Below are 115343 nucleotides of genomic sequence, written 5' to 3' on the forward strand. Positions count from 1 at the left end.
GGAAAAGTAGTTTTTACAACTGATAGTGGAACTGTCACCGCTGTCAATCAAGATAGTGGAGAAGAGGTTTGGTCGATTGGCACGGGGAATATGAACCGTTCAACGCCAACCGTTGTAGATGGTGTTGTCTATGTAGCGGGCGGCGGGGATTATCAAGTCCATGCCATTGACTTAAATTCGGGCATGAAAAAATGGTCAACACGCGTCGCTTATCCGGCCATTTATGAAGCACCTATTTACAAGGATGGCGTTTTATACATCACATCCCATGCACAGCCAAATGCAAAAGTCATCGCATTAAATGCCAATACAGGTGGTGAAATTTGGTCAAAAGAAGTCGGAAACACAACGTATTTCGGTGCTTCTTTAGGACAAGATTCACTATTTGTTGGGACCTACCAATCTAGAACATTAACTGCACTGTCCATCGGAAATGGGGAAGAACAGTGGAAAAAAACAGTTGAAAATGAAGGGTTCGCTGCAAGCCCGGTGTATGAAGACGGGGTTGTGTATGCAGTCTCTACAAATTTGGACGGCGGAAGAGGAACGTTACGCGCATATGATGCGACGGACGGAACTGAGCTTTGGACTGCAGCGAATATCGGAAACACGGAAGCAGGAAGTCCAATTGTTTACGATAACTTAGTCATTATCGGTTCAGCAGATACGCCGATTCTTAAAGCTTTTAACAAATCAGACGGCAAACTCGTTTGGGAAACAGATAACGGAAGCTTAATGCAAAATAGTGGATCGGTTTCTGGGAATGGAAACCTTTATATAACGGACCATTCCTCTAACTTGAAAATTTATGATGTAAATTCAGGTGAATTAATTCGAATGATTGCCCTGAATAATTCAAGTACAAATGGCGTCGCATTAGCCGACGGTCAAGTTATCGCAGCAGACAACACAGGTCTATTCAGCTTCGTTTCTGAAGGGACAATTTCTGGAGAAATCACCGATAATGACGGGGAGCCTGTGGCGGCTAAAATTTCTGTGATTGATTCCGATAAATTTACAGAAGCCGATGATAATGGAACGTATGCATTATCGATGCGACCGGGAACCTATACGGTGAAAATTGCAGCATATGGTTATAAACAAATTACGGAAGAAATCACATTTATCTCAGGCTTTAGCGAAATGAAAGATTACGAATTAGAAGTCGCAGCTGAAGGGTCGGTTTCAGGTGAAGTCACGGACAAACGATCTGGAGAACTGCTAGAAAATGTATCGATAACGGTACTTGACTCACCGATTACGACACGAACCAACGAATCAGGAGCGTTTACGATTCCAGAAATGTCAGAAGGAACCTTCGACGTCGTATTCTCGCTAGCGGGTTATGTCGAAACCATCGTTCCAATGACCATCAATGCCAATGAAAACACAGTCTTCAACTTTGAAATGCCGCCAGTAGACGTAGCGGTGTTAGATGATTTAGACGGGGAAGTTGTTCGTTTCTTAAATGCCAATAACATTGCCGCCGAAGAACGTGGTTGGGATATTATTGACGAAATTGGCAGTTACCAAGTGCTTTATTTAAACGGGGCGTATACCTCCTCAGGCACAAAACCAACAGAGGAAGAACTTGACGCGCTCATCAACGCAGCTGCAGCACATGATGTCAGCCTTATATTTGCTGATACATGGGGACCAAGTTATGGTAGCTTGCGTCAACTTTGGGAATACAGAGCAGATCCAGCACAATATGGATCAGGTTTTACAAACACACAAGTTCGTCTAAGAGCTGACGTCGATCATCCGATTTTTGAAGGGATCGAAAAAGGCGTCGGATTAACAACTATCGAAAATGGCCACTTAGCTTGGTTTAACCAATATACAGGTCGCCACCTCGCAACTGTTGGGACAATCCGAGACGGTTATGAAGGTTCAGGCGTTGCTTACAAAGGTGCATCAGAAGCGAGCGGACATTTACTCTTATCGACACATGCCGCGTCTCCATGGACATCACCGTACAACGGATGGACATTTACGCAACAGCAAATTTTACTAAATGGGATTGCTTACATCCAAGACATTCAATTCGGGAAGTTATCCGGTTCAATTGAAGATGCAGCAGGCAATCCACTCGATGCAAAAGTCGAAGTAGCTGACACGGGTGTCTCTGTAACGGCCTCTGCAGATGGAAATTATGAACTATTCCACGATGAAGGCACCTACGATATATTTGTAGGTAAAGAAGGCTACGCAACAAAAGAAATAACGGTCGAGTTTGTTAATGGCCAACCTGTCATCGAAAAAATCATATTAGAGGTTTCTGAAAGCGGAACCATTTCAGGAAGCATCACGAACAAACTCACAGGACAAGAACTTTCTGAAGCAAAACTTCAGTTGTTCGATGAGGAAGAAAATCTCGTTCAAGAAGTATTCAGTAAAGCGAATGGTAGTTACGAGGTAACAGGGTTAAATGAAGGCGATTATGTGTTGGAAGTGAGCATAGACGACTTCGTGACACAAAGAGTAGACGTTGCACTCCGGGCTAAACCAGTCAATATTAGTGCTGAACTTTACCCTGCACCATCTGTTGGGATTATCGGTGATGGTTCATCGAAAAACTTACGAACAATTTTAGGGGACGTTGGGATAGAAGCAGAAAACCACACATCCATTAACTCAATCTTGCCAGAAGTAGAAAACCTGGATGTCATTTTCTTTGTAACGCAGTCAACGTCATCAGTACAACTACCAGTGCTGCAATCATTGCTAGACGAAGCCGATGAACACGGTGTCAGTGTTATATTTGGCGATGATTACTACACAGGATCAGGTATCAACCATATCTCCAGATTACTAGGGGATCCTGAAACAAGAACCCAACATGGAAATACAACAAGTTCCGCAGGCTATGTTGTCATCGAAGAGAATCCGATTTTCGGGAAAGCAGACGTTGATGAGTTTATTAACCTGCTAGTGCCGGCAAGAAGTAATGTTGCGGCATTTAACGACTATTCTGGCTATCCATTGGCCTATATCAAACATGAAAACAATGAAAATATTCATGGATTAGGCGCTGCCTATAAACCAAGAACAGCGAACAGTATGGAACTTCTATTGAGTGGGCATGCAGTAGGATCACTCAGAAACTCAGATGCTTATACAAAAGAAGGACAAGAAATATTTGTCAATGCAGTGCTATGGGCATCGTATATTGAATTCAATGAAATTCAAGGAACTGTGACAAACGCAGAAGGAGAACCACTACTAGCTTATGTTGAAATACCAAGCGAAAGTATTGGAACATGGACGGATCCAGAAACGGGCGCATATGAATTCGGAAGTATTGATGGTGATTTCGAAATCGTTGTGAACGCATTTGGCTACCAGACCCATTCCGAATTAATTGCAGTCAACGAGAATCTAGAAGCGGTCAATTTCGAGATGGATGTGAAAGAAGATAACGGACAAATTGAAGGTACATTCATCGATGAAAACACTCGCGAAGGGATCAGCGAAGCGCAAATTGAAGTCGTCGATCATCCGCGGAGCGCAACAACATCGGTCAGTGGACAGTTTACAATCGACCGACTCGAACCTGGAACGTATACCTTAATCGTTGAAAAAGAAGGGTATGTGCTTCAAGAATTCGATGTGAAAGTAGCAGCAAACGAAGAAGTCGTATTCGAACGGAAGATGAAGCCTACACCGAAAATTGGTGTTGTCGTGGATGGGCAAAGTTCATCTGCTCAAACAATGAAAGATTATTTAACACCAAGAGGATATGAAGTCGAGCAAATCCTCTATACAGATGTAGACCGGCTTCAAGAGTTCGATTTGATTTTCGCGAACTCAGATTACAACAATAGTTTAACACCAGACAAAGCACAGCTTACAAGTTTTATAAAAGAACTAGACAACACCGAAACACCTATTATTTGGACAGGAAGTACCGGACCAAGAGGAAGTATTCCGTTCCTGATCGAACATACAGGAATGCCTACTTCTGAAGTCAAAGGAAGCTTACCTTCAGCTTCAAGGGAGCTAACAGCAAAAATCCTTGAAGATCATCCAATATTTGAAGGTGTTGCGTTAGATGAAAACAATGAATTCACATTCCCGACACCGAATTACTACGGTTTTGAAGGGTACACAGGGCAAACAATTGCAGAATCATCTCATGTTACATTAGGTGATTTGGGATCGTTCGTCGCATATGGGGGCCGTACGTTAAACAGTTCTGAAGTTTTACTATCTACAATCGTATTCGGAGCTGGCTATAGTACAGATGTCTATTTCGATAAAAACCGTGAGCGAATTCTGAACAATGCCATTACCTGGGCACTTGATAATGAAGAACAGTTCGTCGGAGAAATGCACGGAACGATTCAAAACAATGCGGATCGTGGTGTACAAGCAACAATTACTGTCGAAGAAACAGGATACACATTCGAAACTGAACTCGACGGCTCATTCTTCCTAGCTGAAGACACGGGTACCTATACGCTGTCAGTCGAAGCGTTTGGACATCAAACCCAAAGCTTTGAAGTAGAGTTCGTACGCGGGGAATCTTCGGAGGAAACGTTAGTCATTACTTCAAACGATGCCGGGCTCATTAAAGGTCAGGTGAAAGCTGAAGATACGAACAGGGGTATTGAAGATGCGTCAATCCAAATTCTTGGCACACCTTTGAAAGCAGAAACGGATGCAGATGGAAATTATGACATCCAAGTACCAGTCGGGGAATACCAAGTACGCGTGACAGCAAATGGTTATTCACCACAAATCATCACTGTAGCTGTCGCAAATAATGCTGAAGTAACGGTAAACTTTACCGTCAACGTATCAGAAAAAATTGCTTTCGTTGGATCGACAGTAAACGGCAATCGCATGCTGCCATTCCTGGAAGCTGAAGGATACGAAGCAGATTTCTGGTTGAATTCAACTATGGATGCATTAAAGGAAGAGTTAGCGAATTATGCAGTGGTCATTTTCAACGAACGTCATAGTTCTTCCATGCCGGAAGCGAAGTTCAAGGAATTTATTGACCTAGCAGATGAATTAGGCGTCAGCATGATCTTTACGAGTCAATACGCAAACGGGACCATCATTGATTTAAATAACTTCTATGGTGACCCGGCATCACAAACAAGTGGGTTCGTTCCAAACACCTATGACTACGAAGTACTAGAAGAGCACCCAATCTTCTTAGGCTTCGAAGTCGGAGACAAAATAACCGTCATGCAACATCCTAGAGAGGGCTCGAACGTTCAATATAACGTATTTGAGTCATACAGCGGAACAACAATAGGAGATATTGTACATGATGAACGCGGAAGAGTCGGCAGCGCAGTTGCGTATGATTTCCGTACAACGTCCAATGTGCATATTTTACTAGGTGGACTCCACACAGGTTCTTACGGTCATCCAGGAGATCGTTGGACAGACGGTGGTAAACGAATCTTTACAAACGCGATAGATTGGGCGTTAAATGCGAGTCTAGGAGAAATTAACGGAACGGTAACCGACGTTGAAGGCGATCCAATTGAAGCGGCTACTGTAACGATTCCGAGCCAAAGCTTAACGACCAAAACCAATGCACAAGGTGAATACAGATTAGGTGTTGGCATTGGGGAACATGAAGTACGCGTTCAAGCATTAGGCTATATTACGCAAACAGACACGGCAAATATTGAAAAACTTGGGGATATTGCTGTACTGAACTTTGACATGCAAAAAACAGATCGCATGTCTGTATTTGGAAAAGTCACGACCATGGATGCAGAAGCCATTGCAGATGCAAGCTTGACGCTAGTGTCCACGGAAAATGAAATTGACCGAGTAGAATTGACCAATCAAGACGGAAGCTATCAATTTGACGAACTACTTGCAGGTGATTATGAAATCACACTCGAAGCAAATGGTTATCAATCTGTTACGCAAACCTTCCAGGTTGAAGCGGGAGAAGATGTTGAACTCGACTTTATACTCAGCGAATTCAATATTGCCGTACTAGGCGATATCAAAAATGACCTCGAACAATTTTTCGAGGAACATCAATTCCCAGCCCAAAGCCGTGATTGGGATATCGTTGATGACGTCTACAATTATGATGTCATCGTCGTCAACTCTGACAAAGGAACGACCGAGCAAGTTGAAAAATTACTAGCAGAAAGTGACAAATATGAAACAAGCTTAGTATTCGTAGACACTTGGGGCCCAGATGGATCTATTAAACTTCTCGAAGAAGCGAAAGGCTATCCAACGCTGGCCAATCAAGGGTACAACGAAGGGGCTGTATTTATTGAAGTAGAAGAAGCGCATGACATCTTCGCTGGACTAGAAGAAAACTTCAAAGTCCATAGCGAAAAGAGTCCATACGCAACCTTCGTAAACTATGAAGGAATCGAACTCGCATCACTGATTGTGGACGATGAAAACAAAGGTGCAGCAATCGCCTATGACTTCCAAGGGGAAAATCACATGCATATTCTACTCTCCTCTTTTGCAGTCAATAATATTATCGGACCAAATCGAGGATGGACAGAACATGGAAAACAGCTATTCTTGCAAGTGATTGAATGGGCAAGAGACGGTGTTCAAGAACTTCCAGCATTCCCAGAATGGACAACTGAAAACGATATACTAACTGATGGCGATTTCCAAGTTGCCGGAAACGCAGAATATCGCAGCACTGTTTCCATTCTTCATAACGACGAAGTGATCGGGACAGTTGAACCAACAAAAGACAATACGTTTGAAACAGAAATCACAGGACTTGAACACGGCCAATACGAACTTACGCTACAAGCAAGCAACTTTGCAGGTGAAGTGACGAGCGAAGAAGTGCTACATGTTTTCGTCGACACCCATGCACCGGAGCTAGAAGTTGTATCGCCGGCACAAGACTTTGTTACAAACAAAGAAGTCGTTGACGTTCAAGGAACCGTATTCGACGACAACCTAGATCGCGTGCTCATAAACGGAGAAGCGGTAGAAGTGGACAATGGCGAATTCCTTAAGCAATTAGTTCTCGAAGAAGGAACCCATACAATTACCGTCACTGCAGTTGACGCACTCGACCATGAAACAACGATTGAAAGACAAGTGACAGTCATGTTAAGTGGACCTGTCATTACAGATCTAGAACCTGCGGAAGACCTAACAGTCGAACCAGGAGATGAAATTGAAATCTCGTTCCACAGTGAAACAACAGGCGCCGATGCAACATTCGTCGTACAACTTCCGAGTCAATCCGCACCAGCATCAGCGGACAATGCAATGGAAGAAGTCACACCAGGATTTTACAAAGGAACCTGGACAGTGCCGAATATCGATGTGGAAGGCGCGGTAGTAAAAGTAGAAATAATTGACGCTGCCGGAAATAAAACAGCCGAAAATGCACCAGGTAAAATCACAATCATTACCGAAAACGAAGAGCCAGAACCAGATCCAGAATTACCAATCATTTCTAACTTGAAACCAGAGACAGACCAACAACTAGTCCCTGGTGATGAAGTGAAAATCGCCTTTACGAGCGAAACAATTGGCGGAGACGCATATTTCGAAATCAAGCTGCCATCAAATCTAAGCTCAGCTACGAAAATCCCAATGGAAGAAGTAGCAGAAGGCCAATACGAAGCCATCTGGACAGCACCAGATCTAAAATTACCAGGTGCAGTCATCGCAGTTGAATTATCAGATGCAGATGGAAATACAGCAACACAAGAAGCATCCGGAAAACTCTTTGTCACACCAGTCATAGAAGAGCCGGAAGAACCAACAGTACCTGAAATCACAAACGTTCAACCTGCAACACATCAATACGTCATCGCTGGCGATGAAATTGAAATCTCATTCGAAAGTGATGCAAAAGGCGGAGCGGCTAACTTTACCATCCAATTGCCAACGATTTCAACAGCAGCAGAAACTGCGGGTGGAATGGTCGAAGTCGAACCAGGCGTCTACAAAGGAACTTGGACAGTACCAGAAAATGTAATCCTGGACGGTGCCGTCATCCAAGTAAACCTGACAGATGTAAATGGAACGACAGTAACAGCAGAAGCAGAAGGTAAAATCACAATCTATGCCAACGAACTAGACCGAATTTCCGACGAAAACCGCTACCTGACAGCCATAGAAATCAGTAAAAAAGGCTGGAAGAAATCAGATACAGTCATTCTCGCACGCGGCGATAACTACGCGGATGCTTTAGCCGGCGTACCTTACGCACATCAATTAGAAGCACCAATCTTATTGACACTGCCGAATGACTTATACGAAGAAACCCTAGCCGAAATCACTAGACTCGGAGCCAAAAAAGTCGTCATTCTAGGCGGCGAAACAGCGATAAGTGAGGACATAGCTCGCGAATTAAAAGCGGCAGGACTCACCGTCGAACGACTCTCAGGAAGTGACCGTTTCGAAACAGCAGTGAAAATCGCAGCCGAAATGGATACAACCAATAAAGTCGTCATCGCAAACGGCATGGACTTCCCAGACGCCTTATCTGTCGCAGCACATGCAGCGAAAACAGGCATGCCAATCTTACTAACAGAATCGGGTAAACTGCCAGCAAAAACAGCAGAAGCACTCGAATCCCTAGGCATTACTGAAACAATTGTAGTCGGTGGTAAAACAGTCGTATCAGAAGCAGTCATCGACTTGTTACCAAGCCCGACCGTTCTAGCAGGAAAAGATCGATACCTAACCAATATCGAAATCGCAAATCATTTCGGCGTAAACAGTAAACACCAATACGTCGCAACCGGCCAAAACTACGCCGACGCCTTAACGGGTGCGGTCCTAGCAGCCAAAAATGACAGCGCAGTAATCTTGGTTCACGCAAGAATTCCAGAAGAGGTAGCAACATATATCTCTGAAGAAGGCGTGAAACGTTTAACAATCTTCGGCGGCGAATCAGCAGTTAGTAAAGCAGTCGCTGATGAGTTAATGAGGTTAATTCAGTAAAGACAGACTGCAAATAGAGAAGGTCACAAACCTTCTCTATTTGCATTATTAATAATCAGGGGAAAAAATAGGGGGATTTTGTTCATGAAAAAGAAATTTTTACGTTCGACTTTTATTCGAATCTCAATGATTGCTTTGCTATTCTTACAAATTATTCCTTACTTGCATGTCTCAGCACAAACAGCGCCAATGAGTTTCACGGCACTAGACGACAATCGAATGGCGCAAAAAATAGACAAAGAGTTATCAAGCCAGTTCGAAAAAAACGATCAAGTAACCTACCTAGTGAAATTAAAAGAACAAGCAGATACAAAGGCTGCAGCTGAAGAAGCGGAGAACAAATACATGAAGAATAACCAGGTCACTTCAGCCCAACAGCTAAAACGCATTAAAGCATCAGCAGTTGTCACAAGTCTACGCACGACAGCATTTGAAACGCAGTCAACGATTGAAAACCTACTAAAAGCATCTTCAGAAAGTGGTTCAGTGACCGACTATCAGTCCTTTTACATCGTGAACGCTTTTGCCATCACAAGTGATGAAAAGACGATGGAGAAAATCGCTTCACTGCCAGAAGTAGATAAAGTATTACCAAATCGAATGCGCCAATTATATACAAATGAAGAAAAAGAAGTCGAACAGGCTGCCGATAGTTTAGAGTGGAATATCGAAAAAATCGGCGCCAATGATGTTTGGGATCAATACGATATTGATGGGACCGGGGTTGTTGTCGCAAATATTGATTCAGGCGTGCAATGGGATCACCCAACCTTGAAGCGTCAGTACCGCGGATACAATGCGGATGGAACCGTTTCACACGAGCTGAATTGGTTTGATTCAACAAACGGTAATTCCACACCGTATGACGATATTGACCACGGAACGCATGTCATGGGCTCTATCGTTGGAGCTGACCTAACAAAAGAAAACCAGATTGGTGTTGCACCTGGGGCAAAATGGATTGCCGTCAAAGCATTTACGGCTTACGGTGGATCTGATGTTAATCTGCTTGCAGCGGGTGAATGGATCCTTGCGCCAAAAGATCGAAACGGAACCCCTCATCCTGAGGCAGCGCCAGATATTGTCAATAATTCCTGGGGCGGTGGAAAAGGGATGAACGAATGGTATCGTCCAATGGTACAAAATTGGACGGAAGCAGGAATTATTCCAGTTTTCGCAGCGGGGAATGATGGACCAGCCGCAGGAACCATCAACTCGCCAGGAAATTATCCTGAAGTCATTGCCGTCGCATCCACAAATCGTTCCGACGACTTGGCCAGCACGTCATCAAGAGGACCAGCACCCTACCCGGGGGAGATAAAACCAAATATTTCAGCACCCGGCGTTTATATTCGTTCAGCGGTTCCGAATAATAAATACGCGTCCACCAACGGAACATCAATGGCCGCGCCGCATATTACAGGGACGATTGCTATGTTGTTACAAGCAGACCCGACATTGAAAATGAATGATATTAAGAAAATATTACACGAAACAGCGACACCAACGACAAATGACGTCTATACCAATTCACCGAATGATGGTTTTGGCTATGGTGTTGTCGATGCTTTTAACGCGGTCTCATCCGTGACAAGTGGCGGCGGAAAACTAAGCGGGGTCGTTTACGAGGAAGGCGATGGTGAAGATACAACCGCACCAACAATCGAAGTCGATCCGATTAGCGAAACTTACGAAGGAGTGCAACTAAAGCTAACTGCCGAAGTGAGTGACGACATTAGTATCGATACGGTCTCATTAACATACCAAATTGACAGCCAAGAACCACGAACCATCAACGCAGATCTAATCGAAGGAAATTATGAGCAAGGAACTTACCAAGTGAGCATCGACGGGGAACATATCGTGGGTAGTACATTGACCTATCAATGGAAAGCAATTGACTTTGGGGCCAATGAAAGCGAATCAGAAAACGTTGAAGTAACAATATTGAGTCCGCTAACAGTTGGCTATAAAGAAGATTTTGAAACAAAACCAGACGGATGGTTCTCATTCGGTGAAAATGATTCATGGGAATGGGGAGAAGTTGTCTATGGTCCGCTTCCTTATTCAGGCGATCATCTTTACGGCACAAACTTATCAGGGAATTACGAAAACAATTCCAATGCAACATTGGTCTCACCAGCCATCAAAATACCAGAAGGGAACACTTACTTACAATTTGCATCCTGGTACATGATTGAAAATTACTATGATTTTGGACATGTCATGGTGTCCAGAGACCTAGAAAATTGGGAGCAACTAACCCGCTACAGTGGGAACGCAAACTACTGGCAGATTGAAGAAGTCGATTTATCCGACTATGCGGGCGAAATCATCTACATTGGTTTCAACTTATTTTCAGATGATGGATTAGCGCGTGTCGGCTGGTATATTGATGATGTAGAAATCACAGACCAAACACTAGGTGTAGATAATCAAACCTTAGCTTCATTCGAAAAAAAGGTTGTTCATCAACCAATCGTGACAGCTGATAAACCGAACGCGCTTGTTCTTCCAATCGAAGCATCCGTAACGGTACTGGAAACCAAACGAACGGCTAAAACAAATCCCGCAAACGGCAGATTTAATCTCTACCATAAAGCAGGGGAATACACAGTCGTCGCAGAAGCATACGGCTATTATCCAAATCAAAAAACAGTCACGATCCCAGAAGACGGGTCACTGAGCGAAAACTTTAAACTAGACCCAATTCCAATCGGAGAAGTTTCTGGTGCAATCATCAATGCGCAAACAGGCAATCCAATTGAAAACGCTAAATTATTGCTAGTTGAAGACGCAGCTGTCGAGCCCATTCGGACCAATTCTGACGGTGAATATTCGTTTGAAATCTATGACGGCACCTACACACTCCGCGTCTTGGCAGAAGATTATTATTCCAAAGACATTGACATTACAGTCATTGGGAATGAAATCACAACAATTAACGTAGAATTATCGCCTTTCGTTGGATATGAAGGTGAGATCGGCTATGACAACGGAAAAGCAGAAAACGCCCGCGCTTTCTATGACGCTGGTTACGGCTGGGCCGTCCGAATGTCATTGGAAGAAGGCCAAAATACCGCAATGGTAAACGGGGGGCTATTCAATTTTTGGACCGATGACTTCCCGACACCTGGCGGAACTGAATTTCAAGTAGCTGTCTACGATGCAACCGGAATAGACGGTGCACCAGGAAATAGACTCGCAGGCCCGATCGACGCGACAGCACTGCGAACGGGCGAATGGACATATATTGACTTGAAATCTGAAGGGATAATCGTAGAAGACGACTTCTACATGGTCTATATCCAACCGAATCCAGGAGAAGAATCACCTGGTCTATCCTACGAAAACGCGGCGCATACAGAACGAAGCTGGCAATTAATAGATGGCCAATTTAGCCTAACGCCTGCATCTGAAGGAAACTATATGATCCGTGCGCTCGTAAACTATGAAATCGAAAAACCAATCATCACAACACCAACCGAAAACGTCGTGACGAAAACACCGTATCAGCTCATAAAAGGAACCGCAACACCAACAACAACCGTTGAACTCAAGAATAACGGCGAGACGTCCGACTCCGTCAAAATCGGAGAAGAAGGAACATTTTCTTTCCTAACCGAATTATCCGAAGGCGTCAATCACATCATTGCAGCTTCAACACATGACGGAAAAGCAGCTGTAGAATCGGATACAGTCACCATCACATTGGATACAACAAAACCTGAGCTACACATCGAAAGTCCAAAAGACGGCGACATTCTACAAACACAAACAATCATTGTAGAAGGATCCGCCAGCGATGCCAACCTCGATTTTGTAGTCATCAATGGAACTCGTGCAACCGTTGACGAAGAAGGTAATTTTGCACATGAATTACAATTAAAACAAGGCACCAACCGAATCGACATTTCCGCAACTGACATCGTCGGAAATAGCGAAACAACAATCATCATCGTAACAGTCGAAGAAGAAGTTGTGCTACCCGTAATCGAAAACCTTCTTCCAGCAACAGATCAAACAGTAACACCTGGTGACAAAGTAAAAGTTACATTCACAAGTGAAACCATTGGCGGGGAAGCTTATTATGAGATTAAACTTCCGGGAACGCTAAGCTCATCTACTAAAATGCCAATGGAAGAAGTCGAACCAGGGAAATACGAAGCCAGATGGACTGCACCAAACTTCGTACTTGAAGGTGCCGTCATCGAAGTCGAACTAACCGACTCAAATGGCAACAAAGTTACCGCAGAAGCACAAGGTAAAATTACCATCTTACCAAAAGAAGTTGAAGAGCCGGAACCAACTGGCGTAGATCGGATCTCAGACGATAATCGATACTTGACCGCAATCGAAATCAGCAAAAAAGGCTGGTCAAAATCTGACACAATCATTCTCGCACGCGGCGACAACTACGCAGATGCACTAGCTGGTGTTCCTTACGCACATCAATTAGAAGCACCAATCTTATTGACACTGCCGAATGACTTATACGAAGAAACCCTAGCGGAAATCACTAGACTCGGAGCCGAAAAAGTCGTCATCCTAGGCGGTGAAACGGCGATAAGTGAAGACATAGCTCGCAAATTAAAAGCAGCAGGACTCACCGTCGAACGACTCTCAGGAAGTGACCGTTTCGAAACAGCAGTGAAAATCGCAGCCGAAATGGATACAACCAATAAAGTCGTCATCGCAAACGGCATGGACTTCCCAGACGCACTTTCCGTCGCCGCATACGCAGCAAAAGCGGGCATTCCGATTCTATTAACGCAACCAAATAAGTTACCAGCGAAAACACTGGAAGCACTTGAAGCACTCGGAGTTACCGAAACAATCGTAGTCGGCGGTAAAACAGTCGTATCCGATGCGGTAGTGAAACAACTACCAAATCCAACGACATTATCCGGCGCCGATCGATACGAAACAAATATCGCAATCGCCAACCATTTCGGCGTAACGAGTAAGCACCTTTATATCGCAACAGGTCGAGCCTACGCCGACGCATTAACAGGCGCAGTATTAGCCGCGAAAACTGACAGTTCCGTACTACTCGTAAGCAATAAAGTTCCGGAGAGCGTGGCAACGTATATCACAGAAAAAGACGTGAAACGTTTAACGATCTTCGGCGGTGAAACAGCTGTGAGTAAAGAAGTTGCCAAAGAGTTAACGAGATTAATTCAGTAATAAGATAAATAACTTTCAAATAAAGCAGGAGCATTATACCTCTTATACTAGTATTAAAGAGAATGGGTTTTAATCCCATTCTCTTTTAATATCATTAATTTTATATTTGCCATTGTCATTCATAAAAACAATTGTAAGAAGATAATTATTGTCTACTATTATATCGTCATATTGATATTCGCTGATAGTCATAAATTCAACACCATTATCTTCATAATAGCTAACATCTGTTTCTTCTGTGAAAGTAATAGCTCCGTCCCATATAATTAAGTGGCCATCATCTGAACCTGGCACGTGATACTTTGATTCTCCATTAATATTAATTGGAGTCATTCTTTCAGTAATGAATCTGTTTATAAAGCTCTTTGTAAAATGTGAACTGTAAATTTCAGTTACTTCATTTATTGAATAGGTTACTCGTTCGTCGAATATTTCCCACTGCACTTCTCTAGCGGTTAGAAAAAGCGTTTTCAATTCTTCACTACTTAATTCCACGTTCTTTTCCGGTGGAGTAGGCGCAACTGGCGTTTTAACTTGGGACGGTGCTTTAACTTCTTTGACTACAACTTCTTTTTTAGGTGTTTCTTTTTTTTCAATTACTACGGTTTCAATTTCTTTTTCCGCTGGTGTATCGTTTTTTACTACCTCTTCTTCACATCCAACTAGCATAAGGGTCATAGCGGCTAGAATAAAAAACTTAATGGTCAATTTTTCTCCTCCGTAAAATCTTGATATCTATATCCTATACAAAAAGAGTCTCTATTATTACGAGTATATTACAGGATCACTACACTAGTGTTACGGTATTTTAAATTCCGCGGTAACTTTCACGGAGTTCTCCCAATCAAAGAATTCCCACTCCATGCCCCATCAAAACACACCCCAAACATCCTATGGTGGGAAAGTCACCCAATTACAAAAAAACTAAGGGAAAAGAACCACTAACAACATGCAAATACTAGGGCAAATCACCTTGATTAGTCAAACGAATACAAATATTGCTATAACTCGTAGATTCATAAGTCGATTTTTGTTACACTAATTAAAGAATAATTTTAAATAAATAAAATACAATGAAGGGGATGTTCCAACCATCAAGCAACATACGTAAAAAAAATAGATTAATAGGGGCGTGCCAATGAAGAACAAACAGGGGAAATTCGTACCACTTATGTCGAAGTTGCTTGCATTTCTAATGGTATTCACACTCATAACGCCGGCCACTGGTCTTGCGTCTATTCATGATGGAAAAAATCAAGAAACCACAACCAACAACATTCACGAAAATCTATCAAAAGCATTTGAGAAAGAGGAATACGTAAAATTCCTCGTCCTATTAGATGAACAAACCGACACACAGAGCGTAGCGCTTCAAGCAGAACAAAGCGCAAAAAAGCAAAACTTATCTAAAGTCGACACGAAGAACATGAAACAACAAGCTGTCGTTTCAACATTACTAGAAACAGCGGAAAAATCACAAAAGGACGTATCCGCTTTATTAACAAAAGAACAAAAAGCAGGAAAGGTTGAAGACTTTCAAAGTTTCTACATCGTAAACGGTTTTGCCGTTACCGGAAACCAAAAAACTGCCGAGAAACTTGCGAGTTTACCTGGCGTTAAATCCGTCACGTTAGATGAAAAACACAAACTTCTTCCAACGGACGAAAAAGATTACCAAATGACAAAAGCAGATCCAACATCCGATGAAGTCGAATGGCATCTCGATCGCATCAAAGCCACCGACGTATGGGCAAAAGGGTATAAGGGAGAAGGCACTGTCATTGCGAGCATCGATAGCGGCGTCGACGGTAATCACCCAGCGTTAAAAAGGCAATACCGCGGCTATAATCCAGATGATCCAAACAATCCCTCCCATGAATTCAACTGGTATGATGCGGTTTCAGGCAGACTCAGCCCAATGGATTCAGACGATCACGGAACCCACACAATGGGCACCATGGTTGGACAAGAAGCTGATGGGAGCAATAAAATCGGCGTCGCACCAGGCGCTAAATGGATTTCAACGAGAGCTTTCTTCCTCGGCGAAACACATGACTCTTACTTACTAAATGCAGCCCAGTGGGTACTCGCACCAACGGATGCAAACGGCGTACCACATCCAGAAAAGGCACCAGATGTTGTCAATAACTCATGGGGCGGTGGACCTTTAAACAACGATTGGTACCGTCCAGCAGTACAAGCTTGGCGTGCAGTTGACATTGTACCGATTTTCTCAGTAGGAAATGCGGGCTTTTTTAACGACGCATCACCTGGCTCCGCATCTGCACCCGCGAACTATCCAGAATCAATCGCAGTCGGTGCAACAGATGAAAGCGACGACTTGGCATGGTTTTCACTTCGTGGTCCAAGCGAAAGAGGCGATGTAAAACCGGATATTTCAGCACCAGGTGTCAATATTCGCTCATCGATTCCGGGACCAACTTGGGACACATTCGAATATGCGGCGTCAAACGGGACGTCAATGGCAGCGCCACAAGTAGCTGCAACTGCATTATTTTTAAGACAAATCGACCCAACACTGACTGTCGATCAAATTGAAGATGTCCTGAAAATGTCAGCGGTTACAAAGACTGATGACGACTACCCAACAGCTCCGAACAACGGCTACGGCTACGGTTCATTGAACGCAAATGCTGCAGTTGAAACCGTCCTACAAGGCATCGGAACAATAAATGGACAAGTCATCGGTGTCGGCACTGACGACGAAGCGCCAACATTTAACCATGAACAACGCGCAGTCGTTTTTGAAGGAGAAACATCACATTTTTCTGTCCAAGCACGGGACAATATTAGTGTAGAAAATGTCACGCTAACAATTCTTTCTGATGTTGAAACTGAAAAATCTTATGTCGCAGAACGCTCTACAGGCGATCATAAAAATGGCACTTATGAGGTAACCGTTCCGCCAACTGATATTTCCGGCGATTCACTGACTTATAGCTGGACCATAACGGATTTTAGCGGAAACGCAACCGAAAGTGAACAGTACGAAGTCGCAATCGAGCAAGGTGTAACAGATGGATACAGCCAAAACTTTGAAAGTTATCCAGATGGTTGGTATTCATATGGCGTTAACAATTCATGGGAGTGGGGTGTACCGACATTCGGTCCGAGCGGCGCCGCATCTGGTGAAAAAGTAATGGGCACAAACTTGCGCGGCCAATACGAGATGAACTCTGACATGACGCTCGTTATGCCACCTGTTTATCCGGAAGCGAACACAATTCTACGCTTCAACCAATGGTACAGCTTAAGTTGGTTCGGTGAAGATATGGGGACAATCTATGCCTCGACAGACGGCGAAACATGGGAGCAACTTCACCGCATCACAAAAGATAATAAACAATGGCATGAAGTAGGCATTAATTTATCAAGATTTGCCGGTCAGAAAATATACATTGCGTTCAACCTTACTTCTCAAGTGAACCAATTCGAAGGTTGGTATATTGACGATGTTCGACTGATTGATTCAGCAGCAACATCCACGGATGAAGGAACACAAACACGCAATAAACGGGAAATTGCGAAACCGGAAACCGTTACATTCCCACAAGCACCACTTGTCAAACAGCAACCTGCTGACACGGATTTATTGCCAGTCAATGCTGAAATTGAAGTCGTGGAAACAGGTTGGAAAACAACCACCAACAAGCAAAACGGAGCATTTACGATTCACCATCCACCAGGCGAATACAATCTCAACATCGAAGCCTATGGATTTGAATCGAAAACAGAAACCGTCACGCTGACAGAAAAAGGGCAAGTATCACCAACGATTACGCTAGACCCAGCACCACAACAAATCGTTTCTGGCACAGTGAAAGACATCTTCGGTGGGGCAATTAATGACGCAACGATTTTCTTATTAGATGAAGAAAATGCAGCACCCGTCAAATCACAAGCAAATGGTGACTACAACTTACCAGTTTATGAAGGAACTTACACACTGAAAGTTCATAAAGCAGGCTATTACAGTGAAGCGCAGCAAATCACTGTCGAAGCGGGGGAAGAAATCGATTTAAATATTGAGCTTCGTACATTTATCGGCCATGAGCCTTCAGAAATTTATTATGACAATGGTCGGTACAGCAAAAACCTTGCATTTGGAATGAAAGGCAATGGTTTCGCAGTCAAAATGAGCATCGATGAGAACGAAACATCCGCCATGTTAACGGGCGCGAAACTTCAGTTCTGGGCAGGACATGTGCCAGTTCCAGGTGGAGAAGATATTCACATCGCCATTTATGATGCCACTGGAAAAGACGGCGCACCTGGAAATAAATTAGCAGGTCCAATCAATGCGAAAGCTGATCGAAACCTATCGAGATGGACTGAGGTTGATTTATCAGACTTAGGAGTTGTCGTTCAAGATGATTTTTACGTCGTCTACCTCCAAGCAGATGATTATCCATACGTTCCTGGATTCGTTGCTGACGGAGACCAAAATAATTGGGCTGCAAGAAGCTGGGATTATATCGGTGGACAATGGGTGCAGTCAGCGCAAAGTTATGGGAACTACATGATTCGCGCGGTCGTCGATTACGGCCAAGACATCCCTGATCTCGTCAAACCCGTAATCACAAGTCCAACACAAAGTATCATCACAAATAACGAAGCACTTACAATAGAAGGAACAGCTACAAACTCAAGCACAATTCGTCTACTGAACAATGGACAAGAAGCAGGTACTACTGAGGTCGGAGAAGATGGAAACTTCACGATGTCAACGACACTTCTCGAAGGCGAAAACGAACTAAAAGCAGTGACATTACACGAAGGATCACCGGTCATCGCATCTGATCCGGTAACAGTTACACTCGATACGATTAAACCAGAAATCACCATCAACAAGCCAACAGACGGTAGCGTAACAGATCGTGAAAATATCACTGTTGAAGGAACTGTTGTTGATGAAAACCTTGAAATCTTAACAGTCAACGGTGAAAGCACAACTGTCACTGAAGGAAGCTTTGCACATGATCTACAATTAGAAACTGGTTCAAACACCATTGAAGTCGTTGCAGGTGACTTAGCCGGCAACATTGAAACAAAAACAATTACAGTGGAGTACAAAGAAAATACGTATCCATTTGAAGAAATTGGCTATGATGATGGATCACCAGAAATGGCACGCGTATTTTTAGGAGAAGGAAACGGTTGGGCAGTGAAAATGTCCTTGCCAGAAGATGAGGAGTCAGCCACCATCACAAGCGGATTATTCCATATTGGAGACATCGCAAATGGCGATGAATTCACAGTCGAAGTATGGGATGCTTCTGGAATGAATGGACAACCTGGTCAAAAAATTGCCGGACCATTTGAAACAACAGCAGACGGTCAAGACGTCTGGACACAGTTCGATTTGGGCGACCAAAACATTACTGTCGATAGCGACTTTTATATGGTGTACATTCAACCAAAAGCCGGACGCTATTCACCATTCTTGTCAACAGACTTAAGCAGTCCACATACAGGACGCAGCTATCAATATCTCTCAGGGTCATGGCAGCCAACGCCTGAAGTAGAAGGGAATTACATGATTCGTACACGTGTTGTTTATGAAGAAGCACAGCCAATCATCACGCTTCCTGAAAACAACCTAATTACCAATGAAGAAAATCTATCTGTAGAAGGAACAGCAACACCCGATGCAACAATCAAGCTATTCAATAACGACGAAGAAGTCGGTACGGCAACTGCAGATGACAAAGGTGCATTCACGCTACCAATCACATTGACTGAACGCGCCAACGAATTAGCCGTTACTTCAACAATAAACGGAACACTCATCGGGAAATCTGCGCCGGTCGTCGTCACACTCGACACGATCCAACCAGAACTAACGATTGACAATCCAAAAGAAGGCGACGTTGTTGACCAACTAAAAGTCACAGTCGAAGGAAGCATTGCAGATGAAAACCTCGACAATGTGAAAGTAAATGGAGAATCCGCAACAATTAAAGACGGTAAATACACAAAAGAAATCACCGTAAAAACTGGTTTGAACGAAATCGAAGTCGTCGCAACTGACCTAGCAGGAAACACCGAAACGAAAACAATCACGATTACTGTCGAAATACCAGATCCAGTTATCACGAATCTTCAACCAGCAACAAATCAGCACGTCACATTCGGCGATGAAATCGAGATTTCATTCGAAAGTGAATCTGTAGGCGGGGAAGCAAGCTTTGCCGTCCTGCTCCCAGCACTATCGACTACAACAGAAACAGCAAACGAAATGATTGAGGTCGAACCGGGGATCTACAAAGCAACTTGGACTGTCCCTGCAAACCTCAATCTACAAAACGCGGTCATTCAAGTCGAATTGACAGACGCCGCGGGCAATAAAATCACAGAAAAAGCACCAGGTACCATCACAGTCTATGAGACAGAAGTCAACCGAATCTCAGACGACAACCGTTACACAACAGCCATCGAAATCAGTAAAAAAGGCTGGGCTAAATCCGACACCGTCGTACTCGCACGCGGCGATAATTACGCCGATGCCCTAGCAGGCGTCCCGTACGCCCATCAACAAAACGCACCAATCTTATTATCACTAACCAACAATCTATACGAAGAAACCCTAGCCGAAATCGATAGACTCGGCACCAAAAAAGTCGTCATCTTAGGCGGCGAAAGCGCGATAAGTGCTAAAGTTGCAGGCGAGTTAAAAGCAGCAGGACTCACCGTCGAACGCATCTCAGGCAGTGACCGTTTCGAAACAGCAGCAAAAATCGCTGGCAATATGGACACTTCCGGTAAAGCAGTCGTCGCAAATGGAATGGACTTCCCAGATGCACTATCTGTAGCGGCACACGCAGCAAGTGAAGGCTTGCCGATTCTACTAACAGAATCAGACAAACTACCAGCAACAACAAAAGATGCACTCGAAACGCTCGGCACAACGGAAACAATCGTAGTCGGCGGCGAAACAGTCGTGGGCGATAATGTAGTCAAACAACTACCAAGTCCTATCGTCCTATCTGGCAAAGACCGTTACGAAACCAATATCGCCGTAGCCAATCATTTCGCTGTAGCCAGTAAACACCTCTACATCGCAACCGGCCAAAACTACGCAGACGCCCTAACCGGTGCCGTCCTAGCAGCAAAAAACAATAGTGCAGTCATACTCGTGCACACAAAAGTACCAGAAAGCGCAGCAACCTATCTAGCAAATCACGAAGTCAAACGCCTAACAATCTTCGGCGGCGAATCAGCAGTCAGCAAAAAAGTAGCAGAAGATTTATTAACACATATTCAATGACAGTTTTCGAGCTAGAATCCAGTGTTGGGATTCTAGCTTTTTAAATACACAAATAACCGTTGTCCGCCCAATAAATCACGTCCGCTCAATTCCAAAAGATGTCCTACCAATATCTTAATTCCTCTCCCTAGCCCCTCCATACCACCAATAAACCTCACCCTACTACGACAAAATAACCATTTTAAGTCTCCCAACTAGCAAATGTGGGTAAACTAATTTCCAAATCAAGTAAATTAAAAGAGGAATCTGTGACTTGTGTGTCGAAAGTAATGCATATATGCCAAGAATCAAACTTTTGCCAACATCACATGACAGGAGAGAAAAGTGAAAAGTAAACTAAAACTACTCATAACCATCATGCTGAAATTCACTTCTATTGTGATTTATCAGTTCATGTGTTTCCTAGTCGTTTGCCAAAAAAAACGGGTGGTCTTCATGACACCACGTCATACTGACCTAAAAGACAACCTATATTATTTATTTCAAGAAATGCAAGCAGCCCAACCGGATCTTGAATACATCATTTTAACAACGAGCAAGAAAAAGTTTCTAAAACCATTCCGTCAAATGATCAAAGAGTATTATTACCTAGCCTCATCTTCTACTTTCATTCTAGATGACTATTATTTACCGTTATATTTAATTCGAGTACGGGAAGAGACGACCGTTGTTCAACTTTGGCATGCGTCGGGTCCGATGAAGCAGGTCGGTTATAGTTTAAAAGGCTACCCCGATGGTCCAAACGAAAGTTATTTAAAAGTCGTGCCGATTCACAGCAATTACGACAAGTTAATCGTCAATTCAGCGAGTGAAATCGACTACTATTCAGAAGCGTTTAATATGGAAAAGTCGAAAATCTTGCCACTCGGTTCACCGAGAACGGACATTCTATTCAAAAGCGTGGGAGCTGCGACTCAAAAAGAAGCATTCCTTAAAAAACATCCACAATTCGTAAACAAAGAACTCATCCTCTGCGCTCCGACATTTAGAGGGAAAAGCACGAGTACCAACCAATACCTACCGCATTTTGATGTAGAAAAACTAACACCGAAACTACTAAAAGAAAACAAAGTATTGATTTTTAACCTACATCCCTATATGAATAAAAACGAAACATACATGGCGAGTACCGACAAAAACGCAGTATTTTGGAATCAGGGTGAGTACACAATAGAAGAGCTGCTCATGATATCAGATGCGCTCATCTCGGACTACTCATCAGTCATTTATGATTTCGCAATCTTAGAAAAACCAATTGCGATGTATTGCTATGACTACGAAAAATACAATACACAAAGAGGATTTTATCTCGATATTAAACAAATACTACCATCCACCTATTTTGAAAATGAAAGCGCTTTATTCAATTGGATCTTATCAGACACAAAAAAGACAACCGAAGTCAAAGCACTCAAAGAGAGCAATTTCAAATACCAAGACGGCCAGGCATCCAAGAGAATTATTGGGGAAATTTTCCAGGAAATAGCAGACGATTAATTTCCCGGGAAAATATACCTAGAAATATGTGAGTAAATGAAATGGAGGATAAGTTTTTTGTTTAATCCAGAATATTATTTAACGAGTTCTGAAAACTCATTGCAAATAATTAACGTAAAATGGGAACGCGTTCAGTTGAAGATAACATTATCAATGAAAAAAACAACCACCAAAACCTTAGAATTCTATTTATATCACCCACAAACAGAAAGAACGGTTTATTTCCAGCAAGTTGAGCATATCGGAGAAATGATTCATTTACGTATCAATCTATCAATCGCTTGGAAGGAACAAGCGGCGGTTCCTTCCGGGCGATGGCTCCTCGTAGCCAATGACACGATGACAGGAGAAGTTTCAGTAGCTACAACTAAATCATCATTAATAGACTTTGTCACAACAGACCGCGATCAAAACATGAATCATTATCGAAAAGTGTTTAATCCACATTCTAATAATTATTACAGTGTGCGTCCAATGGCCATTGATGGCAATCAATTATTCTATCTCGCGGTTTACAATAAACAAGAACATGTCAAATCTGACCGCGAAATTTCTCGGGAAATATATCGAAAAAAGAGGAATGAACGTAGTTTAAAGGTGAGACGAAAAATATTCGATTTCGTTTATAATCTGTCCGGCAAACTTTTTGGCATAAAGGACAATCAAATCCTATTCACATCAGATTCAAGGGCTGAAATTGGTGGCAATCTAAAATTTGTTTACGACAGAATGATGAAAAGAAAACTAAATGAAAACTTTGAAATGAAAATGCTTTTTAAAGAAAACATTACTAAAAGACGTAATATCCTAGACAAATTCAAATTACCTTATTATCTCGCAACATCGGGAACGATACTCGTAGATGATTTTCATCCGATGCTTTACGATGTTAAATTCGAGAAATCACAAAATATCATTCAACTATGGCACGCTTCGGGACCCTTTAAAACAGTCGGGTATTCACGAGTGGGCAAGCCAGGTGGACCAAATATCAATGCCAATACCCATAAATTATACACCAGTGCAATCGTCGCGTCGGAGCATTCGACACCATTTTATGCGGAAGCGTTTGGCATGCAGGAAGCAGATGTTTACCCGACTGGCATTCCGAGAATCGATCCTTTCTTTGACGAGTCATATAAAGAGAAGATTAGAAGTAAAATGTACAAGGCCTTCCCAAAAGCAGAGGCAGCAGACAAAGTCATTCTGTTTGCCCCAACCTTTCGGGGAAGTGGGCCGAAAACCGCTTATTACCCAATGCTTCAAATCCATTTGGACAGTCTTGCGAAGTATGCACGGGCAAATAATGCAGTGATTATCTTCAAGCTACATCCATTTGTCCGAGAGAAAATCGTCATTTCCGAGAAGTATGAAGATGTCTTTATCGATGCCTTTAATTACCGAGAAATAAATGACATCTTACTCGTGACCGACGTGTTAATCACGGATTATTCCTCAGTCGTATTCGAATACGCCTTATTGGATAAACCCATGCTGTTCTATGCATTCGATTTTCATCAGTATATTTCAAGTCGTGACTTTTATGAAGGTTTTCAAGACTTCGTACCGGGGAAAATTGTCATGAATTTCAAAGAACTGATGAATGCCTTAGAACAACAAGACTACGAAATGGAAAAGGTCCAACAGTTTCGAGACAAATATTTTAAGTACCAAGATTCAAGTTCAACGGATCGAGTGATTGACTGGTTAATCTTAGATCGGTTTCCACAAGACATTTCGCGGGGACCAAGACAAAAGAGAGTAAAGAAGAAATAGGAATAGGGGTGGGGAAATGATTTCATTAGTCTTATTATCGAGTGGTTCAGGCTCTAGAATGGAAAACAGCGTTCCAAAACAATACTTAAGCTTAGGTGGAAAACCAATTATTATCCATACGTTAGAGCGTTTAGCGAAAGTGGAAGAAATCGATGAAGTCATTATTTGCTGCACGGAAACGTATATGGAACATATTGGCCAACTGATCAAAAATCACTGTCCACAATTGAATTATAAATTGGTCGAAGGGGGACAAACGCGTCAAGAATCGACTTGGAATGGCATACGAGTTTGCAAGAATAGGAGTGTCATGATTCACGAAGCAGCAAGACCCTTTGTAAAAGTAGAAGACTTCGAACGACTGGCAAGGGACGAAAACGAAAATGCGATTTACGGTATTGAAATTCCATTTACTGTATTAAAAGGGCGAACGCATATTGAAGAAACGTTAGACCGTGGGGAACTCGTAAATGTTCAATTGCCACAGAAATTTAACCGTGAAAAGTTAATGGATGCTTTCGAAAAAGCAAATGCAGAAAACAAACATTTTACAGAAGACGCAAGCTTGTATTTTGAATACAACCCAGACGATGCCGTAAAAATTATAAAAGGCACAGTCCACAATATCAAGGTAACCTATCCAATGGACCTATTAATTGGCGAAACCATTTACCGAGAATACGTGATAGGGAGTGAGACAAATTGACAACAGCAATTATAACGGGGGCAAGTCGAGGAATCGGACGAGCAGCAGCCATTGAAATGAGTCAAAATCCTGAAGTCGAAAACTTGGTATTAATCGCACGGGATGAAGAAAAACTTGCGGAAACGTTGGATCTGATAAATCCGCGCGTTCGTACACGGGCAATTGTCTATGATTTTGCGTCTCAAGAAGGAATTCCAAGTATGGTAAAAGAAATCTATGATGAATTCGGTTCAATCGATTGGCTGTTAAATATCGCAGGCTATACAGATCCGAAATCATTACTAGACACAACACGGGAAAGCATGCAAAGAACTTACAATATAAATGTCTTCTCTCTCGTCGAAATGACAAAAGAATGCGTAAAATATATGAAGCAAAACGAACAGTCAAAAATTCTCAATGTCGCCTCTACAGCTGGCATGACGCCGCGACCAGGATGGCTCTCATACGCATCATCGAAATCAGCCGTCATCAGCATCTCCGAAACGCTTGCACAAGAACTATCGGAGTATAATATCCTAGTCTACTGCATCTCACCCGGTCGGGCAGCAACCGATTTACGAAAAAAACTCGCGCCCGAAGAAGATCCATCAACCATCATGCAACCAGAGCATGTCGCGAATGTAATTGGCAACCTAATGCGAATGACCGAACACTGCCTAGATGGACAAAATATGGTGGTACGGAAACAAGTGAAATAAAAAAACTGGACGCTCGGTAAAAATAGAGCGTCCAGTTTTCATTTATGAGTCGAAGGTCAGTTTAGCTTTTGTAATTCCTCAATTTTTACTTTATCAAGTTGCGTAACTTTCGCAATTAATTCAATTGGCAATTTCTCTTTTAGCATTTCAAGTACAACCTTCTCAATGCCACATTCAATCCCTTTCCGAATCCCTCTCTCTTCCCAAGAATTCGGCAACTGTGTAAACTTTTTTGGATCCTCTTGTTGGCTAATTTCTGGCATGAGTTCAGCCTCCTCATTCTCATCAAGCCCTGGTTAAAAAATACCCAATGTATAATTGCTTTCACATTAGGTATCATCCACGACTTGGGTCAGTTAAGCTTTTGTAATTCCTCAATTTTTTCTTTGTCGAGTTGCGTAACTTTCGCAATTAATTCAATTGGCAAATTCTCTTTTAGCATTTCAAGTACAACCTTCTCAACGCCACGTTCAATACCACGTTCAATACCACGTTCAATACCACTTTCAATACCTAGTTCAATCCCTTTCCGAATCCCTCTCTCTTCCCAAGAATTCGGCAACTGTGTAAATTTTTTCGGATCCTTTTGTTGGTTAATTTCTTGCATAAGCTTTGCCTCCTCTTTTTCATCAAGTATTAAATACTGTTCAAAAAAGCCATTGATAAATCTAGCACTTGCAGGGTCAAGTTCCATACTTACCATCATACGCAAAAATTCCATCTTCACTTGCACTTTTTCGGCTTCAGTATAGCCCATTTTACTGAGCAGAGCTGCGGCCACTGGATTTTTGGATTGCAAATAGGTTCGCCAATTCTTTTTCTTTAATTCTAACATAAGGAAATTAAATGTGAGCACTCGAAAGAAGGGAAATTCAATGGTAAATTGATCTTCTGGATTGCGGATTTCATCATAAGAAAAAACAGCAATTGGTAAAATTGGCTTTCGATATTTGTTGTAAAGCAAACTAAAGTAATTGTACATGCGTTGATGAAAGTCTTTATTATACGTGCTCTGCGGTTCTACATGGACGATGAAAAGTGTGTCCACGCTTTTCAACTTCGCCTCGATAACAATATCAACACGCCTGTTTTCACCTTTGAGTAAGTCTGTGAATAATTCCTCAGAGAGGGGTTTGATGGTCGTAAAGTCGATATCTGCATAAACTTCAGGGAAAAATACTTCCAGAAATTCAGCGAAAAAGTTGTTGATCAGTTCTTTGAAAAGTTGATCATGGTTTACATAAGCCTTCTTTTCTTCTCGAATCAAAAACGGTTCACTTGCCACAGCATAGGAAACTGAAGAATTTTTCGTACCCGCTAAAACAACCATACGAACACATCCTTTTCAGTAGTCAAGATGTAAGCTTTCCTATATTATAGCAAGTTCCGCGCAAAGGAACAAGCGTTCTGAATGCTGGCAGAAAATTTATTTCACCTACTAAACCGTTCCCCAATAACCCTTACCAAAAACACCGGAATCTTCAACATCCGCTTCGCACGGGTAGGCTGCGTCACCAATCGGTAAAGCCACTCCAAATTATTTCGCGTCCAGAACTGAGGCGCACGCTTCACATTCCCAGAAAGAACATCAAAACTACCCCCGACACCAACCAACACAGAAGTAGGGAACAAATCCTTATACTTCGCAATCCAACGTTCCTGTAGAGGAGCCCCCATCGCCACAAAAACAAAATCGGGCTTGGTCTCAGCAATTTCCTCCGCAACCATTGAGCCCTTATTCGTATAACCATCCATAAACCCAGCCACTTTTAACCCACGATACTGCTCTTTCGCTTTCTTCATAGCATTCTCAGCCACACCAGGTTTCGCCCCGGAAAAGTAAACCGTCTTCCCATGCCGATTCGCATACGCTAAAAAATCATGCATCAACTCATAACCCGGTAACTTTTCAGTGAGAGGAGTCCCCAAAATTTTAGAAGCAATGATCACACCAATCCCATCCGCCAACACATAATCTGCAGATTGAATAACCTCATGATAAGAAGTGGACTCCTTCGTCATCATAATAATCTCCGGATTAGCCGTAACAAAAAACAAATTCTTAACCGGCGCCTCAAAATGCGCATCTATATCTCTTAATAACTCCACTTTATTTATATTCGCAATCGGAATATCCAATATCCTAACCTTATCCATCTAGAAGAATCTCCTTCAAAAACAAAGTATAACTCCATATAGTTATACCATAATCCACCACTCAAAATCGACAAAACCTAGTCGATATATGTTCATAGACTCAATTTCATAATTACTTAAAGCAATCTATTGTTTATAGAAATATATAATACCATAGGATACATTCTAATTTTTTTGATTGGAACGGAAGGCGGCCCGCCCCACAGGAAAGCGTCCGCCTGGAGTGGAAATCAACACACCAGTTACACACCAGTTACACATCCCAGTTTCAACCTCACTAATTCACAACATACCGCACTAACCCCTTAACATTCGCATACAAAGCCGCATGCGTCCGGTCCGCCAAATTCAACTTCGCCAACACCTGACTCACATGCTTCTTAACCGTATACTCCGTAATATACAACTTCATCGAAATCTCCTTATTCGAATGACCCATCCCCAACTCAAGCAAAACCTCTTTTTCCTTCGGTGTCAACTGCTCAAACTGACCATCCACCCGAAGCGGCTTACGTAAATCTATCAATAAATCCATAACACCTGGATCATAATACTTCCGACCGCCAGCCACCACCCGAAGCGCATGAACCAGCTCCTCAGGCAACGCCTCCTTCAAAACATACCCATCCACACCCATTGCCTTCGCACGCTTAAAATCAGCCTCATCTGTAGAAGAGGTAAGAACAACAAACTTACAATCTAATTTCAATAGAAGCGCCTCCGCGATTAAATCCAAACCAGACTCAAACCCCAACCGTAGATCAATCAAAGCCAAATCAGGTTTTTGAGTCCTAAACAGCGCCATCGCCTCTCTATAATTCATAGCTTCTCCAATGACTTCTATGCCTTCCAAAGTCAGTATGGTCTTTAACCCTTTTCGAACTAACGGGTGATCATCAATGATAAGAACTTTCATATTATCCGATTACCTCCATCGTTACTTTCGTAGTATTGGGAATCGCTACATTCACTTCAGTACCGCCTTGAAGTCTTCTAGTTATCGAGAACGTACCGTCAAATGACCGGACAATTTTCTGCATATTGTGGAGGCCAATCCCTTTAACTTTCAAATTTTTCAGCGCATGAATACCAATCCCGTCATCCTGAATAACCAATACAGACTTTCCCTCAAGAAATTCTAATCTCACAACGATAACCCGACATTCTCCGTGCCGAACCGCATTCCCACAAGCTTCACTTATTATTTGAAAAATCCCTTGTTTTAACTCAGCAGGTATCGTAATCTCGTCTCCTATAAGTTGGTAGTCAATACGAATATCATAAAGTCGAGCAAAGTCATCTAAATAACTCTTTATGCGATTGAAAAATGGTTTCTCTTCTTTTTTAATAGAACTCAAACGATAAATCGCAGACCTAAGCTCTTTAATCGTTAAGGTGGCAGACTGTGAAAGAAATTTATACTCCTCATCTAATTCTTCTTTGGATAAAATGCTGTTATTAGCTTGTAAACCGTGAAGCGAATACACAATGCCAAACAATCTTTGCGACACACTGTCATGAATTTCATTGGCAATCCGATTTTGCTCCTCGATAATCATCGTTTGCGCAATCATTCGGTCCAAATATATTCTTTCAAGCATAATTTCACCAAGATCACTTAGAAATTCAAACTTTTTTATAAATAGGGAAGGGAGATCATCCATACTAGTAGCTGTAATCTGAACACCCAAAACACCAATCTTCTTGGACGATCTAATGACTCGCATTAAATAGATATCAGAATCTATCATGCATATGAACGACTCTCGCTGACCACGAATCGTAACCCATTCTTTCTTAAGACTCCATTCAAGATTTGGATTTTGAGAAGAAGTAGAAAGATAACTAGTCACACGATCTACATTAGTAATCCAAACAAAAGTAGCCTCTAGCTGCATGAATGTCAGCAAAGATGTCATCATTTCATCAGCAAGTTGCTGCGGACTATGCTTGGATGAAAAATTCCCCAAAAGGTGGTCAAGAGACATTATATGTTTAAGCGTCTCTTCATATGCCAAATTGGCCGCAATTAGTTCATGATTCTTAACGAAAAGCGCATCATGCTTATCGCTTAAATCCGAGCGATCTTTTAGTATTAAAAATAAACTCACGAGTAATGTGACCAGAAAACTAACAAGAAAAATCTGTATGTCTGAAAAAAGAGTGCTATAAAAAAGAACTAATGAGATAGATAGTAAAAGTGCAGTCAAAGAAATAAACCGCCTCAATAAGCCACCCCCGCCTATCGTAATAAAAGCCCAGCTAAATAGGACGAAAATCCTAAATTAGCCAGGCCGGTTGCACCAGTCACTCCGTACGCCCAAGGTGCCCAAATACAGGACGTACATCACAGTTTCCACACTTAATATTCAATTGTTTAACTCATTATACCCTAAGTAATTTCAGGTTTATGTCAGTTCATGACACGAGTTCAGTTCTAATTTTGTCGAATAAACTAAGATTCGTCTCATTACTAAGACCCATATCCTGTCCAGGTAAGTATTGCCTATCTAGTGTTCTCTTATTCGGGAATAAATTAAAAAAAGGAAGAATTGATGGACACACCATCAATTCTCCCGTTCAGTATAAAATCATATCAATCTAATTTCCATCTTCAGCTCCATTCGAAGTTGAAATTCCTTTCATTTGTTCAAGAGCCTGTTCGTAAATCGCATCAAGTGTAGCCGTGGTATAGAAAAGTAGACTTTCGATACCTCTTCCCGATAAGTGGATATTCGTCCTCAATAATTTTGAAATTTTGACAATAACCCACACTTTTCCAGCCGTCCCGAAAAACAAGGGTTACATAAAAATCAGGTACTCGAATAAGGCATAATTCAAGTTCACCGACAACTTCTACTAAATGTTCCATTTTTTAGAAAAAAACATAATCTGATAGGAATCTGCTATACTATTATTTAGCAGATTAGTGAAACAATACATCGACCTAAACGTCTGATATAACAAAGGAATATAGAAGAATTGAGTTGAGACGATGAAAAATAAACGAACGATGATCAAAGGAATTATACTAGTAGCACTGGTTATGGTATTGACCGGTTTGTTATTTCAACTTGACAAGACCAAAACCGCATCAAATCCAATCACACTGCCAGAATCATTTGATGAAATTGCTTTTGAAAGCATGAAAATCAATCCAGACTTAATTAAAGAAGAAATAGAAGAAGAAACGACCGACGAAATCGAAGAAGAAGAAGAAGAAACAACCATCCCGGTCGCACCAGAACCAGATTTATCCTCCACAATTGCAAATGCAAAATCTTATGTCTACACAATCGACTCCGATTTACAACAAGGCTCAGGTTTTCTATTTAATACAAAAGGGGATATCGTCACAAACGCCCACGTAGCAAAAGACGCGGGGTACATAACCGTTACGAACAGTAACGGCCAACAACTTAACGGCGTCGTCATCGGAATTTCCGACACAACCGACATTGCACTCATCCGTGTTCCAGACCTGGCAGGGAAAGAACCAATGGCCATGGAAACAGGAAAAGTCAACGTCGGCACAAAAGTCTTTGCCTTAGGAAGTCCAGAGAATATTGCCAATACGTCAACAGAAGGCACGATTACTGGATTCGGAAAAAGCTTCTTCGACGACTATGAATACAATAACTTATACGAAATGAACGCAAACATTAAACAAGGATCCAGCGGGGGGCCATTAATCGACGCCGAAACAAACAAAATCGTCGGCATCAACTCGCTCATCTTAGAAAACAACCCAAACATTGGCTACGCAATCCCAATGTACACAGTCATGGACCAACTCAACACATGGGCAGCAAATACAGGACAAGTTCTTGAAGACCCAGAGGACATGTACGATGTGGAAGGTGCATATCTCGACGACGAATTACTAAGAAGCTTCATCAACAGTTATTACGAGCTCATCCCGTATTCACTAAACGACATGAAACTCGAATACTACTGGACTTACTTACTACCAGGAAGCCAAGGAGAACAGATTGGTGTCCAACAAGTAAAAGATTTAGCAGGGGAGAATCGAGTCTTCCAGGCAGTAGATTCAACAATCACAAACGTCACGATTGGGGAAAATGAAGCAAAAGTACAAGCAAACGCGATTTTTACCTATCATGACACCGAAACCGACGAAGTTAAAACAATCGATTACGCAGCAACATTCACTGTGATCATCGACGAATACGGCGACTACGCCATAAAAAATATTGAACAATAATAAATGCCCAGTCGACGAAAATCGACTGGGCATTTCTATATTGATTATTTAAAGCTTCTATAACTATGGAAGTACTTGCTCCAATAAGGATCGCTCAAACTGCGAACGTGTACGTTTTTTCCACCAGCTTGGATGAACTGATTATTTCCGATGTAAATCCCGACATGTGAAATACCTGAACGGTATGTCCCAGCAAAGAATACTAAATCGCCCGGTTGTGGATTAGAAACTTTTGTCGTTGCTGCATATTGTCCAAGTGTATCGCGGGGAATACTCTTCCCAGATTGCTTGAATACATACTGAACGAATCCGCTGCAGTCAAAACCACTTGTTGTCGACCCACCATAACGGTAAGGCGTACCACGTAACTTCATTGCATTATCAATCACTTTATTTGAGAAAGTGCTAGTAGATGCTTTTTTCGTTGAAGATTTAGCTGTTGTTGCTTTTTTCAATAAATCACTTGAAACCCAGCCAGTCTTACCATTGGCTTTTACTTTGTACCAAGTAACTTTTCCAACTTTTTTCTGTGCAGTAGCTGTAACCTTCGTGCCTTTTTTAGCCGTCGTTACAATTTTATTCTTCGTACCCGCGTTTGAACGGATATTAGAATTATACTTTGTCGTAAAACTTCCTAGATTAGAAGTAGAAGCCTTTGGCGCAGCTTTCTTAGCAGGTGCTTTCGCTGTCGATCCTTTTTTCAATAAATCCCCTGAAACCCAGCCAGTCTTACCATTCGCTTTTACTTTATACCAAGTCGTTTTTCCAACTTTTTTCTGTGCAGTAGCTGTCACCTTCGTACCTTTTTTCGCCGTGGTTACAATTTTATTCTTCGTGCCCGCATTCGAGCGCACGTTTGAATTATACTGTGTCGTAAACGTTCCTAGATTACTAGTTTTAGGAGCAGCCTTCTTAGCAGGTGCCTTAGCCGCCGCTTTCGCTGGTGTAAGGAGAGAACTTAAAACCCAACCAGTTTTGCCGCTAACTTTTACTTTATACCAAGTTTCTTTTCCAACTTTTTTCTGATGAGTCGCAGTAGCTGTCGATCCTTTTTTCGCTGTAATGACAATCTTGTTCTTCGTACCAGCGTCTGTACGGACATTCGTATTATGCTTTAATTTGAAACTACCCGTTTTCTTACTCGCTTTCGTAGACGAAACCTGCGTCACCGCTTCGTAAGTATATGCCGAAGCTGAAACCGTTTCTACACTAGCTTGTCCTTTTGGAGCAGTCTCCTTTGCGTCGATTGTCGCGGTTGTGAATAAAAGTGAAGCTGCAGTTACTAGTGAAATGACAACTTTTCTCATTATTTCTCCCCTAACAAATGTTTTATTTTATATATTTTACTAATATTACGGTTAAATTTTCCTCTCCATCACTTTATAGGTAATTCAACCAGATGACAACGACATTTCAATTACAGTTATATTACAGTTGTGTTACAAACGATTCTTTTTGGAATAAATACTAGGATCTATGTACGTAGCGAGGGAGCCCTTTCTACCTGATTTAAAATACTAAGAAGTGTTAAAAATATTAATGCTAGGAGAAAAGGAACGCCTTTGACCTTCTTTTTCAAGTACATTTAATCTTCATTGAATCAATATACAAGATACATCTAAAACAGACCACTTAATATCCATGCTCGTTAGTCGAATAACCCGTAAGGTAGGAATTTTAAATTATTCCCCATATTTAGTGGCATCTAGTTGATTGGAGTGGAGGGCGGCGACTCCAATGGGAGTAGCGGGACAGGTGAGACCACGGAGGGAGCGTAGCGACTGAGGAGGAGGGAAAGATTGAACTGTATCTTTCCGCACTTGTCCGCCCGCCCCATGGAACTTGTCCGCCCGGAACGGAAATCAACAGTCCGACGGACACACCCTAAAAATACCAATCCCCTCCCATTTGTAATAAAACAAAAACATGGGATAATCGATACTATATAGAAAGAGGTGGCTCATCTTGCTTTCACTCACAAAAAAAATCCAACAACAACTAGAATCCCTATCCGCCGCTGAAAAGCAAATTGGCGAGTACATTATCCAACATCCACACATGATACCTAACATGACCACAAAAGAACTCTCCAATAAAACCGGGATTTCCGAAGCAAGCATCGTTCGTTTCTGCAAATCGATTGGAATGGGCAGTTTTAAATCCTTCAAACTTGCACTTGTCCGAGATCTGACCATCGAGGAAATGAACATCACGGACGTCACAAACTTACAAAAAAATGACTCACCCTACGACTTATTCCAAAAAGTAATCAAAGTAAATAAATTCGCCATCGAATCATGCACAGACGCGATGAGCAAAAAAGAACTCGATAAAGCAGTCGAAACGATTCAATCAGCAAAAAGAATCGTCTTTTTCGGTGTAGGCGGCTCATCAATCGCGGCAGTAGATGCGCATTACAAATTCACAAGACTCGGCTATCATTCCATTACATCACTAGACTTTCACCATCTACTTACGGTCATATCATATCTCCAAGAAGGAGACGTATTCGTTGCCATCAGCACATCTGGAATGACAAAAGATGTCTTAGAACTTGCCAGATACGCCAAGAAAAAAGGCGCAACCATTATTGCTATCACCAATCTAGGCAAATCATCCCTACATAAGTTGGCCGACATTAACCTCTGCACACCAAACGTAGAACAAGATTTCAGAATCGGTAGCATCCCATCACGTATGACGCAACTGACAGTCATTGACACGCTTTATATGAGCGTTTTCCACCAAATCGGCGAAAATATTATCCAACATTACCACGATGCAAGAAAAGAAATGGAACAACTTCGGCGTTAATGCAATTCCATTTTTTCTGTCATATGAAACCTAATTTCAGTAATATCTAAAATATATTGACATATAATTTCATAGGAGTACAATTAAAGCAACAAATAGTTTACTCAAGAGGTGATGGAATGCTAGAGAAATTAACAACCGAAACAAGAAATCAGAACACCATGCAACTAGATGCAATGACAACGAAAGACATCTTAAAAGTGATGAATGAAGAAGATCAAACCATCTCACAAGCAGTCAATAATGAAATCGATAATATTGAACAAGTCGTAAAAGCAGTTATCCATTCATTCAACAATGGTGGGCGCTTGATCTACGTAGGCGCTGGCACAAGTGGCAGACTTGGTATTCTCGATGCAGTAGAATGCGTACCAACATTTGGGGTATCTAAAAATCTCGTCCAAGGTTTTATTGCAGGTGGAATGGAAGCGTTTACAGTTGCGGTAGAAGGGGCAGAGGATAGTGTTGAACTCGGCAAAGAGGACATGAAATCCATCGACCTCACAGAAAACGACACGGTCATCGGCATCGCAGCAAGCGGCCGCACACCTTACGTCATCGGCGCACTCAATTACGCCAAACAACAAAATGCAACAACAGCAGCCATTTCTTGCAATAAAAACGCAGAAATCAGCAAGCACGCCCAACTGATCATCGAAGTCGAAACAGGACCAGAAGTGCTCACAGGCTCAACACGCTTAAAAGCAGGAACAGCTCAAAAGCTAGTACTCAATATGATCTCCACAGCATCCATGATTGGCATCGGAAAAGTGTACGAAAATCTCATGGTCGACGTCAAATCAACCAACAAAAAACTAACCGAACGCTCAAAACGCATCATCATGGAAGCAACCGGAGTAAATTACGAAACAGCCGCATCCTATTACGAACAAGCCCAGCACCACATCAAAACAGCCATAGTTATGATTCTCTTACAATGTTCATATAATGACGCAACAGACAAACTAAAAGAAACAAACGGCTTTGTAAGAGAATCAATAAAATAAGCACAATAAAGAAATAAATAGTGTAATCTGAGAAAGTTTGATTTCCACTACATTCCATTGGTACTAAAAATTATAATGAGAAACCTAAATACAACTACTTTCAGATTTAGTGCGCAGTCGTTCGACTCCCGCGGGAAAGCGAGAAAGCCGAGACCCTGCAGGAGCGTAGCGACGAAGCGGCTTGGCGCTCGCCCGCAGGAAAGCGAACGACGGAGCACTAAATCATGTTTAGGGGAAAACCTAAGTATATTTTTAATGGCCTCCGGCCCTTCGTTTCAACAATGGTATCAAAGAACTGTCCTATATATTTATTATTCGAACCGCATCATTAAAAAATAACCAGAAAAAGTGGGGGATTAAAGTGAAGAAAGAAGAACGCATGGCCGCTGATATATTTGAACAGATCGGTGGCAAAGATAACATTCAACGACTCGCGCATTGTATGACACGGCTACGCTTCACCCTAAAAGACGACAGCAAAGCCAACATCGACGCACTTAAAAAAATCGACGGCGTCATGGGCGTAGTTGAAGACGACACCCTACAAGTCGTCGTCGGACCAGGAACCGTCAACAAAGTCGCAGCCGAAATGAGCAAAGTCACAGGACTTGCCATTGGAGAAGAAGCAGATCCAGACGACGATAACCTAACATTCAGCGAAAAAGCAGCACGCGACAACGCAAAACGCAAAGAGAAAAACAAAACACCATTTAAAGGGCTCCTCAGAAAAATCGGGAACATCTTCATCCCGCTAATCCCAGGACTCGTCGCGTCTGGACTTCTAAACGGAGCGGTAAACTTCGCCAAAAACGCAGAAGTCGATGTCACAACATCTTGGATGCAAATCCTTCTCATCCTGGGGAGTGGCGTCTTCATGTACCTAATGATTCTAGTCGGTTGGAACACAGCGAAAGAATTTGGCGGAACCCCGGTTCTCGGTGCCATTGCAGGGGCAACATTATACCACCCTGGGCTCGCGGATATTGTCATTTACGGCGAACCATTAGTCTCAGGGCGCGGCGGATTATTCGGCGTCATTTTTGCAGCATTCCTCATGACCGTTGTTGAAAAACGAATTCGCAAAGTCATGCCAGCTGCGGTTGATATCATATTTACACCATTATTGACCATATTGATCGTCGGGTTCTTCTCACTTTATGCAGTCATGCCAGTTGCAGGCGTATTATCAGACGCCATCACTTCAGGCATCAACTCAATCCTTGACGTAGGCGGCGTACTCGCAGGTGCACTACTGGCTGGATTCTTCTTGCCACTCGTTATGGCAGGACTCCATCACGGCCTAACGCCAATTCACTTGGAACTAATCGAAACACTCAGCTACACAGCATTACTACCGATCCTCGCAATGGCAGGCGCAGGTCAAGTCGGCGCAGCAATCGCGATCTTCGTGAAAACGAAAAACAAACGCCTACGCAACATCATCAAAGGGGGACTCCCAGTTGGCTTCCTCGGAATCGGCGAACCGCTACTATACGGGGTTACACTCCCACTCGGTCGCCCGTTCATCACAGCTTGTATGGGCGGCGCAGTCGGTGGGGCATTCCAAGCGGTGATGCATGTAGCAGCAACAGGAATCGGCGTATCAGGTATTTCACTCATACCCCTAATCGCCGACAACAAATACCTGTTCTACTTCTTAGGCCTATTATGCGCCTACGTATTCGGCTTCCTCTTCACCTATACGTTCGGATTCAAAGAAGAAATGGCAGACGGTATTTAAATACGAGGGGGGGAGTAATTCCCCTCTTTTTTCTATTAAAAAAGGAGCTGTATCAAACATGCTAGGCGTATCAATCTATCTAGGAAACGACAAAATCGAAAACATAAACGAATACCTACAACAAGTAAGCGAGTCAGGATTCACATCCATCTTCACATCCCTACATATCCCAGAAGACGACCCAACAAAATACACAGAACGACTAAAAGCCCTAGGATCCGCAGCTAAACAAAACAACCTAGAACTCATGGCTGATATCTCACCAAAATCCCTCGGGCACCTAGGCTTCACCTGGGAAAACGCAGCGGGACTCCTAGAATGGGGCGTCACAGGACTAAGACTAGACTACGGTATATCCGAAGAAACCATGGTCACACTATCCAGCACTATGAAAATCGCCCTAAACGCCAGCACCCTAACAAAAGAAATCCTAAACAGACTAAAATCCAACGGCCTCAATACCAACGCAGTCGAAGCCTGGCACAACTTCTACCCAAGACCCGAAACAGGACTCGACAAAACACAATTCCAAAAAGTAAACAACTGGCTAACAAACGAAGGCCTAACCGTCATGGCCTTCATCCCAGGCGATAAAGACTTAAGAGGACCTTTGCATGAAGGCTTGCCCACACTAGAAGACCATCGACACACATCACCATTCGAAGCCCATCTAGACCTAATCAATAACTGCTCAGCCGAAAAAGTCCTAGTCGGAGACTTAAACCTAACTGAAGAAACCCTAGCGCAATTCACAGCCTATCAAGAAGGCATCATAAAACTTCGCGCAAAACCAGTAACAGCCAATAAAGAATACCAAAACATACTAGCAACCATCCAAACCAACCGCTGGGACGCAGCCAGAGACGTCGTCCGGTCAATGGAATCCCGAGAATACGGCCTACTCGGAACCCGCACGTTAGAACCACAAAACACCGTCGAACGACCAATCGGCTCAATCACCATCGACAACCAAAACTACGGCCGATACAAAGGTGAAATACAAATCACCAAACGGAACCTACCCGCAGACGAAAAAGTAAACGTCATCGGACAGGTAATAGAAGAAGATCAGCCGCTACTCCAATACATAAACGGCGGCATGAAATTTCAAATTGAATTTGTCTGAAAGTGGACTCGCTTTTCAAACACCTAGAAACAACTCTGCGAAATCAAAAAAGCAATCCTCACGGATTGCCGCATAAAAAAATCCCCATCCAACCCAGACGGGGATTCCTTCTATCTACAACTCCAAATGTTCCTTCAACTCACCAGTAATTCCTTGTAGCTCGGCATCATTCATCATGTAATACCAAATGCTATTAATTGTCTGGCCTTGTCCTTTTTCAACATAAAGCTGATCAACATTCTTCACAGCCTCACGGTAATTCTTCTGAACTTCAACCATCTCATCAAACGTCATATTCGTTTTCACATTATTCCCAATCGCACCGAAAATGCTCTTATAGTTCAACAAACTACTAACCGAAGCACCTTCACGTAACACCGCTTGAATGACTTGCTTCTGACGATCCTGACGACCAAAATCACCACGTGGATCCTCATAACGCATACGCACAAAAGAAAGTGCTTCTTCACCATTTAAAGAAACCTGCCCTTTCGGGAACGTATGCCCACCAGCTTTAAAATCCAGTGTGTTATTAATAGAAATACCACCAACGGCATCGACAATATCTTTAAAACTATCCATATTCACCTGAACAACATAGTCAATCGGGATATCAAGCAAATTCTCAATACTAGCCATCGCCATCTCAGTACCACCAAACGCAAACGCATGGTTTACTTTATCATTAACCCCGCGCCCAACAATTTCCGTATACGTATCACGTGGAATACTCACCATTTTAGTAGATTGTGTTTCAGGATTGACAGTCAAAACAATAATCGTATCAGAACGACCGCTATCACCTTCACGTGCATCGACACCTAAAACCAACATTGAAAACGGCTCTTGCTCCTTAAACACAACAGGCTCTTCACGTTTTTCCGACACAACGCGCTCAATCGGTTCGTGAATATCTTTTGCAGTATCAGTCAAATCCTTATAGATCATGACGCCATAAACAACGACACCTAGAACAAGAACACCAAGAACACCGAAAATCCACGGCCAAACTCTTTTTTTCTTCCTTTTACTCTGTCTACTCATCTGTTATTCCCCCAGTTATTCAGCTATAAAATAATCAATCAAGGCATCTGCCCAAAGTTCAGCGCCGTCACTTGTCGGCCAATTTTGTTCAGTTAAATACTGAGCTAACGCATCCGAGTTTACTTCCGGCCATTCAGTCCAATGGTCAATATACGGGATGCTGTTTGTATCAGCAAAACTTTTTACAGATTCAACCCATATTGGGTAGTTCGTTGCCAAACGTAACATTTGTGAGGGATGTAGAATAACGACAGCATCCTCAACTTCAGCTTTCACGTTGCCAATAAACATCTGGATATGTTCGTGTTGTGTTTCGATAACAACGTCGCCGCTACTTCTTAATGTAAGGGGTTCGAACAAGACAACATCATAACCAACATCAAAATCGATTAAATCGTCCATCTCGTTGACAAATGAACTCGTATTCCCATCAAAATCAATAATTGAAACGTTCACAGAAGCGCCATAGGATGCTTCCAGTGAAAGTTGCAAACGTTCTGCGTATCCAGGGTCACCATAATCGATCGCCTCAGATCCAACAATCAGGAAATTAACAACCTCATCTGATTCCAACCGATCCCGGAATACATCTTGAACAACTTCGTCCTGATTAGCGGTCAATAGTAAGAGACGTTCAACATCAACTTCAGGTTCCTCTTCAACAACCTCTTCCTTATCCTCATCCACGGAACTAGAATCAACCTCTTCTATCGAGGAATTCTCCATCCCTTTAACAGAGTTAATTTTCTCTTTCCATTGAAAATAACTAAAAACTAATACTATTAGACAAATAATTACTACTATAATAGAGAGTACTTTTCGCATGACTAATAAATTGCTCCTTTCCTGGTGGAAATTGTCGAATCATTCCATAATAGTTCAATTATCGCATATATCATTCGAAATTCATATATCAAAAAATGTCGAACCGTGATATAATTACCGCTGTGTGAATTATTTTAAGTTAAAAGGGGTACATAAAATGGAAGAAACGATTAGCCTACAAGAGCTATTTAAAACCTTGAAGAAACGAATGGGACTCATTGCGCTCCTCACAATCATTGCAATTACCATTAGCGGTGTCGTCAGTTTTTGGGTACTAACACCAATCTACCAATCCTCAACACAAATTCTCGTAAACCAATCTAAAACAGAACAAGGGCAGCAAATGAATTCGCAAGATATTCAAGTGAACTTACAAATTATTAATACATACAACCAAATTATTAGAAGCCCAGCAATACTAGGCATTGTAAAAGAAGAGATGGACTTAGATCGATCAGTCGGCGCATTGATCAATCAAGTAACTGTGAATAGCGCACAAAACTCACAAGTCGTAAATATTACAGTGCAAGACGAAGATCCAAAAATGGCAGTGGACCTTGCCAATAAAATCGCAACAGTCTTTCAAAGTGAAATTAAAATATTAATGAATGTCGATAATGTCAACATACTAACGCCGGCAGAACTTGGGGCAAACCCATCACCAGTTAAACCAGATCCAATGCTCAATATGGCCATCGCAGCTGTTATTGGCCTCATGCTAGGTGTCGGTCTTGCATTCTTACTGGAATACCTAGATACAACAATGAAAGACGAACAAGATGTTGAAAACATCCTTGGCTTACCGATTATCGGCTTAATCAGTCCGATTCCAGATAGTGATATTGCAAAAATGAAAGTAGAAGTTGCCCAAAGAAGAAGAAGGAGGGGTTGAAATGGCTAGAAAAAGAAAGAACAAAATCGCCCAAACAGCGGCTCGAAAAGTCGTCACAAGCGTCAACCCGAAATCGATCGTATCTGAACAATTCCGTACAATGCGGACAAATATAAACTTCTCGTCAGCTGACGGAGAGTTAAAAACAATTCTCATTACATCGGCTTCACCAGGAGACGGGAAGTCGACAATTGCTGCAAATACAGCAGTTGTATTTGCACAAGAAGGTAAACGCGTTCTTTTAGTAGATGCAGATATGAGAAAACCAACCGTTCATTATACCTTCCACTTAACGAATACATTAGGATTATCAAACTTGCTTACGCGTCAAGCGGAGCTTTCAGAAGTGATTAATAAAAGTGATACCGAAGGGCTAGATATTGTTACATGTGGTCCGATACCGCCGAATCCTGCTGAATTACTAGCCTCACTTATGATGGACAATTTATTTGGGCAGATGGAAGATCAGTACGATATTATTATTTTTGATGCACCACCAGTGCTCTCGGTAACCGACGCACAAATCCTTTCGAACAAATGTGCTGGGACAATCTTAGTATTAAGTTCCGGTATAACAGAAAAAGAGAGTATTTTGAAAGCGAAAGAAGCTTTAGTTTCATCACAAGCTAAAATTATCGGTGCTGTATTGAATAACTTTGTATTAGATAATGACCATTATTATCAATACTATGGAACTGGAGAGTAAGGGGGAGAAACGCCCTATTGCTCTTTTTTCTGTTTAATACTTTATGATCACGGAGGAATACGAATGGTAGACATACATACACATATATTACCTGGGGTTGATGATGGACCAAAAACAATCCAGGAATCAGTGCAATTACTAGAGTTGGCAGCAGCAGAGGGCATTACAGATATTATCGCCACCCCTCATGCGTATAGTCCACATTTCGATGTACCAAAAGCAGAAGTGCTACAAAAAGTGGCATTGTTAAACGAAATTTCTCAAGAAAAAGATTTATCAATTATCGTGCATACAGGACAAGAATTACGTATAAAGGAGTATATCGTCGATAAGATTAAGTCCGGAGAAGCTTTGACGCTTGCAAACTCAAAATATGTCTTACTAGAACTACCGTCAAGTGGAATACCAGCCTATACGGTGGATGTCATCCAAGGTATTTTAAATCTAGACAAAGTACCCATCATTGCACATCCAGAAAGAAACCGTGCCATTTCTCAAAAGCCTGAGCGGTTGGCAAAGCTAGTGAATCACGGGGCATTGGCACAAATAACTGCCGGGAGTCTTGCAGGTCATTTTGGAAAACAAGTTCAACAACTATCATTACGCTTAGTTGAAGCGAATTTAATACATACCTACGGATCTGATGTCCATAATCCAATCACCCGTCCGTTTCTTTTTGAAAAGGGACTCGCATTTTTAGATAAACGAAAACTACATGATATAGCAGACATATTATTGGAAAACAATGACCGAATATTAACAAACAAAGATTTCATACTTCTGGAGCCAAATGAACTAGAATCGCAGAAATGGTGGAAGTTTTAAAGGGAAAATGGTATAATCAGTTATCATTTAATAGCTAAAAATGTCTAATAAAGTCGAATTCTTAAATAAATATATAAGTCAAATCACCTAGGAAGGAGTATGCATGTTGTCAGTCAAAAAAAGAACAACGTATTTAGCTTTCGTTGATTCCATAATTGTTCTATTTTCACTATACATCGGATACTTCATGTTGCATCCAACTCTTAATATATTCACGAGTAAAACGCTACTCTTAAGTGTCGTTACAATCCAAATCGCACATCATTTCTTTGCATGGCATTACGGACTTTACCGTAAAGCATGGGCGTATGCATCCATTGGAGAATTAAAATCTATCTTCAAAGCCGTAACATTAACAATTGCTATAGTTGCGGTCGTTCAACTTGTCGTTGTTCAAAATGTATACATACGAGCACTATTTTTAACTTGGATGCTGCACATTTTGCTAATTGGGGGATCGAGATTATCTTGGCGACTCATGCGGGACACGGTGAACCAGCATAATGGAAACGCAACAACGCGGACGCTCATTGTCGGCGCTGGACAAGCAGGAACAATGGTCGCACGTCAACTATTAAACAATCCGGAATCGGGCATGAAACCCGTTCTATTTATAGATGATGACCAATCCAAAAACGGACTTGAAATATTCGGCATTAAAGTATGTAGTGGTTCCAATCAAATCCCACAATTAGTCGAAGCGAATGAGATTGAGAAAATTATTATTGCGATTCCATCTCTACCGAAGCAAGAAATGGCTGATTTATCGCAGCTATGTATTGAGACAGGTGTTAAAACCCAAACAATTCCACGAATTGAAGACTTGATGACTGGGAAAGTGTCTGTCAATGATATGCAAGATGTTCAAATCGAAGACTTATTGGGCCGCGACGAAGTCCAACTTGACTTAAAAGCAATTGCAAACAAATTAACGGATAAGACTATTCTTGTCACTGGGGCCGGTGGTTCAATCGGTTCTGAAATTTGTCGGCAAGTGAGTGAATTCCGTCCGAAACGGTTGATTTTGTTAGGACATGGTGAAAGTTCTATCTATAGTATTGACATGGAATTGCGTCAAAAGGTTTCACCCGATATAGAAATACTTCCGATTATCGCGGATGTTAAAGACCGGAATCGTATTTTTGATATTGTTAGTAAATATAAACCAGATGTCATGTACCATGCGGCTGCGCATAAACATGTTCCTTTAATGGAAGCGAATCCGATGGAAGCTGTGAAGAATAACATTTTTGGTACGAAGAATGTTGCGGAGGCGGCGGACACCTTCGGCGTACCTTATTTTGTTTTGGTTTCTACGGATAAGGCGGTTAATCCTCCGAATGTTATGGGGGCGACGAAACGATTTGCTGAAATGATAATTCAAAATTTAGCGAAGAAAAGTGAAACTAAATTTGCGGCTGTACGGTTTGGGAACGTTTTGGGATCTAGAGGTAGTGTGGTCCCGTTATTCAAACAACAAATTGCAAAAGGCGGTCCAATAACAGTAACAGACCCAGAGATGACTCGTTATTTTATGACTATACCTGAAGCCTCGCGGCTTGTTATTCAGGCGGGGACGCTTGCGGCTGGCGGGGAAGTTTTTGTGCTTGATATGGGGGAGCCTGTGAAGATTGTTGATCTTGCGAAGAACCTTATTAAACTGTCAGGCTATAGTGAAAATGAGATTGGGATTGAGTTTTCTGGGATACGGCCTGGTGAGAAGTTGTTTGAGGAATTGTTGAATGAGAATGAGCGGCAGAGTGAGCATGTGTTTCCTAAGATATTTGTTGGGAAGGCTGAGCCGATAACAGTTACGGAAATGAACTTTGTTCTTGGAAGATTATTAGATATGGATAGTGTTGAAGTTAAGGATACGCTTGTTGGGTTGGCTAATCGGAAGGTTGTTAAGTTAAAGGGTAAAGCCACAGTTGGATAAAAAATGGTGGTTTAAGCCTCTTAATAACTATACAAGTTTCGCAACGAAAATTTTGGACACAGCCTTAGATAGCCGTCTAATAGCAATAATATGTATTTCATTATTTCATTTGTATAGAAAACAATAATGATTAGCTTAAAGAATTAAGAAATGAAAACACAATGTAATTAGTAATGTTATGGTGGGGGTTGGTATGCATGTTTTATCTGAGAATTAAAAGATTGATTGATTTCATTCTATCATTTATGGGATTGGTTATTTTATCTCCAGTATTCCTGGTACTCATAATTGCGATTAAACTGGATTCTAAGGGTCCGATATTATTTAAACAAAAGAGGGTCGGAATCCATAAAAGTTATTTTCATATACTCAAATTCCGCACTATGAAAATAGATGCACCAAAAGATACCCCTACGCACCTACTAGAGGATCCTCAACAGTATATTACTAGAATGGGGAAATTCTTACGAAAAACTTCACTTGATGAACTACCACAAATTTGGAATATATTCGTCGGTCAAATGAGTACTATTGGTCCGAGACCGGCTTTGTGGAATCAATATGATTTAATAGCCGAAAGAGATAAATATAATGCAAATGATGTAAAACCCGGTTTAACTGGCTGGGCACAAATAAATGGTAGAGATGAAGTACCTATTGAAGTTAAGTCTAAGTTTGACGGCGATTATGTTAGTAAAATGGGTCCGTGGATGGATATAAAGTGTTTCATAGGAACAATTTTTAGCGTATTTAAAAGTGATGGTATAGTTGAAGGCGGAACAGGTACGATTAATAAAAATGTGAAATCCGATGGAATTATGAGAAATAAATGAAATGTCAACAAGGTGACAATGGTTTATGCTATGCTACATAGGCAAATTCTGGAATCGCATTGGTAATAATTTTATATTTGTTCCCAAATTTAATAAGTGTGACTTATCCATGAAAAAGGTGAAATATATGAAAGTGCTTGTCATTGGTACCAATAGCTATGCGGGAAATCAGTTTGCCAAGAGAATGAAAATTGATAATGGAAGTTGGAAAGTTGACTTTATCTCTGTCAGAAATGATGAATGGAAAATGAAAGATTTTTCTACTTACGATGCAATTTATCATGTGGCTGCTATCGTCCATTTAAAAGAGAAACCTCAAATGAGGGAATTGTTTTTTCGCGTTAACAGAGATTTAACTTTTGAACTTGCCAAGAAAGCAAAAGCTGAAAGAGTTAAGTCATTTGTTTTTCTTAGTACAATTGCGGTTTACGGGTTAATTGGATATATAGGTAAAGAAACGATAATTGATAAAAGTACACTAGAAAAACCAAATTCATTTTATGGAAAAAGTAAGTTGGAAGCTGAACAGTTAATTAAACGTCTATCCAATGAAAGTTTTAACGTATCGATACTTCGTATTCCTATGATTTATGGTTATAAGTGTCCCGGTAATTATACATCTTTAAGTAAATTGTCAAGAATAATACCCATTTTCCCCAAAATAGATAATAAGCGAAGTTTAATTTATATCGATCATCTGTCTGACTTGGTATCATGGATAATTAAGAACAGGATTTCTGGTAAATTTTTGGTTAAGAACCCCGAAGATGTCAGTACTTCGATTATGGTTAAAGAGATTGGTAAATGCCATTTGAAAAAAATAATATTATCAAAGTTTATGGGTGAATTAATATCTAAATTAGGTAATAAAGTGATTGTATTAAGGAAAATGTTTGGAAATATCATATATGATTCTCAAGCATCTCAAATAGATGGTTTTAACTTTCGGGCTATTTCATTTGAAGATACAATTAAAATTTCAGAAGGAATAGAGTTGGGTGAATAATATGAAAAGGGACGTACTAATACTTTGCCAATACTTTTATCCAGAACAAATATCATCGGCTAATTTGCCTAAGGAGCTTGCACAAACACTAGTAGAAAAAGGTCTTTCCGTCAGCGTTTTTTGTGGTTACCCTTCAGATTACCTAGGTAAAGATTCCAATAAATATCCAATGCAGGAAGAACTTGATGGATTTAATATTGAACGAGTAAAGTACACTACATACAACAATAAAAGCCGTATTGGTAGAATGCTTAACTTTTTCACTTTTTTTATATCGATGCTTTTTAAAGTTCCAAAAATGACTAAATATAAAAGTATAGTAGTTTATTCTAATCCACCTGTATTACCATTAATTCCATATTATCTAGAAAAGTTTAAAGGAATTAAATTCCTTTTTGTTGCTTTTGATATATGGCCAGATAATGCGTTGAAATTAAATGCTATCAAAGAAAATGGTTTAGTGACAAAACTAATGCGTTTTATTAATAGACGAGTTTACTCAAAAGCATATAAAGCGATTGCGTTGGGGAATGAAATGAAGACTTACTTACTAGATAACAATATAGCAGAAAAAAGGGGAAATATAGAGGTCATTCCAAACTGGTACACAAATAATAATGCCCTTCTAGATACTTCAATACATTCCAATTATTTTAAAGAACTTAAGAATAGTTGGTCAGTAATCATATTTTATTCAGGTAACATGGGCCCATTTCAAGATATGAATACAATTCTCGCAGGAATAAAGGAGTTCGCAGGAAGTAGTGAAGTATTCTTTTTATTTTCAGGACATGGGAGCAAACGTCAGGATGTCATTGACTTTCAAATAGAAAACAAAATACCCAATATGATGGTACTTGGTTATTTACAAGGTGAAGATTATGCTGATGCATTAAAGATCTCGAACCTTTGTCTTGTGAGTTTAGAGAGAGGCATTGAAGGATTAGGGGTACCAAGTAAAACATATGGGTATATGGCTGCCGGAAAGCCTATTTTAGCTATAATGTCAGAGGAAACCGACATAGCACTAGATTTAAAGGAAGCGAATGCAGGTAGAACGATAAATCAAGGTGAGGTAGAAAACTTTATTTCTATAATCAATATGTATCTAAATAACAAAGTTATGCTGGTTAAACAAGGAGAAAATTCAAAGAAGTTATATGAAGAAAAATATACATTGTTGATTAACTCCGAAAAATATTATCAATTAATTAAAGAGGCTATAAAATTAAATGGAAAGTTGTGAGAATATGTTTAAGAATAAAACTTTACTAATTACAGGTGGAACAGGCTCTTTTGGTAATGCAGTTATGGAGCGATTTTTACATACAGATATAAAAGAAGTCCGAATTTTTTCCCGTGATGAAAAAAAACAAGATGATATGCGGAAAATTTATAATAATGATAAATTAAAATTTTATATTGGTGATGTGCGTGATCTGTCTAGTGTGAAATATGCAATGAATGATGTGGATTATGTATTTCATGCTGCTGCCCTTAAACAAGTTCCATCATGTGAATTTTTTCCAATGGAGGCAGTAAAAACAAACGTTATCGGTACTGAAAATGTCTTAAATGCATCTATTGAACACGGTGTAAAAAAAGTGATTTGTCTATCAACTGATAAAGCAGCCTACCCGATTAACGCAATGGGAATCTCAAAAGCTATGATGGAGAAAGTATTTGTTGCCAAAGCAAAAACTGTATCACCAGATAAAACACTTATATGCGGAACCAGATATGGAAATGTTATGGCCTCAAGAGGGTCTGTCATTCCTTTATTTGTTGAACAGATAAAAGAAGGCAAACCGCTGACAGTTACAGATCCAGAAATGACTAGATTCTTAATGAGTTTGGAGGAAGCAGTAGAATTAGTTGTATTCGCATTTCAAAATGCTCATGCTGGCGACATTATGGTCCAGAAATCCCCTGCATCAACTATTGCGGATTTAGCACAAGCTGTGAAAGAAATTTTTGACGTTGATAATGAGGTTAAGCTTATCGGAACTCGTCACGGTGAAAAGTTATATGAAACTCTACTTACAAGAGAAGAACATGTTGTTGCAGATGATTTGGAGGGGTTTTACAGAGTGCCCGCAGATAATCGCGATTTAAATTACGGTAAGTATTTTGAACAAGGCGATAAGAAGCTTTCGAATGATGATGAATATAATTCCCATAATACAGAACGATTAACGATAGATGAAATAAAAGAGAAGCTTTTACAACTCCCATATATACAACAAGAGTTGAAAGGATGGAAGCAACAGTGAAAATTCTTGTAACAGGGTCGTCTGGATTTCTTGGTAAAAACTTGGTAGCTGAGTTAAATAATCAAGGTTTTAATAACTTGTTATTATATACAAGAGAGAGTTCTAAAGAGGATTTAGAAGAGTATACAAAAAGTTGTGACTTTGTATTTCACCTGGCGGGAATAAACAGACCAGAAACTGAAGAGGAATTCATGGATGGTAACTATAGATTTACATCTGAGATATTAGAGCTTCTTAAAAAAAATAATAACAAATCACCAATCCTTCTCACCTCATCCATACAAGCAGAAAGTGATAATCCATATGGAAATAGCAAAAGAGCTGGTGAGGACTTGGTGTTTGAGTACTCAGAAGAAACTGGTGTAGATGTTTATGTATACAGACTACCAAACTTATTTGGAAAGTGGAGTAAACCAAATTATAATACAGTTGTTGCAACATATTGTCATAATATCTCAAGAGGTTTGGCTATTCAAGTCAATAACCCTGAAGCAGAACTTTTACTATGTTATATTGATGATGTTTTAGAGGAATTTGTAAAAGCACTGAAAGGCTCTCCTAATAAATTGAAAAATTACTGTACTATAAAAACAACCCACTCAATAAAATTAGGCGAATTAGCCAATCAAATTAAAAGTTTTAAGGCGAGTAGGAATTCTTTAAGTGTTCCATATATGGAAGATGCTCTTACAAAAAAACTTTATAGTACGTATTTAAGCTTTTTACCGGAAGATAAATTTTCATATGATTTGAAAATGAACATTGATGATAGAGGATCATTTACTGAGTTTATTCGTACGCCTGAAAGAGGTCAAGTTTCGGTTAATGTATCAAAACCTGGAATTACGAAGGGCAACCACTGGCATCATACTAAAAACGAAAAATTTCTAGTAGTTAGTGGAAAAGGCCTAATTAAATTCAGGAAAATAAATTCCGATGAAATTATTGAATACTACGTGAATGGTGAAAATCTTAAGGTTGTTGATATACCGGTTGGTTACACTCATTCCATTGTAAATATAGGTGAAATTGACCTTGTAACAATTATGTGGGTTAATGAATGTTATAATCCTGATAAACCAGACACAATATTTTTGGAGGTTTGATAATATGAAAAAGCTTAAAGTAATGACAGTTGTAGGTACTAGACCGGAAATTATAAGACTGTCTGCAGTAATTAATAAACTGGAGAGTTCAAACGCAATCGAGCATATTTTAGTTCATACTGGACAAAATTATGATTATGAACTAAATGAAGTGTTTTTTAAAGATTTTAATTTAAAGAAGCCAGATTATTTTCTTAATGCTGCAAATGGAACGGCAGTTGAAACGATAGGAAATATTTTAGTTAAAATTGATCCAATTTTAGATGATGTTAGACCAGATGCCTTTTTGGTACTTGGTGATACTAATAGTTGTCTATGTGCGATTGCTGCTAAGAGAAAACAGATTCCTATATTCCATATGGAGGCTGGGAATAGATGTTTTGACCAAAGAGTTCCAGAAGAAACAAATAGAAAAATTGTAGATCATACTGCAGATATTAATCTAACATATAGTGATATTGCTAGAGAATATTTATTAAGAGAAGGATTGCCGGCGGATAGAATAATAAAAACGGGAAGTCCGATGTTTGAAGTATTGCAATCTAGAAAAGTTGACATTGAAAAGTCAAATGTATTAGATAAATTGGAACTAGAAGTAGGGGAATATTTTGTGATTTCCGCACATAGAGAAGAGAATATTAATTCTGAAACTAACTTTCTTGATTTAGTAGAAAGTTTAAATGAAATTGCAGAAAAGTATAATCTACCTGTGATTGTAAGCACACACCCTAGAACTCAAAATATGATTAATGCAAAAGAAATAAAGTTTAACCCATTAGTAAAAACAATGAAACCTCTGGGGTTTAATGATTTTGTAAAACTTCAAATTAATGCCAAAGCTGTTTTAAGTGATAGTGGTACGATAAGTGAAGAATCTTCAATACTTGGATTTAGAGCGCTTAATATTAGACAAGCTCATGAAAGACCAGAAGCAATGGAAGAGGCATCAGTAATGATGGTGGGATTACAGAAAGAGAGAATAATGCAAGGGCTTAAAATTTTGGAGACACAAAGTGCTAACACCTTAAATCTAGTTGGAGATTATAGCATGCCTAATGTTTCAGATAAAGTACTTAGAATTATATTATCTTATACAGATTATGTCAATAGGGTTGTTTGGAGGAAATAGTTAATGAAAAAAAACTTTCTTTTTTTAGGATTTGCAATTCCAGATAAAGAAATGAAAAAGAGCCTTAACATAGACGAATTCCCATCTATCCAAACTCATAAATTTATTTGGAATATTATAAAGGGTTTAGAATTACACAATGAATTTAATTTCACTTACATTTCTTCGAGGCCTATTTCGGATTTCCCATACTTTCCTGAAAAGAAAGTAAAAGGAAGAGTTTGGCTAGAAAGAATAGAAGATAAAGAAATTAAAATTACAGAAATCCCATTTCTTAATAAAAGTGTATTAAAGATTATTACGAGGTTCCTTTCTGGAATTTATAATAGCTTCAAAAATTATCACAAAGAATTCTATAAAGGTGGAGTTATTGTATATTCAGTACATATCCCGTTTATGTTAATAGGCTATATAATATCCAGGATATACAGAATTGATTTCATTGCGATTTGGACTGATCCCCCATCAGTTCCAAATAATCGTGAAAGTTATCTGAAATCAAAACTAAGAGGTATAGAATTATATATTTCCAGGAAATTAATGAAAAAAGCCACGAAAGTTATAGCTCTTACAAAATACTTAGCAGAAGATTTTGCGCCTAAAAAACCTAGTTTAATAATAGAGGGAATAATCGATATAAAAGATACCAGTTCTAATAGAAAAATGATGAAAAAGAAGAATTTGAATTCAATTAGAATAGTGTATACTGGTTCTCTAGAAAATAGATATGGGATAAAGAATATAGTTGAAGCTGTACTATTATCTAATGATGACAACATAATTCTAGAAATATATGGACGTGGAGACTATGAAGAAGAATTAAAACAGGTTTGTTCATTAAATGAAAATATTAAGTATAATGGTTTTATTTCCAATGAAGAAATATTAAAAGTTCAAAGAGAGGCTGATTTTTTAATCAATGCTAGATCTTCACTGGATGAATATGTGAAGTATTCTTTTCCATCAAAAACACTTGAATATATGCTTTCAGGAACACCATTAATGACTACAATGTTACCTGGTATACCAGATGAGTATAAAGATTATTTTATTATACTTAAAAATAATGATCCATTGACAATTTTGAGAACGATTGAAGAATCATTAAAATTGGGGAAAGAAGAAAGATTTAGCTTAGGGATGAATGCACTAGAATTTGCAGAATCAAAAAACTATGTTAATCAAGGCAGGAAAATAATCGAATTTCTGAATTAATTTTTATGAACATGGATAGAGGTAGATTTATGATGAATAGTTCACAAAAAAGAACTCTAGAATTATTTATTATAATAATTGTGAGTTTTTCCCCTCTTATATCTAACTACTTAAAGGCTTTTTTAATTTTAGTTTTAGTAGTTTATAATATAAAATTTATAAACCCTATTAAAAAGAGACAAGGATTAAGTTTACTATCAATTCTAGCGGTTTTTATAATTGGAATTATTTATGACTTGTCTAATATCTCTTCACTTAATGAATTTAGTATATTAAATTTATATTTCCCAATTTGCTTTTTATTAGGCTTCTTAATTAGCCAAAAATACACAATTGATACCTATTTGTTTTATTTAGAAAAGGTAGTATTTATATTAGCAATACTATCAATAATAGGGGTATTTTTATATAGTTTTTTTCCAAGTATTATTTATAGTTTACCATCTTATAATTACTATGATACAAGCCACAGGACTGCATACATATTCAATGTTCTGTTAAGTGGAAGTGGAGTTGTAAATAGAAATGCAGGAATTGCATGGGAGCCTGGTGCTTTTCAGTTTTTAGTGAACATAGGAGTTTATGCTTACGTAAGAAATAAGAGTAAAGTTAACTTTTTAAAAATAGTAATCTACAGTATTGCAATTATTTCTACAAAGTCAACCGCGGGTCTAGTTATTTTTATATTTATTATATTCAATATACTTAAAAGTAACAAATCTGTTAGGTGGTTTGTAATTGCATCTATATTATTGTCTTTTGGTTCGATTAAAGAAGAAATTTCATATCAGTTTAATAATAAATTGTTTGGCAGTAATGCGTATAATATTAGGCTAGAACCGATGCTTAATGCTTATGCAGTGGGAAAGGATTTCTTTTTTGGTTTAGGTAATAGTAGTTATGATTTGCTTTATAAAAGTCTTAATCTAGGAGCATATGATTCATTTGGACAAATATTTATCCGATATGGATATTCTATGCTTGTTATAATTACTTTACTTTTACTAAACCTTTTGAAGAAATATAAAGTCTTGTTTCTCATTATTATTATCACATTTATGAGTCAAAGTATTTGGTTTCTACCACTAGTAACACCATTTTACTTCATGGATAATAAGGCTGTGGAAAAAGATGGCCAATGAAATAATAAACAGAATTAGGAGTGGGAATATGGAAAGGATTTTAATAATCCATCATTCTGGAGGAATTGGAGGTGCTGGGGTTAGTGTAATTAACACCGCCAAAACATTGTCGGAAAAATATGACGTTACAATATATTGTCCGGCTATTCCTAGTTCTTTTAGTTTATTTGCTAAAGAACAAGGCATAAAAGTAAAGGAATATAGTTTTCCATTAGGATCAATTCCGTTTTATAGCGGGGGTCCTTCAATTCTTTTGCCTTCATTCTGGAGTAATATATTAAACATATTTAAGTATAAAAATAGATGGATGAAAATTATAGAGGAAGAAAAAACAGATTTAGTCATTGTTAATTCCAAAATATTATCTTGGTTTACTATTATAACTAAAGAAATTGGGGTGAAAAGTGCATGTTATATTCGGGAAACCAGGAAAAATTCTATTTTCAACTTTTGGAACAGAGTTCATAATTCGAATTTGAACAAATTTGATGGTGTCGCATTTATATCGAAATATGACGAAGGAAAAGAGAATCTGAAAACACCAAAAACAGCAGTAATACCAAATTACGTAGATTTTAAAAACTATAAGCGATCATCATCTAGAGAATTACTGAATAAGAGTAATAGCATTAGACCAGATAGTTTCAACATTTTATTTGTTGGAGGAATGCTTAGAATTAAAGGATTCGATTGTGCTGTAAAATCTATGAAATATCTAAAACGTCATAATGTTAACCTTATAGTAGCAGGTTCAGATCAGTTTTCCTATAAATCACCTGTAAACATATTTGATAGAGGTTATAATTTTTTTAAAAAAAGATATGAGAGTAAAATTAATAAAGTAATTAAAGATAATTCTTTAGAAGAGAGAATTGTTAGATTAGGTGAATTAAATAAAATGGCAGATGCCTATACATTGGCAGATATCCTTATATTTCCTGCAAAGGTTCCTCATCAAGCTAGACCAGCATTTGAAATTGGGGTACAAAAAAAAACAGTGGTTATGCCAGATTTTGAAAATACGATGGAGTATGTTAAAGATGAATACAATGGGCTAATTTTCAAGAAAAATAATCCTATTAGTTTAGCAAATTGCATAATTAGATTAATCGAAAACTCTAACCTAAGAAAAAAATTAGGTGAAAATAATTATAAACACACAATTAAAATGCACACAAAAAAGACCTCAGAAATTCAGTTATTTAATTTTGTTAAAGAAATTATAGGTTCAAATAAATCATCATAATAGTAATGAATTAATGTCTATAATCTAACTATTAGTTTATTCTTTACTAAATGTTGACGTTTCAGAAGTATTTTTTTGAAAGTTTAGTGAAAAAGGGGCATCTTATGATAGAGCTAACAATCATCATCCCACACTATAATTCACCTGGGTTACTGGAAAAACTATTAGAAACTATACCACGAATTGATAATATCCAGGTGGTGGTTGTAGATGATATGAGTAATAAAAACGTAGAACAATATCAAGCTTTAATTTTAAAAGAAAATTTTAGTAACGTGGAATTTATACAAAATGATACTGGTAAAAAGGGCGCGGGTGTTAGTAGAAATATAGGATTAGGTTTGGCTAGAGGGAAATGGGTACTATTTGCAGATGCCGATGATTATTTTACTGAGGATTTTTACAATAAAATAAAAGATGATCTTGCTATTGATAGTGATGTAGTTTACTTTATTCCAACAAGTATTGAATTAGATACTGGGAATTATTCTGATAGGCATCTCGATTATGAAAAGTTTATTCATGATTTCATGAATATTGGAAATTACGAATCGGAGATAGCGTTAAGATATAAATTTATGTCACCATGTTCAAAATTAATTAGAAGAACCTTAATAGTCGAAAATAATCTTTATTTTGACGAAACTATTGCAGCAAATGATGTAATGTTCTCGACAAAAGTTGGATACCATCTTGAAAAGTTTGCAGTATCGAAAGATATTATATATTGTATGACACGAAGCAAAGGTACTTTAACTAGGAATATGAGTGAAGAAGTTTTCGATGCGAGATTGTCGGTGTATATTAATTATTGTAATTTTATTAAAGAGAAATTGAAGCAAGAGGATTCAAAGTTATTTAATATTAATGGAAGAGGCTATCTTCTCGCGGCTATTAGGTATAAACTAGGATTTAAAAAACTACTTTTAACCTATATAAAGTTAAAACGTAATGGAATAACATTTTTTGATATCAAATTTCTTAATCCCGTATATCTAGTTGGCAAGTTTGTTTACCATTATCAAGAAAACAAAAACAACAAAAAGTATTATGTGAAATGAGTTTTCTAGCTATCAATGGTGAAATTCTAGGGAATTATAATGGCATACTTTACTGTAGTGATTAATAATAATGATTTCATCACTTCGTTCTATGTGATTATATTGTGTTGGTATTTACCATTAACTATCTTCGATTTCAAGTATGACTATTGGGAAAAGTTGAATTGAAGAACTTTAATATATGAATTTGTGAGGATGATTAATTTGAATTATAAAATTGCAATTGTTGGGTTAGGTTATGTAGGTCTTCCAGTCGCCGTAGCTTTCGGGGAGAAGTATCGAGTAATTGGCTTTGATATTAATGAGAATCGGATAGATACCTTGAAGCAAGGATATGACTATACTAATGAAGTAGATAAGAATAGTTTGAAGAAATCGAATGTGGAATTTACTTCGGATCCAATCAAATTACAAGAAGCGGATTTCATTATTGTATCTGTACCTACACCTATAGACGCACAAAATCAACCAAATCTGCTTCCGTTATTAAAAGCGTCTGAGACGATTGGTGCAAATCTTCGTGAAGGAGCAATTGTTGTTTATGAATCGACTGTTTTTCCAGGTGCAACTGAAGATGATTGTGTTCCTGTTCTTGAAAAGTCTTCTGGTATGGTTTCAGGTAAAGACTTCTATGTTGGTTATTCACCTGAACGTATCAATCCAGGTGATAAGGTAAACACATTTACTAAAATTAAGAAAGTTGTATCCGGACAAACTCCTGAAGTTTTAGAAATTATTGCAGAGATATATTCAAGTGTTATTACAGCGGGGGTATATAAAGCAAGTTCTATTAAGGTCGCTGAGGCTGCAAAAGTGATTGAGAATACACAACGTGATGTTAATATCGCATTAATGAACGAATTAGCATTAATTTTTGATCATGTGGGGGTAGACACTACTGAAGTTTTGGAAGCTGCAGGAACAAAGTGGAACTTCTTGAAATTTAGCCCAGGATTAGTAGGAGGACACTGTATTGGCGTTGATCCATATTATTTGACTCATAAGGCACAAATGGTGGGTCTGCATCCAGAAGTCATTTTAGCAAGCAGACGAACAAATGACGGTGTAAGTAAATTAATAGCACGGACAATTATCAAAAAGCTTATCAAACATGACGTTGTTGTACAAGCTGCGACGGTTACTGTACTTGGACTAACTTTTAAAGAAAATGTCCCTGATTTACGTAACTCCAAAGTAATTGATATTATTCATGAACTTGAAGATTTTGGAGTAACTGTCCAAGTCAGTGATATCCAAGTAGAGGCTGATGCAGCTAGGCGAGAATATGATGTTGAATTGATTACTCTTGAAAATCTTGCAAAAGCGGATGCTGTCGTTTTAGCAGTTCCTCATACTGAATATGTTGAATTAGGTTGGAGTGCGGTTGATATGCTCTTAAAAGAAGAGGCGACTGTTGTTGTGGATATTAAGAGTGTACTCGATACGCAAAAGAAACCTGTGAAAGTCGACCTATGGAGGCTATAAAAGTTATATTTATATAATGGTGAAACTTGCATTAGATTAGAGGAGTAATAAATGAAAAGTAGAATTGTAGTATAAATAAAAATGCCATTTGTACGTAATGTAATATTAATGGCGACTGGTACGGCTTCCGTGCAAGCTATTACAATGGTATCATCTCCTATTATCACGCGTCTATATGGACCAGAGGCTTTCGGTGTGATGGGTGCTGCAATTGAGCATTGTTGCTCCAATTGCAGCACCCACTTATCCAATTGCCATAGTTTTTTCTAAGAGCCCGTTTTGAATAAAAAACTTTGATTAGGAGAATTCTATGAAACATCTTCATATTACGACTACTGACAAATTTATTGAACCGTATATTAACTTTATTAATTCGAGTTTTAATTCTGAGAATCATAAATTTTTATGCTTTGCATCTAAATCAGATAGTCATATCAAAAATAGTTATGAAAATGTATCAATACTGACAAAAGTGTTTGGTAATTTAAAGTTATTAAAAGAATTATATACAAATGATCGAATTTATCTTCATTCTATATTTAATGTGAAAATGCTTACTTTGTTTTTCTTACAGCCTTGGTTATTAAGAAAGTGTTATTGGATTGTGTGGGGGGGCGATTTATATTGTTACCTTAATTCCCATAGAACTATAAAAGCTAAAACCAAAGAATTTATTAGAGCCTTTGTGATTAAAAGATTCAGGGGTCTAATAACTCACATTAAAGGTGATTATGAATTAGCGAAAGAATGGTATGATGTCAGAGGGGAATATTATTATTCTTTTATTTATCCAAGTAATTTATATAAAGATATCCCTATTACTGAAGAAGATAAAAACGATAACATTAGTTATATCCAAGTAGGTAATTCTGCGGATTCGTCTAACAATCATTTAGAGGTATTAGAAAAACTAAACACTCTAAAGCTTGATAATATCCATATTATTTGCCCACTATCTTACGGTGATAAGGAATACGCAGAAAAAGTAGTAAGGAAGGGTAAGGAAATCTTTGGTGATAATTTTGAACCTCTATTAAATTTCATGCCATTTGAAAAATATTTGCAAATCCTTTCTGGAATTGATATTGCTATATTTAATCATAATAGACAGCAAGCTGTTGGAAATATTACTACATTACTGGGTTTAGGGAAAAAGGTTTATATTCGTGAAGATATTACAACGTGGGATTATTGCAAAGAACATAAATTAAAAGTATATAGTATTACTAATAGTATAGATACTCTTCTTATTCCAATGAAAGAAACAGACCGCATATCGAATATTGATAATACTAAAAGTCATTTTTCTCAAGAGAAGTTAGTGGAATGCTGGAGACTTATATTTAATAGTAAGTAATAAAATTTCTAGAGAGAAGGTTTAATATGCGGAAATTGGAATGGGATTCTGATTTTTGGGGTCTAGATATTATTCACCTTGATCCAAATTATAGTAGGGAAATAGAGTTACCTAATAAGAAAAACTTTATTGTTCAATCTCTATGCGAAATAAGTGATACTTCTTCTATTAATATATTAGAAAAAACAGGTTTTTCTTTTAAAGAAAGTAAGATAACTTTACAGAAAAAAAGATTTGATAATGTTAGAATAAACAAATCTTGCTTTAGGAATCTATCAAAGGAAAACCTGGAACCTTATATAGATATTTATTATGAGTTATTTGGAGAAAATTCAAGATTTAATATTTTCCCTGAGGAAAAAGTAAATAAGTTTTATTTTACTTGGCTGATAAAGAGCATTTCTGGAAAGATGGACGATGCATGTATTGGGTATTTTGATGGGAATAGTTTAGCAGGATTCGTTACATATCGTATTAGGGAGTCGAAAGTTATAATCGGGCTACTAGGAGTACTACCAGACTTCCGAGGCAAAGGCATTTCCCAAATACTATTAAATTATGTTGACAATATTACCATGAAAAACAATATAAAAACCGTTATTATCTCTACGCAAGGGACAAATATTAATGCGTTAAATGCATATATAAAAAATGGTTATAGAATTCAAAGTATTAATCACTGGTATTATTATATCAAAGGAGAAATCAAATGATTCCGTTTAATGTTCCTCCTGTTACAGGAAAAGAAATTCAATATATTAATGAGGCAATTCATACACACAATAAAATTAGTGGGGATGGCCGTTTTACGAAAATTTGTAATGAATGGTTTGAAAAAAGATTTGAAGCGCCGAAGGTTTTACTCACAACTTCGTGTACTCATGCATTAGAGATGGCTGCAATTCTCATTGATACCCAACCAGGGGATGAGATTATTGTACCTTCATATACATTTGTATCGACGGCGAATGCTTTTGTTCTTCATGGTGCAAAAATTGTTTTTGTCGATATACGACCAGATACAATGAATATCGATGAAACTTTGATTGAAAAAGCTATTACAGAAAAGACAAAAGCAATTGTACCTGTTCATTATGCTGGTGTTGCATGTGAGATGGATACGATTATGGAAATTGCAAAGCGTCATAACCTCTACGTAATTGAAGATGCAGCACAAGGAGTAATGTCTACATATAAAGGTAAAGCACTGGGGACAATAGGAGACTTAGGTTGCTTTAGTTTTCATGAAACGAAGAATTATTCTATGGGTGAAGGTGGCGCACTGCTCATTCAAAACGAAAATTTTATGGAGAGAGCTGAAATTATCCGCGAAAAAGGAACAAATCGCAGTCGATTTGTTCGTGGGCAAGTTGACAAATATACATGGGTGGATGTAGGTAGTTCATATCTGCCAAGTGAGTTAAATGCAGCATACTTATTTGCTCAGTTAGAAGAAGCTGATAAGATTAACAATAACCGTCTCAATAGTTGGAGGTTATATCATAACTCCTTAAAAGAGCTTGAGGAAAAAGGTTATCTTTCTCTACCTAATGTTCCGGAGACATGTGAACATAATGCTCACATGTTTTATATCAAGTGCCGGGACCTCAAAGAGAGAACAAAACTTATTAAATACTTAAAAGAAAAAGACGTTCAGGCTGTATTTCACTATATACCGTTGCATACTGCTGATGCTGGATTGAAATATAGTAAATTTCATGGAGAAGATCAACACACTACTATAGAGAGCAATCGTTTATTAAGGCTTCCAATGTATTATGGACTAAATAAGAATGAGATTCAGTTTGTGTGTGAAGTAATAAAGGAATATTACTTATGATGAGACGCAGTAATGAAACATAATTTATTCAAGAAATTTTTAACTTATTTTTATGGTAGTGGTGTGGGGTTATTAATTGGATTAGCCACTACCATGATTTCGACTAGGTTATTATCACCAGAAGATTTTGGGAAAGCTTCGATGTTTATGCTCGCTGTCAATGTACTAATGATATTTATTATTTTTGGAACGGATCAAGCATTTGTACGCTTTTTTTACGAAGAAGAAAAAGAGTTGCGCGGCAGGCTATTATTTAATTCAATGAAAATTCCAAGCGTTCTATTATTCCTAGTGTTATTTTGTGTTTTTATTTTCAGAGATACAATTATGGTGTTTTTATTTGATGATACCAATTCCATTGTTTTCTTCGTTTTAATTATAAGTATTGTATTTCAAGCTATTTATCGTTTCGCAATACTTGTCATTCGTATGCAACAAAAAGGACATTTATATTCACTTATGGAAATTTTAAATAAATCATTTAATTTAATTCTCTTGTTGATTTTATTTAATGTAATGGGTCCAAGTTATGAAATACTTATTTATGCTACGGGAATAACACTTGTCCTCTTGACAGTTGTATCAATTGTAATAGAAAAGAATTTTTGGAATCCTTTTTCTGGGACAAAATCTAAAACCCGCCATTCACAACTAGAAATTTATCGATTTAGTTATCCGTTAGTGCTTACAACATTAATAACTTGGTTGTTTCAATCATTTGATAAAATTGCATTACGCCAATGGAGTGACTTTGAAGAATTAGGTTTATATGCTGCAGCGTTTAAAATAGTGGCTTTATTAAGTGTGGTTCAAGTTTCGTTTACAACTTTTTGGTCACCCGTTTGTTTCGAACATTTTGAAAAAAATCCCGATGATAGAAAGTTCTTTTCACAAACTAGTAAAATTATTGGATTTTTAATGTTTTGTCTGGCAGTAATAACGATTATGTTAAAAGATATTATTGTTATGCTATTAGGATCAGATTATAAACAGGCTGCCATTATTATGCCTTTTTTAATTTTTATGCCGATAATGTATACGTTGTCAGAAACAACAGTAATTGGTATCAATTTCATGAAAAAAACAAAATGGCATATATTGATTGCAAGTGCGGCTTGTATAGCGAATATTATAGGAAATATCATTCTAGTTCCACCCTATGGAGCAGCAGGAGCAGCGATTTCTACGGGCTTGTCATTTGTACTATTTTTTGCATTGCGAACACATATTTCATTGAGATATTATTTAGTTGATTATGGTCTAAAGAGAGTTTATTTTTTAATAGGTTGTATCTCTGCATACGCATTACAAAATACGATATGGCCACATCATTTTTTAATCTATGGAACAGGAGTATTCCTACTACTAATAATATGTATATTGTATAAAGTTGAGGTAAAGAGCATTTTTGAATTACTAACGAAAAACAGAAAGGTGGCTAAATAATGAAAGGGATTATACTAGCGGGGGGTTCCGGTACTCGTCTTTATCCATTAACAAAGGCTGTATCGAAACAAATGCTTCCAATATATGACAAACCAATGATATATTATCCATTATCAATATTAATGCTTGCAGGTATTAAAGAAATTTTGATTATCTCAACACCAAGAGATATTGTAGGTTTTGAGGAACTATTGGGAGACGGAAGTAATATCGGTATGAAATTTGAGTATGCGGTTCAAGAAAAACCCAATGGCTTAGCTGAAGCATTTATTATCGGAGAAGAGTTTATCGGAGAATCTTCGGTAGCATTAGTACTAGGAGATAATATCTTTTACGGTTCTGATTTCGGGAATAAATTGCAAAGTGCAGCATCATTAAAAAGTGGTGGGACTATTTTTGGTTGTTATGTAAAGGATCCACGAGCGTACGGAGTTGTTGAAATCGACGAAAATCGAAATGCAGTTTCTATTGAGGAAAAGCCTGAAAATCCGAAATCATCATTTGCAGTGCCCGGGTTATATTTCTTTGACAATGATGTCATAGGAATAGCAAAGAATGTTAAACCATCTGCACGTGATGAAATAGAAATTACATCCGTTATTGATGAGTACTTGCGAAATGGAAAGTTAAAAGTAGAAATTATGGGACGAGGCCTTGCTTGGTTGGATACTGGTACTCATGAATCCTTGCTTGAAGCTTCCAATTTTGTTGAAGTAATTCAAAAAAGACAAGGATTATATGTAGCGTGTATTGAAGAAATTGCCTATAGAAGAGGGTATATTTCTCAAAAGCAATTATTAGATCTTGCCAAACCATTAATGAAAACCGAATATGGTAAGTACTTAGTGGAAGTTGCTCGTCAGCCACAAGATAAACCACTTATAACTGTACAATAATTATTAGTAAATATTCAAATGAGGGTGAAGTAGATGAGAGAGAAGAAATTACTTGTAACTGGTGGTGCAGGTTTCATAGGAGGAAACTTTGTACAATATATGATAGATAAATATCCGCAATATGTTATCTATAATTTAGATTTACTAACATATGCAGGCGATTTGACAAAACATCGTGAGACTGAAAAAAAGGCTAATTATCATTTTGTTAAAGCTGATATTGCAGACCGTGAAGTTATAAACTCTTTATTTGAAAGAGAGAAGTTTGATTATGTCGTTCATTTCGCAGCTGAGAGCCATGTGGATCGTTCAATCACAAACCCGGGGGTTTTTGTTGAGACTAATGTATTAGGAACACAGGTCTTGCTTGATGCATCAATAAAAATCGGCATTTCAAAATTTGTCCATATCTCCACGGATGAAGTGTATGGAGAGCTAGATTTCAATCCTTCTACATTCTTTACTGAAGATACCCCTATACAGCCGAATAGCCCATACAGCGCAAGTAAAGCATCATCTGATTTATTAGTTCGGGCTTACCATGAAACATTTGGTTTACCTGTAAATATTACGCGTTGCTCGAATAATTATGGACCATACCACTTCCCTGAGAAGTTGATACCTTTAACGATTTCCCGTATTTTAAATGACCAAAAAGTTCCTATATATGGTGACGGAAAAAACATTCGTGACTGGTTACATGTATTAGATCATTGTGCAGCGATTGATTTAGTGCTACATGAAGGTGCAAACGGTGAAGTGTATAATATAGGCGGACATAATGAACGTACAAATTTGGAAGTTGTGAAAACAATTATTAGCACATTAGGAAAATCAGAAGAGTTGATAGAATTTGTAACAGATCGCCTTGGTCATGATAAGCGTTATGCCATTGATCCAACAAAACTTGAACAATTGGGATGGAATCCAACATATACGTTTGAAACTGGAATTGCCCAAACTATTCAATGGTATCTTGATAACAAGGAATGGTGGGAACAAATTATTACTGGTGAATATCAGGATTATTTTGAGAAGCAATATAGTAAATAACACTTCCGAATATCAATCTGGACTACGAAAGACAGCTCCAAAGTCTGCTTCCGTGGTCGGCTGAGCTGCCGAATGCTTGCTGGCTTTCAACCATAATAAATTGACTGTAACAGATCCATTACCGACTCTATAGGTGTGGATCTTTTTACGTAGTTTTTAACAAAAGTTTACGATATTTCTCCTATTTAATGAGAGGTGGGGTCCCTAGATGGTAAGCCCCCAATCAAACAACGCATATCCAAATGTAGCATCTCCTTGGTACGATTAGCGTATCAATTTTAGGAGGTGCTTTTCTCATGTCTCAAGAAAAATTAAATTTCAGGTACCTATAATGTTAAATAGATTGATGGAACGTGAAAAAACCATTGTTTTCAGGGTATAGGAGAAGTACCAATCACAGAACTTCCAATATACGACCCCATCCAAAAGGAGGAGCTGAAAACAATGGTTACACTATCATTTAATCATATTAAGGGGAAGAATGGAAGTCATTGGAACCGCTTAATGCGGGAAGAAAAAGCAAAGGAATATTGTATCGTAGCGATTGATGCGGCGAAGTTTGTAAATACAGCGATGGTGTGCACAATCTACGGCGATATTTTACAGGAGCCATTCGAGTTTGACGGGTCCATGACAGGTTATCAACTGATGAAGAAATACATTGATGCGACACGCGAAGCTTACTCTCTATCGCAAGTAATTGTCGGAATCGAAACGACTGCGCATTATTATGAAGACCTTAATTTCAGGTACCTGTGTTAGAAACTATTCTGTATATTCAATACGATTGTATAAAAATAAAAAGGGGGTATCGACTATATAACACTTTGTCGATATCCCCTTGTTTTTTTATCCGAAAAACATGAATAGTCATAATTGCGCCTGACACAGGTACTTTTCGATTTGAAGCTAGAAATTGAGTTTTGTAACCGTCAAGTAGAATGAATTTCAGCTACCTGTGTTAGAAACTATTCTGTATATTCATTAAAAATGTATAAAAATAAACAGGAGATATCGACTATATAACACTTTGTCGATATCTCCTGTTTTTTTATCCAAAAAACATGAATAGTCATAATTGCGCCTGGCACAGGTACTTTTCACAAATTTGAATGTAATATTCAGAAGTTTATGGTACGATGTACTTAGAAATTTAACAATTAATTTAAAATGGGGAGAGCTATTCAACTAGTAAGAAAGTAAAAAAAGCAATTTCAAACCATGGCCCGGTTGGTTATAAAGAACATTGCCGTATAGATTGCAGAACTTATAAATTTTGTACGATTTAGTGTTGACAGTCCACTTTTGAGAGGAGAGCGAAAATGATTAAATTAATAGAATTTCTTGATTCAAAAGAGCTGTGTAATAGTTATAGTTATCAATCTGATATTATAATGTTTAAGGAAGAGCCCGAATATAATAGTGAACATCTGGCTTTAATGTCATCTAAGCAAAGAGAATATCATTTAGAAGAGATCAATTGTGATGTAATAAAGTATTGGTCACAACGTGCTGAGTTATCTACTAATGTTCAGTTAAAGGCACGTTATGCTGATTTAGTATGGGAATTCAAAGATGTATTTAAAGGCTGTATTGAAAAGCCATTTATATATGCGCAAATAGCAGTGGAAAATTATCTTATTCTTGGAAAACATGAATTTCCTGAAGAAGTAGGTATGGAATTTGAACATAAAAAATATATATTAAAAGGGTTAGAACTAATAAAGACACTTAATATGAGACAAAGATTTTCGGAAATTGCTGATATTATGCTGACATCTGAGAACAAGATGATAAAAGACGAATTAATTGGTTTATGGGGATATTGCTACGATGAATTATTAGCAAATAAAGATTTTTTTACAGATATACAAGAACAGCAAATTATTGAAGTTATAGAAGAAAGATTTGAGAGATTAGCTAGTAGAGCTTTAAATCAAGAAACTGATAATTTTCATGCTATAATCTATGCCGCAGAAAAGTTAGCGAAGTATTATTTTAGATTTGGCAATAATAATGAAATGTTATCTACTTTAAGAAGATTGGAAGAAGTTGTTGATAATACAATTGAAACACGGCTAAATGTTAAAGATTATCGCTATAAGCAAATCTTTGATTTATATCAAGAGATCCAAGTAATAACAGAGAACGGTAGACTCCTAAAGAAAATTGAAGAAGCATCTAATGCAATAATTGATACCTTACAAACCTTTACTTTTGACCAGGAAATAAATCTAGAGGAATTAGAATCATTTGCAAGCGCATTTATTTCAGATGATTTATCTTTGGATATTAATAGAATCGGAAATTACTTCATACCTAAAATAAAAGAACATGAACAGATGTTGGAGAAGCAGTCTGAACAGGGGATTGGAGTTTTGGCGAATCTAGTTGCACATGTACAAATTAATCATGAAGGAATTGCTACTAATGCAATTGATATGAGTAAACCTGAAAATAGAATTGCGGATCATATTATGCAAACATTACAGGTGAAACAGTACTTTTTAAACTATATATTAATAAAATTAATTGAAAAACATCATTTAGATGAAGATAAATTAACTAATGAATTAACCAAATCTCCAATATTGATTCAAGAAAACAAGGGAATATTGTTAGCGGCAATAAAAGCTTACCTTGAAGAGCAATATATATCTTTCATGCATATTGCAGCTCCGTTTATTGAATCTACTTTAAGAAACTTAGTAAGAATAAATGGTGACAATATATATAAACCGAATAAAAGTGAAGGTTATGATGCAATTCTTTTAGGAGATATACTATCAAATGAAAAAATTGCACAAGCATTAGGAGAAGACTTATTATTTTATATAAAGCTTATATATAACGATAAAAGAGGATTAAATTTAAGAAATATTATAGCTCATGGAATAATACCCCACTCTATGTTTAATAAGAATAATGCTAACTTAATTTTGCACACACTCTTTACTTTTACATTGTTCCAGAAAAGTGAAGCATAAACGAAGATTTAGTTTCGGGTAACCTGTAAGATGGGCTTCGAAATTTATTACAATTTCTTAAAGTGAAAAGGAGTTACCGCCTATATCAAACATTGCTGATTTCTCCTTAATTTATTATCTAAAGACGCAATTTTCATGATTTCACAGCACAAGCTGCCCTTTTAATTTTAATAAATAACCAATAAGAAAAAAGATTTAGCACGTCTTTTTTATTGGACTCCTATTTAGTTAAGATACGACAAAAGGTGAAATATTACATAAAATAACAGCTATTTTAATTACGTCCATAAGAATGTAATAATGTTTCCATACTTTTTACCACTGAATGGCAAGAAATGTACCAGTAAGTAACAGGTGATTAGTTGAGTAAGACTGATATTACACTAAAGGACAGTATAGTCGTATTTTTATAAACTTAAAATAAACAAGTAGATTTACTCTATCATAGAATCAATATTATATAGAATATAGGTGAGTTTTATGACTAAGCATAGAGATAACATATTTCTTGAATATACTATTAAGTCGTGGGAAGACTGTATAATACTATTTAAATATATTAACCCTTGGGTTTTTAGAGGACAATCAGATAGTTCATGGTCTTTACAAACTACATTAGAAAGAGGTTCAATAATTAACAACTCGGATATAAGAGATATACCAAAGATAGAAAGAAGAATCATTAATAAATTTCAACGAAGAGCTTTTCATTACATGGACAAACCACCTGAAAAAGAAAATATTTTAGAGTGGTTATCATTAATACAACATCATGGAGGTCCAACAAGATTATTAGATTTCTCTTATTCATATTATGTGGCTTTGTATTTTTCTATAGATCAAGCGTCTCAAGAATCTGCAGTATTTTGTCTAAATAAAGACTTGATTTATAAAGAAGGTCTTGAAACAGAGAAATGGAGACGTAGAGATGATGTCTCTGCCTATGGAAGTAGAGAGTATTGCAACTATGTTTTGACTGAACAAACTTTAAGTCCACTAGTTATGCTAATAGAACCTTTTAATATGCATGAGAGGCTATCTAGACAACAGGGACTATTTGCTATTCCTTTTGAAGGACAGCAAGGATTTGAATACAATCTTTCTTTAACAGTAAATAAGTTTCAAAAAGAATTGCCAACAAGTAAAGAAATTTTTGAATATGATCACTTAATAGGTTTACTCAATCAAGAATGTGCCCTACTTAAAGTTAAGATTCCAAAAAAAATTCATAATGAAATAAGAAGAGAATTGAAATTAATGAATATAACAAGTGAAACTTTATTCCCTGGAATTGATGGCTTCACAAAATCGTTATATAGTGAATTTTATTTGTAAAATGTGACTACCATGGTAAGGTTCTAGATCTACTCGTTTTACTCGATTCGATTACCCGCTTTGTTGATATCCCTATGGTTTTTTATTCAAAGTAGTGAATTGTCAAATGTGTCGCGCATAGCTACCTTTTAGGAGCTTAAAAAGAAGAATCCGTGATATATGCGGATTCTTCTTTCATTGTCAAAAAACGTATTTAATTAAATTTCAGGTACCTGTGTTAGAAACTATTCTGTATATTCAATGGAAATGTATAAAAATAAAAAGGAGATATCGACTATATAACACTTTGTCGATATCTCCTGTTTTTTTATCCAAAGAACATGAATAGTCATAATTGCGCCTGGCACAGGTACTTTTTTAAATATTGCATATGAAAATGGCCACTTATGCGTAGTTTTGAGCCAGCTTATTCTGCGGACTACAGAGCCAGCACGATCAATAGAATAACCTCTTGTATAATAAAATTGCATGCAAACAAAGCATGACAATATTATACAGGAGGTTTTTTAAATTTAAGTTTGGGGCTTTGGGGCACCTGGTGAGAAAATGTTTTAAAATACAAGACAATTGCATAAAGTTAAATTAGAAAGTCGACAACAGTGTAGGCCTGGGCTTATTTTTTCAAGGTTTTTATTCAAAACCTTGAATTGTTATAATCCAATGGCGCACAGTTCCTTTTAATTTGGGATTTTAATAAAGTTATAAATTGTCACTTTTACTCGATTGAAGAAGATAATGATTGATTGGGAAATTCTTTAGTGATTTTTGACAAATATGATATATAATCGGAATTTTAAAGCTCTTATTTATAAAATGTTAAAATATTTGACGTATTTTAATAATTATATATAATTGAAGTAGGTGATATGATGGATAACGTTTAACCTAATTGTATTTTGTATTCCAATCGACTGTTACTTTAGTATTGCTTTGGACTTGTTTGTCGTTTCGTGCGGAAAAAGATTAGAGGTTTATGGGGAACGAATTTCTAAGCTTTGCTACCAAGGAGGTGAGAAAAATGTGATTGAAAAATGGGCAATAAAAAATCCCCGGGTGAAATAGTCTAGCCAGACCCACCCGAGGCAGTTGATACGTGTATACCAACCTATTGTTGAGTATACTCCTTTTTATAAAGAAAATCAAAAGGGGGAAATCCAAATGCTTTTTCCAAATGGGTTTATCATGAACTACGAAACAATTATGTTTTTTCCTGAATACGATGAAAAAGGCTATGTCCACACATGTATTTTCGAGAATCACAGTGTTTATAAAGTAGATGTATGTCCGACGGATTTAATAGATGCCAATTTAAAATATTATGGTTCTAGCCTTAGAGGTGCTAGAGATGGTGCGAGTATGATTCTAGGCGGTATAAGTATGACGCCAATTATCGTTAATGCAGCTCGCGGTATTTATTGGTTCCCTAGCAAATCGCCATCAAGCAGAGATTGCGTCTGGTTAGCTCTCCATCAAATCAAACATTATAAAAAGCTTGGCGAAGGAAAAACGCTTGTTACATTTTATAATGAAAGTACGTTTAAATTAGATGTCAGCTATTATTCATTTGATAAAAGAATCAAAGAGGCTTATAAACTTAAGGGTAAAATTGAAGAAAGAACAAACGAAATCCCTTTTCGAGTCGCTGAAACAAAGGCAATTTATCATTTCAACAAAGATGATCACAATTTGAATTACTGTTTCGACAAGGGCTAGGTGCTTGGCACCATTAATTTTTTAGAAGCTTTAATTTTAGCTACCTAGAAGCTATTCTGTATATTCACTACGATTGTATAAAAATAAAAGGGGATCTCGACTATATAAGACTTTGTCGATATCCCCTTGACTTTTCATCCAAAAAACATGAATAGTCATAATTAAGCCTGACTTCTTTCAAAAACCTTTCATTTAGCCAAATTAATGATTTTTGTTACTTTTTGATGAGAACTTCCTGTACTTGCCGCAAATGACCCTAATGCTCATTCCCTTATCTTGTAGTTCCAGAATCCTTCGATAAATGGATCACTCAAAAAAACTCCAGTACAATTAATATCGCACTATTGAGTGCGTACATTAATTATACAGGAGGTCCTACTGGTAATTAGCTTGTCATTCACTGGTACACTTCTTGTAATTGAGTGGTACAAAAGATGTCACTCGTGGTATATTTCATTGACGGTAATCATTATCACCGAATTGCTTGGTAACCTGCCTAAAGGCAGAAAGCTTTCCACCTACACGACCCTTTTTCAAGGGATTTTTAGTGAAGTATGTTTGCGTTTAATTCATGGTTTGCAGCGTCTTTTGTAATTTTTGAATCATATTTGTCGAATGATCTTTGAATCTAACATTTTTTTCTACTGCATGGCCAACATTGAGAACTGTTCCTTCCTGAAATGCATTACCAATAATTTGTAGCCCAACAGGCATACCATCTTTTAACCCGCAAGGGACGGATAAAACGGGAAGTCCAGTTAAGTTACCAGGTCCAGTAAATCGAATGACCTCATCATTTAAATCGACATTTACACCATCCACAACAGCATGGTTATCACCAACATATGCCGGGATAAAAGGAATTGTTGGTGTGATGATAACATCAACCTTTTCAAAGGCTTTTTGGAAACCAGTTTTCACTAAGTTTCTATATTGTTGCGCTTGAAGATAATCAACCGCTGAAGGTAATTCTCCTAGTTTTAATAGAATCCGTAAGTCCTCACCAAAATCTTCTGGTCTTTTAACGATGTTTTCATGATGGACCGCAGAAGGTTCAGTTAACAAGGTCGTCATTAATGCATATTCTGAGTATTTTATTTCTGGGATGCTGATTAACTCTACTTTTGCACCTTGTTCTACCAATGCATTAATTTGTTTTTTCACCAAACTAGCAACTTCAGAATCAACTTTTTGGAAAAAGTAATCTTCATTAACGCCAATCACCAAATCTTTAACACCTTTATCTAACGCTGCAACATATCCGCCAATTGGCACATTTATAGAAGATGAATCTGCTGGGTCGTAACCGGATATTATCTCCATCATACCGGCGGCATCCTTAACAGTTTTTGTCATTGGACCAACATGATCAAGGGACCAGGCTAGTGGAAAAACGCCATGTTTACTAACTCTTCCATGTGTTGGTTTTAGGCCGACAATACCACAAGATGAAGCAGGTATTCGAATAGAACCGCCCGTATCTGTTCCTAGAGAAGCGGAAGACATCCCCGAGACTACTGCTGCTCCAGAACCCCCACTAGAACTACCAGGTATTCTTTCCAAATTCCAAGGATTTCTACATGCTCCAAAATGCGGATTGTTATTTGTCGGTCCGTGTGCGTATTCATGCATGTTTAATTTTCCGGTAAACACAGCTCCTGCTTTTTTTAATTTAGTAATTACAGTTGCCTCATAATCTGGAATATAATTCTTGTGAATTTTTGAACCCATTGTTGTGACTTCGTTTTGAAAGTAAATATTATCTTTAATGCCCATAGGGATCCCATGATACATTCCGCGATAGATCCCATTTGCAATTTCCTTGTCAGCTTCTTTTGCCATATTTTCGGCTTTTGTGCGAGTTATATTAATATAGGCATTTATTGTTTCATTAAATTTATCGGCTTGATCTAAAACAGCTTTTGTTAATTCGAGTGAAGAGAGTTCCTTTTTCTCTATCAAAGGTGCTAACTCTTCAACAGGTTTATTTGCTAATTCATAACTCATTATCATCACCTCTGGGAATATTTCGTAAAGCTAAATCAGTGACTGAAGTCGGTAAAGTTGGTGTCTCATTTTTCATAGTATTGACTGACTTCCACCTAGATGTTACTTCCTGTAAGATATGATCAGATATCTGTATATCTTTTTCCGCTAACGTTTTTCTAATGAATGAATCCATGTATCGCACGCTCCTTTGTGATTAATAGTTGCATATATTCATAGTTAAATTCCTGGTAAGACCCCTTGGAACAAACTTAAGATATATACCATGACGAGAACTGTTACACCGGCTATTGTTCCACCGACAGTCCATGTTTTCAAAGTATCTTCAACGGATAAGTTGGCAAATTTACTAACTACCCAAAAACCGGAATCGTTAGGTAATGACAAACCTATTCCTCCAGCACAAATTGCTAATCCCAATAAGAGAGGAGAAGCGCCTAAATCTGCAGCCATAGGACCAAGTACAGTTGAAGCAGTAATTAAAGCCAAGGTTGTATTACCAAGTGTAGCACGTAGTATTTGAGAGAACAGGAAAGCCAAGATTAGGATTGGCATACTCCATCCTGTCATCACAGTTACTAAGTAGGTTCCAATCCCACTACTATTTAAAATTGCTCCAAATCCACCACCAGCACCACTGATTAATATGATTAATCCACCAGATGCGATTGCTTCTTTATATAATTCACTAGGCTTCTCCGATAGATATGGGCGTAAAAGGAAGGCCGTAACTAGTAAACTAATAAATAATGCGGTGTTCTTTTCACCAATAAACATAATGATATCTACTAAGCTATTGTCGATAGTTGTTAACTCAAATATTGCACCCAATATAATTAAAGCGATTGGTAACAATAATAAACCGAATGATAAAGATGCGCTAATTTCTTTTTTGCTTTTGACTTCTTTTTCTTGCAATTTCTTATTAACGTTTTCATCTGAATAAAGGGGCTTATTTTTTCCAATCCATTTAGCATAAAAGACACCAGCGACAATTATTGCTGGTATTGAAACTATCAAACCATAAAGAATGAAAAACCCTAATTCAGCACCAGTATTATCAGCAACAATAAGTGGTCCTGGTGTTGGAGGAACGACGCCATGTGTAACGATTAATCCGACAGACAAAGCAGTTGTAAGCGTTACCATTGAAATTTTTGCTTTTACGGATAGATTACGAATCAAGTTGATCAAGATTATAAAAGCTGCGTCAAAGAAAACAGGAATGGATACCAATCCACCGGTAAGTGCTACAGCAGTAGGTGCCTTTCGTGCTCCGAAAATCCTCAATAAAGATTGGCCAATCTTTTCAATCGCACCAGATGCCCCCAGTAATTGACCAAACATAATTCCGAGCCCGATTAGTAAGCCAACACCCGCTAAAGAATCCCCAAATCCTTTTGTAATAATTAGTGGAATTTCGGCGGCTGGTATTCGCACTAATAGACCTACAAGTATTGAAACACCTATCAGGGCTAAAAAGGGTTCCCATTTAAACCTGATAATTAGTAAAAATAACAAAGCTATAGCTAGTAAAAATATTAGAATCAGCATACTTCCTGTGACCATGATGAAACCTCCCATTTTTGATTTTATTGTTCATTACTTTCTTACAATCTATTCTCCTGGTAATCACCCCCTTAAAGTAACTATTGATTTAGAGCAATATCGAATAAGTTGTTAGATTTTTAATTTTCTAGGAGAAGAGCAACTTTCTTCAAGGTATCGTCTTCACCGACATTCCCAGGGAAAATAATATATGGGATATTGGGAAAAGTACTTTCTTCTCCAGTTTTCCAGACAGGAACGCCTGGGGCGACTTGTCCCATGACTTCTGCTTTTCTAACTTTCAATCCGATTGTTCCGACATCACTCGAGGTGATTCCGCCTTTTGCTATCACATAACGGGGTTCGGTGTTACAGTCACGGACGAATCGGGTGACGGCATTAGAAATTTTTACTGACAATGCGAGTTCCTCTTCTTCCTGCCCGTTTTCCAAGTCAAATCTTTCGCGGGATGTGTATACACACACACTAGTACCTTTGACAATCGTACTATTAATGAGTTGTTGGATACGGGCAATTTCTTTTTCAAATTGTTCTTCATCTGTCACCAGATGACAATCAAATTCCAAAAAATGAATTGTGGAGAGTTCTCTTAACCGATTTAATTGGTCGGTTGTTTTTTTAACGTGAGATCCAACTATGATTAAGCCGCCGTTTTTATTTGCTTCAGTTATTAACTCCTCCTTTGCCAAATAAGATCTGGATGAAATGTCCCCAATTACCTTTGTAAAAGAAGCTGCGGTTCTAAATAAGTAATTTTTTCCTGTTTTAATTGCTTGTAAAAGTGCGATAGAGAACGCTTTCAAATCATCTTCTGTCACCGCGTTAACAATTAGCTTTTGGAAGTCTTCTAATTGAAGTAGTTTTTTCTTCATGGCAGTAAAATTGAGCGATCGTAACTCATCAAGTGAGATGGTTAACACATTCTCTTTTTTATAAGCACCAAGTGTTTTCTCTTCGACCCATTCTGTTAGATTGCTACTAGTGAATCCAAACATGCGGTCCTTTGCAAATTCTGTATCACCAGCAGGTGTATACTGCTCATCCTGTTTTACGTAATGTACATCGTCTATAGTTTCTCTTCCACCTTCTTTAAAGAAGGGGATAATGATTTCACCATCGTAATGAATAGAACTCGACCCTTCCAATGTTTCTTTTAATACATCAGTTTCTAGTGGATAATGTCCACGGAGTGTCGAGTCTCCTCTACTAATGAGTAGAAAAGGAATGTTCAATTTCTTAGATGCAAGCGCAATTCTTTCTGCAATATCTGTATGAACTTGGCGTGTCTTCTCTATGGAAAAAGAACGTGAATTTGTCAGAAGAAAGACTAACTGACGTTCCTCTTGGAACATGGCAAGAATTGTTTCTTCAGTCCAATCAGTGAAAACAGGGATGCCATGAACGGTTTGTACCCCTGTTGGGTCATCATCAAGGACAATAATCTTATGAGAAAAAGAAGAACGTTCTTGTTTCCATTTTTCTTGTAGTTCTTGTCCATAAGCCGGAAGACTATTAACTCGCTTTAAAACGTTACTCAATTTCCTTAACTCCTTCCATCACCTTAAAATTTGCCAGTTTTTCATAGTATTGAATTAACCCGACATGATCATCTGCCTCTTTTCCATCGACTTTAAGTGCGTGGAACATTTCCAAAACATTTGAGGTAAGTGGCATGGGAACACCAATATCTCTTCCAGCATCTAAAACATTCGTCAAGTCTTTCAAGTTAATATCAATTCTTCCACCGGCAACAAAGTTTCTATCAAGTACAAGCGGCATTTTTGCATCAAGAACTGCACTTCCCGCAAGGCCGCCACGTATTGCATGATACATTTTTTCTACATTTACACCAGATTTTGCTGCAAGTACTAAGGCTTCCGACATTGCCGCGATCGTGACGTTTACCAAGATTTGATTTGCCAGTTTCGTAGTCGACCCGCTTCCACTATCACCAACATGCGTAATTTCATTACCCATTGCCTTTAAAATAGGTAGAACTCTTTGTAAAGCTTCCTTCTCACCGCCAACCATGATTGACATGGTTGCATCAATCGCCTTGGGTTCACCACCACTTACTGGCGCATCTAAAAACGGCACATTCTTTTTAGAGAATTCTTTTGCAAAATTAATTGATTCTACTGGAGAAATAGAACTCATATCAATGACAATCGTGCCTGGCTTTACTCCTTGAGATACTCCGTTCTTGCCGAACAATACTTCTTTCAAAATTTCTGCATTTGGAAGCATCGTTACGATGACATCGCTTTCAATTGTAGCGTCATAAGGTGAATAGGCTTCAATCGCTCCAGCAATAGCCACTGTTTTTCTTGCTTCTTCGTTAATATCGAATGCTTTTACTTGAAAACCATTTTTGAGTAAATTAAGAACCATAGGTTTACCCATAATTCCAAGTCCAATAAATCCAATCTTCATCATAATTCTCCTCAATATATTCGTAATTGGCGTTCTTTGTATGATTCAATTCCCATTGTATACTAAAGTTTCTGACTTGTATACATTTCTAGTGGAAATGAATTCATTTTACTTTATTCATACTATGTAAGTGCAAGTTCTAGTATACTTATTTTATAGAGAGAAACGAGGGGAAGAACAATGCAAAGTACATTTGGAACTGCCCAATTACAAGCATATGAAATGATACGCGACCAAATTTTAAATGGCGTCTACCCAGGTGGGATGAAATTAGTCGAAGAAAGATTGGCGGAAGAAATTGGTGTCAGCAGGACGCCTATCCGGGAAGCAATCCGCAGATTAGAACAAGAGGGTTTAATAAGAAGAAAAAAAGTATATAAACCAACTGAAACAGATTTAAGACATTTATTTCAAATGCGAATATTAATCGAATGTCATGCAGCTAAAATGGCGGCAACCTATATGGTTGAGGAAGATATTTCCGAACTAAAGTCTTGCATTGAGATAGCGAGATTAGGGACTTCAGAAGAAATTGTACGTGCGAATAAGAGGTTTCATGATTTAATTGTACGAGAATGTCGCAATCCGATTATGATTGATACTGTGGATAAGATGCAATCGATTATTTATTTATTTAGTCGTGCAGTAGTGTTGTACAAAAGACCGTTCCTCATTGACGAGCATGAACTCATTTGCAATGCAATTGCAGATCGGGACCAAGAGCGGGCTAGTATTTTAATGAAATCCCATTTGGAAGCAGATTTAGAGTTTTCTCTTGATATTGTAAATTGATAATATTTAGGTACCTGCGAAGCAATATACTACAATTGCATAAAATAAAAAGGGGATATTGACTATATAGTACTTTGTCAATATCCCTTTGGTTATTTATCCATGATTGAAGTAGGAACATTCTTTTAAAAAAGGTAATAATGCGGTTTCAAGGAGTTTCATACGAACATTAGGTTGATTGAAGAACTATTCAACGATAGCAAGAACCACTTTCTTGACATTAAATTTAAACCTATAGATGGCTTTGTTTATTCAAAATATTCAAAGGAAGCTACGGAATACCTGAATGCATACTATCTTTATGCAAGAAAAGATTCCAGCCAGCTCAATTCATGTTCAGCGAATTATGATAAAGGTTAGTTTTTAGTCGGTAATTATTGATAAAATAAATTATTTAAAATGTATTGACATCTTTAGATGAATGAGATATTCTTTTAAAAAGGAAACGTTTCCAATTGAGAGAGTGATGGAGTACTCGGTTACAATAATATTAATTGAGTGAAAAAACATCGAAAAAGGGAAACGTTTCCAAACGGGAGAGTGATACACAATACAAAATGTTAGAGTGACTATTAAAGATGTTGCAAAGCATGCAAACGTTGGATTGGGAACTGTTTCCAGAGCAATAAACGGTTCATCTGGTATCAGTCCGAAAACAAAAGCGAAAGTTCTTGAAAGTGTGAACGAACTTGGATATAGGCCGGATCAAGTGGCGCAAAGTATGAGGTCCAATAGGCATAGGAATATTGCTCTTCTTATTGATATTTCCAACATTGCATTCGCGCATATAGCGAAGGGAATGCAAGGGGAGTTAAATGAATTGGGGTACACATTGTCACTTTGTGACATTGGAAACCGTAATACATTAGTAAGAATTAAAGAGTTTCTCAATGGGCGCAGATTTGATGGAATTATTGTTTCCATTCCACGCGAAGATGATTCTGAACTAAATAACTATCTAGCAAACTTGACGATCCCGGTCGTTGTACTTGATCGAAAAATTGAGGGCGTTGCCGGTCTTATAGAAACAGACTATTTCAGTTCCGTGAAGAAAGCGACGGAATATCTTCTTTCACTTGGACATACGGGGATCGCACTCATTGGGGTTTCAAAAAAAATTCGTCCTACGAAGGTAAGTATAAAAGCATTTCTGGAAGCTTTTGAAGAGTACGGCGTCGACCATGAAAAAGCGCTTATCATTGAAGGGAATTTTACAAGTGAATCTGGAAAACAAATAATGATTGACTTACTGCCTCAGATACAGCAAAAAAAAGTCACTGCTATTCTATCGTTGAATAATCGAATTTTTCACGGAATCTTGAAAGTAATGCGTAAATATTCGATTGCCTACCCGAGTGATGTTTCGATTATTACAGTTGAAGATGATGAATTAACTGAATTATTACATCCTTCCATTACAGTAATTAAACGTGATCTTAATGAAATTGGTTCCAGTGCAGCAAGAATGCTAATTCAAGTTGTAGAAAAGCCTAAGAATAAAAAAATACAGTCCTCCATAACAATACCGACAGAATTTGTCATTCGGGATTCTTGTGTAAGGCTGAATAATGAAAATAACCTTTAAGTTATTTAAAGTTCTGGAACTCTATGATATTACCTATTTATTTTATATATTCAATCATTTCCAATACTCTACCATAGAAAGTGATGATGCATTTTGAAGGCAGTAGTAAAGGTTAAAGAAGGTCCGGGGAATATTGCAGTACAGGAGATGGCGTTACCGAAGCTAAAAGGGGACGAAGTGACCATTAAAATTGCTTTTAGTGGTCTATGCGGAACGGATTTACATATTTATCATGACACATTTATGAACTTCCCCCCGGTTGTTCTCGGACATGAGTTTTCCGGGATTATAACTGAAGTTGGGGAACATGTGAAAGCGCTTACGATAGGCGATCGGGTAACAGTCCTTCCATCGACAGCCGAGACATGTAAAAAATGCAATTATTGTCGAACAGGAAATTATATGTTTTGTGAAAACCGAAGAGGTCTTGGATACGCCATTAATGGAAGCTTTACGGAATATGTGAATGTACGGGAAGATATGGTATACGTACTACCTGACCATACACCTATGGAGGTTGGCGCTCTTGCTGAACCGTTGGCTTGTGTCATTCACGCCCTTGAAGAACTAACGGATATTCGGATTGGTGATCGTATTCTCGTATCAGGACCGGGGCCGATAGGACTGCTTTGTTTAGCGGTTCTCGTTGGAAGAGGACTTGAAGTCACAGTGACAGGAACGACTGAAGATGCCGTGAGATTGGAAAAGGCAAATGAAATTGGAGCGTTCCGAACGATAGATGTTCAAAAAGAAAACTTGAATACCTATATTGCTGAGTCCGTACCAAATGGCTTTGATGTAGTCATTGAATGTTCAGGCTCCGAAGCGGCTGTCAATTCGGGCTTGGAGGCTGTGAAAAAGAAAGGGAAGTTTATTCAAGTAGGGATTACAGGAAGAAAAATCAGCTTGGATTATGATCGTATTCTATTCAAAGAATTGCAGCTTTACGGTTCAGTTGGACATCACTTGTCGTCATGGGATCGGGTAATAAACGTTTTTGAACAAAATAAAGTTGAGCTCTCAAAAATAATTACCGACAAATTCCCAATCGAAAAATGGCAAGAGGCGTTTGATTTGGCTGAATCGAAAAAATCCGGAAAAATTTTGTTGCATTATAACTGAAGGAGGATTGTGATTTGAGCAATGGTATACAAAGAGATAGAAATAGAGTTGCAGTCTTAAAAAGTCATCAAAAAATTGAGTTAGAAGATAGAGAAATTCAAACCGCTGGTCCAGGTGAAGTACTGATTAAAGTGATGGCAGTCGGTGTTTGTGGATCAGATATTCATTATTATGAACATGGGAAAATTGGTCAGAATACTGTTCAATACCCAATCATTCTTGGGCATGAATGTGCCGGTGTCGTACTGCAAGTCGGAGAAAACGTCGGAACCGTCAAAGTGGGTGACCGTGTTGTTGTTGAACCGGGCATCCCTTGCTTAAAATGTATTTATTGTAAGTCAGGAAAATACAATCTTTGTCCAGATGTGCAGTTTCTTTCTGCTAAAGGGACGGATGGCGCATTTTGCCAGTACTTGGTGCATCCCGAACATTTGGTACATCTGATTCCGGACGAAATGGATTTTGATGTCGCAACATTAGTTGAGCCTCTATCTGTAGGCATTCACGCCTGTAGACGTGGAGAATTACAAGCTGGACAGGCTATTCATATATCAGGGCTAGGGCCAGTTGGTCTTATGCTAATCCTTGCAGCAAAGTCGGCAGGCGCTGGGGCAATTATCGTATCAGATATTGAACCTTCACGACTGGAAATAGCTAAAATGCTAGGGGCTTCAAAAACGATTTTGATTGGTCAAGATGATTTTAAACAAGAGGTTTTATTACAAACAGGGGGTGAAGGGGTAGATATAGCTTTTGATACATCAGGGCATGACAAGATGATTGTCGATTCTATTGATGTGATTAAAAGGGGAGGAAACTTTGTCGCAATCGGTTTTCCTAGAGCAGAGCATGTTTCACTAAAGTTTACACAGATGCTCATGAAAGAAATTGATGTTAAATCTGTTTATCGCTATACCAACACTTTTCCGCAAGGGATTTCAATTTTATCGCGCTGTTCAGACGTCGATTGTGTCATAACGGATCGATTTCCATTGTACGAGACGGAAGATGCACTCGACCGAGCCATTACAAATAAAGAATCTAGCATTAAAGTAATAGTTTATCCAAATGAAATGAAAGAGGAGGAACGGATATGAAGAAAATAACGGGTATCATCATGGTATTTTGTTTGTTGGCGCTAACAGCATGTGGCAATTCGTCATCTTCGGATGGCGGCGCAAAGGCATCCGATGGAAGTTCAAAAGAGGCAGTCGTATTAAAAATGAATATGGTACCGGCAAGCACGGACGAAACCTTTCCGCTTTGGGAAGAGTTTGCGAAACAGTTGGAAGATGCTTCGGAAGGGACATTGAAATTGGAAGTGTACCCATCAGAAACATTGGGGAAAACGACGGATACAATTGAGGCCATTACAAAAGGGGCTCCAATTTTACAAGACTCCGACCCAAGTCACCTATCAGACTATGTCGATGATTACTCTATTTTCATGCACCCATATTTATTTAAAGAGCCAGGGGATATTGAAAAAGCTTGGAAGTCTGAAGAAGGACAACGTATGGAAAAAGAATTGGAAGAGAAAGGGCTAAAAGTTGTGACGATGGTTTACTTCGGTAGCCGCCACTTACTTTCTGACCGTGAAGTTGTCACTCGTGATGACACAAAGGGTATGAAGATTCGTAACGCACCGACAAAAATGTGGAACGAGGTCTCCAAAACACTTGGTGGAAACCCTACGAATACAGCTTGGAGTGAAGTGTATACCGCACTTTCACAAGGGGTAGCGGATGGTGCCGAAGCGCCGTTGTCTTTACTGTATTCATCTAAATTGTTTGAAACACGTGAACACATTTCTTTAACAGGTCATTTGGTTGCAACGACGTCTGTTGTTATGTCTAAAGAGGTTTACGATTCATTGCCTGAGGCGGCGAAAAAGGCAATTGACGAAGTTGGATCATCTTATCCAGCTGAACGAGCACCTAAAATTTTAGAGCTTGAGTCGGAATTTGCAAAGAAATTGGAAGAAGAAGGCGTGAAATTTAATGAAATTGAGAAAGAGAGTTTCATTGAAGCAGCATCGAAAGTAAGCGATGCATTCCCTGAATGGACGCCAGATCTATACGATAAAATTTTACAGGCTATTGAATAATGTTTGAGAAGTGCAGTGCCTATGAATCGGACTTCCTTATTCATAGGCATCACACCAAACGAGAGGTGATTGCATGAAGAAAATTGTAGCGAATTTTGAAGTGATTGTTAGCTCAGTTGCATTTGTCATTATGGTAGGAGTTGTCGTTGTAAACGTTTTTTCAAGGTTCTTTTTGGAACGTTCGTTTAGTTTTACGGAAGAAGTTGCGTTTATTGGCTTTACTTACAGTGTGTTTTTAGGCGTTTGTATTTTATACCGAAAACATTCGCTCATTGCAATCGACATGCTTGTGGAATTGCTTCCAGCAAGCTTGAAGCAAATTGCAAAAGTGATTAACTTTGCAATTCTTACTGTTGCGAATATCTACCTGGTCTATTTAAGTACAGAATTGACGATATCGGCTTGGGTACGACCGACTGCTGCTTTGCGAATACCATACTCATTTGTTGACTTTTCAGCAACGTTAGCGTTTTCCATTATGAGTATCTATTCAATTATTTTTTTAGTAAAGGCAATCAAAGGTGATTCGGAGTTTGATAAGCCAGAAGAGACGTATTGAACCATTTTAGAAGGATAAAGAAGGAGGTAAGGCAAGGATGGATTTCTTATCCTTTTTACCGATAATCGTATTGTTAATTCTATTCTTTTTTAAAGTCCCTGTTGCATATTCGTTGCTTATCGCGACCGCAATCTATTTTGTGTTTATTAACCACGATATGCCAATTGATATGATTGTTCAACGAATGATGTCGACTACAGAATCATTTACCTACTTAGCTATTCCTTTTTTTACAGCTGCAGGAGTCATTTTTAACTACTCCGGTATTTCGCGAAAACTGATTGCATTGGCTGTTGTATTGATCGGTCATGTAAAAGGAGGAATGGGGCAAGTCAACGTTTTAGTCAGTTTGATGATGGGAGGAATTTCCGGTTCTGCGAATGCGGATGCTGCCATGTCCACGAAAATGCTTGTGCCTGAAATGGTTAAGCTTGGATACGGTAAAGCGTATTCGACGGTCGTTACAGCAGCTGCTGCTGTTATTACGCCTATCATACCACCAGGGATTATCTTAATTATGTATGCTGTATTAGCGAATGTATCAGTTGCAAAGATGTTTTTTGCGGGTGTTGTACCTGGGCTACTATTGACAATCGCTTTAATGATTCTCGTTTGGCTTATTTCACGTAAACGAAATTATGCTGCATCACGTGAGAAAAGGGCCACAATGAGAGAAATCGGAAAACAAGCACTGGATTCGATATGGGCATTAGCGTTACCACTTGGTATCCTATTGGGCCTACGTGTTGGGATGTTTACACCGACTGAAGCGGGTGCTGTTTCCATTATCTACGCGATTCTTGTAGGGGCTTTTGTCTACAAGGAATTGAAATGGTCCGATGGAATGAAAATCATTCAAGAATCTGTTACGGCGACAGCAGGGATTATGTTCATCATCGCTGCGGCAAATTCGTTCGGTAGTTATTTAACTTGGGAGCGTATTCCTATACTCGTTTCCGAAGTCCTTATATCGAACGTATCAGATCCACTTGTACTATTAATTATAATTAATCTTTTCCTGCTCGTTGTTGGTTGTTTCTTCGAAGGCGGGGCGGCGATGATATTATTAGCGCCACTATTGGTTCCAGCTGTATCTTACATGGGTATTGATTTAGTTCACTTTGGAATTATCATGTCAATCAACTTAACGATTGCAGGCTTCACGCCACCATTCGGAACGATGATGTTCATCACGACAACGATAGCTGGTGTAAAGATCACCGACTATATAAGGGAATCGATACCGTTTATCTTGGTGTTACTATTAGTGTTATTTACCGTAACGTTTTTCCCGCAAATCGCTCTATTTTTACCGAATTTACTATCATAGCGAAGAATTATATTTTTAAACAATAAAGGAAACGTTTCCAACTAACTAAGAGGAGTGTTTATTGATGGGTTCAAAAATTACAAGTGTGAAAGCTATTCCAGTGAAAATGCCATTAAATAAAGTTTATAGAGGAAGCAATTACTACATGTCGCATCGAGTTACGGTTGTGACGACGATTACGACAGAAGATGGGTTTGAAGGACAAATTTACAACGGTGATGAAATCGATGACTTAGATGCGATTGTTAGTATGATTCACGATCGAATCGCTCCAATGATTATTGGTCATGACATTTTTGATGTAAACGGCATTTGGGATAAAATCTACCCCTTGACATTCGACATTTTGGCGGATCGAAAAATTGCCCTTAATGCAATCGCTTGTGTGGATAGCGCGATTTACGACGCAATCGGAAAGACATTAAACATTTCTTTGAATAAGCTTTGGGGCGGAACCAGAACGAAGCTTCCAGTTATGCTCATCGGCGGTTATTATACGGAAGGCATGGATGTCAATGAGGAATCGACACGTGAGGACATTCAGACGTACAAAGAAATGCAAGTGGCCGGCGTTAAGTTCAAAGTTGGCGGTAGAAGTCCTGAAGTAGATATTGAGCGTGTGAAAATTGCGCGTGATGAAGCGGGCGATGATTTTGTTATCGCGGTTGACGCAAACCAGGGATATACACGTGCCGAAGCGTTAAAGTTTGCATTAGGTGTCAGGGACTTGAATATTCGTTGGTTTGAAGAACCTTGCCGTTGGACGCATGACCGTTCTGCAATGAGAGACATTCGTTTAATGTCCGGTATTCCGGTTGCAGCCGGACAAAGTGAGGTTTCTCCTGCTGCTTGTATCGAAATGATGGTTAATGGCTCCATCGATGTTTGTAACTATGATGCAAGTTGGAGTGGTGGACCGACCGTGTGGCGACAAGTAGCAAGTGCGGCGACAGCGCTAGGATTTGAAATGGCTCACCACGAAGAACCACATATTTCTGCACATTTACTCGGTTCGGCGCCGACAGGAACGTTTCTTGAAGTGTTCCACCCAGACCGTGACCCAATGTTTTATAACATGATTAAAAATCCAAACCCATTTGAAAATGGGTACTATAAAATTCCAGACGGACCAGGCTTCGGTATTGAGCTCAATTGGGATTGCATAAATGAATATCGTTTAGACAAATAAGATGAAAAGGAGTGTTTAGAATGAAAGTTGAAGAATTAAAACAAATTGCAGCTGGCGTGCGAGAGTTAATTATCGATACTGTTTATCATGCGAAAGCGGGTCACGTCGGCGGCCCCCTCTCCGCAACTGATTTACTTGTTCATCTATATTTCAATGAAATGAACATCCAACCAGAAAATCCTACATGGGCGCAACGTGATCGTTTTGTTTTATCGAAAGGACATTCAGCAATCGCATTATATGCTGTATTGGCTAAGAAGGGCTACCTTCCTGAAGAGGAAATGAGAACGTTCGACCAAATCGATTCACGTCTTCAAGCCCATCCGGATATGAACGTGTTACCTGGACTCGATATGTCAACAGGATCCCTAGGGCAAGGGATTTCAGCAGCAGTCGGAATGGCGCTCGCAGCAAAGCTGAAAAATGAAACGTTTACGACGTATTGTATGGTCGGTGACGGTGAAATTCAAGAAGGACAAGTGTGGGAAGCAGCGGATGTTGCCTATCGTTACAGTCTTGATAATTTAATTGTCATAATGGATTACAATAAGTTACAACAATATGGTTGGGAAGAAACAGATGGTGCAAGATCACTACCTGTTCAAAACCCTCAGAAAAAATGGGAAGCATTCGGTTGGAATGTCATGACAATAGACGGTCATGATTTTGGGGAAATCGAAACAGCGATTCAACAAGCAAAACAACATCGTGGCGGGCCGACAGTCATTGTCGCAAACACGGTGAAAGGTAAAGGAATTAGCTTCATGGAAAATGAGTATTTATGGCATTCAAACATCCCAACTGATAGTGAATATGATCAGGCAATTTCAGAACTGAAAGTAGGTGTTGAACAATGACATTTCAACTGGAAAATGATTCAAGGTCAATGAGAGATCAATTTGGCGTAGGAATTCTTGAACTTGCCAAATCAGATCCACGCGTGTATGTGTTGGATGGAGACTTGGCAAACTCAACAAAAATTAATGCAGTTGAGGAAGAGCAACCGAATAAGTTTTTGCAGATGGGAATTGCTGAACAGAATATGATCGGTGTTGCGGCAGGAATGGCTACAACGGGTCTTCAACCTTGGGCGGTAACGTTTGCAGCGTTTTTATCTAAAAGAAGCTTAGACCAAATTCAAGTTGTTGTTGCACAGCCAAAACTTGATGTGAAAATGATTGGCGCATACGCTGGATTGCTCAACGGTCGAGCAGGAAAAACGCATCAGGCAGTTGAAGATATCGCGATTTTTAGAAGCCTGGCGAATATGACTGTTTTATCTCCAGCAGATTCAGAGGAACTTCAAGAAATGATTACATTTGCCAATGAATATAAAGGGCCTGTTTACATTCGTACATCAAGAGATCCTGGTAAGAAAGTGAATCGACAAGGCAAGAAATTTGAACTTGGGAAAGCTGTACCGTTAAAAGAAGGCACAGATGTGACAATTATTGCGACAGGTGCTCAAACGGCAAGAGCGCTTGAAGCGGCATATGAACTAGAAGAACAAGGCGTATCAGCAGCGGTGCTTCACGTTCCGTCCATTAAGCCGATTGATGAGGAAGCGATTATTCAGGCGGCGAAAAAGACGAAAGCAGTCGTAACGGCTGAAGAGCATAGCATCATTGGCGGGCTAGGTGGTGCTGTCGCCGAGATTCTCGTTGAAAATGCGCCTGTGCCAATGCAACGTGTCGGGTTAAGAGATGTGAATATTCAATCCGGTTCGAACGATGATTTGATTAACCGATATGGCTTATCAAGTCAGCACATTATTGAAAGTGTTAAACTATGCTTGGAACAAAAAAAAGAGGTGAGTCTGAACCATGGCTAAAGTTAAAGAGTTGGCTGTGATAGGTAGCTATATTAACGGGGAAGACATCCATACAGGAGAAACGCTCACTGTATTCAACAAACATAATGGAGAACCGATGGCCAAGGTATTTATCGCCGATAAAGAAGTTGTCGATGCGGCTATCACAAATGCAACTGAAACATTTAAGAAGCAAAAACTAAGTCCAACTGAACGCTATCATATTATTGTTAAAGTGACAGAGTTGATGGCTGAACAAAAAGAAGAATTGGCAAGAATTTTAGTCGATGAAGTCGGCAGAACGATTAAAGATTGTCGCGTGGAAGTTGACCGAGCAATTGCGACCTTCATGATTGCAGCCGAAGAAGGAAAACGTATTGCTGGTCACGGCGTACCCATTTCCGGACAAGCAGGTCATGAATCACGAATGGCATTTACGATTCGTGTCCCCGTGGGTGTTGTGGCGGCGATTACGCCATTTAACAATCCATTAAATCTAGTTGCTCACAAAGTGGGTCCTGCCATAGCATCCGGAAACACGGTCGTTTTAAAACCGGCAGAAATCGCACCAATCGCGACGATGAAATTAGTGGAGATGTTTAACAAAGCAGGTTTACCTGATGGTTTTCTAAATGTCGTTAACGGGACCGGTAAGGATACGGGACAACCGCTATTAGAGGATCCGCGCATTAATTTATATACATTTACGGGTAGTGAAGCAGTTGGAAGACATATTAAAAGCACAACTGGGATTCGCAAAGTCATCTTGGAATTAGGAAGTAATTCACCGACAATTGTTCATAATGATGCAAAAAACTTGGACAGTATTGCCGAAATGTGTGCATTAAGAGGATTTTCATCGACGAACGGACAAGCTTGCATCTCTGTACAGCGTTTATATGTACATGCGGACATCTATGAGGAATTCGCGAAGAAATTAAAAGAAAGTGCAGAAAAACTTGTCGTTGGCGATCCGCATGATGAAGCAACAGATATTGGCCCGCTCATTTCTGAAAAAGAAGCCATTCGTGTTGAAAATTGGATTCATGATGCCAAGCAAGCAGGTGCTGAAGTTCTTTATGGTGGCGAAAGAAAGGGAGCTTTTATCTATCCGACAATTATGACGGAAGTGCAAGCGGACATGAAAGTGATGTGTCAGGAAGTTTTTGCCCCTGTTATCAATCTTGTTCCTTATAGTGAAATTGACTGGGTGTTTGACCAAGCGAATGACTCACGTTTTGGGTTACAAGTCGGGTTCTTTACGTCCGATCTCAGTCTCGCTTTACGAGCGATGCATGAGCTGGAATTTGGCGGAGTTATGATTAACGATGTATCAGCTGTCCGTTCCGACAATATGCCATATGGTGGGATTAAAAACAGTGGTATCGGAAAAGAAGGTCCTAAATATACGATTGAAGAAATGACCGACGAACGTGTCGTCGTCTTTAATATGGAGTAAGACAAACATTAATGGAAGGCGCTTTATGAGTCCCTCCGATTCAACAGTTTTCAAAAATAGTATATCCGAGGACCTCCTTAAATGTCGAAATGAGTATGTGACTACATAACCTTTCTGACAATAAGGAGGTCACTCTTTATCCGTTAGACGACACCAATAACTGAACTCTAATTGGCAGTTGATCGACTCAAAAAGAATTAACGAATGACTTCCCTATTTAAATGAAGTGCAAGCTTTTATAAACGAAGAAGATATTATTGAGCGATAAGGTGAATATGCTGTTTATTCAAATTGAAGGTGGTGGATCAATGAAAATGAAAGCAGTTCAAATTCCAGAAGCACATGTCATTACGATTACCGATCGAGACATTCCGCAAATTCAGAACGATTATGCTGTTCAAATTAAAGTGAAACAAGTCGGCATTTGCGGATCAGATATGCATATTTACCATGGAACGAATCCGCTTGCGACCTATCCGAGAATTGTTGGTCACGAAGTTGCAGGTGAGATAATTGGAGTAGGTTCGGCAGTTCGGCAACTTCAAATGGGTGACCATGTTGTTATTGAACCCATTCGGTATTGTGGGAAATGCTATGCTTGTCGTAAAGGACGTCATAATGTTTGTTCTCAGTTATCTGTACTTGGCGTTCATGAAGACGGTGGCATGCGTGAAGTTATCGTATTACCTGAAAAACAAGTACATAAGGTGGATGCTTCTCTGGAGTGGGACGAAATTATGATGGCAGAACCTTACACAATTGGGGCGCAGGCAGTGTGGCGCGGGAATGTTCAAGAAGGCGATACTGTACTGATTCAAGGAAGTGGTCCAGTAGGCATCTGTATTTTGAAAATGGCAAAGCTTGCTGGTGCAACTGTGATTATGACCGACTTGAATGGTGGACGTCTTCAGTTTGCGAAAGAAAATGGTGCGGATTATATCATAAATGCCAAGGAAGAATCAGTTGTTGAGCGGGTGTTCGAGATGACCAATGGTGAAGGAGCAAATGTTGTTATTGATGCTGTTTGCATACCATCAACATTTGAACTAGCCGTTAAAGTTGCAAGTGCAGCGGGAACGGTTGTAGTCCTTGGATTCGATGAGCATCCTTCATCGATTTCTCAACTTCCAATTACAAAAAAGGAATTGACAATTGTCGGTTCTAGATTACAGACCAATCAGTTTGGAAAAGTAGTCATGTTATTAAATGAGGGAAAATTGACGCATAATGGTTTAATTACGCATAAGTTTCCGTTGGAACAGGTGCAGGAAGCATTTACATTTGTTGAAAATAACCCTGACCTTGTACGTAAAGCATGTATTATTTTTGATTAAATAGAATTAACATGATTCCCGGTTGTAAGTTATTTAATAAAGAAATTTCGAGACAGCGTGGAGTGTGCTGATAAATTCTTCGCTTCGGAAAAAAAGGGGATGGATGATTTTGAACATGACGTTTCGTTGGTATGGAAGGGAGAACGACACGGTATTGCTCGATCAAGTAAAACAAATTCCTGGCGTTAAGGGAATCGTTTGGGCATTGCATGAAAAACCAGTAGGAGAAGTCTGGTGTTCGGAAGAGATTGAGCAGGAAGTGTCTTATATTAATTCCTACGGTTTTCATGCAGAAGTTGTTGAAAGTGTTAATATCCATGAAAGCATTAAATTAGGTTTACCAGAACGGGAGCAGTTAATCGAAAACTATAAGCAGACTATCCGTAATTTAGCAGATGCAGGTGTAAAGGTAATCTGCTATAATTTCATGCCGATTTTTGATTGGATTCGGACAGATTTATTTCATCCACTTCCTGATGGATCGACAGCTTTATTTTATGAAAAAGCAATGATTGATTCAATTACGCCAGAAGAGCTTGTTAAAATGTTCTATTCTTCTTCCGATTTGACGTTACCCGGTTGGGAACCCGAGAAAATGGAGCGTATAACAGAGCTATTTGCTGCTTATCAAGATATTGATGAAGAGCGACTATGGACAAATCTTGCCTACTTTTTGGAAGCAATTTTACCTGTTGCAGAAGAGTGCGAAATTCAAATGGCTATTCATCCTGATGATCCGCCGTGGTCGATATTTGGATTGCCACGAATTATGACTGGTGAAGAAAGTCTGAAACGTTTATTAGCTATTTCAGACTCACCCTCGAACGGTATCACGCTATGTACAGGCTCATTAGGCGCAAATCCAGAAAACAATATGGTTGAACTGGTTGTCAAATATGCTAAGTATTCACCGTTTTCCCATATAAGGAATGTGAAGATTTATGAAAATGGTGATTTCATCGAAACATCGCATTACACTACCGACGGCTCAATTGATGTCACAAATGTTGTAAAGGCACTAGCAAATAGTCAATATAATGGATATGTGCGCCCAGATCATGGTCGTCATATTTGGGATGAATCATGTCGACCCGGCTACGGTTTATATGATCGAGCAATGGGGATCATGTACTTACTGGGCTTATGGGATGCATTCCAAACTCAAGATTAGGAGGGATTAGCTTGCTACCAATACATACAAATTTGGAAAATCGTGTGGCAGTCATTACAGGAGGAAGTGGTGTGTTGTGTTCGAAAATGGCGTTAGAGCTTTCACGCCATGGTGTCAAAATTGCAATTCTGAATCGGACGAAAGAAAATGGGGAACAGGTCGCGCAAGAAATTATTAATTCGGGTGGACAAGCAATTGCTTTAGCTGCAAATGTATTGGATAGGGAATCATTGCAAAAAGCAATGGTTGATGTGTTGAGTGAATTTGGTCGCATTGATATATTAATTAACGGGGCAGGTGGAAACCACCCTGATGCAATTACGTCTGAAGAAACTTATAAAGGAAACGAAATAGGAAAATCGTTTTTTGATTTAGAAGAAGACGGATTCAGCCAAGTTTTTGCTAGTAATTTTACAGGTACTTTTTTAGCGAGCCAAGTATTTGGAAAAGAGTTATTAAAACAACCATCACCCATTATCATAAACATATCTTCAATGAGTTCCTATTCACCGATGACGAAAGTACCCGCCTACAGTGCTGCAAAAGCAGCAGTAAATAACTTTACAATGTGGATGTCTGTTCATTTTGCAGAAACAAATTTGCGCGTCAATGCGATTTCGCCTGGTTTCTTTTTAACAAGCCAAAATCGGGATTTACTATTAAGTAAAGACGGTAGCTACACAGAGAGGTCGGAAAAAATTATTAGCAGCACGCCGATGAAGCGTTTTGGTAAACCAGAAGATTTACTAGGAACCTTACTTTGGCTAATAGACGAATCTTATTCTGGTTTTATTACAGGTATTACTGTTCCCGTAGATGGCGGTTTCATGGCTTATTCAGGTGTGTGAAAATGTAGAATGGGTTAGTGATGAATTGGACCATCTTGGGGATTGTTAATTTTATTTACATGATTGGAATTATTATGGAACATTTTTGAAAATCTTCATGATGACTTGCTTGTTGAGTATCTCTGCGAGGAATTATTCAATGAATACAATTAAATTACATAACATTGAGGCAGAAACCCGGTTAGATAGATGATTCCGGGTTTTTTGAATTTTTGAATTGTCATAAATTTACCGCACATAGGAACATTTTTAAAAACCCTAAGGTTCCTTGGATGGAAGAAATTCCCTCGGAAGTAGCCTGTGTGATTAAACCATTGATTGATCTCCGGACTTTCAATATCATTCAAAAACTCCATGCATATCCACCTCAGTTTGCATGACATTTACTTAAAATCTAACCTTCTTTTTCAACAAATCAAGCATAGCGCCACGAATACTCATCGAAGCAAACAGTGCGAAATGTCCTATCCCTTCCTCATAACGAGTCCAAGCCTGCCACAATGCAACACGACCCGCCTACCGAAAACTTTTATGATCATGGTAAATATTGAGTTGTCTAATAGCTACAGAAATCATCGGTTCATATTGCGTAAGTACTTCTGCACACTTTTTCAAAATACGGCCCTTTTGACCGTGCACGATACAATTTATTCCCGGATGAACTAATCGTAGAATATTATCTGAACCGAGTCGAACCGTCAAAATTCAAGAATGCTTGGGTAAATTTAAAAAATGCTATTATTTAAAATCCGGGTTTAATCATGTTTGTTGGCATTGGGAATGTGTTTTATAAAGGGAGGAGTGGGTTATAAATGTTATAGATAAGGTATAGACTGGGCTCTTTTATTAAATAAAGGCTTTTATAATAAACTTAATATTACAACTTGACATTATTATTTCTATACTCTATTATTGGGTTATCAAATGAACACATGATGTGAATATGAACAAATCGTGAATTCGAAAGGGTGAGTACTTCATTAAATGGAAAATAAAAGGTTAATGATTCAGGTTTGTCATATGTATTACGAGTTAAATATGACACAACAAAAGATTGCCAATCAAATAGGGATTTCAAGAATGTCGATTTCCAGACTACTGCAGAAAGCTAGAGATGAAGGAGTAGTATCTATCAAAGTCAATTATGATGGTGCCTTCTTGGATATTGAGGAGAAGCTTGTAAATAAGTTTGGTATTAAAAAAGCAGTTGTTTGTGTAAATGATGATGAAGACGATTTAAAGGAAATCTTAGCCTCCTCAGCAGCAGATTTTTTAAAATACCATATAAAAAAGGGAATGACTATTACGATCGGTTGGGGAACTACTTTAAGTAATATTTCAAAGTATATCGATGGAATAGATGATTTGGACCTTTTATTTATTCCGATGATCGGAGGGCATGGTGGAAGTTCGTTAGATTTGCACTCTACTCAAATCGCATCTAATTTAGCAAAAAAAACAGGCGGGGAAATATTGCCTTTATTAGCCCCAGCAATGGTTGAAACATTTGAGGAGAAAAGTGCAATTCTTTCTAATCCTTTTGTTTCATCAGCATTAGAAAAAGCGGCGACAGCAGATGTTGCTATTTTGAGTCTTGGTTCGCCATTATCAACTAATCCAACAATTATTAAATCAGGTTATTTTACGGAAGATGAAATTGATGGATTTAAAGCTGAAAATGCGGAATGCGACATAGTTTCAATCGCTTATATTAATCGGGATGGATATGAATGTAATACTAATATTTCTAAGAGAAGTATCGGGATTACAAAAGAACAACTTAAGGGTATACCTTGTAAGATTTGTGTTGTGGGTGGAAATGACAAACACTTCGCCACTAAATTGGCTTTGGAACATGGCTTTATTGATGTACTTATAACCAATATAGATACTGCCAATTTTTTATTAGAATCCTAGGTTGATTTACTACCAAACTTTTGAAAGCGTATTCATTTTAAAACATTTTGAAAAGGAGAGGGAAATTATGAAGAAGGTACGTATTTTGGTTTCTTGTGGGAGCGGGGTTGCAACAAGTACAGTGATTGCAAACCGAGTGAGGGATGTATGTGAAAAGAGTGGCTACGATGCTAGTGTTACGCAGGTAAAGATTGTTGAAGTTGAAAATAGAGCACGGGATTTTGATTTAATAGTTAGTAGTGCTCAGGTTCCATCGAGTGTGGATACTCCTTCAGTGCTTGCGATTAATTATCTAACTGGAATAAATAGAGAAAAAACAGATCAGGAAATTTTAGATGTATTGGATTCGCTTTAATTAAAACTAGCCATATATATTACAATGTTAGCTTGGAGGGACAGAGATTGGAAACAATTAAAATTAAGGATGATTTGGAATTTTCGAGGGTAGTTTTAGGTTTATGGCGATTAAAAGACTGGGGTATGAACAAAAACGAACTTTTTAGATTTGTTGAAGAATGTATGGATTTAGGGATTACAACTTTTGACCATGCAGATATTTATGGTAATTACACTGTTGAAGGTATTTTCGGGGAAGCTATGGCACAAAACCCATCGTTAAGGGAAAAAATGCAGATTATTACCAAGTGCGATATCGTGTATCCTTCTGAAACAGTAAGAGTGAAATATTATGATACCAGTGAAGAGTATATTATTTCGCAGGCTGAGAGATCACTGAAAGAACTTAAAACTGATTATATTGACCTATTTTTATTGCATAGACCAGATCCATTTATGAATCCGGAAGATGTGAGCAAAGCGTTCACGAAACTAAAAAATGATGGAAAGGTAAGGCATTTTGGAGTATCAAATTTCAAACCCCAAGATTTTCGAATGTTGGAGACATATCTAGAAGTTCCATTAGTGACGAATCAAGTTGAGGTTTCACCGCTACAACTTGAAAACTTTGAAAATGGCGCTATCAATTTATGCATAGAAAAGAAAATACATCCAATGATTTGGTCTCCATTAGCAGGAGGGAGAATCTTCACTGGTGATTCAGAGAGAGAGCGGCGTGTTAGAGAGACACTGGAAGTTGTACGAGATGAAATTGGTGCAGATTCAATTACCCAAGTCGTTTTTGCTTGGTTATATTCTCATCCTGCAGGTATGATTCCGATTACTGGTTCGGGGATTTTGGATTATGTTAAAGCTCCAATTTCGGCATTAAACTACCGATTAACGAGAGAGCAGTGGTTTATGATCTGGACAGCATCGATTGGACATAAGGTTCTTTAAGAAAAACCCTTGAAAGGGGATAGAAGTATGGGAGTTCTTGATTGGATTTTAAGTTTGGGTCCTAGTGTTATGTTACCCATCATCATTTTCGTGTTTGGATTAATTATGGGAGCGGGTTTTTCCAAGTCCTTTAGATCTGGTATTTTAATCGGTGTTGGTTTTGTGGGTATTAATTTGGTTATCAATTTACTTACATCAGAACTTGGCCCAACAGCCCAACAAATGACGAAAAACCTGGGATTAGAATTGACCATTATTGATATAGGTTGGCCTGCGATGGCATCTATCACTTGGGCGTGGTCGGCAGCAGCTTTATCAATTCCACTAGTTTTGGTAGTAAACATAATCATGCTCACCTTTAAATTGACGAAAACAATGAACGTTGATATATGGAATTATTGGCAATTTGCATTTGTAGGTGCTGCAGTAGCGGCTTTAACAGGTAGTTTACCTCTAGGACTTACTGCTGTTGCATTAATTGCGGCATTAGCGTTTGTATTGGCAGATTATACACAGCCATACGTTGAAAAGTATTTTGGATTGCCAGGTATCTCGTTTCCGCATTTAACGGCTCTTGGTTTTTTACCGATTATCATACCATTAAACTGGTTATTGGACAGAATTCCTGGCATCAATAAACTGAATGCCAATCCCGAAACCATTCGGAAAAGATTTGGAGTCTTTGGAGAACCCCTTGTTATGGGCTTAATTATTGGTATTGGTTTAGGCGTATTGGCGGCATTACCTATTAACGAAATTCTTCAAATCGGGATTGCAATGGCCGCTGTTATGTATTTAATGCCGAAAATGGTTGCTATTCTAATGGAAGGACTTATCCCAATTTCAGAAGCCGCAAGAGAATTTTTGAACAAGAAATTTGGCGACAGAAAAATCTTTATCGGATTGGATGCTGCAATATCTTTAGGTGAGCCTTCTGTTATTGCAGTTGGTTTACTGCTTGTACCTATTACGATTTTGTTAGCTTTTGTTATTCCTGGAAATAATGTTTTACCTTTTGCCGATCTTGCAGTTATTCCTTTTATTGTTTGTTTAATAGTTGCATTGTCTAGAGGGAATATTATTCGATCCCTGATTATTGGTACTGTTGTCATGTCTTTTGTACTGTTGTTTGCAACCGATTTATCACCTGCTGAAACTCAAATGGCCATTAATGCAGGTATCGATATGCCGGATGGTGCTACACAAATCGGCAACTTAGATAGAGCAAATTTCATTTCATGGTTATTTGTAAAAGTGTTTTCATTGTTTAGATAATGACTCTATCCCAAATTAATAAACTGCTAGATTAAGATTTAATTACATTAAAATTTAGAATAGGGAGTGTAGGGAAATGGAAAAAACAGAATTTTTAAGTCATGTTGATCATTCACTTTTAAAACCCAATCTAACTCATGATGAGGTTTTAAAAGGTTTGGAGTTTGCCAGAGATCATAATTGTGCAGCTGTCTGCATCAATCCTGTCAATTTGGATTTGGCGAAAAAAATATTAGAAGGTACAGATGTTAATATTGGTACTGTTGTTGGATTTCCTAATGGTATCTCTACAACGGAAACAAAAGTATTTGAAACAAAAGATGCATATGCACGTGGTGCGGTAGAGATAGATATGGTGATTGACGTTGGCGCACTTCGTAGTGGGGAATATGAGCGCGTCAAAGAAGATATTAAAGCAGTTGTAGATGCAAGTCCTGCAATTGTTAAAGTGATTTTAGAAACGGATTACCTTACAGATGAAGAAATTGTTATTGGATCAAAATTAGTAGAAGATGCCGGAGCCCACTATGTTAAAACATCCACCGGGTTTACGCCAATAGGGGCAACACTCAAAAATATTGAGTTAATGAGAGCAACTGTTTCTGATAATGTTAAAGTTAAAGCCGCCGGTGGGATTAAAACGCTAAGTGATGCTTTAGCGATGATAGAAGCAGGCTCCGATCGAATTGGAATCAGTAAAACACAAGAAATGTTGGACGAATTAAGTATATTAAAATAAAAACAATGATTATTTTTCGAGGAAAATGAATAGTTTAGTTCCAGCGTATAAAATACAAAGGAACTAAACTATTATCATCTTAATAGTGAGGAGTTTAATCATGAATATTATCCTAGCAGGTGGTATAAACGAGAATAAGTATACTAAAATCTCTGATGAGCTAAAATCGGAGTTTAAAACAAAAGGAATTACGGTTCATACATCATATGTAAATACTTACAATGATAAAGATTTAACTAAATTCGAATTAGACATGGATTTAGTCGTCACTTTAGGGGCTACCAACCAGTTAACAACAACCTTACCTGTTGTTGATGGAATGGGGCTACTCTATCCATGGATGGGGAAAGAAAAAGTATTGAAGGAAATTGGAAGTCTTCAAAAACAATAGGATTTCTCTTATAATATAGGTGGAAATAATTGAGTTCGCGAAACGCCACTTTAGCAGAAATAGTGAGGAGGGAGAACTGTTGGTGAAGCTAATACTGCGTGAATCCAATATCCTACAAAATCTAGATGTAAGTACTAAAGATGAAGTGTTGGAGGTTATGGCAAGGAACTTGTTGAAGAATGGATATGTTAAAGAGACCTTTCCAGTTGCCGTCATGGAAAGAGAAAAATCATATCCGACTGGCCTTCCTACTGCAGGTGTCCAAGTTGCAATACCTCATACAGATATTGAGCATGTCATCAAGAAAACAATTAGTGTTGGTATTCTAGAAGAACCTGTAGACTTTTCTATGATGGGCGGGAGCGGAGATACTGTCCCAGTCAAGTTAGTATTTATGTTAGCTATGGATGAAGCCGAATCTCAACTTGAATTATTACAAAAGATGATGGGCATCATTCAGGATGCAAAGCTGTTGGAATATATTGTTTCTGAAAAGGATAAAGCAAATATCGTAAATATATTAAACTCAGAACTTGGTTAATGAATTACGTCGACGACTCACTACAAAAAGAATTAATAGCAAAAAATAATTGCATAAAAATTAAAAGGGGGTTCGACAAACTTATAAAATTGTCGAATTCTTTTTTTGATTTTTATTCCAGAACCATTATTTATTTTGGTTTATTTATCTAAAGGACCTTAATTATTGGGGATATCCTTTACGAATGGAAAGAGTATGTATTGTTCTAGGTATATGGTATCCTTGCGATAAACAAAGAGGAAAAGCATAAGAGGAGGCGGATGTAAATGGAAAACCATGACACGATCTCAGATGTAGAGTTCGATCGGATTTTTGATGCGCAGACAGAAGAAATAAATGAGCAATTAAAGGGTGAAATTTTAATAGCCATGATTGGTGATGTAAATGCAGGGAAATCATCTACGATTAACCGCTTGATGGGCGAGGAGGTTGCCGCAGTTGGTGCGAAGCCTGGAGAAACGAAGGACGTCAAGAAGTATATCTATAAAGACCAAATCGTATTTGTCGATACACCGGGATTGGATGATATTCAAAGTGAGCATTCAGCGGTGACCATGGAGTATTATAAAAAAGCAGATATTGTGTTATTTTTCTTAAATGCGGCCGGAACGGTTTTATCTGAAACGGAGTTAGCTTCTTTTAAAAAAATTGCCAAAAGCAATAAAGCAATCATTTTTGTTTTGAATAAGATTGACGCAGCCGAGGATATTGGAGGTTTAGTGAAATACATACAGGATCATACGAATTATGATTACGCAGTTGCCCCGGTATCTTCCAAAACCGGCGAAAACTTTGGTATGTTGCAAGATGAAATTTTGAAATTATTAGTGATTGTGGGAAAAGATATCAAAATGGGAAAGCATATGGCGGATAAATCCCGCACAGCTAATAAGTGGATTTTGGCGGCCGGGGCTTCGGCGGCTACAATTGGCGCAATACCAATCCCAGGTGCTGATTTTGTTCCGTTGACCACACTGCAAGTAGGTCTTATGTTACGCTTGTCCACATTATATGGTAAGCCAATTTCCAAAGATAATGCGAAAGAGTTAATTCTCGCAACAATTACGGGGAACATAGGGAAAACTATTTTCCGTCAAATTGTAAAAATTGTACCTGGGGCAGGGACGGTTGTAGGCGCAAGTGTTGCAGGCGGAATGACCCTAGCACTGGGCTATGCTGTAAAATATGCACATGAAAACAACATCGAGCTGACTTCAGAAGCACTGGCCCCGATTTATAAGATGTTTTTGAATAAAAAGTAGGAAGCCAGATTGCTTAATAAAGAGCCAGCTATTGAAGAGAATAGCGTAAGGCTTTGCAACCTGAGTGCCAATATAAATAGAAAAATAGAATAACTTTTTGTATAGTAGCCATACGCAAACTTGCATGATACTAGTATACAGGAGGTTATTTTTATTTTTAATTATGAAGTTCTATGACGACTCGTTCTACTGGCCCTTTCCCGCAAGTATCTTGGGCTGAGAGAAATGGATAGGACGGATTCGCGGAACAGCTTGGACAATTAGCCTTCTTCAACTTGCTAACATCAATCGACGCTCGTTCACCCGACGACAAATTAATGATACTCAACTAACTGGGAGTATTGCGGTGTAGGTTACGAGTGAAGAAAAATATTTGAAGCAGTAAAAGCGAATCCTTTCCTAGTGTATAGTATTATGATAGATGAAAATATTAGGAGGGAATGGCTATTAAAACGAAAATTAGTACGGATTATTATATCGGAAATGAATTGCACGAATTTGATTCGATGTATGGGTATAATCAAGAATATAGGTTACAAACAAATGAAATCCCCTCACTGTGGAGATATATGGACTTTACAAAGTTTTTGAGTATGATAGACTCGGGAACTCTGTTCTTTTCAAAACCAAAATATTTTGTTGATCCGTACGAGGGAAGTTTCTCTAAATACGATTTAGAGAATATTATCCAAATGAATATTTTTGATGATGACTATACGCTTAGGGACTATGTGCAGGAATTAAATGAACATGCGGCAGTTATTTGTTGGCATATGAACGACTCTGAATCAGCCGCTATGTGGGATTTGTATTTGTCTGCAGTAGATGGAATAGCTATTAAAACAAATTATAAAAAATTGAGTATGAGTATTACGGATAGTAGATTCCGAACCTATGCTGGAAAAGTACAATATATTGATTACGAAAAGGATATGGCTAGTAACAATGTATTTGAGACGCTGTTCTATAAAAGAAAATCTTTTAGTCATGAGAATGAATTAAGGTTGGTAGTGTTTGCTGATCCAATTATTGAGGATGGCGGAAATTTGAACGCTTGGGAGACTATGAATGAAAGATATGAAGGGACGACAAAATTGGACCATGAAGGTGGATCGAATATTTCAGTAGATATTTCTAAAATGATTGAAGAAATATACATTGCTCCGTCAGCACCAGGTTGGTTAAAACCTTTGGTAGAATCAATATTAAGTAAATATGATTTATCTGAAATTCCAGTTAAACAATCCAGACTATATGATAATTTAGTCTATTAGTATTCATTTATAGCACGTTTCAAAAATTGAATAGATATTAAGTGAAAATGTCTTAATAAGGGGCGTTCTTTTTTGATACGCAACTAACTGCTGGCTTTAGTGGAGTATGAAAAGAAGGATTCCTTCCTCATTTGTCGAATTGTGATGGCATATGATATTTGGGACGAGGCGCTTAAGGGAATAAACGATATGGAAAAGCGCAGTCTCTGTCATGGGGAATGCGCTCTTTTCAATAACAATACCTTGGTATAATGCACCATTTTTAATCTTAATCTTAATCTATATTATTAACCACTCTACTTCTTTTCTCCTTCGCTAGAATTACAATAACCGTTATTATCCCGACTAGAATAAACACAGTCCATGGAATCATTTTATTAACTGTGCCGCCGAGATCATAGAGCACACCACCCAATAAACTTCCTACGAGTCCTCCAATTGCTAGTGCTAAGCCGTTAAAACCAAAATACGATGCAGTAAGTGAAATTGAAGCTACTTCGGAAATTTCCTTGCTAATCATAGGCTGAAGAAACATTTGACCGAAAGCAAATATGATAACACCAAGGTAAATACCAATAACATTTGGTGTTATTCCTATAAAAAATAAGCCTAGTGTTAGAAAGAAACAACCTAAGGCAATTAGAAAAAGAGAAGAGAATCGATTGGTTAAAAAGTTGATTAGTGGAACCTGGAAGAAGACAATGACAAACGCACCTGAACTATAAATATAGCCAATATTATTATCTATACCGAGCCAATCCATTTTTATTGGAACTGCAATGTACAATTGTGAAAAAAGGAACCAAACAAAAATCATTAAGATTGTAAACGTCATGAATCTTTGATTCGTTACGATTTCTTGTAAATCTTCTAATACCGTCGGATGAGTACTATCTGGCTCTGGCTTAGAGGAGGGTAATCCAATGATACTCACAATGAGGACAAGGATAAACATAATGCCAGAAACCAAGCAAATGATTTGAAAGTCTATTTTCAACAAAAATGCACCAACTACTGGACCAACAATAAAACCTACATTACTTAGCATATCTCTAGTTGAATAAATAATAGAGCGATTATTGGGTGTTGATAGTACCGTGTAGAGCCCATAGCTTGATGGATGAAACAATGCGCCACCAAGGCCTGAAAGGATTGCAGCAAATAAAAGACCTGGGATGTTGTCGACTAGACCAAACATGATAAAGCCAATAGAACGGATGAGAACACCGATACAAATTAATAATTTATAACCAATCCGATCGGAAATTATACCGCCCCACAGTTGAAATGCTTGTTGGAAAAAGCTACGAACCCCTATGATAAGTCCAACTACTGTTGCAGATAGGACCAGGTTTTCTAATAGGTGAACAGCCAAAAGTGGAATAATCATGTAAAAACCAAGTGCCATCATTAGCGTATTAATAAGTAATATCCATAACGCGGCTGGAAAATCTTTATAATTCTGTAGCAATTTCATATGTTGTCCTTTCGTTTAACAATATGTATTCCGCATTAATTGGCTATTAATCCTAAACGAGAAGAGACTTCGAAGGAAACGGAGAATTGGAAGTGGGGGGAAATTGAAAATTGTAGGCACAAACTAACCGTCAGTCGGGGGAATGACCCCCGCTGATGGAAGAAGTTTCACTCTATTATCTCATAAACATACCGCCATTTATTTCAATCGTTTCACCTGTAATAAAGTTGCCTAAATCAGAAACTAGGTATAGCACTGCCCCAGCCACATCCGCAGATTCTCCTCCGCGACCGACTGGAATTGATTTCACAGCGTTTTCTCTGCCTTCTGGAGTATTGAATGTTAGATGGAAAGGTGTATTATCAATAAAGCCCGGTGATACAGCGTTTACATTGATTTCGTATCCAGCTAACTCCTTTGCTAGAGCCTTAGTAAATGTCATTACGGCTCCCTTTGAAGCTGCATATGCAGACGCACCAGGCCCACCACCATTATGAGCAGCTAAGGATGACATGTTTACGATCCTTCCACCCGCTTCTTTCAGTAATGGAAGTGCATGCTTTGTAACTAGGAAAGTACTAGTCACATTGACGTCCATTACTTTATGCCATAGCTCCGTACTCATTTCTTCTATCGTAGCCCGCTCTACTAAATGCCCAGCGTTATTTACTAAAATATCTATTTTATTATGAAAGTAGCTCGCTGCCTCAGCCATTAGGTTTTTTATGTCTTCTTCTTCTAGTACGTCTGCTTGAATAGCAATCGCATTTCTTCCCAAATCCAATATTTCCTTAACAACCTCATCTGCTCCATCTTTGTTTTGACCATAATGAACGATAACATCGGCTCCAGCTTTTGCTAACGCTAACGCAATCCCTCTACCAATTCCAGTTCCTCCACCAGTGACAAGTGCCTTTTTTGAATTTAAATTTATCATTCTATCCATCCTCCCATTATTTTATAAGTTTCTAATATATCCAGTTGCTTCTACCTTTAGAAATGCGTTTTGGGAACACTTCATATAGAGAAGTGCTGCTAAGCTTATCCCGCAAAGTAAAAATAAAATTGGAATATATGTAGCAATGAAATAAACTAAAATCGTACTTAATGTTAGCCCGATTGAAATGTGCGGCATCGTAATGGCAATCATTACTGATAAGCGTACTCGATTCGAACGAGTCATCTCATAATGAACATTCATCGGCATAAGAATCATAGTTGCTAATAAATAGATTAATAGAATACTTATCAAAATTGCCCCAATAATAAAGCTAAATGTGTTTTGATAATTAAACAAAATACGAATGTCATAGTAAAGAAATAGCCCAATTAATATCCAAAACAAACCCGTTAATTGGCTTTTAAAAATCATGGTTCGATAGGAATTCCAAAAGGTCTTGAAGATGTTAACGTCTCCATCCTGTAAGCGCTTTCTAAATACGGCAAACATAGCTAAGGTTGAAGGGATGATACCAAATAGACCCAAACCAATTACAGTACCAACAAGCCAGAGTAGCTGTATAATTAAAAGTAGGTAGATCCATTCGCTAATGACTGAAAAACGTCCCATTATCTGCTCCAATTGATTCGCTCCCTACAAAAATAAATTAAACTATAATCCTAGTAGATCCTTGCGAATTGGTGTGAATGTATCGATTAGAATCCCTTTTTCTAAAGCTATTACTCCATGTTTCTTGTTACTCGGGATAACTAATGTCTCACCAGCTTTTACAATCTGGTCCTCTCCATCAATCGTAAAATGAAATTTACCTTGAAGACAGTAGGTTAATTGTTCATTTGAATGACTATGCTTTAACCCTTCAGCCCCTTTCTCAAAGTGAACTTCCATCATCATTACACTTTTTCCAGGGGGAAATATCTTTCTTACTATCCCCGGTTCTGCGTTCTCCCATTTACCAATCATATTCATACTCCTTTCAGGATTGAAGATGATGTTCAAGTCAATCTTAGCAAAGGATGTATCATAATTGCTTCGTTTATTTTTGTATTGTTATCGTTTTTTTTTGGTAGGAGAGAGAATAATAATAACTAAGGCCCGGCTAATCCATACTCTTAAATACTTATCTCCCTAAAGAATCATATTCTATTATTGGAATTTCCATCTCCACTATAGTTCCAGCCCCTTGTTTAGAAGTTACCTTTAATTCATACTCTTCACCAAAAATAAGCTGAATTCTCCTGCTCACATTACTTAAACCTATTCCCATATTTCCACGGACTTCATTTTTATCTAACATAGTTTGAATTTCATTCAATCGCTCAGGGGAGATGCCACTTCCATTATCAATAATTTGGATAACTAGAAAATTGCTTCTCTTTCTAGCACGGATCGTAATGGTGCCTTCATAGCGAAGTTTTCGTAACCCGTGTTGAAATGCATTCTCAACAATTGGCTGTAAGGAAAGCTTTACCACTTCTGCATCGTGCGCTTCAGGAGCAATATCATAAATGACATGTAACTTTTTTTGAAAGCGATGCTCCATGACAATCATAAAATTTTTCACATGTTCAATTTCGCTATCTACTGTCACCACTTCTAAATTACGCAAGGAATAACGAAACATTTTTGATAATGCTGAAGCCATATCTGATATTTCTTCCGCATCGTTTATTACTGCGTAAGAACTTATTGTTTCCAAGGTATTATGTAAAAAATGTGGGTTAATTTGTGATTGCAATGCTTGAAGCTCAATATGCTTTTTCTCTAGTAGAACAGCTTTATTTTTAAGCTCTGATTCATATAAATTATCAACGAGATTTGCTAGCTCCGTAACCATTTTGTTATAGCTCGAGACAACACTGCTTATCTCGTCCGTTCCTTTTAAAGGCTTAATCTGTTCCCATTCTCCTACTTCTAGTTTTTTCATTCCTTGCTGGACCTTTCGCAATGGAGAAACAATATCTTTTGCAAATGCAAAGGAGATAAGAAGTGCAACGAACAGTGAAGTAATAATAGCAATAATTGCCGTATTTTGAATACTTGAGATGGGCTCAAAAATTACATCTGTCGGTTGCATTGCAACTAATGTCCATTCTGTTTGAGGGGATTGGTTAAAATAAAATCCCATCTCTTCTCCTTCCCAATCATCCATAAAAGTTTTTACTGTTTCATCCTTAAATTTTGAATGAAAATCCTCTCCTATATATTTGCCTAACCAGTTTTTATCTGGATGATAGACAATCCTTCCATCTTTATCGAAAATCCATAATGAGGTGCCATTTTTAAATTGAGCGATATTCCATAGATTCTCTAGTGAGGAGGCATCGATCTCAATCCCTAAAATTCCATTTGGTACAAATGACAAGTTTCCTCTAACTCTACGCACTATACTGATAACATTTTTATTATTGTAAGTACTTTCATTAGATAGTATGCTTATTTTCCCTTTTTCTGGTGTGTTTCGAACTTCTGCATTATACAGATTTTTTGAGGCAAGTGGGTCTTCTCCACTAATATAATAATCACCTGACAAAACGTATTGACCCGTTTCTGCTAATAGATAGATAAGATTAATATGTTGATTTTCCACCATAACTTGATGCATTTCTTTTTTTATTTCCCTTGAATAATAGTACTTATCAAAATGATTATCTACTGATGAATCAAGAAGTCCTTTAACCTCTTTGTTCATGAGTAAAGGTAGTGTAGCAAGCTCCATATTTTGAATGAAGATATCTGTCTGATAACTGGCATTTTCTACAATGTACTCTAAATTTACTTTGGATTGTTCTCTTATTTCATTTGCAGTATGGCTATAAATGAGCCAAGTAATCAATGTAATTGCTACAAGAATAACAATAGAGAAATAGAGTAAGAGTCTTTGTTGAATATTCAATCGATACATGAAACTAATTCACTCCCATTTTTTTACGAAACTCTGATGGGGTTTCTCCTGTATATTTTTTAAATGTTTTTGTAAAGTGTGGGTGGTCATTTAGTCCAATATAGTAAGGAATATCAATAACTCTTATATCCTTTCGCAGTAATAATTCTTTTGCCTTTTCCATTCGCAGTCCAATTCGATATTTCACAAACGTTTCCCCGGTTTCTTTCTTAAATAACTGACTAAAATAAGAAGCATTCAGCCCGAGCTTAGCAGCTACCTCATTCAAACTAATTTCCGTTTCAATATTTTCAGCGATAAATTCTTTTGCAGTTTGAATAGGGTCGATTTCATTACCTCTTCGTTTATGCTCTAGTATTTTGATAATCTCTCTACATTTGTCTAGAAACATTTGATTTGCTAAATTCTTACTCGTGCCATTTATTTCCCACTGAAAAGCTTGTAATAATTGACTTCCCTTATTTTTAATCCTATGGAATAAGACTTCCATAATATGAGATAGAATATTACAATAGTATTTAACTGAAATCGATCTGGCTTCTAAACTAGCTTGCCATTTACCGAACAGATAGATCACTTCTTGCTCGTCCAAAGTCCAGATAGACTGCTCAAGCTGTTGCAGGATTTCTTCTATTTCATTGGCACCAATATAATCGGATTCATTTTCCTTTAAGCCTTCAATACAGCTGACAATTGTGTCAAGAAGTGTTTGTCTTGTAATCGGTTTTAATAAATACTCTTTAACACCATAGGATATTGCTTGCTGGGCAAATTCAAAACGATCATAACCTGATATGATTATCCATTGTGCATGTGCTTGCTGCCCGCGCCACCCCTCAATTAAAGCCAGTCCACTCATTTCTCCACCTTCTATATCTGTAAAAATAATATCAAATTGTGTTTTCTTGAGATAGGGAATGGCATCCTCAGCATAATCTACCTCTATAATCGACTGTGGTTTAAAGCTTTCGTGAATGGTTTTCAGCATTTTCTTTAATTTTAGCCGTGTCATTGGCTCATCTTCAATAATTAAAACCTTCATTCCAACACCCCTCCTACGAAAATAAAAACGTTGTTAATCGTTGTTATTGATTGTATAACAATTTGTCGATTATGTCTAAATCTTAAAAATACTATAAATACGATCGTGAATTTCTTAGCAAACGATTTGGAATTTTATTGAACAGGCTAAAAAAAACACATATCCTCCAAAATCTATCCCATAGATGAAAACGCTTTCATTCCCTAGACTAAGTTTAAGGTTATAAGAAAGGGAGGAATCGATGTGAAAAAAACATGGGCAGCAATTATGAAGCATAAAGCACTTTACTTTATTGCGCTTCCAGGGATATTATTCTTTGTTGTTTTTAAATATATTCCAATGATAGGATCTGTTATTGCTTTTCAAGATTACAACATTTTTAAAGGGTTTTGGGGTAGCCCATGGGTTGGATGGGCTCAATTTGAAAAGATGTTTCAATACTCCGACTTCCTGCGCATCCTAAAGAATACATTACTAATCAATTTTTACGATTTGATTTTTGGCTTTACAGCACCAATTCTTTTAGCGCTTATGTTGAATGAGGTACGAAAAGTACTGGCTCAACGAATCATTCAAACCGTTGTTTACATGCCACATTTTCTTTCATGGGTTATTATTAGTGGAGTTTTTATTGGGATATTATCCCCTTCTACTGGATTAATCAATACATTATTAAATGCAATTGGAGTAGACTCTGTATATTTTTTAGCTGATGAAAGCTATATTCGGTCCATTATTGTCGGCTCAGGTATGTGGCGAGATACTGGCTGGGGAACGATTATTTATCTTGCTGCCCTTGCTGGGATAAATCCACAATTATATGAAGCTGCTGAAATTGATGGGGCAAATCGTTGGCAGCAAACATTGAAGATTACCTTACCGACACTGCTCCCGACAATTATGATGCTACTTTTACTCCAAGTCGGCAACTTCCTAGATTTCGGATTTGAAAGGGTAGATGTTTTTCTAAACCCATTTAATAGGGTAAATGGAGAGATTTTTGATACATATATTTACAAGGCAGGTTTATTAAATAACCAATATAGCTATACCACTGCAATTGGTATTTTTAAATCTGTTGTAGGGTTAATATTAATCGTTGGAGCGAACTTTTTAAGTCGGAAAACAACAGGTAGTAGTCTATATTAGAAAGGAATGATAAAACGATGGCTATCAAAACAAGTAAAGCACGGAAGGTCTTTCTATTTTCAAATATGACCATTCTAATTATTATCTCAATCGTTATGCTATTACCTTTTATTCATGTTTTTGCACAGTCATTCAGTAGTTCTACTGCAATTGATCAGGGAAGAGTTAGTTTTCTCCCGGTTGAGTTTACCTTGGATAACTACAGCTTTGTATTCCAAGATGCTAGTATTTGGCGCTCCTTTGGGGTGACAATATTTATCACCGTAGTCGGGACAATTATAAACTTAGTCGCTACTGCATCTTTAGCATATCCTTTATCCAGAAGAGAACTTAAAGGACGGAAATTCCTATTATTAATGGTTCTGTTCACAATGATTTTCTCTGCGCCATTAATCCCTACATTCCTTGTTGTACAGTCACTAGGTTTACTAGATACAGTTTGGGCATTAATTTTTCCGACAGCAATCAGTGCATTCAATTTATTCGTGATGCGATCCTTCTTTATGCAAATTCCACAAGAGCTAATAGAGGCTAGTCGAATTGATGGGATGGGTGAGCTACGAATTTTATTTCAGGTAGTTTTGCCACTATCCAAGCCAGCACTCGCAACACTTGGGATTTTCTATGCAGTTTTTCATTGGAACACCTACTTTAATGCACTAATGTACATCGAGAACAGAAATTTGTACCCATTACAGATTAAATTAAGAGAAATGATTGTAGATGAGTCCTTTATAGCTGATCCTACATCTAACTTCTATACAGCGATTATGTCCTCTTCACCTGAGGGAATTAAAATGGCGACAATTATTATTGCAACTGTACCGATTCTGTTAATCTACCCATTTCTACAGCGACACTTTTTAAAAGGGTTTATGCTTGGTAGCTTAAAGGATTGAGTATTAAAATATGTTTTAAACTTTTCAAAGTTCTAAAAAAAGTACAATGACACCTAAAAATAGACTACTTCACTTCGTTTTTTAGTGTGCTAATCTAACTAATGTAAGCGCTTACGATATAAAATTTCAAGGGAGGATCAATTATGAAGAATAGAAAATGGCTATTTATATTTGTTCTGGTAATGTTAACAGCTTTCATTGCAGGTTGCACGGAGGAAACTGAGGGTAAAAGCGAGCGTGGGAACGAGAACGAATCTGCTCCAGATAATTCTTTTTCGATTGCTATGAGGACATTAGGAACACCATATGTTGAGAGTCACCCAGAGATAAATGATGATAAATTTGTAAAAGAGATGGAAAGGTTATCAAACACCGATCTTCAGATTCGTCTCGTCCCACATAATGAATATGTAGAGAGAATGACCTTAATGCTTACGTCAAATAATGTTCCAGATGTTCTTCAAGCTAGTGGTGGTGTGCTTGGACCAGAACTTGCTGGTGGTGTGGAGGCTGATGCTTTCTTACCGCTTGACGATTTAATAGCAGAACACGGTCCAAATCTTCTTGAAAAAATTCCACAAGAAGCATGGGACTCTGTAACGTATGACGGAAAAATTTATGCTATTCCAGATTTTCTATCGAATCCTTCTCGTCGAGGTACAGCAATTCGTATGGATTTACTTGAACAAACTGGATTGGAAGTGCCACAAACAATAGATGAATATTTAGAAGTGCTTCGAGCATTTAAGGAGCTAGGGGTTGAACATCCTTACCAAGGCCGCGAGAAATTTAAGTATTCCGATACATTCTTCGGTGCCTTTGATGCATTTCCATATCAATATGAACTGTATGAAGGCCAGGTTGTCCCTAAGTTCATGGCAGGAGATAAGATAAAGGATGCCCTTACGTTTTATAATACATTGTACAAAGAGGGACTTCTATCACAGGAGTTTCTAACAACCCAACAGCCTGAATATCGAAGCAACATTATATCTGGTAAGGTTGGTCTTTGGTCCATGAACGCCGAAGAGGTAAATTCATGGGAACAGGAAATTCAGAATAATGTACCAGAGGCAGAGGTTGCTATTATTCCTTCCCCGACAGGTCCTGATGGGAAAGGCGGATATTATTGGTATGGAAGTACTACACGTTCATTCCTCATTAATGCAGAAACAGAGGTTGATCCTTCAGTTATCATTAAATTCTTTGACTGGCAATTAACAGAAGAAGCCGAAAGATTATTTACCTACGGTATTGAGGATGACACATATACGCTGAACGCCGATGGAACAGTAAATTACGAAATACCAGAAGATACAAATCTACTAAATGCACAGCATTTTTTAAACAGATGGTTATGGATGGTTAAGGATTCTACGTATAACGAGGGAATCTTGGAATTAACTGAGGAAGGCCAGGAGCTGATTCACGTCTTTGATGAAGTATTACAAAATGAAGGCCGTGATAGTATCCAGTTCACACCACCTCTGGAAATATATAGTAGTAACCCAGAGATTAGCCCAGGAAGTGATACCCCGTCGGATATTTGGATGACTGGAGCCGCAAAAATCATCTTAGGTCAAGAGCCAATTGATCATCATGATAAAGTGATTGAAGAATGGTTAAGTAAAGGCGGTACTCAAGCTATTGAGGAAGCTACGGAACGTTATAATAACAAGGATGGTGTCCAGTTACCAAGAACAAATTGGTGATGTAATAGTTAATAATCACTTATCCCCACTTAGAGATTATACACATCTTATAGGTGGGGATGATATTTTAAAATCATGAATATTAAGTAGAAGTATTTAAAGGAGGAACTTTTATACAATGAATAAAACATTAATTAAGTTATATCAACCGAAGAATGGCGTTCTGAATGTACCTTATCAACCAGATGAAACAACTGCTATTATTGAAAATCCACCACGATTCACTTGGATGCCAGCAAAACTAGAAGATGATGTTTATATAGTAGAAATTTCAACACACCCTGAATTTAAACTTGAAAACACATTATCCTATAAACCTGTTTACAACAACTTATTTACACCTGACAAAGTGTTAGATCCGGGAAAATATTACTGGCGTTACGCGCTGCTTGATAGTCAAGATCATGACACAATCATCAGCAACTGGAGTGAAATTCGTCCATTTACTCTTTCAGAGGGCTTACCGGAAACACCTTTAACGGGTCGAAAAACACGCTATGAAAATGTTAGCTTAGCAAGACCACGTCTATGGTTAACAGAAAAGGAATTACCTACATTTCGTGATCAACTAAAAAATGATCCCTCATACTGTCATTGGGATGCCTTTTATAAAAATTCGGTAGAAAAGTATTTATCCCTTCCCTTAATGGAAGAACCTTCACCCTACCCAGGTCATGTTCGAGTTGCTAAGTTATGGAGACAGATGTATATGGATTGCCAGGAAGTACTTTATGCAATTCGTCATCTCAGTGTTGCTGGTGTAATTTTGAATGATGAGGAAATTATTGAGAAAGCAAAAGAATGGCTTCTCCATGTAAGTACATGGGATCCTAATGGTCCAACTTCACGAGACTATAACGATGAGGCTGCATTTCGTGTTGCAGGAGCACTTGCATGGGGTTATGACTGGCTCTATTCCTATTTAACTGACGAGGAAAAAGTGCTTGTGAAAGAACAACTTTTCATTCGTACCAAGCAAGTTGCTGTACATGTCATGGAACATTCAAAAATCCATCAGGTTCCTTATGATAGTCATGCTGTCCGCTCTTTATCATCTGTACTCATTCCATGTAGTATTGCATTATTTGAGGATGCCCCAGAAGCAAAAGAATGGCTTGATTATACATTGGAATACTATAGCGGCCTATACACTCCTTGGGGTGGTGCAGATGGTGGATGGGCAGAGGGACCACATTATTGGTTAACAGGAATGTCCTATATTATTGATGCAATTAACTTAGTTCGTAAATTTAATGGCTACAATTTATATGAACGTCCATTTTTCCATAGGACTGGGGATTTCCCTTTATACGTTTATCCGCCTAATACAAGCAGAGCAAGCTTTGGCGACCATGCAAATTTAGGAGAGTTACCAGGCCTCAAGGTTGGCTATAATATTCGCCAATTTGCGGGTGTTACGGGAAATGGCTATTACCAGTGGTACTATGAACAAATAAAGGAATACGATACAAACCCATATGATAAATTTTACAACAAGGGATGGTGGGATTTTTATTTTGATGACATGATGTATGTTCATGACTATCCTACCGTTGAAGCAATAGAACCAAAAGATATCCCGACTGTTAAATGGTTTAAAGATGTTGGATGGGTAGCTATGCATGCAAACTTGGATAATCCGGATGACCACATCATGTATTTAACGAAGAGTAGTCGTTATGGCTCAATCAGTCATAGTCATGGCGATCAAAATGCCTTCGTACTTCATGCATTTGGTGATCCACTTGCAATCCATAGCGGCTATTATATTGCGTTCAATAGTACGATGCATAATAACTGGCGCAGACAAACAATATCTAAAAATGCAATTTTAATCGATGGAAAGGGTCAATATGCAGAAAAAGATAAATTTCATGCGATTGCGGCAAATGGCGACATTAAAAAGGTAGAAGAACATGATAGCCATGCATATGTTTGTTCCGATGCAACTCAAGCGTATCAGCATTATGTTCCGTACTTAACTAGTTATATACGGGAAACTTACTTTGTTGATCAATCCTATTTCGTTGTCATTGATTCTATTAGTCTAGAGCAAGAAGCTGAAGTTGACTGGCTTATTCATAGCTTAAACGAAATGGACCTTAAGCAGCAATCGTTCGTAATTAATGGAGAAAATGCCTCATTAGATGGACGCTTCATTTTCTCGTCAAGTGGTGAGCTAAACCTGACCCAATATAACGATTTTCCAGGAGTAGATCTAGCTGAATTAGAAGGGGATTCTGTTCACTGGCGTTTACAAGCAAAAACACAAGCAGCAAAGCATCATCAAATTGTAACTCTATTACATCCAATGAAGAAACAAGAGCCAAAATATGTCTCCTATTCTATGGATGATCAAGGGTATTCCAGGCAGTTTTACTTTACAGAGGATGGTAAAACATTCCGAATTGAGAAGGAGAAAGTATTTTAAATACTAGCGTTTTTAATTATCTAACGACACTCAATGCAAATAAAAATAGAGGTGGAATATGAAAAATAAAACCATGTTTTCCATTGCCCTTAGTATGTTAATTGTCTTAAGTAGTGCCTTACCATTTCTAAATGATTTTATTCATGCAGAGGAAACGCCATTTAACTACCCAATTATCAATGTGGAAGCAAGTTCACATGATGGTAATCTACCAGAAAATACAATTGATAATAACTTATCAACTAGATGGTCTGCACAGGGTGTTGGCGAATGGATTCTGTATGATTTAGGCACTATTCAGGAAGTAGGGTATCTAGGAATAGCTTTTCATAGTGGCGATATTCGGAAAACGACAGTTGATATAGAGTTGTCTGTCGATGGCGTGACATGGAATAAAGTTATTGACCAACAGGAAAGCAGTGGCAGCTCTCTAAATTTAGAAGCATATGATTTTGAAAATCAGAATGCTCGTTATGTACGGATAGTTGGCTACGGAAATTCAAGTAATGATTGGAATAGTATAACAGAAGTTCATGTCTATGCACCATTTTCAGGCGGTCCAATTGTTGAAGAAATAGAAATAGTCCCCCCTGGACCAAAGCCTGATGCTGATCCTTTCACTGTCCCGGGGCTTTATTATCCGGATGGGAAAAAATATGTTCCACATAAACCAAACGAAGTTACAGGTAGGACGCTAGATGTTACCGATTTCGGTGCGGATGTTCGTAATAATGAACAGGATGATACTCCAGCAATTATTGCCGCAATCGAGGAAGCAGAATTTGGTGATGAGGTTTATTTTCCGGATGGTACTTATAATTTAATAAGTACGATGCCAGCGGATGTCACAGCACATTTCTATCTGAAAAATGGTGTCAATCTTCGTGGTAACAGTGAAAAGGATGTAGTGCTCGTATCCTACTTTGACTCAAAAGAAGTTCCAAGTAGTAGGGTGATTGCTTCCTATGGAAAACATGATGTTGTCATTTCAAACATGACGATCACTTCAACATTTGATGGCTCCTATTCAGAAGACCCAGGAGAAAATAATCCTGAACATGGTGGACCTGGCTATGGTATATTTATTGCGGATTCCATTGGACAGCCGTCTTATCATATTACGATAAATCATGTAACAGTTGAAAAGTTCAAACGAATGGGTATACGAATTGAGAAAAGCAACAGAAATATCATCGAGAATACGACATTTAGAAATGCCACAGATGTTGGTGGTGGTGGCGCTGGATATGGAGTATCTATCCAGGGCATGCCTGGTATTGACAGACTTGGACATCCAAATGATACCTATTTTAATATCGTTCGAAATAGTCAATTTGTTGGTCCGTATATTAGGCATGGCACATTAATTCAGTACTTTGCCCATAATAATTTAATTGATGGTAATCAATATACGGATATTATCCATGATGCAATTGATTTACATGGTCAAGGGGAATACTTAAATGAAATTAGCAATAACAAAATTGATGGCGTCATACGTGGTGGTATTGGTGTTGGAAATACTGGTGGAACTCCGCCGAACTCTCATTCTTCATCGGGACCGGGGAATTATATTCACCATAACACATTGACGGATACACGCGATGGAATCACTGTTATTATGGGATCCCCAGATACCATTATTGAGAGTAATACAATTGTCAACACAAGAGGACCTGAAAATGCTAAAGGGATTTATTTAAAGAATGCCCCGCGCACGATTGTAAAAGAAAACAAGATTATCAATAATAAGGCACCTGGATTTTGGGGAATTGTTGTTGCTGAGGATTTCGGTGATACAAGGAATGGCAATAAAGGTGCCGGAATTCCTCAAGACATCGTTATTGAAAATAATAAGATTGTTAATAATACAAATGGGATGAAGTTAGAAGCAGGAAAAGGGTTAATCGTCCAAAATAATTTGGTTAATAACAATCAGCAAGAAGACTTTGTCGACCTTATTTCTAAGGAAGAGAACGATGACGATGAGGTTGATTATACAATTTATACCCTCAATCCAGCGGGTGACGCATTAATTGATATTGAACGACCTGACAGCAATTATGGAGTAATTAATCAAGAGCTAATTGATGCAGGAGCAGCAGATCGAAACTACTATAAGTATTTTAATATTAAAAGCAATGCAGACAAGTCAAAAGGTAGAATCGCCTACTATCAATTCGATATTGCTGATTACGAGGATATCGACCAAGCAACATTCCAGTTAACCGGAAAAATAGGGAGCAACACGAC

Annotated in this window: 88 protein-coding genes and 1 riboswitch (2 of these 89 cut by a window edge); of the genes, 66 read left to right on the top strand and 22 right to left on the bottom strand. The window is 38.3% G+C overall.

Annotation, left to right across the window (positions count from 1 at the left end; translation table 11 throughout):
• Positions 1 to 8928, top strand: the 3' portion of a protein-coding gene (locus AC25Y1_RS04880) for a carboxypeptidase regulatory-like domain-containing protein (RefSeq protein WP_488147027.1). It extends 2235 nt beyond the left edge of the window; the window shows 8928 of its 11163 coding nt (coding positions 2236-11163); the start codon falls outside the window, past its left edge; it ends in the stop codon at positions 8926 to 8928.
• 84 nt (positions 8929 to 9012) lie between these two features.
• Positions 9013 to 14115: a cell wall-binding repeat-containing protein gene (locus AC25Y1_RS04885; RefSeq protein ID WP_488146832.1), complete on the top strand. Its 5103-nt coding sequence runs from the start codon at positions 9013 to 9015 to the stop codon at positions 14113 to 14115.
• A gap of 69 nt (positions 14116 to 14184) precedes the next feature.
• Here the strand turns inward: AC25Y1_RS04885 and AC25Y1_RS04890 are convergent, their stop codons facing one another.
• On the bottom strand, positions 14185 to 14823 hold the full coding sequence (locus AC25Y1_RS04890; RefSeq protein ID WP_488146833.1) for a DUF3993 domain-containing protein: 639 nt from the start codon (positions 14821 to 14823) through the stop codon (positions 14185 to 14187).
• 430 nt (positions 14824 to 15253) lie between these two features.
• Here AC25Y1_RS04890 and AC25Y1_RS04895 point away from each other — a divergent pair, with 430 nt between their 5' ends.
• The 5 genes from AC25Y1_RS04895 (at position 15254) to AC25Y1_RS04915 (ending at position 26083) form a co-directional block, all read left to right on the top strand.
• The gene (locus AC25Y1_RS04895; protein WP_488146834.1) at positions 15254 to 21403 is read left to right on the top strand and encodes a cell wall-binding repeat-containing protein; all 6150 of its coding nucleotides are present in this window, start codon (positions 15254 to 15256) and stop codon (positions 21401 to 21403) included.
• Between the two features lie 393 nt (positions 21404 to 21796).
• Positions 21797 to 22900 carry a CDP-glycerol glycerophosphotransferase family protein gene (locus AC25Y1_RS04900; protein ID WP_488147028.1) on the top strand — a complete coding sequence of 368 codons (1104 nt, stop codon included), beginning with the start codon at positions 21797 to 21799 and terminating at the stop codon, positions 22898 to 22900.
• A gap of 57 nt (positions 22901 to 22957) precedes the next feature.
• The gene (locus AC25Y1_RS04905) at positions 22958 to 24676 is read left to right on the top strand and encodes a CDP-glycerol glycerophosphotransferase family protein (RefSeq protein WP_488146835.1); all 1719 of its coding nucleotides are present in this window, start codon (positions 22958 to 22960) and stop codon (positions 24674 to 24676) included.
• Positions 24677 to 24692: 16 nt separating this feature from the next.
• Positions 24693 to 25382, top strand: a complete 690-nt coding sequence (locus AC25Y1_RS04910; protein WP_488146836.1) for an IspD/TarI family cytidylyltransferase — start codon at positions 24693 to 24695, stop codon at positions 25380 to 25382.
• Positions 25379 to 26083, top strand: coding sequence for an SDR family oxidoreductase (locus AC25Y1_RS04915; protein WP_488146837.1), 705 nt, complete (start codon positions 25379 to 25381; stop codon positions 26081 to 26083). The genes AC25Y1_RS04910 and AC25Y1_RS04915 overlap by 4 nt, the downstream gene beginning before the upstream one ends.
• A gap of 56 nt (positions 26084 to 26139) precedes the next feature.
• Here the strand turns inward: AC25Y1_RS04915 and AC25Y1_RS04920 are convergent, their stop codons facing one another.
• The 6 genes from AC25Y1_RS04920 to AC25Y1_RS04945 form a co-directional block, all read right to left on the bottom strand.
• On the bottom strand, positions 26140 to 26346 hold the full coding sequence (locus AC25Y1_RS04920; RefSeq protein WP_488146838.1) for a hypothetical protein: 207 nt from the start codon (positions 26344 to 26346) through the stop codon (positions 26140 to 26142).
• A gap of 89 nt (positions 26347 to 26435) precedes the next feature.
• Positions 26436 to 27413 (bottom strand): Rpn family recombination-promoting nuclease/putative transposase, encoded by a 978-nt coding sequence (locus tag AC25Y1_RS04925; protein WP_488146839.1) that lies wholly within the window; start codon positions 27411 to 27413, stop codon positions 26436 to 26438.
• Between the two features lie 101 nt (positions 27414 to 27514).
• Positions 27515 to 28240, bottom strand: a complete 726-nt coding sequence (locus tag AC25Y1_RS04930; RefSeq protein ID WP_488146840.1) for a WecB/TagA/CpsF family glycosyltransferase — start codon at positions 28238 to 28240, stop codon at positions 27515 to 27517.
• A 277-nt stretch (positions 28241 to 28517) separates the two neighbouring features.
• Positions 28518 to 29156 (bottom strand): response regulator, encoded by a 639-nt coding sequence (locus tag AC25Y1_RS04935; protein WP_488146841.1) that lies wholly within the window; start codon positions 29154 to 29156, stop codon positions 28518 to 28520.
• A gap of 1 nt (position 29157) precedes the next feature.
• On the bottom strand, positions 29158 to 30450 hold the full coding sequence (locus tag AC25Y1_RS04940) for a sensor histidine kinase (protein WP_488146842.1): 1293 nt from the start codon (positions 30448 to 30450) through the stop codon (positions 29158 to 29160).
• 73 nt (positions 30451 to 30523) lie between these two features.
• Positions 30524 to 30607: riboswitch (cyclic di-GMP riboswitch) on the bottom strand.
• 234 nt (positions 30608 to 30841) lie between these two features.
• Positions 30842 to 30985, bottom strand: coding sequence for a hypothetical protein (locus AC25Y1_RS04945; RefSeq protein ID WP_488146843.1), 144 nt, complete (start codon positions 30983 to 30985; stop codon positions 30842 to 30844).
• A gap of 250 nt (positions 30986 to 31235) precedes the next feature.
• On the opposite strand from AC25Y1_RS04945, the gene AC25Y1_RS04950 reads away from it, so the two are divergent.
• A complete protein-coding gene (locus tag AC25Y1_RS04950) occupies positions 31236 to 32465 on the top strand; it encodes a S1C family serine protease (RefSeq protein WP_488146844.1) in 1230 nt (409 codons plus the stop codon).
• A 44-nt stretch (positions 32466 to 32509) separates the two neighbouring features.
• On the opposite strand, the gene AC25Y1_RS04955 is transcribed toward AC25Y1_RS04950, so the two are convergent.
• Entirely contained in the window at positions 32510 to 33772 is a 1263-nt protein-coding gene (locus AC25Y1_RS04955; RefSeq protein ID WP_488146845.1) for a C40 family peptidase, read from the bottom strand.
• A 658-nt stretch (positions 33773 to 34430) separates the two neighbouring features.
• Here AC25Y1_RS04955 and AC25Y1_RS04960 point away from each other — a divergent pair.
• The 4 genes from AC25Y1_RS04960 (at position 34431) to AC25Y1_RS04975 (ending at position 39153) form a co-directional block, all read left to right on the top strand.
• Positions 34431 to 35279 carry a MurR/RpiR family transcriptional regulator gene (locus tag AC25Y1_RS04960; protein ID WP_488146846.1) on the top strand — a complete coding sequence of 283 codons (849 nt, stop codon included), beginning with the start codon at positions 34431 to 34433 and terminating at the stop codon, positions 35277 to 35279.
• 119 nt (positions 35280 to 35398) lie between these two features.
• On the top strand, positions 35399 to 36286 hold the full coding sequence (gene murQ, locus AC25Y1_RS04965; protein ID WP_488146847.1) for an N-acetylmuramic acid 6-phosphate etherase: 888 nt from the start codon (positions 35399 to 35401) through the stop codon (positions 36284 to 36286).
• Between the two features lie 361 nt (positions 36287 to 36647).
• Positions 36648 to 38027: a PTS transporter subunit EIIC gene (locus AC25Y1_RS04970; protein WP_488146848.1), complete on the top strand. Its 1380-nt coding sequence runs from the start codon at positions 36648 to 36650 to the stop codon at positions 38025 to 38027.
• Between the two features lie 58 nt (positions 38028 to 38085).
• Positions 38086 to 39153 carry a DUF871 domain-containing protein gene (locus AC25Y1_RS04975; RefSeq protein WP_488146849.1) on the top strand — a complete coding sequence of 356 codons (1068 nt, stop codon included), beginning with the start codon at positions 38086 to 38088 and terminating at the stop codon, positions 39151 to 39153.
• Positions 39154 to 39267: 114 nt separating this feature from the next.
• Here AC25Y1_RS04975 and AC25Y1_RS04980 read toward each other — a convergent pair whose 3' ends face one another.
• Both AC25Y1_RS04980 and AC25Y1_RS04985 read right to left on the bottom strand, forming a co-directional pair.
• The gene (locus AC25Y1_RS04980) at positions 39268 to 40197 is read right to left on the bottom strand and encodes an LCP family glycopolymer transferase (RefSeq protein ID WP_488146850.1); all 930 of its coding nucleotides are present in this window, start codon (positions 40195 to 40197) and stop codon (positions 39268 to 39270) included.
• Between the two features lie 15 nt (positions 40198 to 40212).
• On the bottom strand, positions 40213 to 41022 hold the full coding sequence (locus tag AC25Y1_RS04985; protein ID WP_488146851.1) for an SGNH/GDSL hydrolase family protein: 810 nt from the start codon (positions 41020 to 41022) through the stop codon (positions 40213 to 40215).
• 157 nt (positions 41023 to 41179) lie between these two features.
• Between AC25Y1_RS04985 and AC25Y1_RS04990 the strand changes: the two genes are divergently transcribed.
• The 26 genes from AC25Y1_RS04990 to AC25Y1_RS05115 all read left to right on the top strand — a co-directional run bounded on the left by AC25Y1_RS04990 (position 41180) and on the right by AC25Y1_RS05115 (position 70504).
• Positions 41180 to 41914: a YveK family protein gene (locus tag AC25Y1_RS04990; RefSeq protein ID WP_488146852.1), complete on the top strand. Its 735-nt coding sequence runs from the start codon at positions 41180 to 41182 to the stop codon at positions 41912 to 41914.
• Between the two features lies 1 nt (position 41915).
• Positions 41916 to 42620: a CpsD/CapB family tyrosine-protein kinase gene (locus tag AC25Y1_RS04995; protein WP_488146853.1), complete on the top strand. Its 705-nt coding sequence runs from the start codon at positions 41916 to 41918 to the stop codon at positions 42618 to 42620.
• A gap of 63 nt (positions 42621 to 42683) precedes the next feature.
• Entirely contained in the window at positions 42684 to 43445 is a 762-nt protein-coding gene (locus AC25Y1_RS05000) for a tyrosine-protein phosphatase (RefSeq protein WP_488146854.1), read from the top strand.
• A gap of 106 nt (positions 43446 to 43551) precedes the next feature.
• The gene (locus AC25Y1_RS05005; protein ID WP_488146855.1) at positions 43552 to 45381 is read left to right on the top strand and encodes a polysaccharide biosynthesis protein; all 1830 of its coding nucleotides are present in this window, start codon (positions 43552 to 43554) and stop codon (positions 45379 to 45381) included.
• A 197-nt stretch (positions 45382 to 45578) separates the two neighbouring features.
• On the top strand, positions 45579 to 46214 hold the full coding sequence (locus AC25Y1_RS05010; protein WP_488146856.1) for a sugar transferase: 636 nt from the start codon (positions 45579 to 45581) through the stop codon (positions 46212 to 46214).
• A 127-nt stretch (positions 46215 to 46341) separates the two neighbouring features.
• Entirely contained in the window at positions 46342 to 47220 is an 879-nt protein-coding gene (locus AC25Y1_RS05015; RefSeq protein WP_488146857.1) for an NAD-dependent epimerase/dehydratase family protein, read from the top strand.
• Between the two features lies 1 nt (position 47221).
• Entirely contained in the window at positions 47222 to 48466 is a 1245-nt protein-coding gene (locus tag AC25Y1_RS05020) for a glycosyltransferase family 4 protein (RefSeq protein ID WP_488147029.1), read from the top strand.
• Between the two features lie 4 nt (positions 48467 to 48470).
• Entirely contained in the window at positions 48471 to 49493 is a 1023-nt protein-coding gene (locus AC25Y1_RS05025; RefSeq protein WP_488146858.1) for a polysaccharide biosynthesis protein, read from the top strand.
• Positions 49490 to 50599, top strand: coding sequence for a capsular polysaccharide biosynthesis protein CapF (locus AC25Y1_RS05030; protein ID WP_488147030.1), 1110 nt, complete (start codon positions 49490 to 49492; stop codon positions 50597 to 50599). Before AC25Y1_RS05025 ends, AC25Y1_RS05030 begins: the two co-directional genes overlap by 4 nt.
• Positions 50600 to 50603: 4 nt before the next feature.
• Positions 50604 to 51728 carry a non-hydrolyzing UDP-N-acetylglucosamine 2-epimerase gene (gene wecB, locus AC25Y1_RS05035; RefSeq protein ID WP_488146859.1) on the top strand — a complete coding sequence of 375 codons (1125 nt, stop codon included), beginning with the start codon at positions 50604 to 50606 and terminating at the stop codon, positions 51726 to 51728.
• Between the two features lie 3 nt (positions 51729 to 51731).
• On the top strand, positions 51732 to 52943 hold the full coding sequence (locus AC25Y1_RS05040; RefSeq protein WP_488146860.1) for a glycosyltransferase: 1212 nt from the start codon (positions 51732 to 51734) through the stop codon (positions 52941 to 52943).
• An 11-nt stretch (positions 52944 to 52954) separates the two neighbouring features.
• Positions 52955 to 54085 (top strand): hypothetical protein, encoded by a 1131-nt coding sequence (locus AC25Y1_RS05045; RefSeq protein WP_488146861.1) that lies wholly within the window; start codon positions 52955 to 52957, stop codon positions 54083 to 54085.
• A 28-nt stretch (positions 54086 to 54113) separates the two neighbouring features.
• The gene (locus tag AC25Y1_RS05050; RefSeq protein WP_488146862.1) at positions 54114 to 55331 is read left to right on the top strand and encodes a glycosyltransferase family 4 protein; all 1218 of its coding nucleotides are present in this window, start codon (positions 54114 to 54116) and stop codon (positions 55329 to 55331) included.
• A 104-nt stretch (positions 55332 to 55435) separates the two neighbouring features.
• On the top strand, positions 55436 to 56392 hold the full coding sequence (locus AC25Y1_RS05055; RefSeq protein ID WP_488146863.1) for a glycosyltransferase family 2 protein: 957 nt from the start codon (positions 55436 to 55438) through the stop codon (positions 56390 to 56392).
• A gap of 204 nt (positions 56393 to 56596) precedes the next feature.
• Positions 56597 to 57877, top strand: a complete 1281-nt coding sequence (locus AC25Y1_RS05060; RefSeq protein WP_488146864.1) for a nucleotide sugar dehydrogenase — start codon at positions 56597 to 56599, stop codon at positions 57875 to 57877.
• Positions 57878 to 57958: 81 nt separating this feature from the next.
• Complete coding sequence (locus tag AC25Y1_RS05065; RefSeq protein WP_488146865.1) at positions 57959 to 58147, top strand: hypothetical protein; 189 nt, start codon at positions 57959 to 57961, stop codon at positions 58145 to 58147.
• Positions 58148 to 58187: 40 nt separating this feature from the next.
• A complete protein-coding gene (locus AC25Y1_RS05070) occupies positions 58188 to 59234 on the top strand; it encodes a TDP-N-acetylfucosamine:lipid II N-acetylfucosaminyltransferase family protein (RefSeq protein ID WP_488146866.1) in 1047 nt (348 codons plus the stop codon).
• 26 nt (positions 59235 to 59260) lie between these two features.
• Complete coding sequence (locus AC25Y1_RS05075) at positions 59261 to 59947, top strand: GNAT family N-acetyltransferase (RefSeq protein ID WP_488146867.1); 687 nt, start codon at positions 59261 to 59263, stop codon at positions 59945 to 59947.
• Complete coding sequence (gene rffA / locus AC25Y1_RS05080; protein WP_488146868.1) at positions 59944 to 61074, top strand: dTDP-4-amino-4,6-dideoxygalactose transaminase; 1131 nt, start codon at positions 59944 to 59946, stop codon at positions 61072 to 61074. Before AC25Y1_RS05075 ends, rffA begins: the two co-directional genes overlap by 4 nt.
• A 12-nt stretch (positions 61075 to 61086) precedes the next feature.
• Positions 61087 to 62520 carry a lipopolysaccharide biosynthesis protein gene (locus tag AC25Y1_RS05085; RefSeq protein WP_488146869.1) on the top strand — a complete coding sequence of 478 codons (1434 nt, stop codon included), beginning with the start codon at positions 61087 to 61089 and terminating at the stop codon, positions 62518 to 62520.
• On the top strand, positions 62520 to 63416 hold the full coding sequence (rfbA, locus tag AC25Y1_RS05090; protein WP_488146870.1) for a glucose-1-phosphate thymidylyltransferase RfbA: 897 nt from the start codon (positions 62520 to 62522) through the stop codon (positions 63414 to 63416). The genes AC25Y1_RS05085 and rfbA overlap by 1 nt, the downstream gene beginning before the upstream one ends.
• Positions 63417 to 63449: 33 nt before the next feature.
• Positions 63450 to 64469, top strand: a complete 1020-nt coding sequence (gene rfbB / locus AC25Y1_RS05095; protein ID WP_488146871.1) for a dTDP-glucose 4,6-dehydratase — start codon at positions 63450 to 63452, stop codon at positions 64467 to 64469.
• Positions 64470 to 64913: 444 nt separating this feature from the next.
• Positions 64914 to 65231, top strand: a complete 318-nt coding sequence (locus tag AC25Y1_RS05100; protein WP_488146872.1) for a hypothetical protein — start codon at positions 64914 to 64916, stop codon at positions 65229 to 65231.
• 560 nt (positions 65232 to 65791) lie between these two features.
• Positions 65792 to 67456 carry a DUF4209 domain-containing protein gene (locus AC25Y1_RS05105; RefSeq protein ID WP_488146873.1) on the top strand — a complete coding sequence of 555 codons (1665 nt, stop codon included), beginning with the start codon at positions 65792 to 65794 and terminating at the stop codon, positions 67454 to 67456.
• Positions 67457 to 67936: 480 nt separating this feature from the next.
• Positions 67937 to 68791, top strand: coding sequence for an FRG domain-containing protein (locus AC25Y1_RS05110; protein WP_488146874.1), 855 nt, complete (start codon positions 67937 to 67939; stop codon positions 68789 to 68791).
• Between the two features lie 1158 nt (positions 68792 to 69949).
• Entirely contained in the window at positions 69950 to 70504 is a 555-nt protein-coding gene (locus tag AC25Y1_RS05115) for a competence protein ComK (RefSeq protein ID WP_488146875.1), read from the top strand.
• Between the two features lie 564 nt (positions 70505 to 71068).
• Here the strand turns inward: AC25Y1_RS05115 and AC25Y1_RS05120 are convergent.
• The 5 genes from AC25Y1_RS05120 to garR form a co-directional block, all read right to left on the bottom strand.
• The gene (locus AC25Y1_RS05120; RefSeq protein WP_488146876.1) at positions 71069 to 72511 is read right to left on the bottom strand and encodes an amidase; all 1443 of its coding nucleotides are present in this window, start codon (positions 72509 to 72511) and stop codon (positions 71069 to 71071) included.
• Complete coding sequence (locus AC25Y1_RS05125) at positions 72501 to 72686, bottom strand: hypothetical protein (RefSeq protein ID WP_488146877.1); 186 nt, start codon at positions 72684 to 72686, stop codon at positions 72501 to 72503. The genes AC25Y1_RS05120 and AC25Y1_RS05125 overlap by 11 nt, the downstream gene beginning before the upstream one ends.
• Positions 72687 to 72730: 44 nt before the next feature.
• A complete protein-coding gene (locus AC25Y1_RS05130; protein ID WP_488146878.1) occupies positions 72731 to 74080 on the bottom strand; it encodes a GntP family permease in 1350 nt (449 codons plus the stop codon).
• 119 nt (positions 74081 to 74199) lie between these two features.
• Positions 74200 to 75618 (bottom strand): four-carbon acid sugar kinase family protein, encoded by a 1419-nt coding sequence (locus tag AC25Y1_RS05135; protein WP_488146879.1) that lies wholly within the window; start codon positions 75616 to 75618, stop codon positions 74200 to 74202.
• Entirely contained in the window at positions 75611 to 76519 is a 909-nt protein-coding gene (gene garR, locus AC25Y1_RS05140) for a 2-hydroxy-3-oxopropionate reductase (protein WP_488147031.1), read from the bottom strand. The genes AC25Y1_RS05135 and garR overlap by 8 nt, the downstream gene beginning before the upstream one ends.
• A 174-nt stretch (positions 76520 to 76693) precedes the next feature.
• On the opposite strand from garR, the gene AC25Y1_RS05145 reads away from it, so the two are divergent.
• From AC25Y1_RS05145 to AC25Y1_RS05210, 14 genes are all read left to right on the top strand, one after another.
• A complete protein-coding gene (locus AC25Y1_RS05145) occupies positions 76694 to 77305 on the top strand; it encodes a GntR family transcriptional regulator (protein ID WP_488146880.1) in 612 nt (203 codons plus the stop codon).
• A 565-nt stretch (positions 77306 to 77870) separates the two neighbouring features.
• Positions 77871 to 78890: a LacI family DNA-binding transcriptional regulator gene (locus tag AC25Y1_RS05150; RefSeq protein WP_488146881.1), complete on the top strand. Its 1020-nt coding sequence runs from the start codon at positions 77871 to 77873 to the stop codon at positions 78888 to 78890.
• A gap of 93 nt (positions 78891 to 78983) precedes the next feature.
• Positions 78984 to 80012 carry a zinc-dependent alcohol dehydrogenase gene (locus tag AC25Y1_RS05155; RefSeq protein WP_488146882.1) on the top strand — a complete coding sequence of 343 codons (1029 nt, stop codon included), beginning with the start codon at positions 78984 to 78986 and terminating at the stop codon, positions 80010 to 80012.
• A 14-nt stretch (positions 80013 to 80026) separates the two neighbouring features.
• Positions 80027 to 81109 (top strand): NAD(P)-dependent alcohol dehydrogenase, encoded by a 1083-nt coding sequence (locus tag AC25Y1_RS05160; protein ID WP_488146883.1) that lies wholly within the window; start codon positions 80027 to 80029, stop codon positions 81107 to 81109.
• Positions 81106 to 82119 (top strand): TRAP transporter substrate-binding protein DctP, encoded by a 1014-nt coding sequence (gene dctP / locus AC25Y1_RS05165; RefSeq protein WP_488146884.1) that lies wholly within the window; start codon positions 81106 to 81108, stop codon positions 82117 to 82119. Before AC25Y1_RS05160 ends, dctP begins: the two co-directional genes overlap by 4 nt.
• Positions 82120 to 82192: 73 nt before the next feature.
• Positions 82193 to 82678, top strand: a complete 486-nt coding sequence (locus AC25Y1_RS05170) for a TRAP transporter small permease (protein WP_488146885.1) — start codon at positions 82193 to 82195, stop codon at positions 82676 to 82678.
• Positions 82679 to 82715: 37 nt separating this feature from the next.
• Positions 82716 to 84008 carry a TRAP transporter large permease gene (locus tag AC25Y1_RS05175; protein WP_488146886.1) on the top strand — a complete coding sequence of 431 codons (1293 nt, stop codon included), beginning with the start codon at positions 82716 to 82718 and terminating at the stop codon, positions 84006 to 84008.
• Between the two features lie 64 nt (positions 84009 to 84072).
• On the top strand, positions 84073 to 85197 hold the full coding sequence (locus tag AC25Y1_RS05180) for a mandelate racemase/muconate lactonizing enzyme family protein (protein ID WP_488146887.1): 1125 nt from the start codon (positions 84073 to 84075) through the stop codon (positions 85195 to 85197).
• A gap of 20 nt (positions 85198 to 85217) precedes the next feature.
• Positions 85218 to 86054, top strand: a complete 837-nt coding sequence (locus tag AC25Y1_RS05185) for a transketolase (RefSeq protein ID WP_488146888.1) — start codon at positions 85218 to 85220, stop codon at positions 86052 to 86054.
• Entirely contained in the window at positions 86051 to 87028 is a 978-nt protein-coding gene (locus tag AC25Y1_RS05190) for a transketolase family protein (protein WP_488146889.1), read from the top strand. The genes AC25Y1_RS05185 and AC25Y1_RS05190 overlap by 4 nt, the downstream gene beginning before the upstream one ends.
• Positions 87021 to 88466, top strand: coding sequence for an aldehyde dehydrogenase family protein (locus AC25Y1_RS05195; RefSeq protein ID WP_488146890.1), 1446 nt, complete (start codon positions 87021 to 87023; stop codon positions 88464 to 88466). Before AC25Y1_RS05190 ends, AC25Y1_RS05195 begins: the two co-directional genes overlap by 8 nt.
• A 314-nt stretch (positions 88467 to 88780) precedes the next feature.
• A complete protein-coding gene (locus AC25Y1_RS05200) occupies positions 88781 to 89800 on the top strand; it encodes a zinc-binding alcohol dehydrogenase family protein (protein WP_488147032.1) in 1020 nt (339 codons plus the stop codon).
• A gap of 109 nt (positions 89801 to 89909) precedes the next feature.
• Positions 89910 to 90971, top strand: coding sequence for a mannonate dehydratase (gene uxuA / locus AC25Y1_RS05205; protein ID WP_488146891.1), 1062 nt, complete (start codon positions 89910 to 89912; stop codon positions 90969 to 90971).
• Positions 90972 to 90982: 11 nt separating this feature from the next.
• Positions 90983 to 91819 carry an SDR family oxidoreductase gene (locus AC25Y1_RS05210; RefSeq protein WP_488146892.1) on the top strand — a complete coding sequence of 279 codons (837 nt, stop codon included), beginning with the start codon at positions 90983 to 90985 and terminating at the stop codon, positions 91817 to 91819.
• Between the two features lie 387 nt (positions 91820 to 92206).
• On the opposite strand, the gene AC25Y1_RS05215 is transcribed toward AC25Y1_RS05210, so the two are convergent.
• The gene (locus AC25Y1_RS05215) at positions 92207 to 92320 is read right to left on the bottom strand and encodes a hypothetical protein (RefSeq protein WP_488146893.1); all 114 of its coding nucleotides are present in this window, start codon (positions 92318 to 92320) and stop codon (positions 92207 to 92209) included.
• A 483-nt stretch (positions 92321 to 92803) separates the two neighbouring features.
• On the opposite strand from AC25Y1_RS05215, the gene AC25Y1_RS05220 reads away from it, so the two are divergent.
• The 9 genes from AC25Y1_RS05220 to AC25Y1_RS05260 all read left to right on the top strand — a co-directional run bounded on the left by AC25Y1_RS05220 (position 92804) and on the right by AC25Y1_RS05260 (position 100514).
• A complete protein-coding gene (locus tag AC25Y1_RS05220; protein ID WP_488146894.1) occupies positions 92804 to 93736 on the top strand; it encodes a sugar-binding transcriptional regulator in 933 nt (310 codons plus the stop codon).
• 67 nt (positions 93737 to 93803) lie between these two features.
• Complete coding sequence (locus AC25Y1_RS05225) at positions 93804 to 94091, top strand: PTS sugar transporter subunit IIB (RefSeq protein WP_488146895.1); 288 nt, start codon at positions 93804 to 93806, stop codon at positions 94089 to 94091.
• Positions 94092 to 94138: 47 nt separating this feature from the next.
• Positions 94139 to 95032, top strand: a complete 894-nt coding sequence (locus AC25Y1_RS05230; protein WP_488146896.1) for an aldo/keto reductase — start codon at positions 94139 to 94141, stop codon at positions 95030 to 95032.
• A 27-nt stretch (positions 95033 to 95059) separates the two neighbouring features.
• A complete protein-coding gene (locus AC25Y1_RS05235) occupies positions 95060 to 96307 on the top strand; it encodes a PTS galactitol transporter subunit IIC (RefSeq protein WP_488146897.1) in 1248 nt (415 codons plus the stop codon).
• Positions 96308 to 96383: 76 nt separating this feature from the next.
• Entirely contained in the window at positions 96384 to 97046 is a 663-nt protein-coding gene (gene deoC / locus AC25Y1_RS05240) for a deoxyribose-phosphate aldolase (RefSeq protein WP_488146898.1), read from the top strand.
• 100 nt (positions 97047 to 97146) lie between these two features.
• The gene (locus tag AC25Y1_RS05245; protein WP_488146899.1) at positions 97147 to 97437 is read left to right on the top strand and encodes a hypothetical protein; all 291 of its coding nucleotides are present in this window, start codon (positions 97147 to 97149) and stop codon (positions 97435 to 97437) included.
• Positions 97438 to 97519: 82 nt separating this feature from the next.
• Positions 97520 to 97978, top strand: a complete 459-nt coding sequence (locus AC25Y1_RS05250; RefSeq protein WP_488147033.1) for a PTS sugar transporter subunit IIA — start codon at positions 97520 to 97522, stop codon at positions 97976 to 97978.
• A gap of 266 nt (positions 97979 to 98244) precedes the next feature.
• Positions 98245 to 99240: a GTPase gene (locus AC25Y1_RS05255; protein WP_488146900.1), complete on the top strand. Its 996-nt coding sequence runs from the start codon at positions 98245 to 98247 to the stop codon at positions 99238 to 99240.
• A gap of 440 nt (positions 99241 to 99680) precedes the next feature.
• Positions 99681 to 100514, top strand: coding sequence for a DUF2971 domain-containing protein (locus tag AC25Y1_RS05260; RefSeq protein ID WP_488146901.1), 834 nt, complete (start codon positions 99681 to 99683; stop codon positions 100512 to 100514).
• A gap of 274 nt (positions 100515 to 100788) precedes the next feature.
• On the opposite strand, the gene AC25Y1_RS05265 is transcribed toward AC25Y1_RS05260, so the two are convergent.
• From AC25Y1_RS05265 to AC25Y1_RS05290, 6 genes are all read right to left on the bottom strand, one after another.
• Positions 100789 to 101991: an MFS transporter gene (locus AC25Y1_RS05265; RefSeq protein ID WP_488146902.1), complete on the bottom strand. Its 1203-nt coding sequence runs from the start codon at positions 101989 to 101991 to the stop codon at positions 100789 to 100791.
• A gap of 175 nt (positions 101992 to 102166) precedes the next feature.
• Positions 102167 to 102928 (bottom strand): SDR family NAD(P)-dependent oxidoreductase, encoded by a 762-nt coding sequence (locus AC25Y1_RS05270; protein WP_488146903.1) that lies wholly within the window; start codon positions 102926 to 102928, stop codon positions 102167 to 102169.
• A 21-nt stretch (positions 102929 to 102949) separates the two neighbouring features.
• Positions 102950 to 103573, bottom strand: coding sequence for a YesL family protein (locus AC25Y1_RS05275; protein ID WP_488146904.1), 624 nt, complete (start codon positions 103571 to 103573; stop codon positions 102950 to 102952).
• Between the two features lie 30 nt (positions 103574 to 103603).
• Positions 103604 to 103921 (bottom strand): cupin domain-containing protein, encoded by a 318-nt coding sequence (locus AC25Y1_RS05280; protein WP_488147034.1) that lies wholly within the window; start codon positions 103919 to 103921, stop codon positions 103604 to 103606.
• A 151-nt stretch (positions 103922 to 104072) separates the two neighbouring features.
• Positions 104073 to 105848, bottom strand: a complete 1776-nt coding sequence (locus AC25Y1_RS05285) for a sensor histidine kinase (protein ID WP_488146905.1) — start codon at positions 105846 to 105848, stop codon at positions 104073 to 104075.
• Between the two features lie 13 nt (positions 105849 to 105861).
• A complete protein-coding gene (locus tag AC25Y1_RS05290) occupies positions 105862 to 106899 on the bottom strand; it encodes a response regulator transcription factor (protein ID WP_488146906.1) in 1038 nt (345 codons plus the stop codon).
• A 267-nt stretch (positions 106900 to 107166) separates the two neighbouring features.
• Here AC25Y1_RS05290 and AC25Y1_RS05295 point away from each other — a divergent pair, with 267 nt between their 5' ends.
• The 5 genes from AC25Y1_RS05295 to AC25Y1_RS05315 form a co-directional block, all read left to right on the top strand.
• Positions 107167 to 108048 (top strand): ABC transporter permease, encoded by an 882-nt coding sequence (locus AC25Y1_RS05295; RefSeq protein WP_488147035.1) that lies wholly within the window; start codon positions 107167 to 107169, stop codon positions 108046 to 108048.
• A 17-nt stretch (positions 108049 to 108065) separates the two neighbouring features.
• Positions 108066 to 108947, top strand: a complete 882-nt coding sequence (locus tag AC25Y1_RS05300) for a carbohydrate ABC transporter permease (RefSeq protein ID WP_488146907.1) — start codon at positions 108066 to 108068, stop codon at positions 108945 to 108947.
• A 143-nt stretch (positions 108948 to 109090) separates the two neighbouring features.
• Entirely contained in the window at positions 109091 to 110659 is a 1569-nt protein-coding gene (locus AC25Y1_RS05305) for an extracellular solute-binding protein (RefSeq protein WP_488146908.1), read from the top strand.
• Between the two features lie 118 nt (positions 110660 to 110777).
• Positions 110778 to 113090: a DUF4962 domain-containing protein gene (locus AC25Y1_RS05310; protein WP_488146909.1), complete on the top strand. Its 2313-nt coding sequence runs from the start codon at positions 110778 to 110780 to the stop codon at positions 113088 to 113090.
• A 58-nt stretch (positions 113091 to 113148) separates the two neighbouring features.
• Positions 113149 to 115343, top strand: partial view of a DNRLRE domain-containing protein gene (locus tag AC25Y1_RS05315; protein WP_488146910.1) — the 5' portion only. It continues 334 nt past the right edge of the window; the window shows 2195 of its 2529 coding nt (coding positions 1-2195); the start codon lies at positions 113149 to 113151; the stop codon falls past the right edge of the window.

The organism is Sporosarcina sp. Y1009, assembly GCF_057669865.1.

Bases quoted from the DNA above. Each gene is read 5' to 3' on its own strand.
- AC25Y1_RS04885 (WP_488146832.1), top strand. From the start codon at position 9,013: ATGAAAAAGAAATTTTTACGTTCGACTTTTATTCGAATCTCAATGATT.
- AC25Y1_RS04895 (WP_488146834.1), top strand. From the start codon at position 15,254: ATGAAGAACAAACAGGGGAAATTCGTACCACTTATGTCGAAGTTGCTT.
- AC25Y1_RS04900 (WP_488147028.1), top strand. From the start codon at position 21,797: ATGTGTTTCCTAGTCGTTTGCCAAAAAAAACGGGTGGTCTTCATGACA.
- AC25Y1_RS04910 (WP_488146836.1), top strand. From the start codon at position 24,693: ATGATTTCATTAGTCTTATTATCGAGTGGTTCAGGCTCTAGAATGGAA.
- AC25Y1_RS04920 (WP_488146838.1), bottom strand. From the start codon at position 26,346: ATGCCAGAAATTAGCCAACAAGAGGATCCAAAAAAGTTTACACAGTTG.
- AC25Y1_RS04925 (WP_488146839.1), bottom strand. From the start codon at position 27,413: ATGGTTGTTTTAGCGGGTACGAAAAATTCTTCAGTTTCCTATGCTGTG.
- AC25Y1_RS04930 (WP_488146840.1), bottom strand. From the start codon at position 28,240: ATGGATAAGGTTAGGATATTGGATATTCCGATTGCGAATATAAATAAA.
- AC25Y1_RS04935 (WP_488146841.1), bottom strand. From the start codon at position 29,156: ATGAAAGTTCTTATCATTGATGATCACCCGTTAGTTCGAAAAGGGTTA.
- AC25Y1_RS04950 (WP_488146844.1), top strand. From the start codon at position 31,236: ATGAAAAATAAACGAACGATGATCAAAGGAATTATACTAGTAGCACTG.
- AC25Y1_RS04955 (WP_488146845.1), bottom strand. From the start codon at position 33,772: ATGAGAAAAGTTGTCATTTCACTAGTAACTGCAGCTTCACTTTTATTC.
- murQ (WP_488146847.1), top strand. From the start codon at position 35,399: ATGCTAGAGAAATTAACAACCGAAACAAGAAATCAGAACACCATGCAA.
- AC25Y1_RS04975 (WP_488146849.1), top strand. From the start codon at position 38,086: ATGCTAGGCGTATCAATCTATCTAGGAAACGACAAAATCGAAAACATA.
- AC25Y1_RS04980 (WP_488146850.1), bottom strand. From the start codon at position 40,197: ATGAGTAGACAGAGTAAAAGGAAGAAAAAAAGAGTTTGGCCGTGGATT.
- AC25Y1_RS04985 (WP_488146851.1), bottom strand. From the start codon at position 41,022: ATGCGAAAAGTACTCTCTATTATAGTAGTAATTATTTGTCTAATAGTA.
- AC25Y1_RS04990 (WP_488146852.1), top strand. From the start codon at position 41,180: ATGGAAGAAACGATTAGCCTACAAGAGCTATTTAAAACCTTGAAGAAA.
- AC25Y1_RS04995 (WP_488146853.1), top strand. From the start codon at position 41,916: ATGGCTAGAAAAAGAAAGAACAAAATCGCCCAAACAGCGGCTCGAAAA.
- AC25Y1_RS05000 (WP_488146854.1), top strand. From the start codon at position 42,684: ATGGTAGACATACATACACATATATTACCTGGGGTTGATGATGGACCA.
- AC25Y1_RS05010 (WP_488146856.1), top strand. From the start codon at position 45,579: ATGTTTTATCTGAGAATTAAAAGATTGATTGATTTCATTCTATCATTT.
- AC25Y1_RS05015 (WP_488146857.1), top strand. From the start codon at position 46,342: ATGAAAGTGCTTGTCATTGGTACCAATAGCTATGCGGGAAATCAGTTT.
- AC25Y1_RS05020 (WP_488147029.1), top strand. From the start codon at position 47,222: ATGAAAAGGGACGTACTAATACTTTGCCAATACTTTTATCCAGAACAA.
- AC25Y1_RS05025 (WP_488146858.1), top strand. From the start codon at position 48,471: ATGTTTAAGAATAAAACTTTACTAATTACAGGTGGAACAGGCTCTTTT.
- wecB (WP_488146859.1), top strand. From the start codon at position 50,604: ATGAAAAAGCTTAAAGTAATGACAGTTGTAGGTACTAGACCGGAAATT.
- AC25Y1_RS05040 (WP_488146860.1), top strand. From the start codon at position 51,732: ATGAAAAAAAACTTTCTTTTTTTAGGATTTGCAATTCCAGATAAAGAA.
- AC25Y1_RS05045 (WP_488146861.1), top strand. From the start codon at position 52,955: ATGGATAGAGGTAGATTTATGATGAATAGTTCACAAAAAAGAACTCTA.
- AC25Y1_RS05050 (WP_488146862.1), top strand. From the start codon at position 54,114: ATGGAAAGGATTTTAATAATCCATCATTCTGGAGGAATTGGAGGTGCT.
- AC25Y1_RS05055 (WP_488146863.1), top strand. From the start codon at position 55,436: ATGATAGAGCTAACAATCATCATCCCACACTATAATTCACCTGGGTTA.
- AC25Y1_RS05065 (WP_488146865.1), top strand. From the start codon at position 57,959: ATGCCATTTGTACGTAATGTAATATTAATGGCGACTGGTACGGCTTCC.
- AC25Y1_RS05070 (WP_488146866.1), top strand. From the start codon at position 58,188: ATGAAACATCTTCATATTACGACTACTGACAAATTTATTGAACCGTAT.
- AC25Y1_RS05075 (WP_488146867.1), top strand. From the start codon at position 59,261: ATGCGGAAATTGGAATGGGATTCTGATTTTTGGGGTCTAGATATTATT.
- rffA (WP_488146868.1), top strand. From the start codon at position 59,944: ATGATTCCGTTTAATGTTCCTCCTGTTACAGGAAAAGAAATTCAATAT.
- AC25Y1_RS05085 (WP_488146869.1), top strand. From the start codon at position 61,087: ATGAAACATAATTTATTCAAGAAATTTTTAACTTATTTTTATGGTAGT.
- rfbA (WP_488146870.1), top strand. From the start codon at position 62,520: ATGAAAGGGATTATACTAGCGGGGGGTTCCGGTACTCGTCTTTATCCA.
- rfbB (WP_488146871.1), top strand. From the start codon at position 63,450: ATGAGAGAGAAGAAATTACTTGTAACTGGTGGTGCAGGTTTCATAGGA.
- AC25Y1_RS05100 (WP_488146872.1), top strand. From the start codon at position 64,914: ATGGTTACACTATCATTTAATCATATTAAGGGGAAGAATGGAAGTCAT.
- AC25Y1_RS05105 (WP_488146873.1), top strand. From the start codon at position 65,792: ATGATTAAATTAATAGAATTTCTTGATTCAAAAGAGCTGTGTAATAGT.
- AC25Y1_RS05110 (WP_488146874.1), top strand. From the start codon at position 67,937: ATGACTAAGCATAGAGATAACATATTTCTTGAATATACTATTAAGTCG.
- AC25Y1_RS05115 (WP_488146875.1), top strand. From the start codon at position 69,950: ATGCTTTTTCCAAATGGGTTTATCATGAACTACGAAACAATTATGTTT.
- AC25Y1_RS05120 (WP_488146876.1), bottom strand. From the start codon at position 72,511: ATGAGTTATGAATTAGCAAATAAACCTGTTGAAGAGTTAGCACCTTTG.
- AC25Y1_RS05125 (WP_488146877.1), bottom strand. From the start codon at position 72,686: ATGGATTCATTCATTAGAAAAACGTTAGCGGAAAAAGATATACAGATA.
- AC25Y1_RS05130 (WP_488146878.1), bottom strand. From the start codon at position 74,080: ATGGTCACAGGAAGTATGCTGATTCTAATATTTTTACTAGCTATAGCT.
- AC25Y1_RS05145 (WP_488146880.1), top strand. From the start codon at position 76,694: ATGCAAAGTACATTTGGAACTGCCCAATTACAAGCATATGAAATGATA.
- dctP (WP_488146884.1), top strand. From the start codon at position 81,106: ATGAAGAAAATAACGGGTATCATCATGGTATTTTGTTTGTTGGCGCTA.
- AC25Y1_RS05170 (WP_488146885.1), top strand. From the start codon at position 82,193: ATGAAGAAAATTGTAGCGAATTTTGAAGTGATTGTTAGCTCAGTTGCA.
- AC25Y1_RS05175 (WP_488146886.1), top strand. From the start codon at position 82,716: ATGGATTTCTTATCCTTTTTACCGATAATCGTATTGTTAATTCTATTC.
- AC25Y1_RS05180 (WP_488146887.1), top strand. From the start codon at position 84,073: ATGGGTTCAAAAATTACAAGTGTGAAAGCTATTCCAGTGAAAATGCCA.
- AC25Y1_RS05185 (WP_488146888.1), top strand. From the start codon at position 85,218: ATGAAAGTTGAAGAATTAAAACAAATTGCAGCTGGCGTGCGAGAGTTA.
- AC25Y1_RS05190 (WP_488146889.1), top strand. From the start codon at position 86,051: ATGACATTTCAACTGGAAAATGATTCAAGGTCAATGAGAGATCAATTT.
- AC25Y1_RS05195 (WP_488146890.1), top strand. From the start codon at position 87,021: ATGGCTAAAGTTAAAGAGTTGGCTGTGATAGGTAGCTATATTAACGGG.
- AC25Y1_RS05200 (WP_488147032.1), top strand. From the start codon at position 88,781: ATGAAAGCAGTTCAAATTCCAGAAGCACATGTCATTACGATTACCGAT.
- AC25Y1_RS05220 (WP_488146894.1), top strand. From the start codon at position 92,804: ATGGAAAATAAAAGGTTAATGATTCAGGTTTGTCATATGTATTACGAG.
- AC25Y1_RS05225 (WP_488146895.1), top strand. From the start codon at position 93,804: ATGAAGAAGGTACGTATTTTGGTTTCTTGTGGGAGCGGGGTTGCAACA.
- AC25Y1_RS05235 (WP_488146897.1), top strand. From the start codon at position 95,060: ATGGGAGTTCTTGATTGGATTTTAAGTTTGGGTCCTAGTGTTATGTTA.
- deoC (WP_488146898.1), top strand. From the start codon at position 96,384: ATGGAAAAAACAGAATTTTTAAGTCATGTTGATCATTCACTTTTAAAA.
- AC25Y1_RS05245 (WP_488146899.1), top strand. From the start codon at position 97,147: ATGAATATTATCCTAGCAGGTGGTATAAACGAGAATAAGTATACTAAA.
- AC25Y1_RS05255 (WP_488146900.1), top strand. From the start codon at position 98,245: ATGGAAAACCATGACACGATCTCAGATGTAGAGTTCGATCGGATTTTT.
- AC25Y1_RS05260 (WP_488146901.1), top strand. From the start codon at position 99,681: ATGGCTATTAAAACGAAAATTAGTACGGATTATTATATCGGAAATGAA.
- AC25Y1_RS05265 (WP_488146902.1), bottom strand. From the start codon at position 101,991: ATGAAATTGCTACAGAATTATAAAGATTTTCCAGCCGCGTTATGGATA.
- AC25Y1_RS05270 (WP_488146903.1), bottom strand. From the start codon at position 102,928: ATGATAAATTTAAATTCAAAAAAGGCACTTGTCACTGGTGGAGGAACT.
- AC25Y1_RS05280 (WP_488147034.1), bottom strand. From the start codon at position 103,921: ATGAATATGATTGGTAAATGGGAGAACGCAGAACCGGGGATAGTAAGA.
- AC25Y1_RS05290 (WP_488146906.1), bottom strand. From the start codon at position 106,899: ATGAAGGTTTTAATTATTGAAGATGAGCCAATGACACGGCTAAAATTA.
- AC25Y1_RS05295 (WP_488147035.1), top strand. From the start codon at position 107,167: ATGAAGCATAAAGCACTTTACTTTATTGCGCTTCCAGGGATATTATTC.
- AC25Y1_RS05300 (WP_488146907.1), top strand. From the start codon at position 108,066: ATGGCTATCAAAACAAGTAAAGCACGGAAGGTCTTTCTATTTTCAAAT.
- AC25Y1_RS05305 (WP_488146908.1), top strand. From the start codon at position 109,091: ATGAAGAATAGAAAATGGCTATTTATATTTGTTCTGGTAATGTTAACA.
- AC25Y1_RS05310 (WP_488146909.1), top strand. From the start codon at position 110,778: ATGAATAAAACATTAATTAAGTTATATCAACCGAAGAATGGCGTTCTG.